Source organism: Nocardia sp. NPDC049149 (genome assembly GCF_043197455.1).
In the GTDB taxonomy this organism is placed as follows: Bacteria; Actinomycetota; Actinomycetes; order Mycobacteriales; family Mycobacteriaceae; genus Nocardia.
Map to the genome: position 1 here is coordinate 476,171 of NZ_JBICTD010000005.1, position 115,343 is coordinate 591,513.

General features: G+C 67.4%; 66 protein-coding genes (2 of these 66 running past the window's edge). 13 read left to right on the forward strand and 53 right to left on the reverse strand.

Annotated elements, in window-relative coordinates:
- The 13 genes from ACGFNJ_RS22860 to infA form a co-directional block, all read right to left on the reverse strand.
- Nucleotides 1–212: the beginning of a TAXI family TRAP transporter solute-binding subunit gene (locus ACGFNJ_RS22860; protein WP_393451530.1), read on the reverse strand. 703 nt of this gene lie to the left of the window's left edge; the window shows 212 of its 915 coding nt (coding positions 1–212); the start codon lies at nucleotides 210–212; its stop codon lies off the left edge, out of view.
- Complete coding sequence (locus ACGFNJ_RS22865; protein WP_393451533.1) at nucleotides 206–1,636, reverse strand: sensor histidine kinase; 1,431 nt, start codon at nucleotides 1,634–1,636, stop codon at nucleotides 206–208. The genes ACGFNJ_RS22860 and ACGFNJ_RS22865 overlap by 7 nt, the downstream gene beginning before the upstream one ends.
- A gap of 13 nt (nucleotides 1,637–1,649) precedes the next feature.
- Complete coding sequence (locus ACGFNJ_RS22870) at nucleotides 1,650–2,309, reverse strand: response regulator transcription factor (protein WP_393451536.1); 660 nt, start codon at nucleotides 2,307–2,309, stop codon at nucleotides 1,650–1,652.
- A 216-nt stretch (nucleotides 2,310–2,525) separates the two neighbouring features.
- Nucleotides 2,526–3,929: an MFS transporter gene (locus ACGFNJ_RS22875; protein ID WP_393451539.1), complete on the reverse strand. Its 1,404-nt coding sequence runs from the start codon at nucleotides 3,927–3,929 to the stop codon at nucleotides 2,526–2,528.
- Nucleotides 3,930–4,169: 240 nt separating this feature from the next.
- Nucleotides 4,170–5,000, reverse strand: a complete 831-nt coding sequence (locus tag ACGFNJ_RS22880) for an LLM class F420-dependent oxidoreductase (protein ID WP_393451542.1) — start codon at nucleotides 4,998–5,000, stop codon at nucleotides 4,170–4,172.
- 119 nt (nucleotides 5,001–5,119) lie between these two features.
- Nucleotides 5,120–5,953 (reverse strand): tRNA pseudouridine(38-40) synthase TruA, encoded by an 834-nt coding sequence (gene truA / locus ACGFNJ_RS22885; RefSeq protein ID WP_393452243.1) that lies wholly within the window; start codon nucleotides 5,951–5,953, stop codon nucleotides 5,120–5,122.
- Nucleotides 5,954–6,089: 136 nt separating this feature from the next.
- Entirely contained in the window at nucleotides 6,090–6,626 is a 537-nt protein-coding gene (gene rplQ, locus ACGFNJ_RS22890) for a 50S ribosomal protein L17 (RefSeq protein ID WP_393451545.1), read from the reverse strand.
- 52 nt (nucleotides 6,627–6,678) lie between these two features.
- Nucleotides 6,679–7,737: a DNA-directed RNA polymerase subunit alpha gene (locus ACGFNJ_RS22895; RefSeq protein WP_014981770.1), complete on the reverse strand. Its 1,059-nt coding sequence runs from the start codon at nucleotides 7,735–7,737 to the stop codon at nucleotides 6,679–6,681.
- Nucleotides 7,738–7,837: 100 nt separating this feature from the next.
- The gene (rpsD, locus tag ACGFNJ_RS22900; protein ID WP_014981769.1) at nucleotides 7,838–8,443 is read right to left on the reverse strand and encodes a 30S ribosomal protein S4; all 606 of its coding nucleotides are present in this window, start codon (nucleotides 8,441–8,443) and stop codon (nucleotides 7,838–7,840) included.
- A 22-nt stretch (nucleotides 8,444–8,465) separates the two neighbouring features.
- A complete protein-coding gene (rpsK, locus tag ACGFNJ_RS22905; protein WP_014981768.1) occupies nucleotides 8,466–8,879 on the reverse strand; it encodes a 30S ribosomal protein S11 in 414 nt (137 codons plus the stop codon).
- 10 nt (nucleotides 8,880–8,889) lie between these two features.
- Entirely contained in the window at nucleotides 8,890–9,264 is a 375-nt protein-coding gene (gene rpsM, locus ACGFNJ_RS22910; RefSeq protein ID WP_014981767.1) for a 30S ribosomal protein S13, read from the reverse strand.
- A gap of 194 nt (nucleotides 9,265–9,458) precedes the next feature.
- Entirely contained in the window at nucleotides 9,459–9,572 is a 114-nt protein-coding gene (gene rpmJ / locus ACGFNJ_RS22915) for a 50S ribosomal protein L36 (protein ID WP_011207363.1), read from the reverse strand.
- Nucleotides 9,573–9,727: 155 nt separating this feature from the next.
- Nucleotides 9,728–9,949, reverse strand: coding sequence for a translation initiation factor IF-1 (infA, locus tag ACGFNJ_RS22920; protein ID WP_003418601.1), 222 nt, complete (start codon nucleotides 9,947–9,949; stop codon nucleotides 9,728–9,730).
- A gap of 696 nt (nucleotides 9,950–10,645) precedes the next feature.
- Between infA and ACGFNJ_RS22925 the strand changes: the two genes are divergently transcribed.
- Nucleotides 10,646–11,119, forward strand: a complete 474-nt coding sequence (locus ACGFNJ_RS22925; RefSeq protein WP_393451552.1) for a hypothetical protein — start codon at nucleotides 10,646–10,648, stop codon at nucleotides 11,117–11,119.
- Nucleotides 11,120–11,144: 25 nt separating this feature from the next.
- Entirely contained in the window at nucleotides 11,145–13,826 is a 2,682-nt protein-coding gene (locus tag ACGFNJ_RS22930) for an AAA family ATPase (RefSeq protein WP_393451554.1), read from the forward strand.
- A 134-nt stretch (nucleotides 13,827–13,960) separates the two neighbouring features.
- Here the strand turns inward: ACGFNJ_RS22930 and ACGFNJ_RS22935 are convergent, their stop codons facing one another.
- Nucleotides 13,961–14,461 carry a DUF4254 domain-containing protein gene (locus tag ACGFNJ_RS22935; RefSeq protein WP_393451557.1) on the reverse strand — a complete coding sequence of 167 codons (501 nt, stop codon included), beginning with the start codon at nucleotides 14,459–14,461 and terminating at the stop codon, nucleotides 13,961–13,963.
- A gap of 170 nt (nucleotides 14,462–14,631) precedes the next feature.
- On the opposite strand from ACGFNJ_RS22935, the gene ACGFNJ_RS22940 reads away from it, so the two are divergent.
- Nucleotides 14,632–15,432, forward strand: a complete 801-nt coding sequence (locus tag ACGFNJ_RS22940) for a GntR family transcriptional regulator (RefSeq protein WP_393451560.1) — start codon at nucleotides 14,632–14,634, stop codon at nucleotides 15,430–15,432.
- 5 nt (nucleotides 15,433–15,437) lie between these two features.
- Nucleotides 15,438–16,004, forward strand: coding sequence for a GNAT family N-acetyltransferase (locus ACGFNJ_RS22945; protein ID WP_393451563.1), 567 nt, complete (start codon nucleotides 15,438–15,440; stop codon nucleotides 16,002–16,004).
- Between the two features lie 54 nt (nucleotides 16,005–16,058).
- On the opposite strand, the gene eccCa is transcribed toward ACGFNJ_RS22945, so the two are convergent.
- The 3 genes from eccCa to eccD are packed head-to-tail and all read right to left on the reverse strand — an operon-like array spanning nucleotide 16,059 to nucleotide 23,060.
- The gene (eccCa, locus tag ACGFNJ_RS22950) at nucleotides 16,059–20,099 is read right to left on the reverse strand and encodes a type VII secretion protein EccCa (RefSeq protein WP_393451566.1); all 4,041 of its coding nucleotides are present in this window, start codon (nucleotides 20,097–20,099) and stop codon (nucleotides 16,059–16,061) included.
- Nucleotides 20,100–20,106: 7 nt separating this feature from the next.
- Nucleotides 20,107–21,588, reverse strand: coding sequence for a type VII secretion-associated serine protease mycosin (mycP, locus tag ACGFNJ_RS22955; RefSeq protein ID WP_393451569.1), 1,482 nt, complete (start codon nucleotides 21,586–21,588; stop codon nucleotides 20,107–20,109).
- Nucleotides 21,585–23,060, reverse strand: a complete 1,476-nt coding sequence (gene eccD / locus ACGFNJ_RS22960) for a type VII secretion integral membrane protein EccD (RefSeq protein ID WP_393451572.1) — start codon at nucleotides 23,058–23,060, stop codon at nucleotides 21,585–21,587. The genes mycP and eccD overlap by 4 nt, the downstream gene beginning before the upstream one ends.
- A 348-nt stretch (nucleotides 23,061–23,408) precedes the next feature.
- Here eccD and eccA point away from each other — a divergent pair, with 348 nt between their 5' ends.
- Nucleotides 23,409–25,232, forward strand: a complete 1,824-nt coding sequence (gene eccA, locus ACGFNJ_RS22965) for a type VII secretion AAA-ATPase EccA (protein ID WP_393452246.1) — start codon at nucleotides 23,409–23,411, stop codon at nucleotides 25,230–25,232.
- 60 nt (nucleotides 25,233–25,292) lie between these two features.
- Here eccA and eccE read toward each other — a convergent pair whose 3' ends face one another.
- Nucleotides 25,293–27,056, reverse strand: a complete 1,764-nt coding sequence (eccE, locus tag ACGFNJ_RS22970) for a type VII secretion protein EccE (protein ID WP_393451575.1) — start codon at nucleotides 27,054–27,056, stop codon at nucleotides 25,293–25,295.
- Between the two features lie 291 nt (nucleotides 27,057–27,347).
- Here eccE and eccB point away from each other — a divergent pair, with 291 nt between their 5' ends.
- Nucleotides 27,348–28,841, forward strand: a complete 1,494-nt coding sequence (gene eccB / locus ACGFNJ_RS22975; protein ID WP_393451578.1) for a type VII secretion protein EccB — start codon at nucleotides 27,348–27,350, stop codon at nucleotides 28,839–28,841.
- A gap of 128 nt (nucleotides 28,842–28,969) precedes the next feature.
- On the opposite strand, the gene ACGFNJ_RS22980 is transcribed toward eccB, so the two are convergent.
- The 15 genes from ACGFNJ_RS22980 to ACGFNJ_RS23050 all read right to left on the reverse strand — a co-directional run bounded on the left by ACGFNJ_RS22980 (nucleotide 28,970) and on the right by ACGFNJ_RS23050 (nucleotide 72,344).
- Nucleotides 28,970–29,266 (reverse strand): hypothetical protein, encoded by a 297-nt coding sequence (locus ACGFNJ_RS22980; RefSeq protein ID WP_393451581.1) that lies wholly within the window; start codon nucleotides 29,264–29,266, stop codon nucleotides 28,970–28,972.
- Between the two features lie 50 nt (nucleotides 29,267–29,316).
- Nucleotides 29,317–29,679, reverse strand: coding sequence for a WXG100 family type VII secretion target (locus tag ACGFNJ_RS22985; protein ID WP_393452249.1), 363 nt, complete (start codon nucleotides 29,677–29,679; stop codon nucleotides 29,317–29,319).
- Nucleotides 29,680–29,718: 39 nt separating this feature from the next.
- A complete protein-coding gene (locus tag ACGFNJ_RS22990; RefSeq protein WP_393452252.1) occupies nucleotides 29,719–30,501 on the reverse strand; it encodes an ESX secretion-associated protein EspG in 783 nt (260 codons plus the stop codon).
- A gap of 5 nt (nucleotides 30,502–30,506) precedes the next feature.
- Nucleotides 30,507–31,496 (reverse strand): PPE domain-containing protein, encoded by a 990-nt coding sequence (locus ACGFNJ_RS22995; protein ID WP_393451584.1) that lies wholly within the window; start codon nucleotides 31,494–31,496, stop codon nucleotides 30,507–30,509.
- 25 nt (nucleotides 31,497–31,521) lie between these two features.
- Nucleotides 31,522–31,857: a PE family protein gene (locus ACGFNJ_RS23000; protein ID WP_393451587.1), complete on the reverse strand. Its 336-nt coding sequence runs from the start codon at nucleotides 31,855–31,857 to the stop codon at nucleotides 31,522–31,524.
- 10 nt (nucleotides 31,858–31,867) lie between these two features.
- Nucleotides 31,868–33,160 carry a hypothetical protein gene (locus tag ACGFNJ_RS23005; protein WP_393451590.1) on the reverse strand — a complete coding sequence of 431 codons (1,293 nt, stop codon included), beginning with the start codon at nucleotides 33,158–33,160 and terminating at the stop codon, nucleotides 31,868–31,870.
- Complete coding sequence (locus ACGFNJ_RS23010; RefSeq protein WP_393451593.1) at nucleotides 33,157–33,477, reverse strand: hypothetical protein; 321 nt, start codon at nucleotides 33,475–33,477, stop codon at nucleotides 33,157–33,159. Before ACGFNJ_RS23010 ends, ACGFNJ_RS23005 begins: the two co-directional genes overlap by 4 nt.
- A gap of 137 nt (nucleotides 33,478–33,614) precedes the next feature.
- On the reverse strand, nucleotides 33,615–33,914 hold the full coding sequence (locus ACGFNJ_RS23015; RefSeq protein ID WP_069161897.1) for a YbaB/EbfC family nucleoid-associated protein: 300 nt from the start codon (nucleotides 33,912–33,914) through the stop codon (nucleotides 33,615–33,617).
- Between the two features lie 16 nt (nucleotides 33,915–33,930).
- Nucleotides 33,931–34,293 carry a hypothetical protein gene (locus tag ACGFNJ_RS23020; RefSeq protein ID WP_393451596.1) on the reverse strand — a complete coding sequence of 121 codons (363 nt, stop codon included), beginning with the start codon at nucleotides 34,291–34,293 and terminating at the stop codon, nucleotides 33,931–33,933.
- Between the two features lie 160 nt (nucleotides 34,294–34,453).
- A complete protein-coding gene (locus ACGFNJ_RS23025; protein ID WP_393451599.1) occupies nucleotides 34,454–34,741 on the reverse strand; it encodes a hypothetical protein in 288 nt (95 codons plus the stop codon).
- 21 nt (nucleotides 34,742–34,762) lie between these two features.
- The gene (locus ACGFNJ_RS23030) at nucleotides 34,763–35,899 is read right to left on the reverse strand and encodes a hypothetical protein (protein WP_393451602.1); all 1,137 of its coding nucleotides are present in this window, start codon (nucleotides 35,897–35,899) and stop codon (nucleotides 34,763–34,765) included.
- Nucleotides 35,893–70,161, reverse strand: a complete 34,269-nt coding sequence (locus tag ACGFNJ_RS23035) for a hypothetical protein (protein WP_393451605.1) — start codon at nucleotides 70,159–70,161, stop codon at nucleotides 35,893–35,895. Before ACGFNJ_RS23035 ends, ACGFNJ_RS23030 begins: the two co-directional genes overlap by 7 nt.
- A 30-nt stretch (nucleotides 70,162–70,191) precedes the next feature.
- Nucleotides 70,192–70,719, reverse strand: coding sequence for a YbaB/EbfC family nucleoid-associated protein (locus tag ACGFNJ_RS23040; protein WP_393451608.1), 528 nt, complete (start codon nucleotides 70,717–70,719; stop codon nucleotides 70,192–70,194).
- A 54-nt stretch (nucleotides 70,720–70,773) separates the two neighbouring features.
- Nucleotides 70,774–71,094 (reverse strand): hypothetical protein, encoded by a 321-nt coding sequence (locus tag ACGFNJ_RS23045; RefSeq protein WP_393451612.1) that lies wholly within the window; start codon nucleotides 71,092–71,094, stop codon nucleotides 70,774–70,776.
- Nucleotides 71,095–71,114: 20 nt separating this feature from the next.
- Nucleotides 71,115–72,344 carry a hypothetical protein gene (locus ACGFNJ_RS23050; RefSeq protein WP_393451615.1) on the reverse strand — a complete coding sequence of 410 codons (1,230 nt, stop codon included), beginning with the start codon at nucleotides 72,342–72,344 and terminating at the stop codon, nucleotides 71,115–71,117.
- Between the two features lie 267 nt (nucleotides 72,345–72,611).
- Here ACGFNJ_RS23050 and ACGFNJ_RS23055 point away from each other — a divergent pair, with 267 nt between their 5' ends.
- Together ACGFNJ_RS23055 and ACGFNJ_RS23060 are read left to right on the forward strand one after the other, a co-directional pair.
- Nucleotides 72,612–73,979, forward strand: a complete 1,368-nt coding sequence (locus ACGFNJ_RS23055; RefSeq protein WP_393451618.1) for an MFS transporter — start codon at nucleotides 72,612–72,614, stop codon at nucleotides 73,977–73,979.
- Between the two features lie 82 nt (nucleotides 73,980–74,061).
- Nucleotides 74,062–74,718 carry a response regulator transcription factor gene (locus ACGFNJ_RS23060; protein WP_393451621.1) on the forward strand — a complete coding sequence of 219 codons (657 nt, stop codon included), beginning with the start codon at nucleotides 74,062–74,064 and terminating at the stop codon, nucleotides 74,716–74,718.
- On the opposite strand, the gene ACGFNJ_RS23065 is transcribed toward ACGFNJ_RS23060, so the two are convergent.
- The 15 genes from ACGFNJ_RS23065 to ACGFNJ_RS23135 all read right to left on the reverse strand — a co-directional run bounded on the left by ACGFNJ_RS23065 (nucleotide 74,681) and on the right by ACGFNJ_RS23135 (nucleotide 98,277).
- Nucleotides 74,681–74,899 (reverse strand): hypothetical protein, encoded by a 219-nt coding sequence (locus tag ACGFNJ_RS23065; RefSeq protein ID WP_393451624.1) that lies wholly within the window; start codon nucleotides 74,897–74,899, stop codon nucleotides 74,681–74,683. The two genes, ACGFNJ_RS23060 and ACGFNJ_RS23065, sit on opposite strands and share 38 nt — an antisense overlap.
- A gap of 80 nt (nucleotides 74,900–74,979) precedes the next feature.
- A complete protein-coding gene (locus tag ACGFNJ_RS23070; protein ID WP_393451627.1) occupies nucleotides 74,980–76,749 on the reverse strand; it encodes a hypothetical protein in 1,770 nt (589 codons plus the stop codon).
- Between the two features lie 178 nt (nucleotides 76,750–76,927).
- Nucleotides 76,928–77,746 carry an ESX secretion-associated protein EspG gene (locus ACGFNJ_RS23075; protein ID WP_393451630.1) on the reverse strand — a complete coding sequence of 273 codons (819 nt, stop codon included), beginning with the start codon at nucleotides 77,744–77,746 and terminating at the stop codon, nucleotides 76,928–76,930.
- A complete protein-coding gene (locus tag ACGFNJ_RS23080) occupies nucleotides 77,743–79,644 on the reverse strand; it encodes a hypothetical protein (RefSeq protein ID WP_393451633.1) in 1,902 nt (633 codons plus the stop codon). Before ACGFNJ_RS23080 ends, ACGFNJ_RS23075 begins: the two co-directional genes overlap by 4 nt.
- A gap of 157 nt (nucleotides 79,645–79,801) precedes the next feature.
- Nucleotides 79,802–80,779: an alpha/beta hydrolase gene (locus tag ACGFNJ_RS23085; protein WP_393451636.1), complete on the reverse strand. Its 978-nt coding sequence runs from the start codon at nucleotides 80,777–80,779 to the stop codon at nucleotides 79,802–79,804.
- Between the two features lie 106 nt (nucleotides 80,780–80,885).
- Entirely contained in the window at nucleotides 80,886–81,182 is a 297-nt protein-coding gene (locus ACGFNJ_RS23090; protein WP_393451639.1) for a hypothetical protein, read from the reverse strand.
- A 39-nt stretch (nucleotides 81,183–81,221) separates the two neighbouring features.
- Nucleotides 81,222–90,833 (reverse strand): hypothetical protein, encoded by a 9,612-nt coding sequence (locus ACGFNJ_RS23095; RefSeq protein ID WP_393451642.1) that lies wholly within the window; start codon nucleotides 90,831–90,833, stop codon nucleotides 81,222–81,224.
- A gap of 14 nt (nucleotides 90,834–90,847) precedes the next feature.
- Nucleotides 90,848–91,357, reverse strand: coding sequence for a YbaB/EbfC family nucleoid-associated protein (locus ACGFNJ_RS23100; protein ID WP_393451644.1), 510 nt, complete (start codon nucleotides 91,355–91,357; stop codon nucleotides 90,848–90,850).
- 19 nt (nucleotides 91,358–91,376) lie between these two features.
- Entirely contained in the window at nucleotides 91,377–91,694 is a 318-nt protein-coding gene (locus ACGFNJ_RS23105) for a hypothetical protein (protein ID WP_393451647.1), read from the reverse strand.
- Nucleotides 91,695–91,838: 144 nt separating this feature from the next.
- Nucleotides 91,839–92,324 carry a YbaB/EbfC family nucleoid-associated protein gene (locus tag ACGFNJ_RS23110; RefSeq protein WP_393451650.1) on the reverse strand — a complete coding sequence of 162 codons (486 nt, stop codon included), beginning with the start codon at nucleotides 92,322–92,324 and terminating at the stop codon, nucleotides 91,839–91,841.
- Between the two features lie 245 nt (nucleotides 92,325–92,569).
- A complete protein-coding gene (locus tag ACGFNJ_RS23115) occupies nucleotides 92,570–93,022 on the reverse strand; it encodes a YbaB/EbfC family nucleoid-associated protein (RefSeq protein ID WP_393451653.1) in 453 nt (150 codons plus the stop codon).
- Between the two features lie 71 nt (nucleotides 93,023–93,093).
- Nucleotides 93,094–93,411, reverse strand: a complete 318-nt coding sequence (locus ACGFNJ_RS23120) for a hypothetical protein (protein WP_393451656.1) — start codon at nucleotides 93,409–93,411, stop codon at nucleotides 93,094–93,096.
- Nucleotides 93,408–95,357, reverse strand: coding sequence for a hypothetical protein (locus ACGFNJ_RS23125; protein ID WP_393451659.1), 1,950 nt, complete (start codon nucleotides 95,355–95,357; stop codon nucleotides 93,408–93,410). Before ACGFNJ_RS23125 ends, ACGFNJ_RS23120 begins: the two co-directional genes overlap by 4 nt.
- Before the next feature lie 140 nt (nucleotides 95,358–95,497).
- Nucleotides 95,498–96,316, reverse strand: a complete 819-nt coding sequence (locus tag ACGFNJ_RS23130) for an ESX secretion-associated protein EspG (RefSeq protein ID WP_393451661.1) — start codon at nucleotides 96,314–96,316, stop codon at nucleotides 95,498–95,500.
- Nucleotides 96,313–98,277 carry a hypothetical protein gene (locus tag ACGFNJ_RS23135; protein ID WP_393451664.1) on the reverse strand — a complete coding sequence of 655 codons (1,965 nt, stop codon included), beginning with the start codon at nucleotides 98,275–98,277 and terminating at the stop codon, nucleotides 96,313–96,315. The genes ACGFNJ_RS23130 and ACGFNJ_RS23135 overlap by 4 nt, the downstream gene beginning before the upstream one ends.
- A 76-nt stretch (nucleotides 98,278–98,353) precedes the next feature.
- Here ACGFNJ_RS23135 and dtd point away from each other — a divergent pair, with 76 nt between their 5' ends.
- Nucleotides 98,354–98,785, forward strand: coding sequence for a D-aminoacyl-tRNA deacylase (dtd, locus tag ACGFNJ_RS23140; RefSeq protein ID WP_393451667.1), 432 nt, complete (start codon nucleotides 98,354–98,356; stop codon nucleotides 98,783–98,785).
- Between the two features lie 22 nt (nucleotides 98,786–98,807).
- On the opposite strand, the gene ACGFNJ_RS23145 is transcribed toward dtd, so the two are convergent.
- Genes ACGFNJ_RS23145 through ACGFNJ_RS23155 form a run of 3 tightly spaced genes read right to left on the reverse strand, consistent with a single transcriptional unit; the run spans nucleotide 98,808 to nucleotide 102,609 of the window.
- Nucleotides 98,808–100,076: a hypothetical protein gene (locus ACGFNJ_RS23145; RefSeq protein ID WP_393451670.1), complete on the reverse strand. Its 1,269-nt coding sequence runs from the start codon at nucleotides 100,074–100,076 to the stop codon at nucleotides 98,808–98,810.
- Complete coding sequence (locus ACGFNJ_RS23150; protein WP_393451673.1) at nucleotides 100,070–100,897, reverse strand: ESX secretion-associated protein EspG; 828 nt, start codon at nucleotides 100,895–100,897, stop codon at nucleotides 100,070–100,072. Before ACGFNJ_RS23150 ends, ACGFNJ_RS23145 begins: the two co-directional genes overlap by 7 nt.
- A complete protein-coding gene (locus ACGFNJ_RS23155; RefSeq protein WP_393451676.1) occupies nucleotides 100,894–102,609 on the reverse strand; it encodes a hypothetical protein in 1,716 nt (571 codons plus the stop codon). Before ACGFNJ_RS23155 ends, ACGFNJ_RS23150 begins: the two co-directional genes overlap by 4 nt.
- A gap of 349 nt (nucleotides 102,610–102,958) precedes the next feature.
- Between ACGFNJ_RS23155 and ACGFNJ_RS23160 the strand changes: the two genes are divergently transcribed.
- From ACGFNJ_RS23160 to ACGFNJ_RS23175, 4 genes are read left to right on the forward strand one after another with little or no spacing between them, the layout of a single operon-like run.
- Nucleotides 102,959–103,462, forward strand: coding sequence for a YbaB/EbfC family DNA-binding protein (locus tag ACGFNJ_RS23160; protein ID WP_393451679.1), 504 nt, complete (start codon nucleotides 102,959–102,961; stop codon nucleotides 103,460–103,462).
- A 9-nt stretch (nucleotides 103,463–103,471) separates the two neighbouring features.
- Nucleotides 103,472–113,182, forward strand: a complete 9,711-nt coding sequence (locus ACGFNJ_RS23165; RefSeq protein WP_393451682.1) for an alpha/beta hydrolase — start codon at nucleotides 103,472–103,474, stop codon at nucleotides 113,180–113,182.
- Nucleotides 113,183–113,197: 15 nt separating this feature from the next.
- Nucleotides 113,198–113,554 (forward strand): hypothetical protein, encoded by a 357-nt coding sequence (locus ACGFNJ_RS23170; protein ID WP_393451685.1) that lies wholly within the window; start codon nucleotides 113,198–113,200, stop codon nucleotides 113,552–113,554.
- A 10-nt stretch (nucleotides 113,555–113,564) separates the two neighbouring features.
- Nucleotides 113,565–113,879, forward strand: a complete 315-nt coding sequence (locus tag ACGFNJ_RS23175) for a hypothetical protein (protein ID WP_393451688.1) — start codon at nucleotides 113,565–113,567, stop codon at nucleotides 113,877–113,879.
- A 94-nt stretch (nucleotides 113,880–113,973) separates the two neighbouring features.
- Here ACGFNJ_RS23175 and ACGFNJ_RS23180 read toward each other — a convergent pair whose 3' ends face one another.
- Both ACGFNJ_RS23180 and ACGFNJ_RS23185 read right to left on the reverse strand, forming a co-directional pair.
- Nucleotides 113,974–114,297 (reverse strand): hypothetical protein, encoded by a 324-nt coding sequence (locus ACGFNJ_RS23180; protein WP_393451691.1) that lies wholly within the window; start codon nucleotides 114,295–114,297, stop codon nucleotides 113,974–113,976.
- A gap of 54 nt (nucleotides 114,298–114,351) precedes the next feature.
- On the reverse strand, nucleotides 114,352–115,343 hold the final stretch of the coding sequence (locus tag ACGFNJ_RS23185; RefSeq protein WP_393451694.1) for a hypothetical protein. 1,192 nt of this gene lie beyond the right edge of the window; 992 of the gene's 2,184 nt are visible here — the last part of the coding sequence; the start codon falls outside the window, past its right edge; it ends in the stop codon at nucleotides 114,352–114,354.

Genomic DNA, 115,343 nt, shown 5'->3' on the forward strand with positions numbered 1-115,343 from the left:
TCCTGCGATCCCGACGTGGTCACCCGCTCGATCCGCACGTTCCCCGATTTGGCAGCAACGGCACTCAGCAGCCCCGCGAAGGCGTGATAGAAACCGCCGACCTCTCCCGAGGCCAGCCGGACCAGCGGCCCGCCACCGCCCGGCCCGCACCCGGCCATGCCCGCCGCGGCGACCGCGCCGGTCAGTGCGAGAAACCCGCGCCGATTCACCATTGTTCACCCCACGCGGGCAAGCGGATTCGCACGGCAAGCCCCTGCGGCTGCACCGGTTCGACGGTCAGCGTGCCGCCACGCGCCTGGGCGAGCGCCGCCGCGATCGGCAGCCCGAGCCCGGAACCGCCACTGGCGGCATCGGATCCGCGGTAGAAGCGGGTGATGAGCCGGTCCACCTCTTCGGGGCGTACGCCTGCGCCGTTGTCGTTGATGGCCACGGTGACCCAACCCGGCGCGGTTTCCACACCGACAACGGTCTTGGCGCCCACCCCCGCGTACCGCGACGAATTACTCAGCGGCACATCGAGTATCTGCGCCAGCGCATCGGCGGAGACCGCGACGTCGGCATGCACCGGCGACGGTGCGACGAGTAGTTCCTGCCCCGCGCTCGCATAGGCCGAACACCATGCGTCGAACCGGTCCGCAACCACCTGCACCGCGTCGCAATGCTGATCGGACTCCGCCGTGCGAACCGCGTCGAAGGCGGCGGGCGTCTCGGCGACGGCCAAGCTGAGCAAGCCGTCCAGCAGCGCCGTCAATCGTTCCACCTCGGCGCTGGCACCGCGGAAGGTGTTCGCCGCAACATCCGGTATCGCGGGCTCTAGTGAGTCGAGCCGAATTGTCAGTGCCGCCAGCGGGTTCCGCATCGCATGCGCGGTATCGGCGACGAGCTGGCGTTGCGCGTCGACCGAATCGGCGACGGCAAGCGCCATCGCATCGAAAGACTCGGCGACGGCCCGCATTTCCGGCGGACCACCGTGACGCCGGGCGATCGACGGCGGGCGGGCCTGCACCGTCTCGGCGCGCGGGGCAGGCAGTGTCGCCGTCAGATCCGCGACCGCATGCGAAAGCGCCGCGAGCGGCCGCAGCACCCAGCGGCTCAAAGTCAGGGCGAGCAGGGTGAACAGGGCCATCGCGATCACGCACCCCAGCACGATCAACGCCCAGGTCCGCGCGATATCGGCGCGCGCACGCGCGGTCGAGGCCTGAATCACCACCGCCCCGTTGACCTGGATGCCGGTGCCGACCGGCCTGGCGATGAGCATGGTCGGCGCGCCCCACGGCGTCAGCTGGTTCTCGGCGTGCGGGCGCTGGTTGCGCCGTGCCGCGGCCACCGCGGCGCCGATACCGGGATCGGCAATGGTCGCACCGCCATTGGCGGTCGTCGCGCCCTTGGCATCGACCACAAGGACGTTGTCGCCGAACAGTTCGTGATAGCGGAGCACCTCGTCCGCGAGCGCGCGAGTGTCCCCGGTCGACGACGCGGCGGAGGCCAGGTTCGCGAACCGGTCGGCGTCCCCCGAGCGGGCGAGCACCAACTGCTGGGTCCGGCTGGTCGCGACCGTCAGCGAGAGCGGCACCGCGAAGGCGAACACCGCGATCGCGGCGAAGACGGTCAGCGCGATGAGTAGGCGGCGCCGCACGGCGTGCCCCCGCTCACTGCCCCCACCGATATCCGTAGCCGCGAATGGTGGTGATGAGACCGGGCCGGTTCAGCTTGCTCCGCAACCCGGTCATGTGCACATCCAGCGACCGCGACACCGCGACGAACGCGTCGCCCCAGATCCGATCCATCAGCTGCTGTCTGCTCACCGCGGCCCCCGGCCGCTCCACCAGCGCCTCGACCAATTCGAATTCCTTCTGCGTCAACATGATCGGTTCCCCGGCCACCTCGACGACGCGAGCTTGCAGGTCGACCCTGACGTCCCCGGTGACCACCTCGGCCTGCGCGGGTTGCGCCGCAGCGGCCGCACGCCGGGTGACGGTCTCCAGCCGCGCCATCAACTCCGCGATCCGCGGCGGCTTCACCACGTAGTCGTCGGCGCCGCCGCGCAGGCCGCGCACGATGGACCGCTCGTCGCTGCGCGCGGTCAGAATGAGCACAGGTACCTGACTCACCTCGCGCAACTGCCGCAGCACCTGCAGCCCGTCGGCGTCGGGCAGGCCGAGGTCGAGGATCACCGCGTCGTAACCGCGGTGCGCCGTAAGGAGATCGGCGCCGCGCCGTTTGCGCTCGGCCCGGTATCCCCGGGCGTTGAGCGCCTCAACCAGCGCGTCGCCAACGCCGTCGTCGTCTTCGACCACCGCAAGCCGCACGCGCCGATCCTCCCATAACGGGTGGATCGGCGCGTGTGCCGGGCTGTCAGTCACGCGCGGTGGCCAACGGTCGATCCGGCTCGGCCACCCCGACACCGACCCCAGTATCGGTGTCGGGAGTGGTGGAGACTCGGCCTCGATGGTCGAGGAAGCCGAGGTCTCCCGCAGGAAGAAGTACGCGGTCAGCGCGATCGCGATACACGCGGCGGCCGGTGATCAGCGTGCTGCGGAGACGAGGCCACGCTCCGACTCCGGACCGCTCGACTCGAAGGCGTGACCGGCCTCGCGGTCGAGCTCGGTGGTGGACTTGTTCTTCAGGAAGAAGATGTAGACCAGGAGCGAACCAGCGATGAGCGCGGTGACATAGGCGATGAACTGCGGAACCATATCGTGCTTCTTCATGGCTTCGTAGATCACCGGCGCGGTCCCGCCGAAGGCGGAATTGGCCAGCGCATAACCCATGCCCACACCGAGTGCCCGGATGTTTGCCGGGAACAGTTCGGCCTTGACCAGCGCGTTGATCGAGGTGTACCCGGTGAGGATGATGTACCCGATGGCCAGCAAGCCGAAGGAGGCGAGCGCGTTGTGGCTCTTCGGCAGGAAGGTGATCAGGAAGTAGGTGTAGATCACCCCGCCCACTCCGAAGAACACCAGCAACGGCTTGCGGCCCACCCGGTCACTGATCCAACCGCCCACCGGTTGCAGGCCCATCAGGAAGATCAGGCCGATCAGGTTGACCCAGGTGGCCACCGAGGCGTCGCTGCCGGTGAACGCCTTCTTCACGATCGCCGGAGCGTTCACGCTGTAGGTGTAGAACGCGACGGTGCCGCCCATGGTGATCAGGAAGCACAGCAGCAGCGGCCGCCACTGCCGAACCAGCAATTCCTTCATAGACCCCGAGGTGCGGTCGGCACCGGAGCGGGCGGCATCGATGTGGTCTTTGGACAGTGATTCGTCCATGTCACGCCGCAACCAGAACACCACGACCGCCGCGAGTCCGCCGATAGCGAAGGGGATGCGCCAGCCCCAGTCCTGAATCTGTCCCTTGTCCAGAACCGCGGTCATGATCAGCAAGGTGAACTGCGCCAGCACGTGGCCGCCGATCAGCGTGACGTACTGGAACGAGGAGAAGAAACCACGCTTGCCCTTGGTCGCCACCTCGGACATGTACGTCGCCGAGGTGCCGTATTCGCCGCCGGTGGCAAAGCCCTGGACCAGCCGGAAGACGATGAGCAACGCCGCGGCGCCCACACCGATGGTCTCCCGGGTCGGCATGATCGCGATGCCGAAGGAACACGCTGCCATCAGGGTCACGCTGAACACCAGCGCGGCGCGGCGGCCGTGCCGGTCGGCGTAACGGCCGAAGTACCAGGAGCCGATCGGGCGCATCAAGAAGGTGACAGCGAAGATTGCATAAACGTAGATGGAGGAGTTCTCGTCCTCCTTCGCGAAGAACTGATTCTGAAAGTAGGTCGCGAAGACGGTGTAGATATAGACGTCATACCATTCGACGAGGTTTCCCGAAGACCCCTTCAACGTATTCAGAATTGCACGCCGAGTGCTGGTTGGCACCGATATGGGAGCCGAATTGGGCTCCGACGCCTTACTCAATGTGGACATTGACCTACCTCCTTCGACGCAGCTGTGCGCCTTCACGAAAGAGTGTGTCTGCTGTCACAGCCCCTGCGGAAGCAGGTGACGGGATCTCTAACGTTCCCTTAGGGCGATCGAAAAGCGCTGGCTGGGCCCAGTTCCGTAGCGACGCACGGATACCAGGTGGCAGCGGCTACGACGGCACACGCGCCACCATGGCACCAGGTGCGGGGCTTGAATGGGTCCGCAGCCAACAGCTTTCGTCGATCAGCCGCGGCTGTTCAACACGGGAGCCAAAGTCCGCAGTACGGAGACATAGTCGTCGCCGAGTGCGCGCAGCGCGACGTGGTTCGCGCCCGCGTCGAGGTGCGTGGCGACCTGCGCGGCAACCTGTTCCGGTGTGCCGTGCGCGATCACCGCGTCGAACACGCGGCCTTGGGAATCGGCGAGTTCGGCGTCGGTGAAGCCGAGCCTGCGCAGGTTCGAGGCGTAGTTGGTCAGGCCGCCGTAGAAGTCGATGACCCAGCCTGCGACCGAATGCGCCTGCGCCACATCGTCACTCAGCACCACCGTGTGCGCTGGCGCGAGCAACGCGTCCTGGCCGACCGTCGCGCGTGCCTGCGCGGAGTGCGCTGCGGGGACGAAGAAGGGCAGTGCGCCCGCGGAGCGATCGGCGGCCAGCTTCAGCACGCGCGGGCCGAGCGCGGCCACCGCGCGACGCTCAGCGGGCACGCCCGCGGCGTCCAGCTCGTCGAGGTACTCGACGAGCGCGTCATACGGCTTGCGGTACTCGCCAGTGTGCTCAGGATGGCCTGCGCCGATGCCGAGCAGGAACCGGCCGGGAAAGCGGGCCTCGATCCGGTGGAACGACTCGGCGACCTCCTTCGCGGGCGCAGACCAGATGTTCACGATGCTGGTCCCGACGGTGATCGACTCGGTCGCCGCGAGCAACGGCTCGACTGCCGACAGATCAGCGGGCGGCGACGACCCGAGCCAGAGCGTGCCATAACCGGATTCCTCCAGCGCCTTGGCATCCTCCGGGCTCACCCCGTTGAATTCCCGCCATACACCGAACCGTCCGAGTCCTTCGAATGTCATGACACCCGTCAACCGGCTTATCGCCGGTCCTATTCCGGCGACACCGCGTGGGGCGTACCCGCTTATCCGAGTGGCCACCGGCCCCGTCGCGGTCAGCTGGCGCAGCACCTCGCGAGAACTCAGTCCCCGCAACACCCTTCGGCGGTCGGCACGGTGCGCACCTCTCGGGTCTGCGCGTTGCGCGCGGCGAGGTCGGCGTCGGCGGGGTAGTCGACCGCGACCAGGCTCAGGCCGTGCGCGGGGGCGACGGTAACCGAGCTGGAGCGTTCGGTCTCCTGCAGGAGCCCACCCACCCAGTCCGGCGTGCGGCGGCCCTCCCCGACCGCGAGCACCGCGCCGACCAGGCTGCGAACCATCGACCAGCAGAACGCGTCCGCGCTCACGGCGGCGGTCAGCAGGTCGCCGTCGCGCGCCCAGTCGAAACGCTGCAGCTCCCGCACCGTGGTCGCGCCTTCCCTGCGACGGCAGAACGCCGCGAAGTTGTGCAGGCCCAACAACTTTCGGGATGCCGCACGCATCGCCTCGACATCGACGTCGTGGCGACAGGCGACAATGCTGCGCGCCTGCAGCGGTTCTGCGCCGTAGGGTGCGGTGGTCAGCCGGTAGACGTAGTGGCGGCGAATCGCCGAGAACCGCGCGTCGAACTCGGGCGGAGCCAGCCGAACATCTTTGATCCGAACATCTTTCGGCAGGAAGCGCGCCATCCGGTGCACGATCTTGCCCGGCTCGACCTCGGCGGCGGTGTCGAAATGCGCGACCTGTCCCTCGGCATGGACACCGGCGTCGGTGCGACCCGCGACCGTCAACTGCACCGGCTCACGGAACACCTTGGTCAGCGCCTCCTCCAGCACGCCCTGCACCGTACGCAGGCCCGGCTGTCGCGCCCATCCGGTGAAATCGGTGCCGTCATAACTGATATCGAGCCGGACCCGCGCGGTCGACGGCGCGACCATCGCGGCAGCATCGATCCCCGGCTCGGGCACCAGCACCGAATCCTGCACCGTCACAACGACCTCCTGGTCATACGAACGAGCCCGCCGACCCGGAACCGGGTGGCGGGCTCATTCGAGAACACGACGCAACGAGGCGTCAGGCGTCCTTCTTGTCCTCAGCGGCCTCGTCAGCAGCCGGGGCCTCGGTGGTCTCGGCGACAGCCTCGTCGGCGGCCTCCTCGACAACCTTGTCCTCGACGACCTCGGCAGCCGGAGCGGCCTCGGTCTTCTGCGACGCGGCAACACGGCGAGCGCGATCGGCCTCGTTGGTCACGGTCTTCTCGCGAACCAGCTCGATGATCGCCATCGGCGCGTTGTCACCCTTGCGGGGCAGCGTCTTCGTGATGCGGGTGTAGCCACCTTCGCGACCCTCGAACGAGGGGCCGATCGTGGCGAAGAGCTCGTGCACGACGTCCTTGTTGCGGATCACCTTGAGCACCTCACGACGGTCGGCAAGGGTGCCGGCCTTCGCCTTGGTGACCAGCTTCTCCGCATACGGGCGCAGTGCCTTGGCCTTGGCCTCGGTGGTCGAAATTCGACCGTGCTCGAAGAGCGCCGTCGCCAGATTGGCGAAGATCGCCTTCTGGTGCGACGCCGACCCGCCGAAGCGAGCACCCTTCTTGGGCTTGGGCATTAGTTGTTCTCCTTGTGTGAGGCCGGGCCGGGGTGCCTACCCCGCGTCCGACCTAGAGCTGTTCGGTCTCGGCGTAGTCCTGCTCGCCACCGTCGGTGTCACTGAACGTGCCGCTGTCGCTCCACGTTCCGGTGCTCGCGTCGTAGCCGACCACGCTGGACGGGTCGAACGACGCCGGGCTGTCCTTGAGCGAGAGGCCGAGCGCGTGCAGCTTGACCTTGACCTCGTCGATGGACTTCTGGCCGAAGTTACGGATGTCCAGCAGGTCCGACTCGGTGCGGGCGACAAGCTCGCCCACCGTGTGCACACCCTCGCGCTTGAGGCAGTTGTAGGACCGGACGGTGAGGTCCAGGTCCTCGATCGGCAGACCGAACGAGGCGATGTGGTCCGCCTCGGCCGGCGAGGGGCCGATCTCGATGCCTTCGGCTTCGACGTTCAGCTCACGGGCCAGGCCGAAGAGCTCGACCAGGGTCTTGCCCGCCGAGGCGAGCGCGTCCCGCGCGCTGATGGAGTTCTTGGTCTCCACGTCCAGGATGAGCCGGTCGAAGTCGGTGCGCTGCTCGACACGGGTGGCCTCGACCTTGTAGGTCACCTTGAGCACCGGCGAGTAGATCGAATCCACCGGGATCCGGCCGATTTCCGCACCGGACGCCTTGTTCTGCACGGCGGGGACGTAGCCGCGACCGCGCTCGACAACGAGCTCGATCTCCAGCTTGCCCTTGTCGTTCAGGGTGGCGATGTGCATGTCCGGGTTGTGGACGACGACACCGGTCGGCGGCACGATGTCACCGGCGGTGACGGTGCCGGGGCCCTGCTTGCGCACGTACATCGTGACCGGCTCGTCCTCCTCCGAGGACACGACCAGACCCTTGAGGTTCAGGATGATGTCGGTGACATCTTCCTTCACGCCGGGAACGGTGGTGAACTCGTGCAGCACGCCGTCGATACGAATGCTCGTGACCGCGGCCCCCGGGATCGAGGACAGCAGGGTACGCCGAAGCGAATTGCCCAGGGTGTAACCGAAACCCGGCTCCAGAGGTTCGATGGTGAACTTCGAGCGGTTCTCGGCGACGACCTCTTCGGTCAGTGTCGGACGCTGTGAAATCAGCATTTAGGATCATCCTCCTGTTTGGGCGCCCGCTATTTGACGCCTCGTTTTAGGGGTTGTGTGTGGCCGTCCGATACGAACGACCACACACCGGTGGAACCGCTTACTTCGAGTAGTACTCGACGATGAGCTGTTCCTGCAGCGGCACATCGATCTGTGCGCGTTCCGGCTGCTGGTGCACCAGGATCCGGAGGCGGCCGGGCAGCACCTGCAGCCAGCCGGGCACCGGACGGTCGCCGACGGTCTCGCGCGCCACCTGGAACGGCAGCGTGCCGAGCGACTTCTCCTTGACATCGATGATGTCGTACTGGGTCACCTGGAAGCTGGGGACGTTCACGGCCCGGTTGTTCACCAGGAAGTGGCCGTGGCTGACCAGCTGGCGCGCCTGGCGACGGGTACGGGCCAGACCGGCGCGGTACACGACGTTGTCGAGGCGGCACTCCAGCAGGCGAAGCAGGTTGTCACCGGTCTTGCCCTTGAGGCGGTTGGCCTCTTCGTAGTACCGGCGGAACTGCTTCTCCATGACGCCGTAGGAGAAGCGAGCCTTCTGCTTCTCCTGCAGCTGGAGCAGGTACTCGCTCTCCTTGATCCGCGCGCGGCCGTGCTGGCCGGGCGGGTAGGGGCGACGCTCGAACGCCTGGTCGCCGCCGACGAGGTCGACGCGCAGACGACGCGACTTGCGGGTGATGGGGCCTGTATAACGAGCCATTTGTTATCTCTTTCCTTTCCCGCTAGACGCGACGACGCTTGGGCGGACGGCAGCCGTTGTGCGGCTGGGGGGTGACATCGGAGATGGTGCCAACCTCCAGGCCCGCGGCCTGCAGCGAACGGATCGCGGTCTCGCGGCCCGAACCCGGGCCCTTGACGAAGACGTCGACCTTCTTGACGCCGTTCTCCTGCGCCTTACGGGCAGCGTTCTCGGCAGCGAGCTGCGCGGCGAACGGGGTCGACTTGCGCGAACCCTTGAAGCCGACGTGACCCGACGACGCCCAGGAGATGACGTTGCCGTTCGGGTCGGTGATCGACACGATCGTGTTGTTGAACGTGCTCTTGATGTGTGCGTGGCCGTGCGGGACGTTCTTCTTTTCCCGGCGACGCGACTTCTGGGTCTTCTTGGGGCCGGAGGCCCTGGACTTCGGAGGCATCGGTTATCCCCTACTTCTTCTTGCCGGCGACGGTGCGCTTCGGGCCCTTGCGGGTGCGCGCGTTGGTCTTGGTGCGCTGACCACGCACGGGCAGGCCACGACGGTGGCGCAGGCCCTGGTAGCAGCCGATCTCGATCTTGCGACGGATATCGGCCTGCACCTCGCGGCGCAGGTCACCTTCGACCTTGAGCTCGGGCGAGCTCTCGATGTAGTCACGCAGCTGCGTCACCTGGTCGTCGCTGAGGTCCTTGCTGCGCAGGTCCGGGCTGACGCCGGTGGCCGCGAGGATCTCCTTGGAGCGGGTACGGCCGATGCCGTAGATGTAAGTCAGCGCGATCTCCATGCGCTTTTCGCGCGGGAGATCAACGCCCATGAGACGTGCCATGTGGCAGGTTCCTTAATCGTTGCGGAGGTCTGCTCCCTGTCCATCCCCTCGTCTTGTGTGGGGCACCGGCCTCCGTACCGGTGGTAGGCGCACACGCCTTCCTGGCGGACCAGGAATACCGCAGCGTGCGGCTGGAGCTGGGAGTTCTTCTTCAGTTGGCCAAGCCGATCAGTGATCGGTGCCCGGCTGGTGAATCAGCCCTGGCGCTGCTTGTGGCGCAGGTTGTCGCAGATCACCATGACCCGACCGTGACGGCGGATCACCTTGCACTTCTCGCAGATCTTCTTGACGCTCGGCTGAACCTTCACGTCCGTCCAATCTTGTTGTGGTTCACACGGGTGTGAACACAGTTTTTCCCCAGCCGACGACTGGGGAAGTCTCTGTGGTGGGTCTTGCGACCCGGTCCCGGCTCACACCGGGAGTGGTGGCCTGCTACCGCCGCCGTAACCGCGAGGAGTCGCGATCACTTGTAGCGGTAAACGATTCGGCCGCGTGACAGGTCGTAGGGAGAGAGCTCGACGACTACGCGGTCCTCGGGGAGGATACGAATGTAGTGCTGCCGCATCTTCCCGCTGATGTGCGCGAGAACTTTGTGCCCGTTCTCGAGCTCGATCCGGAACATCGCATTGGGCAGCGGCTCGACAACTCGACCCTCGACCTCGATGGCCCCGTCTTTCTTCGCCATGTCCTCCGCGATCCCGGTTACGCTCAACCTGGTTTGTTTGGCTTGCTTCTGCTTACATGGACCCATCGGTCGAACCTGACCGATGACATGCGAACAGTCGGCGCATAGGTGCACCGCCGCTCCAGCTTACCGGTATGCCCTGGTTCCGGCAAAAATGCCCCTTGCACCGCGGGGCGCCGGTACGCTTCTCGCGCCGTTCAGGACGCGAAAACTGGACCCGCGACCCCCTGGCCTCCTGCGCCGCTGCGGTGTCGGAGCTTCGCGTAAACTAACCGCTGTCCAGGTATAAGGTCGAGCAGACTTAGGGGGATTCGTGAGCCGGAGTAACGACGGCCTCCCCATGCTGCCGCCGTGGCTATCCGAGAGCGATGTCACCCCCGGCGGCTACGAAGCGCCGGTACAGAACCTTCCCGCCGATGACCCGATCGAAGAGGGGCCGAGTCGGCGACGTGGTCGTTTCAAGAACCGTGCGACAGAGGGCGAGCGCCCCGATGCGGCGCCGAACGCACGTCAGGAAAAGCGCAAAGGCAGAGGCTGGCGCCGCGACAAGAACGACGAGCAGCCCGTCGATGAGCGGCTCGGACCGCCCCCGGATATGACACAGGGCCGGGCGCCCGACTCGGTGATCCGCGAAACCGAAGCACCGCAGGACTCGTGGTGGCGCCAGCCCGAGCCCGCCCCGCGCCAGGACGACTCGTGGCAGACAGGCCCGCCACCGCGCAGCGAGGGACCGGCACAGAGTCTGCCCACCCGGAACCCCCGCCCGCCCGCGCCCGGCTTCCAACCGCTCGGCCGGTCGGCCGAGGCCGAGGGGCCCGCGGTCCCTACCTCGTCCGCGCCTACCTCGTCCGCGCCCGCATCGTCCGCGCCGACAGCGCCCGCGCCCGCATCGTCGGCACCGACACCGTCTGCACCCGCATCGTCGGCACCCGCATCGTCGGCACCCGCATCGTCGGCACCGACATCGTCTGCACCCGCATCATCCGCGCCCACGTCGTCGGTGCCCACGTCGTCTGCACCGGCATCGTCCGCGCCCGCATCGTCGGTGCCCACGTCGTCCGCGCCCACGTCGTCCGCGCCCGCGCAGACCGGACCTTCGGTACCGAACGATCGGACGGCGCGGCTACAGCCTGCTCGGCCGGACCTGCCACCACCGCCGCCGCTGCCTGACGCACCGCCGCACGCATCGACCGGCGTGGGGCCCGCTCCGGTCGAGCGCTCCGCACCTGAACTCGAGCGCGAAGGCCCGCCACCGTGGCTGGCCGGACCGGACCAGGCCACCCGTCGGCCGCCGCTGCCCGAATCGCCTGCGCCACAGAGCCAGAGCGGTCCGTCGCCGACGGCGCCCGGTCCGCAACCCCGGCGCGATGAGCCGCACGCCACCGACGGCCCGCCGCCGTGGCTCGTGCGCTCCTCGACCGAGGAGCAGCCGTCGGCCGAGCAACCTGGCCGTCGCGGACCCGAACTTCCGCCGTCCCCTGGCGAACTCGCCGCCCGTACGGACCAGGCGACGCCCGCGGAGACCGGGCCGATCGACTCCGGAGCCGTTGCCTCGCGCAGTGGCGGAGGCAGGCCTACTACACCGGGTGACAGCGCCCCGACACCGCCCGACGGCACCGCACAGCGAGACCGGAACGCACCCGTCGGCGACGCCGAACGGCCAGGCACGCCAACCACTCCCGAACGTGGGGCCGCGTCACAGCATCCCCACAGCGCGCCTACCGGCGATCGCGGCGCTGAGCGGCCAGGCATGCCGACGGCTCCCGAGCATGGGACCGCGCCGCAAGGCGTACGCAATGGAGACCGCGCCACCCAGCGGCCCGATATACCGGCGGCACCCGAACGCGGGAGCGCGTCGCAGGGCCTCCCCAATGCGCCTACCGGCTCCGAACGACCGGGTGCACCGACTCCCGAAGCGCCGCAGCACCGCGGCCGTCCGGAAACCGGCCCTGGCACAACCGCGCCCGCGCCGTCGGGCCCGATGGCGCCGCAGCGCGGCCAGCTGCCGCCCGACGGCACCAGGCCGCCGAGCACTACTGGTCCGCTGGGTACTGGTGCACCACAACCTGATCGGACACCAGGTCCGGCTTCGACACCGCAGGCGCCCGCCGCCGAGTACCAGGGCCCGAACGGGACCACGGGACCGCAGCTGCCGGTCAGCCAGCCTGCGGCGGAGCGTCAGGACGCGAATCGCCAAGCACCCGGCTGGGTGGCGTCGTCGGGAGCAGGCACCGGGTCGGGCAGGCCGAACACCAGCGGGCGGCATCGCATGGCCGCCGAGTTCGAGGGCACGGCGCCCGACGGGCCACCGCGCAACGACCTCGGGCAGCCGACGGCCGATCCCGCTACACCCACTGAGCAGTGGCGCAACCCCGGCGACGCGGGCCAGGCGCCCGGTGCGCAATGGCGTGGACCGGCCGGGCCGACGAACGAATCCGTCCGCAGCCCATTGCCGTTCGCGGGCGGCCAGGCACCGGCAGGCGAAACCGGCGGTTACACACCGCCATTCATGGGCGGCCAGGCACCGGGCAGCGAACAGCCAGGCCCGCAGATCCCTGGCGAGCAGCAGCGCAACGCGCAGGCACCGACCGGCCGACCGGCGCAGGGCGAAACCGGCAGTTACACACCGCCATTCATCGGCGGCCAGGCACCCGGCAGCGATGGTCCGCAGGCAGCGAACAGGCAGCACCTGCCAGGACCGGCGCCGACGGGTGAAACCGGCGGTTACTCAGCACCATTCATGGGCGGCCAGGCACCAAGCGGCGACGAGCCAGGCGCACCGGGCAGCCAGCAGGTCGGGCAAGCACCAGGTACCCAGCAGGCGGGCGGATACGCCGGGCCGACGGCGGGCCAGGGACCGCAGGCCGGACACTGGGGTCGGCCCACTCCCCAACCGCAGCACCCGGGTCAGCCACTCCAGCAGCCCGGCGTGCAGTACCAGCAGGGACCATCACCTTCGCTGGACAACGTGCCGGTGCGGCGGGCACAGAAGTCGCCGGGCAGCGGCTGGCGCAAGGCGGTGCACCATGTGTCCGGCGGCGCGATCAACCCCGGCCTGTCCGCCGAGGAACGGCGCCTGCAGGAGCTGGTCGCCAGGATCAGGCAACCGGTACGCGGCGACTACCGCATCGCGACCCTCTCGCTGAAGGGCGGCGTCGGAAAGACCACGACGACAATGGGTATCGGCTCGATCTTCGCGTCCATTCGCGGTGACCGGGTGATCGCGGTCGACGCCAACCCCGACTTCGGCACGTTGTCGCAGCGGGTGCCGTTGCAGACCAGGTCCACCGTGCGCGACCTGCTGCTCGATCCGTCGATCCAGCGCTACTCGGATGTCCGCAGGCACACTTCACAGGCCACCAGCCGACTCGAAGTGCTTGCCAGCGAACGCGATCCGGCGGCGTCGGAGGCGTTCAGCGAGGACGAGTACCGTGCGGTGGCGCGCATCCTGCAGCGGTTCTACAACATCATCCTCACCGACTGCGGCACCGGGCTCATGCACTCGGCCATGGCAGGCGTGCTCGAGCTGGCGCACTCGCTGGTGCTGATCTCCTCCCCTGCGATCGACGGGGCCCGCAGTGCGGCAGCGACTTTGGATTGGCTGTCGCTGCACGGACACGATCATCTGGTGCGCAACGCGGTGGTGGTGATCAACTCGCCGCGCGCAGGCTCACCGAACGTCGGCATCCTGCAACTGCGCGAGTACTTCCTGTCGCGCTGCCGCGCCGTGCACATCATCCCGTTCGACATGCACATGTCCGAGGGCGCCGAGATCGATCTGCATCGCCTGCACAAGCAGACCAAGCGGGCCTATGTCGAACTCGCCGCCACCATCGCGGACGACTTCGCCACCGATCACCGCCGCTACCATCCCTGAAACACCCCCGTGTCACACCGTCACGTGACGCGGGGGTGCTCAGGCGCCAGCGTGCAGGCGCTGGGTGTACGAACGCGCGAGTGCGCGAAGTCGAAATCTGTTCGGGTGCTTGCCGACCCGCCCGAGAACCAGGACTACCACTCCGGCAGTCGGCGCCTGCCTGCGAGAATGTCGCGAACGAGATCGTCGTAGGCATCGGCGAGCTCGGCAAGGTGATGCCAAGCGCCGTGCAATCTTTCATCGTGCGCGTCCAGTGTCATCAGCGCGTGGTGGGCACGCACCGAGGATTCCGCGAGCCGGTCGAGCACCGCGCCGACGGTCTCGGTGTGCAACGTCGCACCGAGCCGATGCTGCGGCACCGTGCGCGCCACCCAGTCGTCGATCGCCATTACCAATTCGACTCTGCGACGCTCGATTTCGAGGACCACCGTCGGGTCGGTGTCCACCGATCCGCCGCGTCCGACCAGCCGTCGCTCATGCAGCACCGCGAGATCGCGTGCGAACCAGAGCAGCGGACCACCGACGACGCGGTGCCCGCGACACGCCCGAACAAGTAGATCCGAAGTCGGCAGCAGCCCAGCGGGCTGGGACTGCACCACCGATTCAGCGCACCGCAGTGCACCGGGAAGAGCCATTACGACCGTTGTATCCGAACCTGCCACGTTGCCTCGCCGTCATCGCCGCACAACACCGGATCAGGACGTTCATTACAATAAACCTCTGAAGGCACCTGTCAAGCGTTACCGGGCCGTAGGGAGTCACGAAGAGTACACTTCGTTACCTGCACGACCAACCGAGGAGCAAGATGGCGGACGGTCCGACGTATCACCGGATCGCAGACCTCCTCCGCGAGGAGATCCGCGCAGGCAAGTGGAAGCCGGGTGATCGGTTGCCCAGCCATACCGAGCTCGCCGAGCACATGCAGGTCTCACTTACGACCGCTCGCAATGCGATTCAAGTCCTGGTTGCCGAAAACCTGGTCTACACAGCGACTTCCCGCGGCACCATCGTGCGCAATCAGGAAGTGCTGGAATCCGTTGTGACCGATCACATCCGGCCCGATCGCCCGAAGACAGCGCACGACATCTTCGAGGAGATCGCGCGTGCCGCGAATCGGGTGCCCTCCAAGGAGTTCAGCGCCAAGATGGAGCCGGCGGGCCCCGAGGTGGCGCTGTGGCTCGGTGTGCCGGAGGACTCCTGGATTCTGGCGCGGACCGTCGTCCAGTACCTCGACAACGAGCCGTGGTCGTGGGAGGTGAGCTTCTATCCGCGAGATCTGGCCGAGGCCACCGGAATCGACTCACCACACGACATTCCGGAGGGCACCACCCGCAGGCTCGCCGACCGCGGCCAGGCCGAGACCGCGCACCGCGACACCCTCGTCGCCAGGCCCGCCTCCGCGGAAGAGGCGATGGTGCTCGGCGTGGCGACCGGCACCGTCCTGCTCGATCATCTGCGGATCGGCGCCAACCACGAGCGCGTCACCAGGGCCACCAGGCACCGCTCGATCGCGGCGAGCAACCGGCTCGCCTACCAGCTCGGCGATGCCGAAGGCATGGCCATTATCGAACGCACGCTTGGCGTGTCGTCCGAGGCGGATGGGTAGCCGCCATGACCACCGTGCTACGCAAGGCGACCCTCGGTGATCTCGGCCTGATCTGCCGACTCCGCGTGCAACGCACCGCGTGGCTCACCGCGCGCGGCTCGGACCAGTGGACGGTCGCGGGCCGCGGCCTGCCCATCGAGATCTTCGCCAGGTCCGTCGGCCGCGCGCTGGACGCGGGCGAGACCTGGATCGCGGAGGTGTCGGGCGAACCCGCAGGCACCATCACCGTCAACCATCGCGCCGACCCCGGCCTGTGGTCGTTGTGGGAGCTGACCGACGCCGTCGTGGTGCACTACATGATCGTCGACCTACGCTTCGCCGGCGAGCGGGTCGGTCACCGACTACTAGCGCACGCGGGAAGGATTGCCCGCCAACAGGAACGCGAGTGGGTACGACTAGACGCCTGGACCACGAACACCGAGTTGCACGACTACTACCGCAGGGCCGGTTTTCATCTCGCCCGGATCGCAGGGCCGGTGGCAACCGGCCCTTCTCGTGCCCTCTTCGAACGCCGCACCGACAGCTGGGATTTCGAGGACGCGCAGTACGAAGCGTCCTGGGCGCACGGATAACTCGGCTGCCGCTGTGATTCGCCGCTATACACGCGCACAGCGGCGAACCTGTTTCTACAGCGGCGGCAGGTAGGAGATCTGCACCATCTCCTGGCCGCGCTGGCGCGAGACCAGCACACCACGCCCCGGTGGCAGTTTCGACGGACGAACGTCGCCGATGATCTTGCCTTCGTCACGCGGCCCACTGCCGACGATCGTGTCCACCGACATGTTCTTCATGCCACCGAGCACGTGGTCGTACAGCGCGCGCGACACACCACCGGTGCGCCGGGTGACCACCAGATGCAACCCGATATCCCTTGCCTGCGGCAGGTATTCGAGCAACGCGTGCAGCGGGTTGCTTCCGGTCGCGACCATGTCGTAGTCGTCGACGAGCACGAAGATCTCCGGCCCGGTCCACCAGCTGCGCTCACGCAGCTCCTGTGGGGTGATGTCGGAGCCGGGAATGCGCTTGGACATGAACCTGGCCAGTCCGTCCATCATCTGACCCGAGGTCTGCGACGAGGTGGAGTACCCGGCCAGCCGTTCGGGGTCGACCACGCCGAGCATGGTGCGCCGGTAGTCGATCAGGATGATCTTGGCTTCCTCCGGCGTCGAGTTCTCGGCGATGCCCATGGCGATATTGCGCAGGAACGTCGTCTTGCCGCACTCGACGTCGGCAAAGAACATGAAATGCGGCTCGGCCTCGAAATCGATGACGAACGGCTCCAATTCGTCCTCGCCGATGCCGACAACGACCTTGGTCGCGCTGGTCTGCACGCCCCAGGCGCGCGCTACCTCCAGCGCGTCGGAGCGCTGGATCTGCGGGGGCAGCATGCGCACCTCGGGTGCCCGCCTGCCCTGATACAGCTCGATCAGCTGAGCCTTGGCCGCCGCCACACCGTCGATCACGGTCTGCGGATCGGAGTCGGAATCCAGTCGCGGCAGTGCGATGAGCATGTGCAGCTCGTCCGGGGTCAAACCGCGGCCTGGCCGCCCGACCGGCACGAGAGCGGCGGTGCGCCTGCCCATTTCGGAGTCCGTCGGGTCGCCGAGCCGAAGCTCGAGCCTGGTGCCGATCTGGTCCTTGACCGCGGGACGGATCTCCATCCACCGGGACGCGGCGATCATCAGGTGGATGCCGTACGAAAGACCCTGTGCGGCAATCGCGTTGATCTGCGGTTCCAGCGTGTCGAATTCCTCGCGGATGGTGCCGTAACCGTCGATCACCAGGAACACGTCGCCGAACTGATCGGCGGCCAGCGGATCGTCGGCCGCGGGCTGGGTTCCGTTGATAAGCCTGGCCTCCAGCTGGGCGTACTTGCGCCTGCGGAAGTCGACCATGGATTCGATGCCGAGTTCGGCGAACCGCTCCTCGCGCTGGCGCAGCAGCGTCGTGAGCTCGGCGACGGTGCGGCGGACCCGGTCGCCGTCGAGCCTGCCCGCGACGGAGCCGACATGCGGGATGCCGTTCATGCTCGCCAGGCTGCCGCCACCGAAGTCGAGGCAGTAGAACTGCACCTGCTCGGGCGTGTGGGTGGCCGCGGCGGCCATGATGATGCTGCGCAGCGTCATCGACTTGCCGGACTGCGGACCACCGGCCACCGCGATATTGCCTTGCGCACCGGCCAATTGGATGGTGAGCACGTCACGACGCTGCTCGTACGGCTTGTCGATGACGCCGATCGGCATCCAGAGCTGACCGTGCCGGTTGACCGGGGACCGCCAATCCGGGTCGGGCAGCAGCATGTCCACCGTCGGCGACTCGTCCAGCGGCGGCAGCCACACCTCGTGCGCCGGGCGGCCGTGTCCGGTAAGGCGTTTCACGACGACCTCGAGCAGGGTCTCGGGAACTCCCTCGTCCGCGGACGGCGGTGGCGGCAGATCGGGCAGGCCGATCCTGGTCGGCTCAGGAAGCACTGGCCGCTCGGGCATTTCGACCGGCGCGGCGGTGAACACGGTCGGCGCCTGGCCGCCGATGAAGCGGCCGTCCACCTGCCGCCCGCCGCTCGGCGAGACGTAGGGACCGGAGACGTAGGTCGCGTTGAAGCGCAACGGATCGTCGGCGTCGCTCTTGAGGTAGCCGGATCCGGGGATGGCAGGCAGGTGATAGGCGTCGGTGATGCCGAGCACGGCCCGGGATTCGTTGGCGGAGAAGGTGCGTAGGCCGATCCGGTAGGACAGGTGCGAGTCGAGGCCGCGCAGCTTGTTCTCCTCCAGGCGCTGCGAGGCGAGCAGCAGATGCACGTGCAGCGACCGGCCGAGCCTGCCGATCATCACGAACAGGTCCGCGAAATCCGGCTTCTGCGAGAGCAGTTCGGAGAACTCGTCGACGATCACGAACAGCGCGGGCAGCGGATCGAGCGCGGCGCCGGCCGCGCGGGCCTTCTCGTAATCGGTGACGTTGGCGAAGTTGCCTGCCGAACGCAGCAGTTCCTGGCGGCGGTTCATCTCACCTGCCAGGGCGTCGCGCATGCGGTCGACCATCGACAGCTCTTCCTCGAGGTTGGTGATGACCGCGGCGACGTGCGGCAGCGGGTCGAGACCGAGGAAGGTGGCGCCACCCTTGAAGTCGACGAGCACCAGGTTCAGCGCATCCGGCGAGTGCGTGGTCACCATCGAGAGCACCAGCGTGCGCAGGAACTCCGACTTACCCGAACCCGTTGCGCCGATGCACAATCCGTGCGGGCCCATGCCGAACTCGGCGGATTCCTTGATGTCGATCTCGACCGGCGTTCCGTCCGGCGTCACCCCGATCGGCACCCGCAGCCGCTCGCGCGCGGTACGCGGGCGCCAGACCTTGGTCGGGTCGATCTGCGCGGCGTCCGGGATCTTCAACAGCGCCATCAGGCCGGGATCGGAGCGGGTGTCGTCGCCGAGGCTGACGATCTGCGCGGCGGTGGCGATGCGGAAGCGGGCCAGCGCCCTGGCGAACGACGCGGCCTCGGCGATGCTGATCTCGTCGGTGGTGGCGAATCGTTCGATGCCGGTGGCACTGCGCGCACTGACATCGCCGTCGGCAACCACCAATTGCAGACCGCGGCGGGCCGCCAAGCCGTTCTCCGGCGAGGTGAGGTCGAGCACCGTCACCGAGTCGAGGCCGGACTCACTGATGAGCCGCTCGGTGCCGTTGACGTACCCGTCGTCGATGACGACAACCAGGTGCAGCCTGCCCTGGGTCGGCTGCGGATTGCGCATGAAGCGCCCGCGTTCGAGCAGTTCCGAGGACAGTGCGGTCTCCAGCTCGCCGAGCGAGCCGTACATCATTCTGGCCGAACCCATTCCGTCGCGGACGTTCGGATGCTGCAGGTGCGGAAGCCATTTCGCCCAGCTCCAGGCCTCGCCGTCGGGTTCGGCACAGACGATGGCGACCGCGACGTGGTCGGGACCGTGGAACGCGGTGAGCTCCATCAGCATCGAGCGAACCAGCGTGCGGGACTCGACCGGGTCGCCGCCGATGTTGATGGCGGGGAAGGCGCGGAGCGAGACCGCCGTCGGCAACAGATGCACGACCGAGTGGGTCCGCACGAAGCGGCGCAGCGCGACCGTGGAGACCGGCTCCAGATCTTCCAACGGCCCGGTCTCCGGCCTGGCCAGCTTGGTGGCGAGGCGGTGGCTGCCGACACCGACGCGCACGTGGCCGAAGTCGGGATCGTTGGGGCGGCGCTCCCACATCCGCCGCGTCCCGACCACCGACGGCAGGTCGACCGGCTCCGGATGGCTCCAGGCCAGCGCCTCCAGCTGTTTGATGCCGGTGCGGCGCACCTCTTTTCGCATCTGGTCAAGGTAGCGGAAGTAGTCCTTGCGTTCCTCGTTGAGCTCGGCGGCGCCCTTGGGGCCCGCGCCGCGCATGCCCATCATCATGCCGCCCATCGACATGATCATCATCATCGGGAACATCATGGCCATCGGGTTGGCGAGCAGGTTGCGACCCATCATCACCATGAACCCGACCATGCCGACGATGGCAACCACCATGACCACCGGCATCAGCTTGATCAGCAGCGGCGCGGGTAAGTTGCGCTGGATCTCCGGCGGTGCGTTCAGCGCGACCTCGCCGCCCGGTGCGCGCGGCGGGGCGATCCTGGGGCGGCGCACGAAGCCTTCGGTAACCATGGGTCCTCTATCGATCTGTTGCGTCGGAATCGAGGTCGTCGATCGGCTCACCGCCGTGGCGACGCCGGTACGGCACCGCGATGGCGGCGCCGATGGCCAGCGACGCGAGGCAGCTGATGGAGCCGATGACGGCGACCTTGCGCGGCAGTGCGTCCGGTCCCGGTGGCAGCACCGGGGCCGCGATGCGATGCGGGATATCGGCCCCCGCGCTCGGCGGCGCGGCGGGCAGTTGCGCGGTGAGCGCGGCGACCGGGTCGATCAGCCCAGCGCCGATCTGGTCGTCGTGACCGGGGCCTGGGGCAAGTGCGGTCCTGGTGATCCGGTCCATCACCTGTGCGGCAGTCAAATCGGGGAAGCGCGAGCGCACGAGCGCGGCAAGCCCCGCGACGTAGGGCGCGGCGAAACTGGTGCCTTCGATCGGCCGGACGCCGTCCTGAGTGTTGACGCCGTCGACCAGTCCGACCCCGCCCGGCTTGGTGTCGAGCGAGACGATCTGCCGTCCGATGGCCGCGACGCCGACCCACGGACCGTGCAGCGACAACTGCGACGGCGACCCGTCCGGGTCGACGGACGCGACGGCGAGCACGTACGGCGTGAACCACGCCGGGCTGGCCACGGTCCGCACCGAGGCCCAGCCGGTGCCTTCGTTCTGGTCCTTGCACGCACCGTCCTGCTGCAGGTTGCCCGCGGCGGCCACCACCACGACGTTGCGGTCGTAGGCGTATTTCACCGCCGCGCCGAGTGCGCTGTCCGCGGTGTCGGTACCGGCTGTGCTGCAAGCGACTTCGGAGATGTTGATGACCGTCGCGCCCATGTCGACCGCGCGCACCACCGCGCCTGCGAGGGTGAGCACGTTGCCGTAGCCCGCGCTGGTGATGGCGCCGGGCAGCGGCTGTCCCGAGTACGACTTGCTCTTCGCCTCGTACGCCAGGCTCAGCTGGCGGATGGTGAGGATCTCCGCCTCGGGCGCGATACCGGAGAACGCGTCGTCGGGGCTCGGCCGCGCCGCGATGATGCCCGCGACGATGGTGCCGTGGCCGTCGCAGTCGAACGTGCCATCGGTGTCTGCGACGTAGTCACCGCCGGTCTGCAACGCGGGTAGTCGAGGGTGCCGGTTCACGCCGGTGTCGATGACCGCGACCTTTTGCCCGGCGCCACGGCTGAACTGCCACGCCCCGCGCAGATCGAGCACCTTCTGCGGAAGCGGCTCCTCGGCCGGATTACCGTGCGTGAGAATCGGTTCGGCGCACTGCAGCTTCTGCTCGGTCGGCTCCAGCGGCGCGGGACGGCCGCTGATCCCCTGTGCGGCGCCGAGCGCACCCGGATCGATCACGGGCGGCCCGACGGCGGCGTTCGCCGTGGCGGGCGAGCCGAACAGCGAGGCGGCGAGAATCCCGGCGACACAGGCGATTCGAGTCCCGCGCCACCGCCACGCTCGGGCCTGCGGCGGCACGGCCGCCACTGACCCGAGTCGCGACCGACCGGTCATATGTTCCTGGCCATCGAGTACACGCCCATCAACCACAGCACCAGTGGGATCAACGAGCAGATCAGCAGGTACTCCGCGATCTCCATCATCCGCCGCGTCACCGGGGTCACTTCGAGATGCGGTCCGATCACACCGAAGCCGACCGCCGCGACGCCGAGGCCGAGCAGCAGCCCCGCCGCCAGCAGCGCAGGCTGGACACCGCCGAGCGCGAGCCCGGTGAGCAGCCCGACGACGATCGTGCAGCCGCCCGCGATCAGCGTCGCCGCCTGCACCAGGTCGGCGAACGAGCGGCCGCGCGTGCAGAGGATCACGGCGGTGATCGCCGCCAGCGTGATGCCCTGCCACTTGGCTTCGCCCATCGGGTCGGCCGCGCCGAGCGCACCGAGGGTCGCCGCGATGGAACAGGCGATGAGCAGCCCGGTTTGGTAGCGGTTGGCCGCGCGGGCCCGCTCCCCGAGTCCTGCCGCCGAGGGCAGCGCGGTCGCGCCGATGGCGCCGATGCCTTCGATGGTCGGGCGTGGCTCATGGTCGGCCGGGTCGATCGCCGCACCCGCGGTCGGCACCGGCGGCACCGGAAGCCGGGCGAGCACGGCGGCCAGCCGCGGCACCATGGAGATCAGGATGATCGACGCGACGAGCACCCCCGCCGCGATCTTCGGCAGGTCGGTGTCCCAGATCATTCGCACCGCGGCGGAGACGCCGCCGAACAGCGCGAGGGTGACGGCGGCGGCGGCCAGCGTCGCGCCGGTCGCGGTGGCCCGGTAGATCAGCACCGCGGCCACCAGGGTCACCGAAAAGCCGAGCAGCAGATGCGGACTGCCGAGTTCGTGCGGCACGAACAGCACCGCACTGCCGAAGAACAACAGCAACGAGCACAGCGACAGCCAGACGGCCGTCAGCTGATCGAAGTACTTCCGCGAGGCGATGGCCGCGGCGACCGCGGCGGCAACCGCGACACCGAGGGTCAGGAACGGTGCGGCCAGCGTGCCCGACTGGGCCCGATCGCGAAAAAGCAACACCAGTGCGAGCACCACCGACGCCACCCCGGTGACCAGGCCGGTCCAGCGGGCCGCACCCGGCGACCAGCCGCGGAAATCGACGGTGGTCAGCCGGGACACCGCGTCGATGACGTCGTCGAACAGCGCTGGCGTCTCTTTCGCGGTCACCGACCGCAGCACGAGCAGTTCGCCGTCGTAGACCTCGGCCTCGCCGAGCGTCCTGCTCGGCGGGATCGCGTCGCGGCCGAGCCGCGCCAGCGTCCAATGCTCGGTCTGCAACGGCGCTGCGCCGTCGTCACTTTCGACGATATCCGGGTTGCGGGACGCGATGAGGGATACCAGATCAGCGATGAAGCTGGCGATCGGAACGGTGGCAGGCAGGCCGACGTCGAGCTGGGTATTACCCCCGATGACGGACACCCGGCACAGTTCGGGCTCGGCGGCGGCCAAGCCGCTACTCAACGACTCAGTCACCTGGTAACCGACCCCAATCTAGCCACTTGACTCAGCAACCTACCTGTCGAATCGAACCCACGACATCGCCGCACGTGGCAGTCCGTTGACCCCCGGTGCGACCGACAGCGAACCTAATCTATCGGACACACCGTGCACGCGCGATCGCTGTCACTGTCTCATCATCTTCGCTCTGATCACCCTTGAACAAAAGGCAAAAACCTGCCTGCCCCCATTCTTAGGGGTCCCTTTACATTCGCTCCTGCCGTGCGCCGCACGAAGGCGAACTTCGCCAGGCGATGCCCGTTAAGCTGGTCGGAAGATGAACGCAGGCAATTGCTCACACGTAGATGTCAGGGACAGACTGCAATGACGACCGGCACCCGCCAAGCCCAACGCGCCTTCGACGCCGGGGTCCTTTCGCTGGGGCTGACCATCGATGGTCAGGAATCCGCACGCGATCTGGAGTACGCGAAGCTGGCCTTCCAACGGGCCACCGAATGGGACCCGACCATGTCCGACGCATGGCTCGGCCGCGCCGCCGCAGGCGAGGTGACCCGCGACGTCCTCTACAACCTCTACAAGACGAGCAGCACGTCGCTGTTCCGCGAGCAACGCAGGCTGGGATTGCCGTCGCGGGCGATGGCGGGGCGCTTCCTGGCCGGCCTCTACATCGACTACCCGCTGGCGAGCCTCACCGAGATCTGGCTGGCCCAAGCCGCGCAGCTGATCCAGGACAAGGAGTACGACGAGGCCGAGAAGGTCCTCGACGAACTGGCCGCGCACCGGCGGACCATGCTGTCGGATCCCGACCGCGAGGCCGACGACCGAATCAGCGCGTATATCCGTGGCGTGCTGCACTTTACGACGCAGCGCTGGCCGGATGTGATGGCCGTGCTTGCCGGCTCGGCCGAGTGGGACGACCCGTATCTCGCGGCGGGCGCGCACGTGATGGTCGGCTCGGCCTGCGCGCAGCTCGGCCTGTTCGGCGAGGCGATTCGCCGGATGGAGCAGGCCGAGGCAGGCCCGATCCCGGCGGCGCGGACGACCGCGATGTTCTGTCGTGGCCTGTGCCTGCGCGAGACCGGCAACGAGGAGGACGCGCAGGCGCTCTTCGAGAAGGTCTATTCGCAGGCACCGGATTTCACGGCGAACACCACCGCCATGCGCGATCGCACCTACCGGATCACGGTGACCACCAAGGAGTCGATCGACACCCGCACGGATCGCTGGGATCCGGCGACCGCACCCTCCACCGAAGCGGTCGAGCAGGCCGAGAGCGAGGACCGGGCCAAGCGGATCCTCGCCGAGGCGCGGGCCGAGTTGGACAAGCAGGTCGGCCTCGCCAACGTCAAGACGCAGGTGGCCAAGCTGCAGGCGACCGCGCAGCTGGCGAAGATCCGCGCCGAGAAGGGCATGGCCAATGTCTCGCGCGGCAACCACCTCGCCTTCACCGGCCCGCCTGGTACCGGTAAGACCACCATCGCCAGGGTGGTCGCCAAGATCTATTGCGGCGTCGGCCTGCTCAAGACCGACAAGGTCGTCGAGGCCAAGCGCATGGACTTCGTCGGTCAGCACCTCGGCAGCACCGCGATCAAGACCGACAAGCTGATCGACACCGCGATGGACGGCGTGCTGTTCATCGACGAGGCCTACACGCTGATCCAGACCGGCCTGCAGGGCGGCGACGCGTTCGGCCGGGAAGCGGTGGACACGCTGCTGGCCAGGATGGAGAACGATCGCGACCGGCTGGTGGTGATCATCGCGGGCTACGACGGCGAGATCGACCGGTTGCTCGCCTCCAACGACGGCCTGGCGTCCCGCTTCGCCAAGCGCCTGCAGTTCCCGTCCTACACCGCGCCGGAGCTCGGCCAGATCGGCCAGCTCATCGCCAAGTCGCGCGACTCCCAATTGTCCGACGAGGCAATGCAATTGCTGATCAAGGCGTGCGAGGGCCTGTACCAGTCCGAGCGGGTCGACCAGAGCGGGCAGCAGCGCCGCGGCATCGACCTGGCCGGCAACGGCCGGTTCGTCCGCAACGTGATCGAATCCGCCGAGGAGGAACGCGAGTTCCGGCTGGCCAACGATGATTCGCTGGACCTCACCGCGATCGACGAGTCGATGCTGATGCGGATCGAGGCGCCGGACATGCAGGCGGCCCTGGCGGGCATCCTCGCCACGCTCGGCGGCTAGCAGCACACCGAAACCGGAGGGCCGGAAGCAATTCCGGCCCTTTCGGCGTGTCAGATGCGATCAGCGCACCGCGGTCAGCGATTCGCCGATGTACCACATCTCGTCCGGCGTGGTCACCATGTTGACGGTGGTGCGCGCGGTCGAGGTGGTGACGGTGATCAGGTTCGGCGCCGCGGCATCCTGGACCAGGACCACGTCGGCGGCGAACTGGCTCGGCGGATCGTGCGGGTCGCGCACGTGCACGATGGTGGCGCCGCCGGTGAGCGCGGTCGGCGCGATGCCGTCGAAGACGACCACGGTCGCGAGCGAGCCGGTGCCGCCGGGGTGCGGGCTGGCAGGCGCCTGGTGGTGGCTGGCGCCCGCGAACCGGGGCGCGAGCGAAAGCGAATGCGGCGAGGCGACATTGGCGACCATCGAGTGCCACGCGTCGGGCCGGTCGGTGTGCACGATGGTGTGCGCGCCGAGCGCGATGGCCCGCAGGATCACCTGCTGTGCCAGGTCCAGCTTGCCGATCACCTCGAGATGCCGAGTGCCGTCGCCGATCAGCGGTACCGCGATCCCCTGGCCGGTGTCGTCGGCGCCGATGAGCTGGCCGCAGCCCGCGGTGGGCACCGCGATCCCCTGCAGCGCCGAGAGCGGGCCGCGATAGTCGCCTGCACCACTGGACCCACCCCGGCCCGCCTGCAACGGCAGACAGTCGAGCAGGGCCCGGTATTGCCTACCGGTGAGCGCGCGCAGGCCGGGCACAGGCGGCTCATCCGGTTCGTAGGCGGTGTCGAACCGAACCAGCGCGGCCAACGTGACCGGCGGCTCCGTGTTCTCGTATGCCCGACCGGGTTTCCGCTCACCGGGCCGCATCCGCACAGTCATCGTGGTGCCGAGGCTCGGGGTGGCCCAGATGTCGGCGAAGCCGCGCTCGCCGATCAGCTCGGGGCCGATCTCGTAGCTGGTGAGGTACACCAGGTCGTCGTGCACCAGCGAGATCGGTGTCTCGGCGAACTCCTCCAACGCGATGCCGCGGGTCAGCCTGCGGGTCGCGAGGTTCATCTCCGCCGCGGTCAGCACCGAGACCGCGATATCGCGGGCGGCGAGCCGATTGGCCACCCGCCTGGTCGCGATGGTCGCGGTGCGCAGCGCGCCCGTGCCGCCGCCGCCGCGATTGTCGACGGCCTCCGCGTTGGCCAGCGGGTCGAGGCGAAGCACCAGCCAGACCGTGCGGTGCGCGATCGCGGGCAGCGGCCCGATGATCCGGTCGTAGAGCTGGGCCACCGGGCCGCCGCCCGCGGTGCGCGCGCCGGTGCTGATCACATCGACCGAGGCCAGGTTGATATCGAATTGTTCGAGGCACCTGGCGATCTCGGTGAGCGGCAGCACCTGATCGGTGCTCAGCGAGCCGCGCCGCAGCAGCGTCAGCGCGTCCGGCGGCGGGTCGATCCGGATCATCGTGGTGAGCAGCTCGCCGTCCCAATGCACGCCGTAGCTGCCGCCCTCGGGCAGCGGTACGTCGATCGCGTCCGGGCCAGCGGCCTGCGGGCCCGGCTTGGTCCGCCGCCAGCGATAGGCGATGGCGCGAGCCACCATCCCGGCCACGTTGCGCGGATCCCGCTTGCGCACCGGCGCGGCGCCGAGCACGAACACCACAGCGCCGGACAGGATGATGGCCCACAGCGGCGCGTTCAACGCGGTGGCGATCCAGGCGGCCAGCGCCGCGAGCAGGGCGAGCGGAACCAGCAGCCGCAGCGGCATCTGGCGGAAAAGCCAGAACTCCGGGTCCTGCAGCGCGGGATTCGCGTTTTGTTCCGGTTCGTTCACAGCCTCGTTCACGCTTGTTTCGCCTCGAATCCGGCGGCCGGACGAGTCCGGCGCCCTGGGTCCTTCTCGGCTCACAGTACCGTGCGGCAACGCTATTCGTGGCCTGGTCGCCGCTCGAATCGGCGGTCCCCGATTGACACCGAAGGCTGGGCCGATACGGTTGATTCCGAACCGCCTTGCCGGCGGAACCCGTCCTCGGGGTGCCCGCGAGAAACACCGCGGCCGTGTCGCTATGTGCGACAGAATGACGGGGCAGCGCGTCCGAGGACGCGGCGGAGGAAAGATCATGACGATGGAGAGCACGTGCCGGCTCAGCTGACCACCAAAGCCCAGGTCAATGGCTACCGATTCCTGTTGCGGCGGCTCGACCACGCACTCGTCCGGCGCGACGTGCGGATGCTGCACGACCCCATGCGCTCGCAGACGCGCTCGCTGTTCGTCGGCCTGGTGCTCGGCATCCTGGTGGTGGCAGGCTGCGCCATCCTCGCGTTCCTGCGGCCGCAGGGCTCGGTCGGCGACTCGAAGATCGTGATGGGCAAGGAGACCGGAGCCCTGTTCGTCGTCGTCGCCGACGAACAGGGCAACACGACCCTGCATCCGACGCTCAATCTCGCATCGGCCCGACTGATCAGCGGCAGCGCCGAATCGCCGAATTCGGTGAAGGAAAGCAAACTTTCGTCGCTGCCGCGCGGCCCGATGCTCGGCATTCCCGGCGCGCCCGCCGCACTGCCCGGCTCGGGCCAGGGCAGCCGGTCGGACTGGTCGCTCTGCGAGACGGTGCAGCTGTCCAGCACCGGCAGCGCCGCCGCATCGAGCGGAGTGACCACCACCGTGTTCGCCGGGCAGCCGCAACTGAACGAACGCATCCGGCGCACCAGCGGCGACGAGGCACTGTTGGTACGCAGGCAAGACAAGACCTACCTGATCTACGACGGCAAGCGCGCCGAACTCGACCCTGCCAACTCGGTGATGGCGCGGGCGATGAATCTCGGTGTGGCCAAGCCACGTCCGATCGGACCGTCACTGCTCAACGCGGCGACCGCCGTCCCGCCGCTGGCCGCGCCGGATATCCCGCAGGCGGGTCAGCCGGGCCCTGGCAGGCTCTCCGACGTCCCGGTCGGCGGCGTCATCGCGGTGGGCGGTGTCGGCCGCGAGGACCGCGCCGAGCTCTACGTTGTGCTCGCCGACGGGGTGCAGCGGGTCAGCGATTTCGCCGCCCAGGTGCTGCGCACCGCGAATTCCCAAGGCATGCGCGACATCAAGCCGGTTGCGCCGGACGTGCTCACCAATATGCCTGTGCTGCACTCGCTTCCGCTGGACCACTTCCCCGCGGGCACCCCGAAGATCCTGTCGCCCGAGGACGCGCCCGTCGGCTGCATCTCCTGGTCGAAGACGCAGCAGAGCGGCGGCGTTGCCGACGGACCGACCGACAGGGCCGCGGTGAGCCTGCTCGCCGGTGCGCGGCTGCCGCTGGCCGACTCGGCAACACCGGTCACCCTGTCGAGCTCCGACGGCACCGGCGAGCGCGTCGACGACGCCTACATTCCGCCGTCCAGCGGGGAATTCGTGCGAATCACCGGCACCGAGCCCGGCAGCCCGCGCCGCGGCAGTCTGTTCTACGTGGCGGACAACGGCATTCGCTACGGCATCCCGGACATCGCGACCGCGCAGATCCTCGGGCTCGGTGATGCGCCCAGGCTGGCGCCGTGGGCCGTTGTCGGACAACTGGTTCCGGGTCCGACGCTGTCGAAGAAGGACGCGTTGGTCAGCTACGACACGCTGCCGCAGGGTCGATAAGCGGACAACCGAGAACGGCCGGCCGGAACAGGGATGTTCCGGCCGGCCGTATTGTTCAGTTATTCGATTGTTCGATCAGATACGACTCAGGCTCCGCAGTCGCGACCGATCGCCTTATCGGATTCGACTCACAGGCCGAAGCCGTCACCGATCGTCTTATCGGTGTGGAAGGCACGCACCAGCGAGTTGTCCACCTCGCGGGCAATCGCCTGCAGGAGGGCGTTGGAGTCGCTGAACTCGCCCATGAACTTGTCCTTCTTCGCCAAGAAGGCCTGGAACGAGCCGTTGTTCTCCCACGCGGTACCGAGCTTGGTCACGGCCGCAGGCAGCTCGACGTCGACCTGGTGCATCAGCGTGCCGTGATGCGTCTTGAGGTCGTTGTACAGCTTCATCATGGTCGCTTCGTCATAAAGCATGTCGTCCATGTTTTGTCCTTCGCTTTAGTCTCGTATGAACGGTTCGGAAGCTACTGCCGTCAGAGCTTGAGGCCGCCGAAGTCGTTGTTGGCGTCCATCTCCGTCAGTCGGTTGGCACCGACGCCGACGTGCGTGCCCATCTCGTCGAGGATGGCCTTCAGCCGACGGGCCTCACCGTCCCAGGCGATGGCCGCGTCGTTGAACGCCTTCGACGCCTGTCCGCGCCAGCCCTTGGCAGCCGCTTGGACCTCGTCCTGGATCTTGTCGATGGTCGTGCGGATGGCAACTACCATGTCGCCCATGTCCTGCGACGCCTGAGTAGCCGCAGCGCTATTGGATACACCATTACCACCGGTAGCCATAATGACTGCACCTTTCTTCTGGGAAATTTGCTGTGCCAGAAGGTGACACCGGGACGGCATCACCCGAGTTCGAGATAACTGCGGTGTTCACAGTCGGGATTACTGCTGCAGCCACCTCCCCCCGGGCAACGTCTCGACCAAGCCGGAAATCGCCTGGGCGATACGATGATCGGTGCCCGGTGTAACCGTTGACCAGCGCTGCTGATCTTGGGCGATACCGGGCGCGGCGACGATCCGCCCACGCCCGGTGTCGTAGATGGCGACCGCGCCAGGCGGTCGGGTGGTGACGCCGTCGACGTGGACACAGACCACGATCTCGGCGTAGGTATGGCAGGACGCGAAGGCGAGTCCGTATCCGGCGACGTCCCGGTCGGCGACGCCGAGCGCATACATGGCATCGGCGAAATCCGCGGAAGTCGTTGCCGCCGCCAGCCGTTCGCTCAGCGCGTCCGAGGGTGCGCTGAAATTGACCACGTCGGCGGGCACGGCGGGACCGAGCACCTCGAGCACCGGCTTGGCCAAGGTGGCACCGGAACCGTCGCACCAGATCGTCCGGATGTCGAAGTCGTCGCCGGTCCGGATGGCCAGCGCGTGCTGACCACCCCTGCGCGCAAGACACACCCGAATCGGCTTGTCACCGGCGAAGATTCGGGCAACCAGCTCGCAGTCGGGCTGCGCGAGGGTGTGCAGCGCCATGCCGAGGTCCGGCTCGACCTCGCCGTATGCGTCGATGAGGCCGCTGCTGAGCAGCGACGACTTCGCCGCCTGCTGCGCAGCGGTCCACTCGTCGAACGAATCCTGCTGCGGACCAACCGCAAGCACCAGCGGCAGCGTTTGGACGCCGACGTGGTCGGCGATCGCGAGCAAGCCGTCGTTGGTCATGGTCGTCACGCGCCACCGCCCGTCGCTGCTCGACCGGTCGACGCCTGCGGCTCGGGCGCGCCGAGCACGGACGGCGCGGAGACGATGCCGAGGTCGGGGTCGAACTCGGCCGTCGGCGCGACGCCTGCCCTGGCCGACTCGTACTCCTCGTCCTGCGCGCCCATCGCGGACGGTCCGATCGCGCCGGGCGGCAGCATCGACGAGGACACCGGCGTGGTCGTCGGAATGGGTTGTGGCGCCACTGTTTCCGCAACCTGCGCGGTCTGGGCGGCCATCGGCGCCTGGTAGGTGGTCAACGGGCGCGGCACCGAGATCGGCCCGATCGGTCCTGGCAGGCCGAAGCCCGACAGGCCCATCCCGGACGCGCTCGCAGGCATGGTCGCGGAGTTCGCCGCCTGCGCCGTGCCAGGCTGTTCGGCTTCCAGTGCCGCGGGGGATGCGATCACCGGCGGCTGCTCGTGCTGCCACGGTGCGGCCAGCGGCTCGGTCGCCGCCTCGTAGGTGCGCATCACCCGCGAGGCCGCCGCCTTCGCCAGGTCGGCCTCGGCATCGGTCTGTGCGGCAACGGCTTTGATCGGTGCACCGAGTGCCCCGCTCACCGCCTCCAACGCGTGCTGCGCCTGCTTGATGGCGGCGATGTCGAGCGCGTTCGGCATCGTCAGCTGCGCGAGCTGGAAGGCCGCAGCCTGCTTTTCGGCATGCGCGGCGTTCTCTCCTGCCGCCCTGGCCGAATCGGTGAGCCAGTCGCGCAGCTTCGAAATCCGGTCGAGCACAGCGCTGCTCGTGCTGGACTCCCACGCACCGTGCAGCGAGGCGATGATCAAGTCGTATTCGACTACCGCCGACCCGAAACCGGCGGCGAGCTTGGCCCAGGTGGCCCCCGCCTCCGCCATCGGTATCGCGCCGGGTCCGGTGGACAGCTCACGGGTGAGCCGGTCGGGCTCCCGTGCCTCCCAGACCACCCCGGTGAACCCGGGCTGCGGTGGTTCGATCATGACAACTCCGTAGTTTTCACCCCGGTCAGGCCGCACCGGCGGTGCCGCCGAACGACTCGACGTTCTCGCTCTCCGAGCGATCGAACTGGCGAACCTGCGACCGCAGCGTCGCGGCCAGCTTGCGCAGTTCGAGCACGCCCGCCTCCGCACTGTCGGTGTAGGACACCGCGACGCCGTTCATGGTCTGCGCGGCCCGCTGCGACACCTCGTCGACACCGGCGGGCGCGATCCGCAACGAGACCTCACCCGATCGCAATTCGCGCTCCAGCCGGTCGGCCAAGCCGTCGAGCCGCAGTGCCGCGTCCTTGGCGGCGTCCGCATCGAACCGCACACCGTTGAAATCCGCACCAGTGCTTGCCATGGTGACCTCCTCAGAGGGTCAGTTCCTTATCGGGCGGTGGTTCGGAAACCTGTTCGGCCGCGCCGACCACCGGCAGCGAGACCCCCTCCATGTTGCCCACGACCTCGTCGCCGTGTTGCCCGGTGACCAGGTGTGCGGCCACGCTGCTCGCGTCGCCCGCGTCCCTGGCCGCCAGCGCACCGGCCGCGCCGCCGAGCGGCATGATGCCGGGCGAGGCCGCGCCAGGAGTGAACGACGTCGGCCGCATGGCGACGGATTCCATTGCCGGACTGCTCGATCCGAGCCCGGACAGCGGGCCGATGCCTGCCACCTTGGTGCCCGCCCACGGGGCGAGCGGTTGCGCCACCGGGGCAACGCCAGGTCCGCCACCGATGCCTACGCCGGGGCCAGGGCCGACACCCTTGCCGGACGCGCCTGCGCCCGCGAGCTCTTCGCGCGCCCGATCCTCGCGCTCCTTGGCATCTTTCGCCTCTTTGACCGGGTCCACCTTCGGCGCGAGCAGCGGTGCGAGCTGACTCACGCTCTGTGTTCCGGTCTGTGCCAGCCCCATCAGCGGCTGGACCAGCTGCATCACCTGCTGAAGACTCTGGGTCGGATCGACACCCTTGGGCGCGGCAGTGATCTTCTTCTTCTGCCCGACCGCCGTCATCTTCCCCGAATGCACGGTCATTTCGACGCGGGTCTTGCCGACCACCGCCGTCGCCTCGGCCAGGCTCTCGGCGGTCTGCACCGCAACGAACACCTGGCCACCGGGCGTGGCAAGCAGCGGCGATGCCGCGAGCACGGTGGCAAGGTACTTCGCGATGACCGCGGCAAGCAGCGCACCACCGACGGCGACCGAGCCCGCGGCCTCGCCCATCGTCGCTTTTTCCTGAACGCTCTGGGTGGCCAGCTCCTGACCGTCGTTGGCGGCCTGGCCTGCCTTGTTGGCCGCTTCGGCCGCGGCCATGCCCTGCCACAGCTGCATGACCGTGCCCAATGCCGTGGTGCCCAATTGCATTGCGGTCTGCAACGCGGTGGTGAGACCGGTCAGCACCTGGGTCGGGTCGGCGCCGGGCCCCGCCGTCGAATTGAGCACGCCGGTGCCGAAACTGCTTGCCAGATCGGTGAACGGTCGCATCAGTGCGCTGAGGTCGATCAGCGGCATCGGCGGCATGTCGGGCATGGGCGGCAACGCGCTGAGATCGGGCAGCTGCGGCAGCCCCATGTCCCTGAGGATGTCGTTGACCGGGCGATCGATCAGCGGGGCCAGCGAGCTGCCACGCAGCAGCTCGACGATCGACTGGTCAAGCGGTTGCGTCATGCCAGTTGCTGTTTCACTGCGTCGAATTCGGCGCCGCTCGCCAACTCCGTCGCGGTATAGGCGGCCACCGCCTCGTGCGCGGTCAGCGCGGTGCCTGCGTGCACGCCGGCCAACTCGAAAACGGAAGCCACGTGGTTGCCTTGGGCATACGCGAACGCCATGAGGAAGTCTTGGCCGATCAGCCCGAAGACGGGCACGGCCGCCGCGATGGTCGCGGCCTGATCGAATGCGCCCGCCGTGGCGATACCGGTCGCCATGGCGGCCGAGGCGTCACCGTAAGCAGAAATCGCATGTCCTGTTGCTACGAGTTCGCTCATCGAAATCCCCGATCCTGTAATGCAATTGACCAACTGTGCTGAAGATACCAACCGATTTGCCGGGTTCGGAAGCCGGTTTGCAGAAACTTAAGGTTCCGCTGATGTGAAAATGATGAATTTGCGTGAACGGGCGGCATCTAATCGGCGACCTCCTGGTTGAAGGCGGTGATCAGCTCCGCTCGCTCGGTAAAGGCCCGTCGCGCTGCGGCGTTCGCCGTTGCGACCAGCGTATTCTCGAAGTCGGCCGGGGAGAGCCGGGAAATAGCCGAGGTGAACTCGAGGTTCAGCAGCGCGCCGTTGCCGTCGACCTCGGCGGTGATCGAGCCGTCCGGCGCGGTTTCGCGCGCACGCACGGCGGACATGTCGTCGGCAAGATCGCGCACGCGGTACAACCGCCGCTGCACACTCGCCATCAATTCGTCCATGGTCTCGTACATGCGCCTCAGTTCCTCCCTAGACCGAGCGCAGCCAGCTCCGTGGCTCCGTCTCGTATTCTTCCTCTTCGATGATCTCCTCGCGAGCCACCTGTTCTGGGGTCGGCAAACCGAGCAGTGCGAGCGCGTCGACCGACATCCCGGCCGCCTCCAGCTCGGTCCGCCTGGCCAGCCCGGCCCGGCTGGCCGCCTGCTTGTACAGCCGGAGTATCTCGGCGGCGAGCGCGGCCGGATCCCGCTTCAGCTCCGCGGCGTCGATCGAAATCCCCAGCGGCAAGCCCTGTTCGGTGGCCCGCACGGAGATCGCGCCGGTGCGCGAGGCCGCGGTCCATTCGACCGTCGCCTGCGGCGGTGGCGCAGCGTCTGCTCGTTCAGGATCCATAGTGGTCACCTCTACTTCCCACGAAGTCGATCCCCGCCCGGTTCACAGCCCGTTCGTCCTCGAGCGCGGACCACGGTGACCGAACGTTCCTCGCCTACTCAACAGTAGCCAACCGCGTTCGCGCACGATGGCCCCTGAAATCAGGGGCACGGAGCGCGGGTCACTCGCCGCGTTTGCGCGCATTGTGCTCGGCGATCAACCGCTCCAGATCCGCCTGGCGAGCAGCGGAATTGGAACCATCGAGCTGGCCGGCGAACGCGGCTTTAGCAGCCGCGACGAGCTCGTCGGTCACTGCGGGGTAGGCCCTGGCGATGGCGAACAGGGCAGCGTCGGTCTCCATGTCGAGCCCGGTCTCCGAGCGCACGCCCCCGCCCGTCGTCACCGACTTCAGCTCGGCCTCGAAGTTACGTCGCAGTTCGTCATCGGTGGGGTATCTGCTGCGCACCATGTGTCTCCTTTCCTCGGCTGTTCATGGACTTTGTGTTGGTTCCGGGGCCAGGCCGAGCACGTGCACCCCGGCAGCGGAATGCACCGCTATCACTACACTGCCCGCTGCGGTGACCGACGAAACGGACGCCCGTTGGCGCGAGCAGTACCTCAGTGGCCAATTCTCCGGCGCCGGTTCGGAATTCACGACTCGGCCGGCCGCATCGAGAAACACGAGCGTGCCGACCGTGCCACGGGCTGGTTGATGCAGGACATAGCCCGTGTCGGTGCGCCCGATCAATCGCGCGCGGCGATCGCCGAGCGGGGCGATCGTCACCGTATCGAGTCGTATGCCCTTGTCGCCGTTGAGTATTGACTGGATCGTCACGCCGTGCGCGGCCGATACGGTGACGCCGTCGACGTCGACGAGCCAATCCAGTTCCCCTGAGGCAGACATCCTGCCGAGCGGTCTGCCGAAACCGCCGTACACGCGCCCGGCCTGGTCGACGCCGATCACGGTGGACAGCACCTCCTGCGCACCCCGATCCGCTACGACGGCGACGGAGCGCCCCGTGTCCGGATTCGTTGTCACCCAGTCGAGAACACGGCGTTCGGGGTCGTACCGCGCGTAGCCGAAGGTCCCGTCCGGGCACCACACGGCCGCCATGCCCTGCCAGCGGTCGACCAGTTCCGCAGTCCCTTCGTCGACTCGCCACAACGAACCGACGTTGCTCAAGAAAACGCGACCGCCTGCACCGGCTAGCAGTCTCGACCGCTCGGAGACATCTGCCAGGTGACTATCCGCGCCTACGCGGATGACCCAGGTCTCGATACCCGCCGAGTCGATCCCACGCACCACATACTGCTCCGCATCGAGGCACTCCAGCGTGATCGCGAACCCATCCGGAGCCAGGACAGCGTCGAGCACCACATGCCGGGAATCCACATCGGCGCGCAGACGTGCGTGGCCCAACCGCGTCAACCGTGCGCCGAAGGTGGTGGGCGACAACAGCTGTAGCGATCCGTCCGCGAGCGCGCGGAGTTCGGTGGGTACCCGGACAGTCGTGGGCGGCCACTGGTGGTCCGAGGACGTATCCGGAACGGCGACGGCGAACGCCTCGCCTGCCTCATCCCAGGAGACGAAGTCGAGCACCTGCCCGGTGACCGCGCCGATCACCATGGGCCAGGCCCGAATTCGACAACGATCCGACCGTCCTTGTCCCGGTATTCCTGGATCGCGAGCGGCGGGTTCATCATGTAATCGTAAAGTTCCTTGATACTCGACAACTTGACGACATCTTGCTTAGCCCAAGTGCGCCTTCCGTCCGGTTCGGTGTGGTATGGGACGAGCTCACCTGGCGGTGGCCAGAAGGAGCACACTTCCGGTGAGCCGTCCGGAGCCAATCGTCCGGTTGCCATCCCGACGTGCACGGTCCCGTTCCAGAAGACGAGGTCGCCGCGCTGCGGCTCCGGCGAGTTCGGATCGCCGACAACGAAACTCTGTCGCCCGTTCGGCGTCAGCATGTCAGTTAAGTCGGCGTACCACTGCTCGACAGGAGTTCCCTTTTCGGTGACCTCGAACTGGTACATCACGTGCAGCTGTTCATGCGTCAACACGCCCGAGTCGACCCCGGCGTACAGCAGTACTTCCCAGCAGTTCAGCACCGTGTCCGGCCGGATCGGCGGTAACGGCCCCTCCGTCGGATTTTGTATCCACTCCTGGAAGGCGCGGACCGGTTCGGCAAAAGTACCCCAGGTAGCGCGCGTTCCGAGCAACTCCTCCACCTGCGCGACTACTCGTTCGGACGGCGTCGGCGTCGAGGCGGTCGGCTCCGGCGGCGCGCCCATATCAGCGTGCTGCTCTGTCCTCGTGGTGCCCTCGTCGACAGCGTGCCCCCGGTCGCTTTCCTCCTGCACCTGGCGCATGAGGCGTTCATAGATCAAGCGCTGGGCCGGAGAGACTCGGTCCGGCCGCAGCTCTACGGCAGTGCCCGCTTCGGCGTACATCTCGGGGATATCGAGCTGACCGTGCTTGTCGAAGCTGTAGCCGGTGAGACCGGCTTCGGTCCTGAGCCAGTGCTCGAAGGCGGCAGTGTCGGCATTCGGCTCGAACAGCTCGTGCAACTCCTTCAGCTCGGTCATGACACCGACCCGCTCGAGGAAGACGGCGTGCGGGTCGCCCGAGAATCCGGTGACGTCGTGCACGGCGTGGAAGAACTCGTGCACGATCGTGGTGCGCATCGGCCGGTCGGGCAGGCCTGCCAGGAAGTCCCGGCTGATCGACCCCTCGTAGGCCTGTTGATGCATCTCCGGATTGATCGCGTAGCGCTCGTTCAGAATGATGATCGATATCGTCGCCCCGGACTCCGGGTCGAACAACCGCTCGGTCACCGCCGCCGCGTTCTCTTCGATCGGCTGGATCCCGATCATGGTGAGCCGGGTATCGGGGTACTTCTCGAGCATGTCCCGGATCGCGGCCTCGAATTCGCGCACCCCGGCCAGCGCAACGCCGGGGATGTCGAACCCGAAGGTGTAGACGGCTCGATCCTGCAGCCCGGTGCCGAGCGCGAGCCGCTCCGCGATATGCGCGGCCTCCGTCCCGATCGGTGCAGGCAGATTGTCCAGACCCCTGCGGTTCCACCGGCCAGCCTGCTCGACAAGCACCTCGTGCAGCACGCGCTCGCCCGGCGTGATGTCGGCGCGACGACCTTCGACCGCGGCGAAGGACTCACGCAGCGCGCGACGTGGCGCGAAGGTGTCCGCCTTGTCGAAGCTCTCCAGCCCGAACTGGGTCGTCAACCAACGGTCGAACGCCGACTTGTCCATCGGCCCTACGTTTTCCACGTAGTACTCGCGCAAGGCGGGCAGTGCGTATGTCTCGGCTCGCCAGCGCCCTGCGTGCACCATCGCGTTGCCGAGCTCGCGCAGCGTCGCGTGGTAGACCCGCCCGTCGGGTGGTGCGCTGTCACCGGCGAAGCGCTCGCTCATGACGATCGACTTGGTGTGGACCGGCCCGCCGTCCTCGACGCCGTCCAGTCCGATCACCGTCTGCATGTCTCGCTCGGTATCGACGACGAACAGGCTGCGCAGGTCGATGTCCGGGTGCGCCGTGAGCTGATCGTGCACCGCCTGGGCGAACTCACGCGCCCTGGCGAGATTCACGCCTGCGCCGTCGAACCCGACCACTCTGACTCCGTGGTTCTCCTGGAGCGCAGCGGCCAATTCTTCGCCGGTTCGGTATTGTCCTGCGTCCCAAGTGGATTCGGCCTGCCCGGCGGGGTCGGCCACCCGATCCTGCGCGCCGGAGCGCGAGCCCGCCTCAGGATCTTCGGGCTGCACATGGCGCCTACGGTCGGACTCTTCCTGCACGTCACGCATCAGGCGGTCGTACAGGACGCGCTCGGCGTCGGTCACCCGGCCGCCGTGCACCACCGCCGCGCCCGCCTCGGGGATCGCCTCGCGCGGGTTCGGCATCCCGTCCGCGTGCAGGCCGTAGCCGGACAGCTCGTTCCGCAGCCACTCCTTGAAGCCGACCTCGAAGTTGGGGTGCAGTTCTGCGTGCTTGTCCATCAGTTCGAGCAGCACGCTCCGGTTGTACTCGGATACCTCATGCCCGGTAGCCGGGTAGTCCGTTGCGTGATGCAGCACGTGGAAGGCCTCGTGCACGATGGTGCTGCGCACCGGGTCATCGGCCGATCCGCGCACGAAGTTGGTGTCGATCGCCTCGGCGAGTATCTGCCGGTGCAGTTCAGGGTTGATCGCGTAGCGCTCGTGCAGGGTGATGGTGATCGGATCGTGCGACCCACCGCGTCCCGAAGTGTCGCCGAGCCGCTCGTCCATCAGCGGCGTGATGGCGAGCCGGTCCGGGTCGATCTCGGGATACCGTTCCCGCATCTCGCGCACCGTTGCCACGAAATCGCGCACCACCTCGACATGCACACCCGGAGTGTCGAATCCGAATCCGGTCATGCCGAGCTCCGCGAGCTCGTCTTGCAGCGCACGCCGTTGCGCCAGGTGCGCACCCTCCGAGCCGATCGGTTCCGGCGCGGCGTCGAGGCCGCGGTGGTGCCAGCGGTCCGCCTGCTCGATCAGGACCTCGTGCAGCACTTGATGTCCCGCGGTGGCAGCGGTGCGGGTGCCTTCGACGGCGGTGAACGAGTCGCGCAACGCCCCGTTCACGTCGAGCGCGCCGAACTTATCGATTCGGTCCGCACCGAACTCGGCGGTCAGCCACTCGGTGAAGGTTGTCTTGCTGTGCGGCGCAACGTTTTCCGTGAAGTGCGCACGCAAAGCGGGCAACGCATGAGCCTCGGCCCGCCACCGGCTCGCGTGAATCATCGCCTCGCCCAGCTCATTCAACACACGGTGATACACCTGCCCCTCGGGCAGCACCGCGTCTCGACCCAGTTCTGAACTGAGCACGATCGACTCGGTGAAGATCGGCGCACCGTGCTCGGCGCCGTCCACGCCGATCAGCGTCTGCACATCCTTGTCCACCTCGAGGATGTGGGCGGCGCGCAGATCGATCTGCGGGTGCGCGGTGAGAACATCGTGCAGTGCTTGCGCGAACTCGCGGGCCGGACCGATCGGCTGGTCGGCCAGGTCGAACCCGAGAAGTTCCAGTCCGTGGTTCTCCCGTAATGCGTCGCCGAGCTCGGCCGACGTCGCGAATTGTGCTGCATCCCAGTCTGATGCGGCGCGCTGTGGCCCGGCCGGAGTGTCCTGCTCGCCTGCTGGTCGTTCGGGCTCACCACGATCGCCACCGATGGACACCTGCCGTTTCACCGACTGCGCCGAGCCGTCCGAATCCAGCGAGCCGGTAGTCCCGCCGTCCTCGACGGCTTCGCGGGCCAGCCGGACGAGCCGATCGTGCAGCACCCGCTGCGGTTCGGTGGCCCGATCACCCAAGAGGTGCACCGCGGCCCCGGCTTCGGCGTATGCCTCAGGCAGCTCGAGGACCCGACGTACCGGCTCGGGACGTGCCTCGCCCGGCTGGGGTTCCCGCATCGGCTCGAAGCTGTAGCCGCTGAGCCCGTCGTGCAGCCACTGGTAGAAACGATCGCTGTCGATGGTGGACTTGCCTGCGCCGTACACCTCGACCAATTCCCGCATGGCTTCGGCGTTTACCGCCCGCACGCCTCCCGGCGTCAGATCGACCGCCTGCAAGAAGATGTTGTGCACTGTGTGGTACATCTCGTGCACCGCAGTGCCGTATACCGGCCGATCAGGCAGGCCGACCAGGAAGCCGTCCGCGATCTCCGTGGCGACGTGGTTGCGGAAGAGTTCCGGGTTGATCGCGTACCGCTCGTTCAGCGTGACCGAGACGGTGTAGGGCTTGCCCTTGGCGAAGCCCGTGTTGGTTTCCGCCAGGGTGCCCTCGGGCAGTGGGCCGATTCTGATCGCCTCGATACGGATGTCCGGATGCTTGTTCCACACGTCCCGAGCGGCGGCGGCGAACTCCCGCACCACCTCGCGATCGACACCGGGAATATCGAAACCGTAATGGTCGACGCCGAATTCGTCGCGCAGTGCGTCACCGATCGCGGTTCGCTCAGCGATCAGTGCCTGATCCTCGATGACGGGCAGGTCCGGATCGTGCGGCGGCTTGTCGTGCCAGATCTCGGCCTGCTCGACGAGCATCCGATGCAGCACCTCCTGCGCAGGCGTTGCCACGAAGTGCTCATTGGCGACCGCCTGGAACGCTTGCAACAGCGCATCCCGCGTTTCGAAAGCGCCTTGGGGACCGCGGCAGTCCGGGAACTCCCGGTCCAGCCAGCGGGCGAACGCCGGCTCGTCCGGTCGCCCGTGGATTGTCCCGAAATGGTCGCGCAGCGCGCCCATTACCGCGCCCTCGGCCCGCCAGCGGCCGCCGATGAGCATCGCATCGCCGAACCCGGCCACCACTGTGCCGTAGACGACGCCTTCCGACAGGTTCGGGTCGGTGAGCAACCGCTCGTTCAGGGTGAGCCACTTGGCATACACCGCACTCGGCTGCAGGTCTTCCGAGTAGCCGGGCACCGCCACCGCGTCCCCGTCGCCACTCAGCTTCTCGAACTTGACACCGCGCAGATCCAGTGTCGGATACTCCGTCTGCATTTCGAGCACCGCGTGCCCGAGCTCGACGACGCGCTCGCCGATCACACCCGGAACATCGAACCCACTGACGGACAGACCCGCGTTCTCCAGCATCGCCTGAACGGCACGCGCCTCCTCGGAGCCGCCCGGCACCGCGCGATTCTCGCCGGCTGCGCTCGCTTCCTCCGGCGCGCGATTCGCCACGCCGTCGTGGTCAGGTCCACGGATCTCGGACCGCTGCGTCAGGCCGTCGCCGCGACCGTGTCTGGTGTCGAAACCTGATCGCGTGAGCTCGTTCAGGTGCGCGGCGACCGCGCGCTGAGCCGCGGTCGCCCGATCCGGGGTGAGGTGCACAGCCGTCGCCGCATCGGCGTACGCCTCAGGCAGATAGAGGTCGCCGTTGGTATCGAAGCTGTACTCGTTGAGCTCGGACCGTAGCCACTCGTTGAACCGGGCCTTGTCGATCGGTCCTCGGTGCGACTCGCCGTAGGTGTTCAGCAATGCACGGGTGAGGGCGTCGCTTGCCACTCGCATGCCCGCGGGAGACTCTCGGTATCCGGTGCTGGCGTGCACCGCGTGCATCATCTCGTGCACCGCAACGCTGTAGGCGGGCCGATCGGGTTGTGCGGCAGCAAAACCCGTCTCCACCTGTTCGGCCAGGTGCTGGCGCAGCAGTTCGGGATTGGTCATGAACCGCTCGTTCAGCACGATCTCGTGCACGTACTGCGAGACGCCGCGGCGGAACTCGGGCACCGTCTGCGCGAAGGTGTGCTCCTCCCCCAGCACCGCGACCCGAATGTTGCGGACCTCCGTCTCGGGGTACCGCGCGTGCACCTCGCGCACGGCCGCCGCCACCTGCCTGGCGCTGTCCAGATCGACGCCGGGCAGCTCGAAACCTCGGACATCGATGCCGAATTCGTCGCGCAGCCCGTTCGCGATCTCGATCCGTTCCAGAACATGCTCTGCGCCGATGTCCTCGCCGACGACGTAAGGATCGCCGTCTGCCCACTTCTCGGCTTGTTCGAGCAGCACATCACGGAGGACCTGCTTGCCGGGGGTGAGCCGCGCCGGGTCGGTTTCGGCGGTGACGAACGATTCGACGAGCGCGGTGCGCGGATCGAGCTCGCCTGCCTTGGTGAAAGACGTGGCGTCGAATTGTTCACGGAGCCATTGCCGGTAGCCGGGCTCGTGGAATCCGCCGTTGGTGTCCGCGTAGTGCTGACGCAATTCCGGCACCGCGAGACCCTCGGCGCGCCACCGACCAGTGAGCACCAGTGCGTCGCCGAAGGCGCGCGTGGCTTCCTCGCGCATCCGCCCTTGCGGCAGCTCGGCGTCGAGAGCGAGGCGCCTGCTGACGATCAGTTCGTCGGCGAATACCGGACCACCGACGAGATCGCGGTAGCTGTACACCGCTTCGGCGTCCTTGCCGCCGGACATGAGGGTCACCTCGCGCAACGCCACCTCGGGATGCGCCGACATCAGCTCGTGCACCGTCGCGGCGAACTCGCGCGCCGCCTCCGGCCTGGTGCCTTCGAAACCGCGCGTCTCGACCCCGTGCATCCGGGTGAGTTCCTTGGCGATGTCCTTACTACTGCCGAAATCGCGCGCGTCCCAACGCTGTTCGTCACGCGGCGGACCATGACCCGGCGGGTCGCCATGGCCGGGCCGCGCACCGATCCTGGTCTCCGGGCGATCCGTGCCGGGCACTGCGGCGGATTCCCTGCCGTGCAGCGGATGTTCGGCCTGCCCGTCGGGGTGGAACACGATGCCGTACACGCCGGCCACATCAGCGGGACGCGCACCCCACGGATACGCGTACTCGTACACCACGTCACCGATCCGCTCATGCACCATCACCTGGCCGTCCGGCGTGCGGAACATCACTATCGCGTGTGCGCCGACTTCGCCTGTCACACCGTGGAATTCGATCGCACCGAGCACGGTGTCACCGGTGTCCTTGACATGGGTCGCCATCGCGTCCAACGACTCGAAGCCGCCGGGATGCCAGTCGGCGCCTGCCGCGTTCGCGACCTCCGTCCCGTCCACCCCGCGCGCCCTGAGCTCCGCGGTCTCAGTCATCGGCCGGATGTTGTCGTTGCCGGTGATCTCCCGGGTGAACGACAATGCCTCCGGCACACAGTTTTTCGGGCCACCGTCGGTGACATGCGCCCGTGCGACCGTCCCGTCCGGTCGCTCGAATGCCGTCACGCCGCCGTCGCCTTCCCTGGCGGATGGCTCCGCACCGTGCGACCACCCCTTCGACAACGGGCCGGACTCCGGCGGCGACACCGGTTTCGCTTCCGGCGGGATGGGCGTCGCACCGGTGCGGGTACGCGAACCGTCGGTGCGGGTGGATGTTTCGTCCCCAGCAGGCTTGGTCACGCTGCCACCGGTTTCGGTGCGCCGCGGCGCCGGTGCGTCCGGCGCGAATGCCGGTGCCTTCCGCCGCGGCGATCCCGGTCCGGAGCGCTCCGCCTGAGGATGTTCGACCGCGATGAACTTCCCGATGCCGCGCAATGCCGTCCGCTCGATCCCGCGCACCGCGGTGTCCGTGATGCGCAGCGCCGCGGCGGTCTCCGCGACCGACTTGCCATGCCAGTGGCGCAGCAGGATCAGCCGACCGCGGTCGTTGGGCTGCAAGGCCAGTGCCCGCTGCACATCGGCCGGAGTTGCCTCGGCCATCGCCCGCCCGAGCGGGCTCGATTCCCGCACACCCGCAACGGCGAGCACGCCGTCGCGGAGGGAGTCCAGGAACCGCTGGACACGCGGGTCTCTGACCACCGGCCGCTCGACTGGCACGTTCTCGGCGACTTGCTCCCCCGCGCGAACAGGCTCGGCCGCATCCCGCTCCGGTCGAGGATGCCCGGCAACGTCGTGGTCAGCTCGAACAGATTCAGCCGACTCCCGTAGCGGGGGACGCCCGGCCGCTCGCCATTCGGCTGCGGCACGGGCTGCGTCCTCGTGCTTCGGGCGCAGACGCACGTCGGCTTCCCGCTCGAGCCTGGCACTGGTCTCGGCCGTTCGCTCGGCAGCCTCCCGCAGTTTTGCTTGCCGTTCGAGCGATTCGCGGTCGACGGCCGCCCGCTCGGCGGCCTTCTGCTCCGCAGCCAGGCGCTGTGCGGCTTTCTCCTTCGCGGCGGCCAGCTCGCGCCGAGCGCCTTCCGCGTCCTCCCGTTCGAGTCGAGCACCTTCGATCAGCTCGAGCCGATGCCGCTCGGCGATTTGCCACGGTGCCAGCTCCGCCTCGGCGGGCTCGGGCTTGGCGGGCTCGGGCTTGGCGGGCTCGGGCTTGGCGCCTTCCACCGCTTCTCGATCGGTACGCGCAGGCGTGGCAACGGCTGGCTCCTGCCGGCCGCCCTCTCCCCGAAGATGCTCGGCGACAACACCATCCGCGACGGCATGCAGCCATTCGTCGAACTTGGCTTCGCCGATCGAATGCAGGTTCTCGCCAGCGCGCTCGAAGGTCTTGGCGGTGAGCTCATCGACCACCGCGCGATCGGCCACCCCGGCGGCGACCCGATCACGGATGGCGTTCTCGTGCAGTTCGCGCAGCAAACCGGTCGCGCGCGGATCGCCGGCCTGCGCGGCCCGCACGGTCTCGGGGAAGGCCAGGTCGGCGATCTTCTTCAGCCCGTTGCGATACAGCTCACCGACCGCATGCGCAGACCGGGTCTTCCCGTCTGCCCTGCTCATCTCGACTGCCGCCTCGGGAATCGAACGCTGCTCCAGCGCAATCAATTCCACGGCCCGGCGCTGCCCAGGGCCGAGCTGGTCGACGGCACGGCGGATGCGGGACTCGTTCTGCTCCATCGCGATATCGAGCAGCTTGCGCCGCTGCGATGTGCTGAACGCACTGGTGTCGGTGCCGAGCCGACCACCGGGCTCGGCCACTCCTGGCAGCAGCTCGGCCAAACGGCGGGCGGTGCGGTAACCCAGGCTTTCGACCGTCTGTGCGGTGCGGTTGGTCTGTCGCGCAATCTCTTCGGGTGACTTCCCGTCCAGGTAGCGCATCGTGGCGTACTCGTGGAACGCGCCGTCCAGCCTGCTGATCGCGTGTTCCAGCGCGGGCCGGTCGTTGCGCAGCGCGGCATCGACGACCCGGTCCGGCACGACACCGGCGATATGGCCGCCCGGCTCGCCCGCGACAGCGAGCAGGTCGGTCAGGTGATGCACCGTCCGGCTGCGCAGCAACCACACCGCGCGCTCGTCCTTGCCGGTGTGCGCCACGATATCGGCGGTCGACAGGTTCTCCTCGAAATGCCAGCCGAAGAAGTTGCGCTCCTCGGCCGTGAGCCGCTCCAGCGCGGCACTCAGCCTGGGATCCTCAGCGCGATAGGCCTTTTCGAGTTCGGCGAGCAGCATGGTCGGATTCGTGCGGCCGGTGAATTCCCGAACCCCGGTCAGCAAGTCGGTCACATGCTGGAACGCCTCGATCCGCTGACCGCGCAGATGCGCCTGCGAGCGCCCGTGTTCCTCGGCGTACTGCGCAATGGTCTTGTCGTCGAACAGCAGCGCCTCGGCCAACTCCCGCTGCCTGCGCGGCAATTCGCGAATCGCGTCGAACACCTTCGGATCCGTACCGGACATCGCGGTGCGAATCAGCTGCTCGTTGGCCGACATCCGGCGATTCGAGGGCGGCGCGGCCTGGTCGTGCGGCAGCTCGCCGAGCCGACTTGCGGACTGGTCGCTACCGGACTGGAGCGTGCGGTCGGTCTCGCCTGCCGAGCGCCGGGCCAGCGGCAGCGGGTCGCCCTCCTCCGGCCGCTGCTCGGGATCGTCCCGGAACCGCTCGCCCGCTTCGCTTCTCGGTGCGTCGTCGAGCCGGGTCAGCGAGCGCAGGTGATCGTAGAGGACGCGCTGACCCGGTGTCAGCCGCTCGTCGCCGCCGATGATCGCGGCCGCGCCCGCGTCGGCGTAGGCCTCGGTGAGCCGGAGATGGACGCCGTCCGCATAAAAGCTGTTGTCGGGGAACTGCTGATGCTGCCAGATCTGGAACTCGGCGCCATCGATCAAGCCGGGGAATTCTTCGAGGAACTTCCCTGCCAACAGATGCAGCACCTCGTCGCGCGCCGCCTGCTGACCTTCGAGTGACCTGTCGTACCCGGTGCTGACGTGTAGTCCGTGCATCAGCTCGTGCACCAGGGCGCTGTACGCGGGGCGTTCCCAGTCCCCGACCAGGAGCCCCGACCGCACGTCCGCGGCCATGTGCTGCTCGAACAACTCCGGCTGGATCAGATACCGCTCGTTCAGCACGATCTCGCGAACCCGCAGCGATCGCCCATGCCTGTCGAACATCGGCCGGGTGTCGGCGTAGGTCCGCTCCTCCAGCGGCGCGATCCGGATCTGCCGCACATCGATATTGGGATGCCGTTCGAGCACGTCCCGGATCGCCGACTCCAGCTGGCGCGCGGTGCGCGCCTCGACGGCGGGGATGTCGACGCCGACCAGCTCGATCCCGTACCGCTCTTCGATCGCGGTCACGATCTCGCGCTTGTCCTGCGCCCACTCCCGATTCTCGCCCGCCTCGACGACGTAAGGGTCACCGCCACGCCACTTTTCGGCATGCTCGACCAGCACATCGTGCAGAATCCGCTGGCCATCCGAGGGGACCGCGCCACTCTTGACCGCGACGAACGCATCCTCGAGCGCCAGCGGCGACACCATGCGGCCTTGCTCGTCGAAGCAGCGTGCGTCGAACTGTTCACGCACCCAGCCCGGGAAATCCCCTGCGATGCCACCTTTTCCGGCGAAGTGCCGGTACAGGGCGAGTTCGGCGGCCACCTCGGCACGCCAGCGGCCCGCGTGCACGAGCGCAGCGGCGTATTCGCGAACGACGGCCTTGTAGACGGTGCCTGGCGGCAGGTTCGGATCAGCGGCCAGCCGCTCGCTCAGCGAGATTCTCTCCGTCCACACGGGACTGGTCCGTGACTTCGCCGGGTTGTCGGTGAAGCCGAGCACCGCCTTGGCATCGGTGTCGAGCTTGGTGATATCGACCTGGTGCAACAGCACATACGGGTGCTCGCTCTTCAGATCATGGATCGCCTGGGTGAGCTCGCGGACATTCTCGAGGTGACCACGCTCGAAGAAGAACCCGTCGATGTCGTGCTGGTAGTATAGCTCGTCGACCAGCTCGAACGTGCTGTGGTGATCCCAAGCGCTCCACGGCATTTCCTCGCGGAAGCCACCATCGCCCGAGCCGGGGTCGAAACTCATGCGCTGTTCGCCGCCGGGCTGCTCGTCGGGGAACTGCGGAAAGAAGCGGTTGGTCGGATCGTCCTTGGTCAACGCGTCCAGTCGCGCGGTCAGACTGTCCAGCGCGTCGGGCCTGCCCGCCGTCTGGCGCGCCTGCTCGGCCTTCGCCTCACTCAGCAGCAGCGCGTGCGCGATCTTCTCACCCATGGTCGCCGCCGCGCGCTTGTGCGTCACCGCCGCGTACGCCTCGGGGAGCAACTCGACCGGGTTCATGACGCCTTCGGCGTCGAAGCTGTATTTGCTGAACTGTGTGTGCGCCCAGTCCATGAACGCGCCCATGTCGTCGGACTTGAACTCCATCCGGAAGTGGTGGAACAGCTCGTACATCAGTTCGCCGCGAGCGTTGTTGGCACCGGCGTTATCGATCGCGTGCCCGAATTCGTGCACCATCAGCGAGTACACCGGCCGATCGGCGGGACCGAAGGTGAATCCGCTCGATACTCGCTTGGCCCACATGCGTTCGAGTAGCTCGGGACGAATTGCGTAGCGGGAGTTCAAGGTGACCGACTGGGTGATTGTCCGCCCGTTCTCCACCCGTGCTTCCGAGAACGCCGGTGTCATGAGATCCATCGGCGCGATCCGCACCTCGCGCAGATCGACATACGGATGCTCGGCCCAGGACAGGTCGATGGCCCGCGCGTATTCCAGCGCGGTGTGCACATCGACGCGCGGATTGTCGAACCCGACGACCTCGACACCGCGTTTGGCTGCGAGCGCGTCGGCCACCTGTTGGGCGGTCTGGTAGTCCGCGGCCGACCAGGTGCCGGTCTCTTCGTGCACGGCGGCCGGTGCGGTGGTGTGCTCGCCCGCGGCCTGCTGGTCCTGTGTCCGTTCCGTGGATCCGGTCTCGTGGTCGGATGCCGCCGCGTCGCGTTCCTGCGGCGCTGGTCGGTCGGCATCGGACCTGTCGCCCCGGTTCTCGACATTGTCGGTGCCATGCGTGCCTGGTTCGGGTTTCGGCCCCGATTCGGGTGCGCCTTCAGCGAGCATGCGCATCATCCGCTGGTACAGCACTTTTTGGGCGTCGGACGCCGCGTCGCCGTGGAAGACCACCGCGACACCCGCCTCCGGGTAGGCCTCCTTGGTGTAGAGATCACCACGGCTGTCGAAGCTGTAGGCGCTGAGTTCGTCCCGCAGCCATTCCTGGAAGTTCTTCGCGGGGACTCGATCTCGTACCTCGTAGTACTTCTCGAGCAGCTCACGTTCCGCCGCTGCCCGGTCGAGCCGAAGCGCCTCCGGTGTGTTTCGCATGCCTGCGGCGTTCAATACCGCGTGGTAGGCCTCGTGCGTGATGTCCGTCTGCACCGGGCTGCCTGCGTCACCGACCAGGAATCCTTGTTCGATCGCACCGGCGATCTCCCGCGCATACAGCTCAGGGTTGATCGCGTACCGCTCGTTGAGAGCGATCCACTCCGTGACGATCGTGCCGTCCTGCGCTGTCCGCCACCGGGTTTGGGCGTAGGTTTCCTCGGCGAGCGGCATGATCATGATCTGCCCGGGATCGATCTCCGGATGCCGCTCGATCATGAAGCGGATCGTCTCGTCGAACTCGCGCACCGTGCGCAGGTCGACCCCTGGAGTGTCGAGACCGGCCGACTCGATGCCGAGGTCCTCGCGCAGCTGGTCGCTGATCTCGGTCCTGGCCCGGCGCTCCGCCGGATCGACCCGTTCGACGCGCGGGTTGTCCGCGCCTTGGTCGTGCCACAGTTCGGCCTGGTCGACCAGCACGTCGTGTAATACCTGCTCACCCGCGGTCGGGCGCGGTCGATCGCCCTCGACCGCGGCGAACGACTGCACCAGCGCTTCGCGCGCGTCGAACTCGCCCTTCTTGGTGAAACAAGACGGGTCGAACTGACGCTCCAGCCATTTGGTGAAGGCGGGCTCGCGAGCCGGGCCGTGCTCCTGCTCGTAGAGCTTGCGCAGTTCGGGCACCGCCGCGACCTCGGCGCGCCACCGTCCGGCGTACACCATCGCGTCGCCGAACGCCTCGACGGCCGTGTCGTATACCCGTCCTTCCGGCAGGTGCGCCTCGACGAGCAGATGCTCACGCAGGCTGATCGATTCGGTGTACAGCGTGGCGTGCGGGCTCTCGCCGTCGATGCCGAGCACCGTTGCGGTGAGGGAATCCATCCGAGTCACCTTGACGCGGCGCAAGTCGACCTCGGGGAAGTCGACGCGCATGTCGTGCATGGCCTGCAGGTATTCGCGCACGTTATCGAGCACCAGCGGCGGCGATCCGTGGAAACCCTCGAGCGCGATGCCGTGGTTGGCGGTGAAGCTGTCGACCAACGCGTCGACCGTCGCGTAATCCTCGGCATACCACTCGATCTGCTCGGGGTAGCGCGCCGATTCGCGCGAGCTCGCCGGACTGTCCGGCGCCGGCTCGTCGCCGGGACGTCCCTTCCGGTTGTCGGCTCCGTCGGTCTGCTCGCGTGGTTCGGTGCCGGTGCGTGTCTGCTCTTGACCGGCGGACTCGTCGCGCGGCGGCGCATCGCCGTCCACGCGCGGGACAGGTTCGAATTCTGCCCGCTCCCTGGCGATCCGGTGGTGGTCGTAGCGCTGGAAGTCCTCGGCAGGGACCAGCCCGTCCTCGAAGAGTCGTTGCAGCGCACGGTCATTGGACTCAGCACTCGGCCAGTAATGGCCGCTGCCGTCGTCCAACGCGACCAGCCTGCCCGACCGCACTTCCAGCGAACCGGCGGCCGCCACCCGGTCGCCTGCGACGAACGACGAATGGTGCAGGCGCCGACCCGAGAACTCGGTCTCCGCGTAGAGATTGCCGCTGTCGTCCATCACGAACATCACCCGGTTCGAATGGCCGACGCCCTCGAACTCGAAGGAATCGAACAGCTTGCCGTCCCGCGCCCGATACAGCCTGCCGTCGGGACCGATGACCAGCCGATGCACTTCACGCTCGGCCTCGCTCATGTAGAGCACTCGCTGCGTGAACGACTTGCTCGGATCGGCCTCACCGCGGTACTCGTCGCGCATCACGTGATTCGCGGGCACATCGTGTCCGGTGCGCGCGGGCGGGATCAGCTCGGGCGGGAGATCCCGTGGTACCGCGCGCCAGAATCCGTCGAGATCGGACCAGTAGGTGACCTCGGCGCCGCGCCACGGGCCGGATTCCACCGTCGCGTGCCAGAGATCAGGCCCGTCGATCGCGGTCAGCCGCACCTGGTCCTGGGCGTCGACACGGGCCGCCACGTATTCGATCCGAGTGCCCGGCGTCGCCAGCGCGGCACGGAGATCGGGATTCCGATCCAACGCCTCGGTGAAAACCGCATCGTGGGTGATGCCCTCCCACTCGACGATGATCACCCGTGGGCGCTCGCCATCGACCAGCCCGATCCGCGAGTTGAGTGCCTGCCCACCCTCCTGTGCGATGTATTCGCGCGCCGCGGTAGTCAGGTCACCTTCGAAGGCGAAATTCGGGCTCTCCCACGACGTATCCATCGGGGGCTTGCCCGGCTGGCGTACCTCGTCGGGGGCGGGATGGCCGCCGACGCGGTCGCCGGACTCGGTGATATGCGGCTGGGAGTCAGCGGCCGGCTCCGGCTGCGTGGCCACCACCTCGGCCGGCCGGTCCTGCTCAGGGGCACGCGACAGCGCACCGTCCTCGGCGGGCCTGCCGGAGTTCTCGTCCATTTCGAAGTAGACCGATTTGGCTTCGGTCACCTCGGCGGACGACGCGGGACGCGCCTCGCCGTCCTCGACGTGATACCAGCCGGAACGATGGGCACGTTCACGCAGCAAGGCCATGCCACGCTTGCCATCGCCCTCGACCGGCAGTTGATGGCTGCGGTCGGTCACTTCGACGCTGATCAGTCGCGACCCGATCGGCCCGGTCACCTCGGCGACCAGCGATCCGTCGCCGCCGGTGTGCTCGCGCACATTGGTGACGAGCTCCGAAGCCAGCAGTACGGCATCGTCGACCTGAACCCGCGCCTGATCCGCCCAGCCGTGCATCAATGCGCGCACCTGCTCCGCCGCGCGCACGGCCGCCTGCGGATCTCCGTGCCGCACCGGCAGTTCCAGGTGTATCCCGCGGGCCCGGCCTGCCCCGCTCACCTCGATTGCGGTGCGCAGGCCGTCGCCGCCGAGCACCGTGACTCGCACCCGCCCGCTGCTGGTCTGCTCGGCGATCACCCGGCCACCGGCCTCGGCACGCAGTGCGTTCCCGACGATCTCCGACACCGCGGGCACCGCCCGGTCGACCCCGGCCGCCTGCAACACGTCCCGAACGTGTCCGGTCGCCACCGCGATATCGGCAGGCGCGCCGGTGGCGACCGTCAGGTCGATCGCGCTCGGCTCCGGCGGCCGACCCATGTTGCCTTCCAGCGGGCGCGATCCTTGCGTCGAATCCGCTGCCGCACCGGCGGATTCACGAGCCAGCTGCGCCTGCTCGACGAGCACGTCGTACATGATCTTCGACGCCTCGGTCGCGTTCGCCTTGTTGCGTTGCACGTCGACGGTCGCTTCGGCAAGCGCCTCGCCGATGGCGAACTTTCCTTCGCGATCGAAGCTGTAGCCGGTCTGGGTGCTGCGCAACCAGTCCTCGAAGGCCTGTCGAGTGGTCGGCACGTCCGCGCCCGGTGGGGCGTAACGCTCCATGAAGTGAGCGAGCAGCTTCTGGGGCGCGACCGTGCGCGCCTGCTGGGCGCCCGCGAAATCGAGGCCGTGCCCGCGCAGTTCGTGGACGATCGTGTAGTACACCGGGCGTTCGGCGAACCACGGGAAAACGACCTTGTCCCGGACGAATTGGTCGACGGTCGCCCGCAGGATCTCGGGATGCGTCGCCGCTTCCCTGTTGAACACGATCCCCGTCGTCTGGTAGCCGCCGCTCTCGTCGCGTACTGCGAACCCCTCGGTCCGGCCCAGGGTGCCCAACGGAAGGTCGTCGATCCGGAAGGCGCGCGGAGCGAGATCGGGGTGCTCGGCCAGCACATCCTGAATGGCCCTCGCGTACTCGCGAAGCACCTCCGTATGCACGCCCGCCAACGAGAATCCTTCGGCGGGGATGCCGAACGTCTCGTACACCGCCACCGCGATCTCCGGCTTGGCCAGCGGCGCCCACGGATCGCGCGCATGATCGAGCAGCAGCTCGTTGAGCCATCGCGCGGGCTCGGCGGCCCGCTCGCCGTTGGTCACCACATCGACGAACGCGTGGGCCAAGCCGGTCACCTCGCCGGTCTGCACGCTCTCGAACGAACCGAATCGTCCGGTGTCCGTGAGCCATACGTCATAGGCGTCCATGAAGTCGACCTCGGCGAAGGGGTCGGACTCGTTCGGGCGCGGCGCACCGGCATCGTCGGTCTCCACGTACCGTTCGATGTAGCGCTGCAGCAACCTGTCGTCTGCGAACAGTCTCGTGGTGCGCAGGCCCGCCGCGTCGAGCGCCTCGCCGACCCGATGCGCGACCAGGCTGTGCAGCGGGCGATCGGCATATCCCGCCGGGAATTCGCCGCTCGCGACGCGCTCCTCGACGTACGCACGCACGCGCTCGGGCGACTCGGCGAAGGCCCGGTCGAGGGTGATCTCGGCGATCCGGCGGTCGGTCGGATCCCATTGCACCCGAACGACCTCGCCCTCGGGCAGTTCGGCGATCCGCACCTCCCGCGGACCCAGCTCACCGAGGACCGGCACCATGTCCTCGACCGTGCGGGTGTACTCGTGGACAACTTCCGGCGCGATATCGGGATGCTCGAAACCGGTCGTCGAAATCTCGTGCTCGGCAGGGCGTTCCGTAGGCGTGCCGGTGAATTCCCGTGCCTCGTGCTGCGTCCCGGCCGACGGCGCTTCCGGCGGGGTCTCCGCCCGGACACCGGGTTCAGGCCCCTGTTCGCGAACGACGAACCAGCGAGACTTGCCGGTGTTCAGATCAGTGATCCCGGTGGATTCCGAAGTGTCCCCGACGATTTGGCCGCCGCGGCCGCGCTCGGGGAGCTCGGCCACCATCGCTGCCCGCTCCTCCGGCGACAACATCTCGGCCCAGTCGGGCAGTGCCTCGACGACGCGCGCAGGTGGATGCTCGGGATTGGTGTCGCGCACCTCGACGAGCAGCACCTGGTCACCTGGCCTGCCGACCATGGTCAATCTGGCGCGGACCGGTCCGCTGCTGTTGTCGAGCCCGTTGGCCACGAACTCCGAGGCATTCAGGCTCACGTCATAGATCTGATCCTCATTGCGCCAGCCGTTTTCGCGCAGTTGCTCAGCCACCCAGTGGCGGGCCGCCGGGACATCGGCGCGGCGTTGCTCGGCGGACAGCGGCTGACCATCGGGGCCGGGGCGGCCGACGGTCAGCTCCATCGGCCTGCCCGCGCTGCCTTCCAGGAAGGTGCCGGAACGGGTCAACCACGGCGTCAGTTGCGTGTGAATATCCTGCAGTGCGGTGAGCACTCGTATCGGCTCACTGCCGAGCGCCACGTCCCGATAATGCATGGTGGTGATGCCATCGACCCGTTGGAACACCGCGATGGCGTAACCGGCCTCGCCCGGTTCTGCGGATTCCCCACGGACCGGGTTGATCGCCAGGTCGATCTCGACCCGGTTCGGGAAGTTCACCACCCCCTCCATGGTCACCCAGAAGTGGTTGCCCGAGCCGGGGAACAGTTCCTCGGCACCGGCGCCGCGCGACTCGATGAAGTCGTCGACGGAGGGCAGCGTGCGGTCTTTCTGCCACAGCAGGCCATCGGCTTGGTTCCGGAACAGGACGCTGTCGGGATCGAAGCCCTGCCTGAGCAATTCGTAGCGAAGCTGCGCCGGATACATCGGGTGGTAGGTCGCGTCGTTGAACCCGCCGCTGCCGAGGCCGAGGTACTCCGGAACGCCGTCCTTGAACACCGCGATGCCGAACGCGGCAGGACCGTCGTTCGGATTCTCGTAGGTGCGGTAGAGGTTCGCGTGTTCGATGTCCACCGAGGTGGCCACCCGGAAGTCGCCGGGTTTCGCGCCGAGCAGGAACACCTCGATGGCGTGGTCGACGAAGGGCGTTCCGTCGAACTTGCGCATCTCGACGATCGGACTGGAGTAGGGCCTGCCGTCCGAATCGACGAACAGCCCTTCCTCGTTGATCGTGAGCTCCCGGTACTGGATCTCCTCGACCGGGATCAGCCGCTCTGCCGGATGATCAAGCGGCGCAACCTCATACCGCGGGTTGCTCGGCCGGACATGATCCGGATCACCCGGCCGGTTCTGCGCGTTGTCGCTCGCGGGCACACCGAGATCGGCCTGCGTGCGCATCTCCGCGAGCACCTCGTCGACCCGCTGCTCGAGCAGGCTGTGCATCGGCCGCTCGGCGAAATGCTCGGGCAGTTCGCCCGCAGCGATGCGCGCCTCGACGTTGCCGCGCAACAACTCCGGGTAGGCGGCGTACTCCTGGTTCAGCACGATCGAGTCGATCCGGCCCGCCGCCGCGTCCCACTCGACCCGGACGATCTCGTCGAACGGAAGTTCCGCGATGCGCGCCTCGCGCGGGCCGAATCCCTCGCGACCGGCAGCGATCTCGCCCACCGCGGTGGCGAACTCCTCGGCCACTTCGCGCGGGATCCGTTCCAGACCGGGCGCCGAAATACCTTGTTCGGCAAGCCGTTCCGTGGGTGATGGCGCCGTGATGCTGCCGTCGGAGTCGCGGACGACCAGCCAGCTCGACTTTCCCTCCGCCAGGTCGGCGATGCCGGCGGAGTCGGTCATATCGCGCACCATCTGCCTGCCGCGACCGCGCTCCCCCATGGTCTCCAGCAGCGCGTCGAGCTGGGCAGGCGACAGCTCGAGCACATCGTCCAGGGCAGGGACCGGCTCGGTCACCGTTGCCCTCGGGTGCTCCGGGTTGCGGTCGAGCACCTCGATCAGCGCCACCTGCTCGCCGGGGCGACCGATCGTGGTCAGCCGGACCCGCACCTCCCCGGTGCTGTTGTCCAGCGCGTTGGCCGTCGACTCCGAGACGGTCACCCGAGCGTCGTCGATCCGGTCCTCGTCCCGGAAACCACGCTCCGCCAGTTGTTCCGCCACCCAGCGACGCGCCACACCGGCATCGCGGCGCCGCCCCTCCGACGCGATCGGCCTGCCGTCGGCGTCCGGGCGACCCACCGTCAGCTCGGTCCGCGCGCCGTGGGTGCCGGTGTGCGCGGTGCCCGATTCGGCAAGCCAGGGCGCCACCGCGCGCTCGTGCAATTCACGCAGCGCGGTGACGACCCGTTGCGGATCGCCGCCGAGCTGGATGTCCGTGTAATGCGCTGTGGTGCCGCCATTTTCGCGTTCCAAGACCAGCGTCACCCGGCCCGGCTCACCTCGGACGGGGTTGACCGCCAACGACACCGCCACCCGATCCGGCGTCGCCTCGGTACCCTCGACCTGCACCCAGGAGTCCTTGCCGTACCCGGAAAGCAGTTCGCTCGCGTTCGCCGCCGAGCGGTCGATGAACTCCGCTACGCTCGGCTTCGCCACCTCGGAACGCCACAGCGTCCCCTGCTCCTGCCCCATCAACCGGACCGCGTCTACATCGACACCGCGGCTGGCCAACTCCGTCAATACCTGTGCGGTGAACCGCATCTCGGTCGTCGGGAAGGTGCCCGCGATCGGCGTCAACTCGATCAGGCGGCCGTTCTCGATGATCCAGACACCGAAGCCTGCCGGACCCTCGTTTCGACTGCCGTACGTGCTGAACAGCACGTCGTGACTGACCCCGTCGGACTGTGTCGTGCGGAATTCACCGTTCGCGCCCATCAGGAAGATGTCACCCGCCCGGCGAGTGCTGTAGAGGTTGCCGTCGGCGTCGCGGAACAGTCCGTCCGTGCCGAGGCGCGGGCTGCTGTACTCGAGGCCCCTGGCATCGGCGGGGTGGTACAGACCGTCGTTCGCCGGGTCGGCCACCTCGTACTCGACCTTGCTCGGCCGGATGCGGTCCGGATCGGGTGCCCGGGGCGGGTTGGCCGGATCCGAATGTTGTTGGCGCGGAGCGTCGTCCGACGAGCCGATGCGCAGCTGGTCGTCCGGCGGGCGGATGTTGCGGTCGCCGACGCCCTCGACGACGTGGCCGTCCTTCCAGACGACGGCCCAGGTCTGGGCGGTCTCGTCCCGCGTGCCGCCGGACAGTTCGGCCAGCGACAGCTCGCGACCGTCGTTGGCGCGGAACAACTCCCGGCCCTGCGGATCGCGACCGAGGTAGGTCACCTCTCTGGTGTCGACGAGGAACCGATGCGCGCCCTCGGCATTCTTGCCCAGGTACTGCAGGGAGTAGCTGTGCGCGCCGATACCGTCGCCGTCCACGGTGGTGCGGCGATCGAGCACCCAGGCGGTCGGGCCGCGACCGTGTGGATCGACGCCGACCTGGATCAGCCCCTCAGCCAGTCGCGCGTGACCGGACGCGGTCGAGTCGGAAACGAATCCCTCGACTCGCGCGCCACCCAGGTGCGGCTGAGTCTCCGCCCAGGTCAGGCCCGCCAGATTGTCCAGCCGGACCTGCGGCACCGAGACCACGTTGCCCTGCTGGTCGACCACGCGGCCGAGCGACTCGGGCACACAGTTGTTCGGTATCAGATAGGCGTCGATCTCGGCGATGTCCTCGGCGGTGCGCAGCACCTCGGCGCGCAGCTCGGCGACGGCCTCGGCCAGCTCGGCGGGCTTGCTCAGGCCCATCTCGGGCAGCTTGCCCGCGGTGAAGTCGGTGTAGACCTTGGCGATCTGCTCCGGCGTCATCGTGGACAGGTCGACCCCGGACAGCCGCAGCCAATCACGCATCGGCACCGGCACTTCCGGCAACGAGGGGGCGCGGCTGAGCAGGTCGGCGCGGAACCGTTCGACATCGCCGAGCACCTTCGCGAGGTGTTCGGGGGCGTCGGCGCGATGCACCGGCATATCGCCGTGCACGATGCGCGGATCCCAGGTCGCCAGCTCGGGCTTGGCCCGCAGCGCCGCGACCATCGCGTCGATCTTGGCGGCGGTCTTCGGGCTGGCCTCCTTCAGCGCGGCGATCTGCTGACGCAGGCCGTCCAGCGTGGCATCGGGGTTGGTACGCAACGCATCCGGATCGAGCTTCAGCTTGTGCATCAGGTCTTGCAGGTCGTGGAAGCGCTCGATCTCCATGCGCGTGTGCACCTGATCGGCCAATCCCTCGAGCTGCAGCGCCCGCATGCCGTTCTCCGCACGGAGCCGAGACAGCGTCTCCGCCAGCCGATGTGGCGCCAGATCGGCCCGTTCGAGGCCGAGCCTGGTCACCGCGTCGTACAGCCGGGAGAGGTCCCGCTGCGTCGAGGCCATGCCCGCGCTCGCGGCCGGCGATTCCACCGGATCGTGCACGACCCGCCATGGGCCGTCACCCTCGCGAACCATCGTCGCGTCCAGGTGCCTGCCGTGCACGTCGCCCGAGAAGTGCCGCACCTCAGGCAATTCCAGCGTGCGCACGTGGACCTGGCCGGTCCGGTCGGCCGCGACCATGTGGTACTCGACCCGCACGTCGCCGCGCGTGATCGCCGCGGCGAGCTGGGCATTGGCCGGATCGGCGAGCACGTCGGCGAGCAGCCGATCGTGCTTGTTCCCGTTGTCGACGATCAGCAGTCGTTCCGGCGTTCCGGCCACTCGACCGACCTGGGCCGCCGTGTTCGGATCGACGGGGACGCCGCCCTCCGACCGAATCCACTGCGCGCCTGCCCTGCGCGCCATCGAATCGGCCAGCGTGCGGAATTGCTCGTCGATCGGACGGTAATCGTTGGCCCGCTGCTCGAACGCGTCGACCGCCGCGGAGAAGTTGCGCTCCTCTGCGTGCAGGCCCGCCAGCGTCCTTTCCATGGTCTCCGGGCGCAGCTCGGCCCGGTCGATGCCGAAAACCCCGGCCAAGTCGGCGAATTGCTGCCGGATCTGATCGCGGCGCAACTGGGTCTCGAAGGCCTGGACCACCTTGGGATCCGGATTGAACTTCAGATCCCACCAGCGGCGGGTCCCCGCGGAATTGTTGTTGACCCTGCGCTCGGTGTCGAGTCGCTCGTAGTCGTGGCCCTCCTGACGCGCGACCTCCTTGGCGAAGCGCTCCATCGGGTTCGGATTGGTCCCGCTGTGCTCGTTGAGATAGCCGAGATGCGCGTCTTCCTGGTGGTACAGCATGGCCGCCTCGCGCAGCGCCTCGACCGAGCCGACGTGGCGCAGCGCGCGGTAGCGGGCCTCGGCCAGCGCCCGCTGCACCGTTTCGGGGTTGAGATCGGTCAGCTCCACACCGACCGTGCGGGCCGCGTCGTACAGCGCGTCACCCGCCTGCTCGCGGCGCACGCCGGTGTCCCAGAGCTGCTGCCCGTCCCTGGCCAGGTCAGCCCGCACCACGGCGTCCGGCTCGTGGGTCTGTGCACCCGTACCAGGTGTGACATCACGCTCGGTGCCCGCGCGCTCGCCCATCGGCGCGCCGACCTCGGGAGCCCGCTGCTCGCCGGGCGGGTCGAAGCGACCCTCCAGACCGAGCCGCTTCATCTCCGCGTCGAACTTGCTGAGCTCTGCCGGATCGATATCGCGCCAGTACAGGTACTCCTGACCGGATGGATCCCGCACGGGCGGCAGGTTGTAGGAGTTCTTGCCCGCCCGGCCCATGATCATGTCGAAGAACTTCTCGAAGTTGCTCGGCTTGAACTTCAGCACCTGCAACGTGACGAACGCCGGGTCCCAGCCCGTGTCGACCAACGGCAGATGCAGTCCGGCCTCGACACCGTGGCCGAGCTGACCGTAGAGGTCGGCGTTCTGCCCCGAACCGAGCGGATGCTGCGGAATCTGCTCGTGGCCACGGCCTTTCAGCCGGTCCCACATCTGGCCGAGCTTGGACCTGGTCACGGTTGGCTCGCCGGGTTCAGGCACCCGTGGGGCGTCCACGCGCGTGACCGGTTCGATGCGCCAGCCGCCTTGGCCGTCCGGCACCAGCCGGACCGGAACCAGTTCGTCGCCGACCCGCAGATCGACGCGCACGCCATGATCGCCCGGCTTCGCCGTTACGGCAAGCTGTGCCTCGGCGGCCTGCGCGACATCAGCGAGTTCCGCGATCGCCCTTGCCCGATCGAGGGTTTCGGCGCGCAGTCGCCCGATGGTGTCGTCGATCCGACTCGGATGCAGTTGATCCTGCGGCACGTCGAGCAGTCGGGCCCAGGTATCGCGCATCTCGGTGATCTGCTGTGTCAGTTCGAGATCCGAGGCGTGCGGCAGGCGACGCACCGCGGTCTCCAGCGCCTCGACCGCACCCGCCCGCAGCACCGTCCGGTGCCGCTGGTCGGCGATGGTTTCGGCGAGGCGGTCCGGAGCCATTTCCGCGGGCCGGACGCCGAGGCGGCGCGCGAGTTCGTCGCGAGCCGAGGCCATCGACTCGGGTCGTGGTTCGGGGTGTGCCGCGCCGGAACCTCTTGCCCCAGGGTTGGTTCCGATGCGCTCGCCGTCGGCCGCGGTCAACCGGTCGCCGGGGTACCGTTCGCCGGTCGCCAGCGGCCGATAGTCGGCCGGGAAGCGCATCCGGTTCGGCTCGCCCGTCGCGGGTGTCTCCAGGAAGCCACGCGCCAAGGCCATTCGCGCGACATCCGACAGCTCGTGCAGCGGCGCGCGGCTGACCCGCAGCGCATCGCCGAGACCGAGCGCGGTGGAAAGGTCGCGCACATAACCGCGCTCGGTGTCGCGCATCGGGATCGGCGGACTGCTGTCGGAATGCGACGCGATCTCCTCGAAGTGCTTGACCACCTCACGCAGCGGATCGCCGACCGGTCCCGCGGCCGAACTCTGGCCGACCCGCAGGTTCGCATCCGGCAGCGGCGCATGCGGATCCCCGCCCTCGACGTGCACGTTCTGGCCTTCGTGCCACACCGTCGCCCAGGTCTGCACCGTCTCCTGCCTGGATCCGCCCGCCAGTTCGGCGAGCGAGCGCACCTTGCCGTCGAGGGTCAGGAACGATTCCCGTCCTTGGGCGTCGACGCCGCGATAGAGCACCTCGCGGCCCTCGACCAGGAAGCGATGCACGCCGCCCGCGTTCGGGCCGAGATAGTGCACGGTGTAGGAGTGCCCGCCGACGCCGTGCGCGTCGACGGTGGCCCGCCGGTCGAGCACCCAGGCCGTCGCGCCGCGGCCGTTCTCGTTCAGTCCGCGCTCGATCAGCCCCTCGGCCAACCGGCCGTGCCCGGAAGACGCTGCGTCGGAAACGAATCCCTCGACGCGCGCGCCGTTGAGATGCGGCTGGGTCTCGGCCCAGGTCCGCCCGGACAGGTGGCCAGGACGCACCTCAGGCACCGTCACCACCTGGCTGCCCTGCAGGTCGTTCACCCGATGCAGCGACTCGGGCACACAGTTGTTGAAGGTGACCAGATCGACGAGATCGCGGATCGCGACGGCGTCGTCGCGGACCTCGGCGCGTAGCTCGCCGAGCACCTCGGCCAGCTGCTCGCGCGTCTGCACACCGAGCTCGTGCAGCTTGCCCGCCTGCACGTCACCGTAGAGCTTGGCCAACTCCTCCGGCGTCTTGCCGGACAGCTCGACCCCGGCCAGCCGGAGCCAATCACTGTCGGGCACTGCGACTTCCGCCGGATCGGTGGTGCGGTCGCGCACGTCGGCACGGAACCGCTCACCGTCGCCGATCACCGCCTCGACATGGCCTGGCGCGTCCGGGCGATGCACCGCCATATCGCCATCGGTGTTGCGCGGATCCCAGTCGGCGAACCCCGGCCGCTCACGCAGGTCCTTGACCAGGCCCTCGATCTTGGCGGCCGACTTCGGGTCCGCCGCCTTCAATTCCTCGATCTTCGGGCGCAATTCGTCGATCGTCCTGGCCGGGTCGGTCCGCAGCGCGGCGGGGTCGGCCTTCAGCTTGTGCAGCAGGTCCTGCAGTTCCTGGAACCGCACGATGTCCTGCCTGGTGCTGATCTGGTCGGCGATCGCCTCGATCCGCAAGGCGCGCAAGCCGTTCTCGGCCCGCAGCTGGGACAGCGTCCGCTCCAGCCTGCCCGGCGCCAGGTCGACCGGAGTGAGCCCCAAACGATCGACCACCTCGGCCAATCGTGCCGCGCTGCGCGGCGGCGCCACCGCGGCCGGCGCCACCGGCTCCGCCGGATCGTGCACCACGCGCCAGGTGCCGTCGCCGTTGCCGACCGCGGTGACCTCGAGCGCACGACCCTGCACCGAGCCCGAGAAGTGCCGCACGTCCGGCTTTTCCAGCTCAACGGTGTGCACTCGGCCCTCGCGGTCGGCCCATACGTTGTGGTACTCGACCTGGACGTCGCCGCGAGTAACCCGTTCGGCCAGGCCGGCATTGGCCGGATCGGCGAGTGCTTCGGTCAGCAGTCGATCGTGTTTCGCGCCGTTGTCGACGATCAGCAGCCGCTCCGGCGGACCACCCACCCTGGCGACGGTGTTCGGACTGTTTCGATCCAGCGGCTCGCCGCCTTGCGCGCGTACCCATTCCGCACCTGCGGTGCGCGCCATCCCGTTCGCCAGACCCTCGAAATGCTCTGCGGCGCCGCGATATCGGCGCGACTGCGCCTCGAATTCGTTGATCGCGTTGGTAAACGCGCGCTCCTCGGCGTGCAGTTCGAGCACGGTCCGGTCCAGGTTGGACGGATGGATGTCGGCCCGGCCGAGGCCGAAGATCTGCGCCCAGTCCGACATCTCCAGTCGAACCTGATCGCGGCGCACCACGTTCTCGAACATCCGGACAAGGTTGGGGTCCCTGTTGAAGTTCAGGTCCCACCAGCGCCGCGTGCCCGCCGAGTTGTTGTTGACGCGCCGCTCGGTGTCGAGCCGCTCGTAGTCCTTGCCCTGTTGCTGGGCGATCTCTTTGGCGAAGCGCTCCATCGGGCTCGGGTTGGTGTTGCTGCGCTCCTCGATGTAGGAGACGTGCGTGTTCTCCTGGTGGAACCGCAGCGCCGACTCCCGCATCGCCTCGACCATGCCCACATGCCGCAGCGCACGGTAGCGGGCCTCGGCCAGCGCCTGCTGCACCGTCTCGGGGTTGAGGTTGGTCAGCTCGACGCCGATTTCCCGGGCCGCCTGATAGAGCGCCTCGCCCTCTTGCTGTCGTTGCCGTCCCGCGTCCCAGAGCTGCTGGCCGTCGCGCGCCAGCTCGGCGCGCACGCCGGGCTCCGGCTGGTGCGGCTGCGCGCCCTCGACCGGCGCCGCCACGTCGCGCTCGGCGCCGAGCCGCTCCCCCGGCGCCTGCGTCGAGCCGACCACCGGGCGCTTCTCCGCAGGCGGGTCGAACCGGGTGTCCAGGCCGAGCCGCTTCATCTCCGCGTCGAACTTGCGCCGCTCTTCCGGATCGAAATCGCGCCAGTACGCGTACTCACGTCCGGTGCGATCCAGCGCGGGCGGCGGATTGTGCACCTTGTCGCTGACAGTGCCCATCACCATGTGGGCGAACCGCTCGATGTTGCTCGGCTTGAACTTCAGCACCTGCAGGGTGAAGAACGCCGGGTCCCAACCGGTGTCGACGGTGGGCAGGTGCAAGCCTGCCTCGACGCCGCCACCGACCTGCCCGTACAGGTCGGCGTTCTGGCCCGAGCCGAGCGGATGCTGCGGAATCGCCTCGTGGCCACGGCCTTTCACCTTGTCCCACAGGTCGCGCAGTTTCGAGGTCGGCTTGACCGGATCGGATTCGGCGACGCGCGGCGGCGCGACCCGGTCGGCGGGTTCCACCCGCCAGCGGCCCTCGCCGTCGGGCACCAGCCGCAGCGGCAGCTTCTTGCCCTGCACATCGAGGTCGACGCGCACCGGCGCGTCCGACGGGCGCGGTGTGCCGCTGTTGCGGTGCGCGACCTGGGCCGTGTCGGCGAGATGGGTGATCGCGGCGGCCCGATCGAGAGTCTCGGCGCGCAACCGCGCGAGGGTGTCGGCATACCGGCCCGGCCGCAGTTCCGCCTCCGGGACACCCAGCAGGCCTGCCCAGGTATCACGTTCCGCGGCAATGCGATTGGCCAGGTCGACCTCCGAGGCGTTCGGCAGCCTGCGCACCGCGTTGTCCAGCGCCTCGACCGCGCCTGCCCGCAGCAGCGTCCGATAGCGCTGGTCGGCGATGGTCTCGGCCAGCCGGTCCGGCGCGACATCCTCGGGCCGCAGATCCAGCCTGCGGACCAGCTCGTCCCTGGCAGCCGTCATCGACTCGGGCCGCGGCATCGGATCCAGCCTGCCTCCCGCGGATGCCCTTGCGTTGGGGCCGTTTCCGATCGCCTCCGGGGATACCGCGCCCATCCGGTCGACGGGATGGTATTCCCCGGCGCCGAGCGCGCGATGGTCATCGAGGCGCATGTGACGCGGCTCGGCGCCCGGCGCTGTGGGCTCGAGGAAACCGCGGGCCAGCGCCTTGCGCCCGACATCGCTCAACTCGTGCATCGGATCACGGCGGTTGGCCAGCGTGTCACCGAGACCGAGCTCGTCGGCGAGCGCACGCGCGTAGTCGCGCTCGGTCGCCCGCCGCGACCCCGGCGGGTCACTGTCCCTGCGTATTTCGCCCTTTTCGAAGGCGCGCTCCGCCTCACGCATCGGGTCACGCCTGGTCTCCCCGGCCGGGTCCTGGCCGATCCGCAGCGACGACTCCGGTTGCGGCGCATGCGGATCGCCGGTCGGCAGGTGCACCTCCGCGCCGTCGTGCCAGACCACCGCCCAGGTCTGCGCGGTCTCCGGACGCGAACCACCGGTCAACCGGGACAGCGACTGACGCATGCCACGCTCGTCTACGAGCAGCTCACGTCCACGCGCGTCGTGCCCGACGTAGGTGGCCCGTTTGCCGTCGACCGTGAAAACGTGGGCGCCCGACGAGTTGCGCCCCTCGTAGGTGATGGCATAGGAATGCGCGCCGATTCCCTTGCCGTCCACCGTCGTTCGCTGATCGAGCACCCAGGCCGTCGCACCGCGACCGTTCTCGTCCAGCCCGCGGGCCGCGAGCCCGTCGAGAATCTTGCCGTGCGCCGTACCGTTCGCGTCGGTGACATACCCGTCCAGGCGCGCGCCGTTCAACCGTGGCTGCGCCTCGCCCCACGTGACGCCCCTGGCATTCTTCGGATCGGTGGCCGGTGGATCGACGACCGCACCCTGACGGTCGACGACCTCGCCCATCGACCTTGGCACGCAATTGTTTTCGAACTGCTCCAGGGTGAAGCGCCGCAGCCCGGACGGCCGGTGCCCGCCTTGCCTGCTGACCTCGACCTGCAGCTGCTGATTGCCGTGCTCGCCGGTCACCTTTCCGGTCACCTCGACCTTGCCGAGGCTGAGATCGTGATCGCCGCGATAGTCGCGGGTCGCGTGCCTGACCAGCTTGGTGACCTCGCGCTCGGCCTCGGCGATCCGCGCCTCCGGCCAGCCGTGCAGGATCTCCCGCACGTGGCTGCGGGTCCGCCCGAGGTGCTGCAGGCCGTGGTCGAGCTCCTGCCCGAAACGCCTGGTCTGGTCGGGCCGCTGCACCACCGGTTCCGGTTCGAACAGCACCGGACGGGTCAGCTCGCGGCGGCCGGTGAGCTTACCGAGCAGCCCGCGCTCGGCGCGTTCGCCGGTCTGGTGCGGCCGGTTCGCGTCCCAGTTGTAGCGGTCTTTGACCTGCGCGTGCGCCTGCTCCCAGCTGAGGCTCGGATTCCTGGCCATGAGAGTGCTCTCGACCAACGCGGCCTCGACGCCGATCCGGTCCTGGCGCCGCGGATTTTCGTCGATCAGCCGGTTCCACATCTCAGGGACGTCGGCGATCCGCTCCACGTGACCGTCGCGCATCAGATGGTCGCGCACCTGCTGCAGATTCGCGACGATCTCCGCGTGCGGGCGCAGCACGCCGTCCGAGTCGTGCAGCCAGGTGGCGCCGTCTTCGTGCTTGGGGATCAGGCCGCCGTCGGCGTCGCGCACCCACCCCTTGTCCTTGCCCTGGACCCAGTCCTTCGGGTCGCCGCCGGAGTAACGCTGTGGATCGCGGATCGCGTTGTCCGCGATCTTCTCGATCAGCGCGTCGCTGTTGTGCACCCGATCCTGTTCGTACCGGTCGTATTCCGAGTTCACCCATTCCTGCCGGGTCGCGTACCCGGTCTCCTCGCTGCGCCAGCGTTCGGCCAGCGCGGGTGGGATCTCGACGCTTTCCACCGCGCGCGGCGGCACATCACGGAAGGCGGGGATGGTCGAGGAGACCGGCAGCTCGCGCGACGTACCCGGCGTCTGTTCCCGCTGCAACGGTTCCGGCCATCGCTGCGCCGGTTCGTGCCATGGATAGGTGCGGGTGTTGCGCAGCGGCGGCGCGATCGCGTGAATCCACTCGCGCTTGCTCAGGTTCGGAATCCACTCGCTGATCTTGACCAGGGCCGAAGTGAGGTGCGGGTGATCGCGGAGGAACTCCGGGCTCAGCCGCGGCGTCACCGGCTCGAACTTGGTGTGCACCGGCAGCCACTTGGTGGCCGCGAGCACGCCCTTGCCGATCCACGGGCGGTTCTGGATGAACTCGATCATCCACGGATGCCGCACCGCCTGACCGATGATGCGGTGCGTGATGATGTAGTAGTGGAACGGGTAGACGCCGATGTTGTCGTGATAGATGCCGGGATGATTGCCTGAGCCAGCGAAATCCGTTGGGGCGAAGGGCATGTGCTTCGCCGTCAGCACCTCGGGGTACATCCCGGCAGGCACGTGATCGAACAGCAGCCCCGACTGCCCGATGGTCTGGGTGAACGAGTACTTGATCCAGTACGGCGGCAGCTTGTCCTCGAACGGCGCGGGGTACTTGTCGAGCTTGGAGTTGCCGCTGCGCTCCTGATTCTGGTCAACACCGACTGCCGTATGCGGCGTGCCATCCGGGTTCACCCGCCCGAAGCGCACCTCGAACTGCGCCCGGCCCGACTCCGCCGCGGCCAGCATCCGGTCGGTCTGCCGCCCGAAGACGTGCTCGACGGCGCGGTAGTAGCTGCGTGGATTGTTGTCGGTGCCGAGCACGATGAGTTGCGCAGGCCGGATCGTGCCGTCCTCGGCCAGCCGCGGCGGCACCAAGCCGACGCGCTCCGATAGTGGCAGCGCGCCGAGCTCGTCCAGGTTCCGCAGGATCGAGCGGCGGCCCGCGACCTCCGTGCCCTCCTCGGCGACCTTGCGCAGCTCGTCGGCGATCCCGCGAAGTTCGCGGACGCGCGCGGCCTCCGGCGACAGCTCTTTGCGTTGCGCGGCAGGCTGTTCCGAGGCCCGGCCGGCCGGTTCGCCCTCGCGCGACGGCGGGTCCTCCCGGTACCGCGGGCTCAGCTGTTCGGGATCACGGACAGCGAACTCGTCCGCCACCCGCTTCCTGGTGGCCAGCGCCTCGTCCCTGCGTGCCTGCGCCGCCACCCGCTCCTCGACGGCCGCGGTATGCCGGTCGACGAGCTCCTGGTACCTGGCTTCGCGCGGCTGGAGCTCAGCACGCACCTCGAGCACCCCGCGGTGCGCGGCCTCCAGCATCGCGCGCCGCTCTTCCCCGGCGAACGGGATGCCTGCCAGCCGGTCCTCGATGGCTTGCGCGCCATCCAGCAGCTGCCGCTCGGTGCTGCGCAGCCCGATGATCTCCCGTTCCAGCGCCCGCATGGTCGGCAGTGATTCGCGCTCGCGGACACTCGCCGCTGCGGCGTCGCGCTGCAGTCCCTCGACCGCGTTGATCTGCTCGAGATCGGCACGGAAGGACTCGACCCGCGCCGGATCGCCGAGCTGCTCACCGAGCCGAACCACCAGCGCGTCGTCGCGCGCACGCAGATTCCGATCGACCTCGTTCAGGTGCGCCGTTTCCCGCTCGAGCACCGTGGTGCGCAGTTGCTCGGCGCGACCGCGCGCCGCGTCGGCCTGCTCGTCGACGGTGCGCGCCCGCTCGGCGAGCCGTTCCGCCTGCTCGGGCCGCCCTGCCGCACGGGCATTTTCGGCCTCGGTCCGCAGATTCTCGGCCTGCGCACGGTGGCGCATCTCCTCGCCGACGGCCGCCTGCATCTCGCGCATCAGCTGCCTCGACTCGCGGCGCGGTTCCGTCGGCCCGCGGTTCTCCGGCGTCGCGCCCAGGTGTTCACTGCCCGCGAGGACCAGCGGTTCCCGCCCACCGGTGACGACCTGACCATCTCGATAGATGATCGCCGCGGTGCCTGCGGCGTTCTCCCGCGAGCCGCCGGCCAGATCGGCCAGCGCGTACAGCCCACTGTCCGGCGCGTCGTTGACTATCAGCAACTCCCGGCCTGCGCCATCGGTGCCGACGAGCGTGACCGTCCTACCGCCGATCTCGTATTCGCGTGCGCCTGCGGCGTTTTCGCCGACATAGGTGACGGTGAAGGCGTGCTGACCGACGTTCTGCTCATTGCGGGTGACGCGCTCCTCGACGACCCACGCGCTGGCGCCCCGCCCGTTTTCGTGCAACGTGTCGAGGATCTTGGCGTGCCCGGCGCCGCCGTCCTCGCCGACAAAGCGCTCCGGTACCGCGCCGCGGAACCGTGGTTGCACCTCCGACCACGGGTCGCCCAACCGATTGTGCGGGTCGGCGGTCACCGGGTCGGCGACATCGCCCTGTTTCGCGCGCAGCTCGTTGATCGAGTCGCGCACACAGGTATTGATCGGCGTCTCGGGACGTGCCTCGACGCCGTTGGCGATCAGCTCGAACAACGCGGCCGGACTGTCCGGCACCAGATCAGCGAAATCTTCCTCGCGCACATGATCGCGCGAGGTGCCGTCGCCACGGCCCGGTTCGACCTCGGTGGCGCGCGACTCCGGCTCCGCAATGCTCGACTTGGCCTCGACATCCGTCGGCTTGACTTCGGATTCGCCACCGGCTCTGCGTGATTCGACGTCGGTACCGCGCGCTTCCTGCTCGCGGTTGGTGCGCGGCGACTCCGGTTCGGCGCCGCGCGACGGCCGAGCCTCCTCCGGGCGAGTGCCGGTGCCGTCGTGCTGCGGGCGGTCGAGCCGTTGCTCCGGCACCTTCTCGAAGACCCCGGCGCGCGGCTTGTTCTCCTGTCCGGCAACAGTATTCGAACGATCGCCGGGACCGACCTCCGTGGCGCCGGTGCGCGGCACCGCCCGCTCGTTGCCGCCACTCTGGGTGGTCGACGAGGGCTCCCTGGTGGGCGATGCCTTCGCGTCAGCGGGCGCGTTTCGATCATTCTGCGCAACAGGCGTTTCCGACGCGGGACGGGAGGTGTCTCCGGGCGCAACGTTCTCGGGTGTGCGTGACACGGCATTGTCCACGAGCGCTTCGCCGCTGCGCTTGCCCGGCTCCGGCGTCACCGAATCGGACTGGACCTGGTCCTGCTTGGTGCCGCTTTCCTTGGGGGCCACCGTTGTTTCGTTGTTTCGCGCCTCCGTCGGGACGCGCTCTTCGACCGGTCCCGCGCCATTGCGATGCGCGGGCGGTTCGGCATCGGCGCGGCCCCCTGGCCGCTCCTCGACCGGCGCCTGCACCTCCGAACGCGGCTCGGCGACGACGACTTCCTCGGACCGAGCCGAGGGTGCCGGTGCATCATGTTGTGCCGCAGCGATATTTGCCTTGCCACCGGCCTCGGGGGCGTTCGCCGCACCCGCCCGGGATTGGCTGTCCGCGCCACCACCCTGCGGGGTGCCCTGCACTCCGGCGCGTGGCGCGGGACTGTTGGCCTTGGCAGCGGCTTCGCCCGCCGTGTTCGCCGGGGTGCTGGCCGTCGGCTGTGGGGACGGCGTCGCCCGCGTCGCATCCCCCGGGGTCGTGACAGGCGCCGGTTGGTTCACCGTCGGCGCCACCTTCGCGTCGACGGGCGGCGCGGACGCGGCGGCAGGCTGGCTCGGCGCAGCGGCTTTGGCGCCGTCACCGACCGTCGCTGCGCTCTGTGTTCCCGTATTCGCTTGTGGTGCAGCACCATTCGTCTGCGCCATGACCGGCTCCGGCGTCCGCACACCGCTGTCGACCGGCGGCGCAACCGAAGTCGCCGACGTCAGGTTGACCGGGCGCGCGCTGGAGCCGTCGCCGGACGGTGCCGCGGCACCAGACATCGGCGTTGGCGAATTCGGTTTCGGCCCTGGACCGGTCGGGTTGCTCTCGCCCGGCTTGGCGCCGCCGCTGTCACCGGGAGCGTGCGGCGCCGCCGCGGGCGCCTCGCCCATGTGCGGCATGCCGTGGTCGCGCATGGCGCCGAGGCCGCCCATGCCGATGCCTGCGCCGATCATCTCCCAGTGGAAGGTCTTGTCGACCTGGCTCCAGTTCTTGCCCTCGACGGCCATCTGCCAGCCCATGCCGGACGCCCACATGGCAGGCACACCCGCGACGCCACCCATCGCGGCGGCATACGCGCGCTGCAACCGAGGGTTCAATCGCGACGGGTTGCCCGCCTGCGCTTTGAGCTGGAACCTTTCGCCGATCCGGCGGCCGATCGGGGCGCCGAGCGCGCCGCCCGCCGCCCAGTCGACGGCGGTGCGGGCGGTCTGCATCCAGTCGATGTTGTCGCGGTGACCCGACGCCACCTGCACACCCTGGATGGTGAGATCGAGTGTGGTGCCGTGCACGCCGCCGCGGATGCCACCGGTCAGCGCGGTCCTGGCCAGGCCGGTCTTGCCGCCCTTCTGCAGTGCCCACTGGTCCAGCTTCTTCAGCGGGTTCCTGCTCGCCTGGTTGGCCGCCCGCCGCAAGGTGATCTTCTTGACGTACGGCACCACCAGGTTCTTGGTGGTGATCCGCGCGGCTTCCTGCTCGAACTTGCGCAGCGCTTCCTTGCCGAGGATGCGCATGCCGACCCGGCCGACGCCCGCCGCGATGGTCGCCCCGATCGCGCCGTACGGCCAGCCCTCGATCAGCAGCATGATGATCGTCCGCGCGGTCGCCGCGGCGAAGTACGCCGAAAGGGCCTGCGAGCCTTCGATCGACGCGCCGCCACCGCTGACGTAGCCGCCGAGATCCTGCAGACCCTCACCGTTCTTGCGAATGGTGAAGTCGCCACCGAAGTACTTGTCGAGCTCAGCGCTGATGTTCTCCACGCCTTGGCCCTCGGGGTAGGCCTTCTTGATCTGGTTGAGCAGGATGTTGAGATCGTTTTCCAGATCGAGCAGGTCTTTGCCGATGTTTTCCAGATCATCGCCAAGGTCGTACATGGCCCCGGCGTCCCCGTCCGGGTAGGCCATGCCGAAATTGAGCGTGGTCAGGATCCACCCGGGGATCCAATCCCATATCGACGTTATCCAGGTGGGCATCAGCAGGCCCTCATAGCGATAACTCCGGTCCTACCAACCGGATTCGGCGACGCCGGATCCAGGGCGGTCAGGACGGGTCTCGTCGAGCGGCACCACATCGGTGAATTCCATTGTCCCGTCCACGCTCTCGCCTTCGGCGCGGGCACGCGACCGTGCGCTGGGCGGTGCGGTGGACACCTCGGGCATCTTGGGCATCATGTCCTCGACATCAGGCAGCCCCGGCACGATCTCGGAGAGCCGGGGCAGGCGCGCCTGCTCGTCGCGCAATTCCTGAATCATCTCGCGGGTCTTGCGCTCGACCTGACCGGCCGCGTCCTGTGCCGCTGCCGTCACCGCCGCGGCCAGCTCCTTCGGCGTCAGATCGGCGATATCCGCGGTGAATCGGGTCTCGATGACCACCCCACGAGCGTTGACGACCACCGCGACCCGCTTACCCGCCGCATAGGCCGTCGCGGTGAGCCGCGCCTGTTCTTGTTGCGACCGCGCCATCGATTTGATGCTCTTGTGCACCGATTCCATCATCTCGGTGAACTGCGCACTCGCGATCTCGAACGCCATCAACCTCTCCTAACCCCGACCCCCGGCACCCTGACTCCTCGGCAGCGGAATCAGCTATTCCTCGAACTTCAGGCCCAACTCGTTGGCCAACTCCATGTCCTGCAGATACTCCGCGCTGGTCAGCATGCCTTCCGAGTACTCGAGCAGCCGGGCGATCTGCGACTGGATCACGCCCTTGAGGTTCTCGTAGGAGGCGACGTAGCCGTTCTCGCTCTCGAAGCTCTTCCCGAAATCATCGGAGCCCCACTTTCCGTAGCCCGCCGCGTGTGCCCGCTCCATCGCGGCAAGGATCTGTTCCAGCTTGAAGATCACCTGGTGTGCGTGGCTTCCGGTGCTCTTGATGCCTGTCGTGCTGGCCTCGACCCTGCCCGTCATGTCGCCCTCCGAACCTTCCGCTACAACGCAATTCGATCATTACATAGATACCAACCGTCCAGTAGGTGAACGTTCGGCGCGGCCCCTCGCTCAACGGTAGCCCCGGACGGTGCCATCAATCCAGCGGAAACCACCTGGCGCAGCGCGCCTGCCACGTCCCGATGCGCACCGACCGCGTCCCGCACCAACTCCGGGGTGACCTCAGCTCGCTCGGCGGCCACCAACAGGCTGGCCACCGCGGCCCGCTGCCGATAGTTCGGCTGCGGCCACAACAGCCGCGCGACGGTCTCCAGCACGGTGCTCGCGGTCCAGATCGGCGGCAGCGCTACCCCGCACTGCTGCATCGATGGCGACTCCCCGCAATACCATCGGCCGCCCTCCCACCAGAAACAGAACGAGAGCAGGCCGACCGCGGCGCGTGGGTTCAGCACCGCGTTGGTCACCCAATCAGGTGCCCCCGCATAGAGATTCGGCAGATCGATGCCACCGTTGTATGCCGCGTTCAGCGCGGGCGCCTCCCAGACGCCACCGGAGAGCACCGCACGGCCGCCGGGCAGCACATACAGCGAGGAACCGCTGCTGCCGTTGCGCGCGCTCTCGTACCAGCAGGTGTCCGGAACGACCCGGGGCCCCGGCTCGGCGGCGACCGCCTCGCAGGCCGCGGAAATCGTTGCCCACCTTGCCCACATCTCCGGGAAGCCGGGAACATCCGCATCGACGGGCGTTGGCCGCCAGCCGCGCGTTCGGTCGGCCCGCGCACTGATGTCGGCACGGCGCTTGGCGCGAGATTGCCTGCCGCCGTGTGTCATATAGGCCGCCAGCCACACCGGCAGCCGCGGGCGCGGATATGCGGCCACGTCGGCCTGATAGACCTCGGGCCGGAACAGCTGATCGCCGGGAAACGGCTCGTCGCCGTAGTCGTAATCGACCTCGGGCGCACCGAATGCGTTGATCCGCACCAGCACTCGCCACCACGGGCCGCCAGGCGCGGTCAGCGCCTCTGCGCGATGCGCGCGGGCCAGGGCGAGCAGCGCGGGCGGCGCCTCGATTCGGCTCACCCGCGTTCCGTCGGTGCAGATGATGTGCGCCGACTCGACCGAGGTTGTCACCGCGAACGCCGCGTCCACCCGGCGCAGGCCTGGCCTGCCGAGCGCGGCGACGCCTGCGACCAGTCGCGCCAGCGGGGAGCGCGCATCATCGACCGCGAGATCGCTTACGCCGGTGGCGTCTTCGAATTTCTCGCCGCTCATCAGTTGCCGTTCCCGTTGCCCGCCGAGACTGCCTTTGCACAGTCTTTTTTCGATAGTGACACGTCGGAACGCGCGCCGAACCCCGTACCGAGCACAACAAGCTAAAGGGACTGTTAAGAATCCGAAATGAGCAATTTCCGCAGGTCAGCATACTGTTCGCAAATTTCCTAAGGAACAGTTAGAACATACTCCGAACTCTGGGTTGTCGTTGTGACTGCGCACACCCTTGTTGCCAGCCGATCTGTGTGGCGGCAGAAGGAGATTCACATGACAACACAGTTCGCGGGCGAGCGCAGGGTCATCGGCAACGTCCTGCGAGGATCGCTCGGCAATCTGGCCGAATGGTACGACTGGTACGTCTATGCGGCGTTCAGCGTGTATTTCGCCCAATCGTTCTTCCCCAAAGGTGACTCGACCGCGCAATTACTCCAATCGGCCGCGGTATTCGCGGTCGGCTTCCTGATGCGCCCGATCGGCGGCTGGGCATTAGGCATGTATGCCGACAGATACGGCAGGCGCTCGGCGCTGACCCTGTCGGTGACCGTGATGGCGGCGGGCTCCCTGATGATCGCGGTGACCCCCGGCTACCAGACCATCGGCATCGCAGCGCCGGTCATGCTGGTGCTGGCCCGGCTGCTCCAGGGCCTGTCCCTCGGCGGCGAATACGCAACCAGCGCAACGTATTTGTCCGAGGTGGCGACGCCGGGCAAGCGTGGCTTCTACTCGAGTTTCCAGTACGTCACCCTGGTGGCGGGCCAGCTCGTCGCGCTCGGTGTGCAGATCATCCTGCAGCAATTCCTGACCAATGCGCAGATGAACAACTGGGGCTGGCGCATCCCGTTCGTGATCGGTGCAGGCGGCGCCGTGCTGATCATGTGGCTGCGGCGGCACATGGACGAATCGGAGCACTATCAGGTCGCGGCCGATCTCGACAAGCTCACCGGTCCCGAGGCGATCGATGCGATCGCCGCCGATGTCGCGCGGAAGCGGGCGGCGCGCGGGTCGCTCAGGATGCTGCTGCGGTATCCGCGGGAATGCCTGATCGTGGTCGGTCTGACCCTCGGCGGCACGGTCGCGTTCTACACGTACACGACCTACATGCAGAAGTTCATGATCAACACTGCCGGCATCTCCAAGTCGACCGCGGCGTGGATCAACTTCCTCGCACTGCTGGTCTTCGTGGTGCTACAGCCGTTGGCGGGCATGCTGTCCGACCGCATCGGCCGACGCAAGCTGCTCCTCTTCTTCGGCGTCGCAGGCACGCTGCTGACCGTGCCGATCATGTCCGTGCTCGCACACACCAAGAACCCGGTCGGCGCGTTCGCGCTGATGATGTTCGCCCTGGTGATCATCACCGGCTACACCTCGATCAACGCCATCGTGAAGGCCGAACTGTTCCCGACCAGGATCCGCGCGCTCGGTGTCGGCCTGCCCTACGCCCTCACCGTCGCCATCTTCGGCGGCACCGCGGAAACCATCGCCCTTGCGTTGAAGAAGGCGGGCCACGAGTCGGTGTACTTCTGGTACGTCGCGGCCTGCGTCCTGCTCTCGCTCACCATCTACTACTTCATGCGCGAGACCTCCAAGGACTCGCCGATCGACAACGAGGCCAAGTCTCGAGTGCCGGTGGCATAGGCATGAGCTGCGCGAACGCCGGTCACGGCCGGTAAATGCGAAAGAGCGCGCGCCGAACCTCGCGAACTGCGAGGATCGGCGCGTGCGGCTAGTGGTTGTCGAAGACGATGAGGGTGTGGGAGAAGCGCTCGTCGCGGCGCTCACCGCACGCGGCTACGACGTCGACCACCAGCGCCGCGGCGCCGAGGTGCTGGCCGCGCATCACGACTACGACGCGATCATTCTCGATCTCGGCCTGCCCGACATCGACGGGCTCGAGGTGCTGCGCCGATTACGGGAGGTCAGCTCGGTGCCGGTGGTGATCCTCACCGCGCGCGGCGGCGAACGAAGCATCGTGACCGCGCTGCGCGGCGGCGCCGACGATTACCTGGTGAAGCCGCCACGCATCGCCGAGCTGGTCGCGCGGCTGGAGACGGTGACCCGCCGCGCCAGTCGGCGGCCGCGGGCACCGCTCGACGTGGTCACCCGGGATGTCCGGGTCGACCTGGTCGCACACCAGGTGATGGTGGCGGGCACCGAAATACCGTTGACCCCCAAGGAATTCCAGCTGGTGCAGATCCTTGTCGAGCGGCCGGGCACCGCGGTGAGCCGTCAGCAGTTGATGGATCGCATCTGGGGTGATTCGTCAGCCGCGGTCTCCAGGGTGCTCGACGTGCACATGGCGGGTTTGCGCGCCAAGCTCGACCGCCCAGGACTGATCGTCACCATCCGGGGCTTCGGCTACAGATGGGGGATATGAGCAACGCGGCCTTGGCGGCCTGCGCGGCGGCCGTCACCGCCCGCGCGAGCTCGGGATAGCCGACCTCGCCCGCCGTGAGCTCTAGCTGGACGTCGATCACGATCCCGTCGGCGTCGACCGTCACCCGCACCCGATCATCGAGCGCCGAGCCGGTCGCCGTCCGCTCGGAATGCTCCGCCATCTCGAATCCTCTTATACCGCCGCTTGATACGCATCGATAGTCGCGCGCGCGACGAGCGGAAGTCGACGGACCACCAATCCTTAGCGGTCGCTTAAGGAAATGCCGTGCGAACCCTGCCGCTGCTGAAAACGCTGCTCGAAATCGGCGATATAGACCGAGGGCGCCACCGACGACGAGGACTGCTCGAGCACGCCGTCGTCGGCGACGTAGAAGATGGCGCGACCGATGGATATTTCGCCGGGCTCGGTCGGCACGAACACCATCCAGCCCACGCTGATCCGATCGGCCCGCAGGTTCTCCAGCGGATATCCGGTGGTGTCCAGCTCCTGCTCGACGATGTACTGCCGGACCTGCTCGATCGCGTCGGCCTGCGGCATCGGCTCTGGCAGCACCATCGTCACGCCTGCCAGGGTGAGCTGGAAGAGCGCACTGTCGACATCGAAGGTGCCGTCGTCGCCGAAGACATCGACCAGGGTGTCCCTGGTGACGACACCGACCTCGGCCGCCGACACCAGCGTGGCCACTGCGGCGCGCTGGCGGTCCGTCGGCTCCTCGGCCAGCAGGCCGGTCACCACGTCGACCACCGTCTCGGAGGTCCAGACGCCGGGCACCGCCTCGGCGAGCAGATCCGAGGTCGGCGACTCACCGCGGTACCAGCGCCCGCCGTCCCACCAGTAGCAGAACGACAGAAGTCCGCTTGCCGCACGAGGATTCAGCACCGGGTTGGCCACCCACTCGGGTGCGCCGGCGAACAACGCGGGCACCGGCGCGCCCTCGTTGTAGGCGGCATGCAGCTCCGGCGCGTTCCATACGCCGCCGGAAAGCACCGCGCGTCCACCAGGCAGCGTGTACATCGTCGAACCGCTGCGCTTGGCGCCCTCGAACCAGCCGAGCGCGGGCAAAACCCTTGGCCCCCACTGCGATCCGGCCGCGACGAAGGCCGAGGAGATCACCGCCCAGCGGGCCGCCATCAGCGGGAACGGGGGAAACTCCTGCTGCGACAACACACCTCGCACGCCAGCGGCACGATCAGCGCGCGCCTGCTGCGCGGCCAGATTCGCCGGGCGCGACTGCCTGCCGTCGTGACCGACGTAGGCCGCCAGCCAGGTCGGCAGCGTCCGCCGCGGATAGACCTCCAGGTCGGCGCGGTAGGCCTCCGGCGGAAAAAGCTGCTCGTCCGGGAACGGATCGTCGCCGTAGTCGTAGTCGACCTCGATCTCGCCGGTGCTGCGCAGCGTCAGCAGCAACCGCCACCACGGGCCGTCGGACAACTGCGCCGACACATCCCGGTGCTCGCGGGCCAGCTCGATGATCTCGGGCGTCGGCTGCGCCTGCACCGAACGCTGGTCATCGTCGGAGTACTCGACCAGCGCGATTTCCGCGCCGGTGGTGAGCGCGAACACCGCGTGCAACTGCTTCCACCCGTCCGGCCCCATCGCCGCCAGCTCCCTGGCGATCTGATGGACGAGCTGCTTGGCCCGGTCGGCGACATCCACCGAGGGCGGCTGCTCGAGCAGGGTGAAACCGACGTCGGGTTCTTCGCCGGATTCGGCGAAGGCGCTCATGAACTGGTTCATGAAGGCCGCACTGTCCGCGTCGGCGGGTGTGTCGTCCGCCGGCTGCTCGGCCGCGGGCGGCTCAGCTGAGGGCTGCTCGGCGGCGCCTTCGGACATGGACGTCATGAACTGACGCATGAAGTCTTGGGCCCGGACGTCGTCGGGAGACAGTGCCGAGTCGTCGGCCGGACCGCCCGCAGGTGTCGGTTCACCCGCCGCCGCGGTGGGTTCGTGATCGGCCGCCCGCTCGTCGCCGGATCCGCGCTCGGCCGCCTCGTCGCCTGGTGTGGTCACCGTGCAGCACTCTCCTCATCCATGCCGCGGGCCTGGCCTACCTCGCACGATAGGCAACCGAGACCCGACGCCCAAGCTGTCTTACCGCCCCATACTCGCATAGCGAACCCCCACACGATCACTGAACAAAAATGCGACAAAGTCCCCGCGGCCCGCCCTTTGTTTCGGGTGCAAGGGCCTACCACCGTCCCCGCTGCGGCAGCCGGTCCGGCTCCCAGTGGGTATCCATTCGCTCCAGGATCCGCTCGATGGCCTCGTCGACCATGTCGCGCAGCCGATCCGGGCCGACGCCCATGGCCACCGGCGCGCTGTCGACCTTGATCACGTACCGACCGTCGCCCGGGAGATCACGCCACATCAGGATCTCCTGCATGATGCCGCGCGGGCCGAACTTGGACCGTCCTTGATGAATGGTGATGGCACCGGTACTCGTCGCGGGGATGTCCAGAAACCGCTGGCTCCGCTCGACCGACGTGTCCTTGGTGTTGTCCAGGGCCACCGATCCGGGATGCTGGTACTCGCCGCCGTCGTCATTCCTGTTGATCACGATGGGAATGTTGCGCAGCCTGCCCGCTTTCGCCGACTGTGGCAGCGCGGCGAGCACCGCATCGCTGATGCCGTGCGGACCACAGTCGGTGATGATGAAACCGCCACTGTGCCAGATTGTTTCACCAGGCAGCTGGGTCATCAGATAGCCGCGCGAACCCGCTCGGACCGCGCGCACCCTGGTCCGCTTCTCCGGGTTGTCCATGTCCTGCTCGTTCCAGCCGTAGCCGATCACCGAGACCTCCGGCCGCAGGAACGTCTCCAGCACCTCATGGAATGACGAATCCAGGGTGCGCCGCAACCGATCCCACGCTTGGAACGCCTGGCGCTCGTAGTCGTCGAGCCGCCTGGCCCGGGAGGTGTACATGAACGGCGCGGGGAGGTGCGTGTTCGCATAACGCTCCCAGAGCGCGTCGAACTCGTCGTCGGTGAACGTCCAGGTCTGGGTCACGTCTCGGTCACCGGGCGATCCGATTCCGGTGGCTCGGCGTCGAGCAGGCCGAGCTCGGGCAGGCTCGACTCGGGTAAGCCGAGTTGGTCCGCCAGTGCGCGGGCGACCTCAGCGGAACTCGGCAACACACCGGACCTCGATCCCGCCGCTATCGGCGAGCTGCCGTCGCCGACTGCCGGAATGCCCTGCGCGCCTTCACTTCCCATGGCAGTGGGGAGGCCGGCGGCCCACGGAACGTGCGGCTCACCGACCCCTGAGACGAAAGGCGCGGCCAGCGTTTGCGGTAGGCCGGAAAGACCGGGCAGTGACGGAAGTTCCACTCGGGGAAAGAGTCTCAGCAGCGGATCGGCGTCCGCTTCCTTGTGTTTCCCGTCCTTGTCCTTCTCGTCCTTGTCTTTGCCGTCCTTGTCCTTCTCGTCTTTGTCCTTGTCGTCCTTATCTTTATCGTCTTTGTCTTTGTCGTCGGCGTCACCCGGCTTGCCGTCGTGGTCGCCGGGGTGCTGAGCGTCAGGCCCGTGTTGCTGTTGCGCGGCCATGGCGGCGACGTCGGCGGCATGCATCTGCGCGACCGCCTGCACCGCAGCCTGGATCCCGGTGCCTATGCCCTGCACACCTGCCGACAGCGCCTGGGTGAGCGGACCGATCATGTCCATGCCGCTGGCTGCGGCAGCGGGTTGAGTCTGTGGTTTGCCGTCGGGATCCGGCTTCTGTTGCTGTTTGACTTCCTCCGCCAAACGGTCGGTGTCAGGCAGCTTCTGGTTTGCCGCCTGAACGCCGGGTGGTCCACCCGGCTGAGCACCAGGTCCCGGCTGAGCACCAGGTCCCGGCTGAGCACCAGGTCCCGGCTGAGCACCAGGCCCCGGCTGAGCACCAGGCCCCGGCTGAGCACCAGGTCCCGGCTGAGCACCAGGTCCGGGCCCTGGCTGCCCCGCGGGTTTGGCCGTCGGATCGAAATTCGGATCCGGCAAGACCGGAAAGGTCGATGCGGTGTCGGTCATGCCGCGCGCGTAGGTATCCCGGTACTTGTCGCGGTATTCGTTGAGCTCGCTCTCCGACAATCCCGCGTACGACATCGGCATCGCGAACGCGGTCGCGGTCAGCCACTGCGAGGTGTAGTTCAGATAGGCGCCGACCACCTGCATGCGCATGGCCAATTGCTGGACCACGGTCCCGTACCGGTTCACCACGGCGACCGCCTTGTCCGCCGCAGGGCTGCGCCACTGCTCGGCGGTGACGGCCGCGAGATGTTGGTCGAGCTTGCCTGCCTCCACGACGAGGCGCTCCGCCAACGTCTTCCAGACCGCACCGGCCCGGAACGCCGCGTCGAACCTGCACTCGTTGTGCAACCTGACCAGATCGGGACCCATCATGCTCTTCGGGGCTTCCAACCCGACGTCGATCACCTCGCTGTCCCGAATCGAGGCGGGAACCGTCGGCTTCTCCGCGGGCATATTGATCGTCAGGGTCTTGAGGTAGTTCGGCGCGCTGTATTTGAGGTCGACGGCGGGTGGCGAGGTGTCGACGTTACCGAGCCGCGGGATCAGGTCCTTGAACTTCGTCTTGGAATCGGCGTCTTGGTTCGCGTAGGCCAGACCGGCGGCCTTGAACAGATCGGCAAGGTCGGTCAGCGCCGTAATATGTTGACCGAGCTTGGTATTCAGATCGTGCGCCTTCTTCTTGAACGCCTCCGTCAGCTGCAAACCGCTGCCGAGCGGAGACAGGCGATCCATCGTCTCGATGTGCTCGACGTTGACGACCTGCTGATAGCCCTTCAATTCGCCGATCATGGCGACGCAGGCCTTCGCACACCCCTCGGCGACACCGGTATCAACCTTGACGAGATCACCATCGGCCTTTTGCTGCGCGCGCAGCTCTGACCACGGCGAGTTGTTGCCCATCTCGAACGCTCCTCCTGACGTTCCCCACCCGCGTTAGGTCACCACCTCGCATGATGCACACCACCGAGTGACGCCTACGAGGATTGAACCGAACCAGCGCGCATCACGCAATCCTCCAGCGCTGTGGGCATTTTGCCCAGGAAAATTAACTGCTTCTTTAGGCGGTGCGCGGATCGCGAGCGGTGGAGCGGGATTCGACGGCGGCGACGAACTGTTCGACGGCAGTGAGAGCGGCACGGGACTCCGGCAGCAGGCGATGGCCCACCTGGAAGACATGGAACATGCCTGGCCACAGCTGGACCTCGCAGCGGCCCCCCGCCGCGCGCTGGGCCGCGCCGAATCGTTCGGCGTCGGCGCTGAGCATTTCCGCGCCGCCTGCCTGCAGCAGCATCGGCGGCAGGTCGGCGCCGACACCGTTCAGCACGTCGAGCCGCGGATCGTCGAAATGCGCTGTCCCGGTGTAGAGCCCGGTCATCTTGCTGGCCAGGCCGAGCGACATGAACGAATCCCACACGTCGGTAAGGCGTTCGGCGGCCAACGACCAGGTCGCGTCGACCAGTGGGGAGAATGCGACGATCGCAGCGGGCTGCGGAAGGCTGAGCGCGCGCAGCTGGATGGCGAGCCCGAGCGTCATGTGGCCGCCCGCCGAATCACCCATCAGCACAATGTCTTCCGCGGCATGCCCCTGCTCGAGCAGCCACAGGTAGCCGTTCAGCACGTCGTCATGAGCGGCCGGAAACCGGTGCTCCGGGGCCAGCCGGTAGTCCAGGGAGAACGCGGGCCTGCCCAGCCTGCGCACCAGCTCGGAAACCAGGCCGCGATGCGTCGCGGGACTGCAGCCGACGTAACCGCTGCCGTGCAGGTAGTAGATGATCGGGGTGCCTGGTCGCGGCGGTTCGCCGACCCACTCGCCGACCGTCCGGCCGCGCGGTCCCGGCTCGTCGACGCTCCGGTGCGGCAGCTTGTTGTCGAACCAGATGTGGCAAGAAACGGCCAAGCCGAGACGGGCGGCGGCCACGCCGAGCCGATTCTGCGGCAACACCGAGCCGAGCGGTCGCAGTGTCGCGTTCAACGCGAGAATCGCGACCCGGCTGGGCACGGACACGTCGGCAAAGCCGCGATCACCTTTGATCATCCCACCATTGAACCCAGACAAACTGGGCGCTAGCAAGAGCAAGCAGCCGAATTCGTCAGATAGCACAGGCGCTAGCGGCCATCGTTGGCATGCTGCCGACCGTGCGTCAGGAGGTGGCGTTTCGCTCCGCGCGACGACGGTTGATCTCGGCGATCCGGCGTTCGGTTGCCGCCTCGGCGGCGGCGGCGTTCGAGCCGTCCAGCTGGCCGGCGAAGGCGCGGCGGGCCGCGGTGATCAGCTCGTCAGGCACCTCGGGGTAGGCGCGGGCGATCGCAAGCAAGGCGTTCTCGGTGTCCGTGTCCACCCCGCTCTCGGTGAACAGGCCGGACCCACTCGACACCGAGGTGAGCAGCTCCTCGAAGTTGCTCCGCAGCTCATCGTCGGTGGGGAAATCCTCGCGCATCGATACCTCCTCGATTCCTCGTCATTGTCCGTGTGCCCGTCATCCGGCAAAGATCCGGGTACGGCGATCCCGGTCGGCGAGCACGTCGCGAATCAGCAGGCCGAGGTCGATATCGGGCATGACGGACCGGTAGCGCACATCGCAGACCACGGTGCCCGCCACGGTCAGCAGGAACCGCGTCATCCGGTCGTCGGACCGCTGCCACTCAGCACCGACGTGCGGTGCGTCCAGGTCGATCACCTGGTCGCCTGCCCGCACCATGAGCCGCGCACCTTCTCGGTAGAACACGACCGGCAACTCCCCCAGCTCGCCGTAGACGCCGCCCAGAGTGCCGATGCCCACCGCGAGACCGCGCAGCATCCCGGTCGCCGGATCGAAGTCGGCGAACTCGCTGAAGCTCGAATGCGACCGCACCACAATGCTTGTGCCGCCGGCATGCCCGTTCCCTGCCGCACCGCCGAAGCCGTTGCCGTGCGCCGATGCCCGCGGGAATGCGCGCGATCGCCGCGCCGGGCCGGGCGGCGGCACCATGGGTGGAATCGGCGGCGGTATCGGCGGGGCGGGGCTCCCGTTCTGCCGGGGGTTTGCGGATCCTGTTGCGGGACTTGCTGACCCGTCCTTGTCGGCGTCGGGCGAACCCGAGCCGTCCGGCAGGTGTGGCGAACCTGGCGGGCGCTGCGTGTCGGGCGGAGGTGGAAGGTCAGGGCGCTCCGGCTTTTCGGGCTCGGGTGGAGCCGGGCAGTCCGGCGGTGCCGGAAGCTCGGGCGGCTCCGGTACCGGTAGGTCCGGGAGTTCCGGCGGCTCAGGAGGTTCTGGTAGATCCGGAAGCTCCGGCAACCCAGGAACTTCCGGTAGATCCGGAAGCTCCGGCAACCCAGGAAGTTCCGGAAGCTCCGGCAACTCAGGAGGATTAGGTGGATACGGAAGCCGAGGGGGCTTCGGCAGCTGCGGCGGCGCCGGCAGGTGCGGCGGCGGAGTCACCGGCGGTGAGGTCACCGGCGGCTGAGGTGGCTGAGGTGGGGTCACCGGAGGCTGGGGTGGGGTCGGTGGTTGCGGTGGCACCGGAGGTTGTGGGACTACCGGCGGGAAGAGCTGGATGTCCGGCAGATCGAAGTCGTAGTCGTGCGGCAGATGCGGGATATGCGAACGCCAAATCGGCCGCTGCCCAGCGGTGCCCGGCCCATCGTCACCCTCGGTCGATCGCGAGTCCGGCGGGTCCTGCGCGCCGTCGTCATCGGTACGGTGCTGCGGCTCCTGCGCATCGTCGCCCTGCTGCCGCGTCGCATTGTCGGGCGCCTTTTGCGTAGTCTCGCCATCGTCGCCGGCAGTACCGTCTGGCGGGCCCTGCTCGTCATCACCGGGCTTCGTGGCGCTCGACGACTTCTGTGTGGTCTCGCCATCCTCACCCGGCAGGCTGTCCGGCGGATTCTGCTCGTCGCTGTTTCGGTGGGGAGGTGCGTGGCCTTCGGTGTCGCCCGAACCAGGCTGGCCGGGCGCAGGTTTCGGCTTCGCCCCGACACCACCGGAGCCATCGTCTTCGGTGCCATCGGTAGTGCCGGATTCGGAGTCTTCCCGATCGGACCCACCGGATTCCTGTCGATGACCGGTCGACTCACCCGGTTGCGTCGGCGGCCAGACCCGGACATCGCCTTCCTGGCCCGTATTCTGTTGCCGCACAGGTGGTACCGCGTCATCGACTAACTGCCATGCCGCATCGATCCGCTGCTGCATCACACGCTGCGCTTCGGCGTACCGCGCATCGCTGGCGCGCTGCACCTCGTCGAACCGGGCTGTGGCCTGCCGCAGCGACTCCGCGTTTCGCTCCTCGATCCGCTGCTGCAGCTCGTCGAAATCCGCCTCGGTCCGCTGCCGCGCCTCTTGGTAGGCCACGTCACTGTCACCAAGCGGCGCAACGGTATCGGCGTCCAGCTGACGCCAAGCCGCCGCGATCTGCTGATCCAACGCTCGCTGGGCCTCCGCGTAGCGCTCATCGCTCGCTCGCTGCACCGCATCGAAGCCGGCCTCGACCTGCTGTCGTCCAGCCTCGTCCCGCTCCGCGATCCGCCGTTGCAGCGCATCGAAATCGGCGTCTGTGCGTTGCTGGGCGGTGTCGTGCTGCTCGGCGATGCGGCGGCGCACCGCGTCGAAATCGGCCTCGGTGCGCTCCGCGGACTGCCATGCTTCGATGACCCGGCGCTGGATCGCCTCCCCCGCCTGGTCGTAGCGCTCATCCAGCCGGCGCTGCAAGTCATCGAACAGAGCGTCGATGTCCTGCAGCGAATCTCGATGCTGCTCGGCGTTGCGGCGTTGCAGCGCCGCGAAGTCGGCGTCGATCCGCTGCTGCGACTGCACCAGTTGCCGGATCGGGTCGGTGCGTTCGACGGTGCCGTCGGTGATCGCCCGTGGTTCGGTTGGGCGGATGCCTGCGCCATCGGGGCCGAAGTCGGTGCGGACGTGCGTGATTCGGCCGTCCGGAGTGTAGGTGATCTCGACGTGGCTCACCACGATGTCCGGCCTGGCCAGAATCGGGGCGAGCTCAGGGTGTGCGGCGGCGAGCTCGGCGCGCACGTCGCCAGGGGTATGCCAGCCGACAACGACGATGCGCGGCGGATCCGCGTCGACCACGCCGATCCGATCGCTGACGCCGAGGGTGTGCGCGCCCGCCTCGGCGAGGGCCTCGCGTTCCATGGCGCGCGCCACCATGTCGTCCAGGAACGCGACCTTAGTCTCGGCTCGGTTGTAGGCGGTAGCCGCTTCTTCGAGCACAGCGACCCTGGCCTGATACTCCGCCATTTCGTTGCCCCCCGGCGTTTGCCGGACGGTCTTGGTCGCCAACGACTCGATGGTGCCGTCGAGCGCGTCCTCGGTCAGCCCTGCCTCGTCGACGGGCAGTCCGCGCATCGCGGCCTGCCGCGCCTCCCTGGCGAGCTCCAGTTGCCGTACTGCGTCGGCATTCTCGGCGGCCAGCCGATCGGTCAGCTGCCGCGCGGCATCGACGTCGTCACCGGTGTGCCGCGGCGGCGCCTGTCCGGCTCGTGGATCCGGCGACTGCTGCGTCGTGTCGCCGGGCGGCAGCTGCCTGCCCCCGCTGTCCGAGTCGGGCGCATCGGGCCGCGGCCGGGGCGTGGCGAGCGGCGGATCGTCGGGTGGCCGCGTTCCGGGGTCGTCTCGGCGCGCAGGCTGTGCGGCGTCCATGGCGGCGGCTCGATCGGTGAGCTCGATCATGCGGTCGAGATCCGCACCGCGCCTGCTGACTTCGTCGCGCAGCGTCGCCTGCACGTCGGCCAACTGGGCGGGCGTGAGACGTTCCTTCTTGTCGATCTTGCCGTCGCGGTAGACCTCGTACACCTTCGCCCACCGCGTGGCGTCGGCGTCGGTCAGATCGACACCGACGGTCCTGGCCCAGTCCCGGCTCGCACCACGGTCATCGGGGTCAGGATCTCGGTCGTGCGCGGCAAGCAGTCCCTCGCCGTCCAGCGCGTCGGTGAGCGCGTCCACATCGCCGACCACCTCGAGCAGATGGTCGATTGCCTTGTCGTGCACCGGGAATTCGATATCGACGACGCGCGGATCGACCGCTTTGTCGCCACGGGTGACCGCATCGAACGGATCGAGTTCGTTGATGGTCCGGTAGTACTCGGCCAGCGCGTCGGCCAGGTTCTCCCGCTCGCGCGGCCTGCGCGCCAGCTTGCCGATCGCCTGCGCCAACTTCTTCGGATCGATCGCGTTGGTGTTGGGCACCCGATGCGCGAGATCCGACGTGAACTTCAGTGGATACAGATCTTTCGGGAACCGCCCAGGCCGTTCGCCGACGCCGAGTCGCGCGGCAAGTCGATCCCGCGCGGCAAGCACCTTCTCGGCATCGGTGCCCTGCAACAGTTTTGCGTAGGCGACCATGTCCTCGACCGCCTGCAGCCGCCGCGCCTTACCGAGCTTCGGATCGATCAGCGCCTCGGCCACCCGCTGCGGTGTCATCGGTTCGTTCTCGATGCCGAGCCGGTGCGCAAGTTGCCAGCGCGCATCCTCGTGCGAGTGGTAGTCGTCGATATCCCATGCCGTGCGGGCATAGTCGATGACCGCCTCGATCTGGGCCGCCCGAATCGCGTTCTCGTGGCGCAGTTGCCGCAGCCGTTCCGGCGAATCCCGGTCACCGGGCGGGATGTCGAGGCGATCGCCGAGCTCTCGGCGCTGCGCATCGATTTCCTCGCGGGTCAACCGCTCCGGCGGCCTGACACCCGCCCCGTCGTGCTCGGTGTCGACGATCGCGCGCCACTGTCCGTCGTCGTCGCGCACCGTCGTCACCTTCAGCGTGCGCCCGTCGACCTCCTCGTGAATGTGGCGCACCTGCAACGGATCTGTCTCGCCGACGCGGACCGTCCCGTCGGGTTCGACGTGCGCGACGCGATGTACGACATCCACCAGCCCGGTGTTCACCGCCTCGGCAAGATCCGGATGGTTGGCCAGCGCATCGGCGAGCACCTGCTCGTGCTCGAGCCGCCCGTCGATCACCACCAGCCGCGGCCGCTGCCCCGGCTCGCCCGGAATCAGGCCGAGGCCGTCGACGTCCGGGAAGACGAAGCCGCCGTCGGACTCGATCGAGCCACGCAAGACCACGTCGGCGACGATCCCGGTGAGCTCGTCCACCGTGCTGTCGGCCCGCACAAAGCCGTCGACCTCCGCCCGGAAGTCCGCGAGATCGCCTGCGCTGTTGCGTATCTGGTGCAGCTGCTCGACCAGCGTCTCGGCGCCGTGCTCGCCGAGCGCCGCCAGGTCGACGCCGAGCAGCTGTGCCCACACCGCGCGCTCGTCCTTGAGTTGGTCACGGCGCAGCGCGTTCTCGAAGTAGATCGGGATGCCTTCGTCCCGGCCGGGCTGGTCGGAGTAGCTGAGATCGCCCCAGTCCCGACCCGGTTCGCCGCCGTTGTTCACACCCTCCCAGTCCAGGATCGTGGTGCCCTGATCGTTGGCGAGCAGCACCTCACGCAGGAAGCGGCTCATCGGGTCGGCGTCGAAGAAGTTGACGTGGTCGCCGTAGGGGATGCGCTGGTTCTCGAAGTTGTAGCGGCGCGCGGCATCCACCAGTCCGGCGAGCGCGCCGATCCGGCGAACCTGCTGATATTCCAGCACCCGCACCGCACGACGGAGATCCTCGACGGTGACCTTTTTCGGCAGGTCGATGCCGAGCTCACGGGCCTGGTCCCGCAGCGCCTCGGAAAGCTCCGCGCGGCGGTCGGCCGCGCCTGCCAGCTCGTTCATCAGCTCGCGGAAGACCCCGCTCGTATCCGGGTGCACGCGTGGCGGTTCCGGCGTTTCCGGCAGCATCGTCGACTCGTCGGACCGTGCTTCGGCCGCCGCCTTCTCCTTGGCGCGACGGTCCTCCTCGGCGGCCTCGCGCCGTAGGTCCTCCAGGTCGACCCCGAGTTCCTTGCGCACCAGCTCCGGATCGGCCTCGTCGAGCCAGTAGCGGTACTCCTCGCCGTCGCGCGTCTTGGGCACCGGGTAGTGCCCGGCCTGGTCCGGGATCCGACTGGTGAGGTGCTTGAGGAACGGGATGAGCTCCCGGTTCTTCCACATCGTCGCGCCCTCTTTGAGGATGCGCGCCGGACTGAATTTGGTCTGCAGCACGTCGCCGTGGTCGGTGTGTTTGATCAGCGGCACACCCGCCTCATGACCGAGCAACGACTGGCCTGCACTGTCCACGCCGGAACCCGACGGGTACTTCGGGACGAGACCCTCGTATCCGGCACGGATCAGATCCCACAGCTTGCGCAGACGCGACGGCTTGTCCGGCTTCGCCTCCGGCTCGGCAGGCTTCGTCGACGGCTCTTTCTCCGGCGCACTCTGATTCGGCTCCGGCTCGTTGGGCACCGGCTCGTGCTGCGGGCGGAGCTCGACCTCCCACCGCTTTTCGCCGACGGCGCGCAGCCAGAGCGGCACCTGCTCGCCATCGACGTCGAGGAAATGCGGCCTGGTTTCGCCCGGCTCGGCGAAGCGCGGGAGCGAACCAGGGTTCGGCCGCTGCTGCGGCTGACGTTGCGGCTGCGGCTCCGGTCCGCGCGCTTCGGGCTCGGTCCGGCCCGGATCCGGCTCGGGGGCAGGTGGTTTCGGTCGCGTGGTCGACTCGCCCTGTTGCTGCGATCCGTCGGTGGCTGCCGGGTCTGGTGGTGGGGTTGTCGGGTCGACGGGTTTCGACTCATCGCCGGGCCGCTTGGCGGCGGGGTGCTCGGAGTCGGGTGTGCCGCCTTCCTGCGGCGGACCTTCTGCATCGTGGTGCCGCGGGTTCGGTGCCTCGCGGTCTCCGGATTCGGTTCGTGGCAAGGGCTTTTCAGCGTGCGTGGTGCCGGGTTCCTCGGTCGGCGGCAGCCCGATGATGATGTCGTCGGGGCGCTGCGAGGATTCGGCGTCACCCGTGGATTCGCGCAGCAGCAGGTCGTAGAGCACGGTCGCCGGTTCGGAGGCCTTGCCCATGGTGCCATCGGGCCTGAGCTCACCGTGCCTGCCATTGAGCTGCACATCCAGGAACGCGTCAGCGAGCGCTTCTGGCAGGTTCAGATCGCCATGCTTGTGGTAGCTGTATCCGCTGAGCTCATTCTTCCAGACGCTGTAGTGATCGGGATCGACGTGGCCGCGCGTCGCCGCATAGTGCTGCAACAGCACGTCTTCGATCTGACTGCGGGCGCGCATGCCGCCCGCGAAGTCCAGCGCGTGACCGAGCTCGTGCAGGATCGTCGCGTACACCGGGCGAGCGGCAGCGCCCGGCGGCGAGTGGTGCTTGTTCTCGGCATTCAGCTTCGAGGCCGCCATCCGTTCCGGGTTGGTGGCGAAATCGGAGTTCAACGTGATCCGCTTCGTGAAATACGAGTAGATGTCGTTGGGGTCCACGTCGTAGTGCGCACGCGCGAAAACCGGTGCACCCGTGCGGCTGTTGGGCGCGAGAGGCTCGATATGCAGGCTGCGCAGGTCGATTTCCGGGTGCGCGGTGAGTATTTCGTCGATCGCCCGCGCGAACTCGCGCAATACGTCCACCGGCACATGCGGGTTGTCGAACCCGACGATCTCCTCGAACCCGTACTTCTGCTTCAGCTCCCGCTCGATGTCGGCCGCATCGCGGTGCGACCACTCGTCGTCGATCGGCGGCGCAGCATCCTCGTTCGGACGATCCGCCGGAACATCATGGTCGCCACCCGGCTCCCCCTCCATGGCGGCGGACCGGTCCTGGTCGGCGTGCGGGGGCGACTCGGTGTCGGGCCGGAACCTGTTGTCCCCCAACTCTGTTCGGGCCGTACCACGCGGGACCGGTGTACTCCCGCCGAGATCGCCGGTGTGCAGCGGAAACAACACCACGTTGTCCGCGAGCCCAGCAGGGTTCGCGGCGCCACGGCGGCGAACAGCCTGCCCATCCCCCGTCACCCGCACCGGTTCGTCACCGGCGCGAGCAGGTCGAGCCACGCTGCCATCAACCGTGGCACGGCGCTCGGGGGTTGCCACGCGGTGTTCGGGCGCGCCTGCGCGCGGCTCGGCACCCGCACGCGATTCCGCATCGCCCGGCCGCCGGGTGGTGGCGTCGGTGCGGGTAGCGGATGCTGGTGCGCTATTGCGTGTTTCGGCACCGCCACGGGTCTCTGCGCCGGTGCGTGTTTCGGAGGCGATGCGAGGCTCGGTCCCGGTCCGCGGCTCCCCGACGTGCGCCGTCGGGGTGGCCGCGTTGGTGTGCGGGGTCGCGGTCGGCGGGACCTCTGATGCCCCGGCGACGACATGGCGTGGGCCGATTCCGTCGGCGCCACCGACACGCGGCTGGTGATCGACGGTCGATCCGACGGAGGCAGTCTGATCGAGGCTGGTTGCGGGCAGCTGTGCCGACTGCACCGGCTTGCTGTGTGGCTGATCGCCGGAGAATGCTCCGTTGTCGTTGCCGTCGTGCACCGCGAGCGGATCTGCGTGGGGCACAGGGTTATCGGTGAGCGGCGTGCTACCTCCGCTATCGGGATGTGCTTGTTGTTCAGGACGCCCCGTCTCGGCGTGGACGGATGAGCCGTCGCCTGCCGTCGAGGCATCGTGCACGCTGGGTGCGGGTTCCGCGCGCACGCTCGCGTCGAGCCCGGCGATCGGGGTATGGGCTGGCTGCGCCGGTGCGCCCGCGCGATTCTCCGCGGTCGTGGCGTCGCCTGCGCGGGCCACGTCGTTCGTCCCCGGCGGGGGTTCACCGGCAACGCGCGCACCACTATCCGAGCCACCGTCGCCGGATGTCTGATGAACAGGCGTGTCATCACCGTGCGCCAGCACTTCGCCGGCGACCTTAACGTTGGTCGAATTATCGCCAGCACCATGACCATTCGAGGACAGGTCACCTGCAACGTGCGAATCACCCGCGTCGTCGACATGCGCCGACGCAGCACCCGCCACCCGGCCGTTGGTCGAATTGTCGGCCGCACCATGACCGTTCGACGCGGCGTTGGTGGGACGAACCCCTGTCGAACCATCGCCCGCGCCGCGCGCACCATTGCCGGTACCCAGGCTGGTCGATCCACTCGTGCCGGTGTTCGTGGTGTGCGGCGAGTTGTCGCTGCCGCCCTGCGGGTTACCGGCGGGCGAGTGCGCAGGCGGCGGACCACCGCCGGGACTTTCCGGCCCGCTCGGCCGATACCAGTCGGGATGCCGGTTCTGATAGAAATTGTCCGCCTTGGCGCGGTTCGCGCCCGACATGGCGCCGTTCGTCGCGCCCGCCGTCAACATCCGCCAGTCGAACTGGTCCTTGATGTTGAGACCGTCCCAGGCCTTGCCCCAATCCCATTTGCCGTCACCCTGATACGCGGCGATGGTGAGCTGCGCACCGATGCTGCCCGCGAAGCCGCCGATTGAACCCGCCGTGCCCGCGACTGTGCCGGTGATCGCCCCGCTCACCCAGGGCTTGATCGTCGGCCTGCCGTCCACGTCCACCGACCGGCCGAGCCGTTTCCCGAGCGCTTCACCGATCGGGCTGGCCACCCCGGCACCCGCGGCAGAGGCGATCGCGGTGATGCCGACCTGCTGCCAGTTGATGTCCTTCCGGTGCCCGGCTTCCTTCTGGTAGTACTGGATGCCGAGGTCCTGCCCCGTACCGATCACCGTGTCGATGGCGATGTGCCTGACCAGGAAGTTGGCCAGCTTCTTGCCGAGCACCTTCGACAGCAGCTGCACGATCCGATTCATCAGGCGCGCGGCGATCCATCGCACGGTGGCCCTGGTGCCGATGATGGCAAGCGCTTCGGTCGCGGGCGCCGTCGGCGGGAACAGCCAGGCGATCGCGATCTCCAACGCGAGCAACGCGATCGAGGTGATCACCATCAACTGCGCGTACTCGATCTCGGTGCCGACGCTCTCCGCCGACTCGGCCAAACTGTCGAAGTCCTTGGCCAGCAGCTCCAATGACTGGTCGCCGCTGCGATAGACGTCGAGATCGGCGAGCATCGCCTCGACACCGGCGCCCTGCGGATAAGCGCCGCGGGTCGCCTCCTTGGCGCTATCGATATCCGCCAGGATGGCGCGCAATTCCTTTGCGGCGGTGCGCCAGTCGCCCGCGACGCCGCGCATACCCTCCGCGTCGCCTTCCGGATACTCGGATCCGGCAACGACCTCGAGTAGCCATTGCAGGGCGCCTGGGATTTCAACCATCGATGGTTACCCGCTTACCAACTGGCTTGGGTGACTCCGCGGCGGCGATTCAAGGTGTGCGCCTCGACATTGCTGAATGCCGCAGCAGCACCGGCATTGTCGGCAGCGTCCTGGCGCTGCGCCGATCCCGGTGGCGCCAGCGGCACCTCGGGTTCGACCGGCTGGTCCCCCCGGAAATCCGGCATGCCTTCGATCAGATCCGACACCTTCGGCAGCCGCGCGCGCCGCTCCTGCAGCGGCGCCATCAACTCCTGCGCCTTGCGGCCGACCTCGGCGCAGGCCTGTTGCGCCGCCGCCGTCACCGCCTTCGCGATCTCGGGAAAGGTCAATTCCTCGATGCCGGGGCCGAACTTCGTGTCGATGATCGTGCCGTCGGCATTCACGGTCACGGTCACCCGCTTACGCACCGTGGCACTCGCGGTGAGCTCGGCGCGTGCCTGCTGGATCTGGGCGATCGAGCGGAACTGCCGCTGCACTTCCTCCCAGACGGAGGCGAGTTCGGCCTTGGCGTATTCGTTTGTCATGCGCTGGTCCGATCCAGGATCACCGGTAGTTTTGCGCGTTGCCGTGATCCATGGTCTTCAACATGCCAGCCGAGGTGACCTGGCCCTTTTCGAAGTTGTCGAAGCTGGTCGAGGCGTTGCGGACATTCTTGGTCGCATGCTCGCGCCCGATGCCGTAGCCGTTGTCACCGTCGAAGAACTGGTGACCGATCTTGTCGTCGCCCCACGGTCTGCCCCGGCCCGCCAGCGAGGCCTCCAACGTGGACAGCACGCTGTTGAGCCGATCGCGCACGTGTCCTGTCTTGTTCTGCGCGGCCTTGCGCAGCAGATCGGGATCATTTTCGACGTTCGGCGCCATGACTGTTCGCTCCTGTCGTGCCCTGCGGTCCCTCCGCACCCTCCACACCCGTGCCTTCGACACTGACAGCCGTTGGCGACGTGTTCGTAGCCCGAACATGAACGGACAGTGCCGCCGCAGTTACCACACAGCGCCCAACCGGTGTCACCAGCCGGAATCGGTGACGCCTGCCCCCCGTCGTCCCATGACCTCGGCGAACGGCTCGCCACCAGCGCCGAATTCACCGTTCTCGGCGGTGTCGATCGATCCGGGATCCCGCTCGCCGAGTCGATCTGTGAGATCCGGCATACCATCGACAAACTCGTGCAGTCTTGGCATGCGGGCACGCTGAACAAGCAAGGGCGCCATCAACTCTCGCGCTTGGCGTGCCGCATCCACCGCAGCCAGCTTCGCTGCCTCGGTCACCGCCTTCGCGATCTCGCGATAGTCGAGATCCACAATGTCGGCGCCGAATGTCGTGTCCAGGAGCGCACCGTCGACGTCGACAACCACGGTCACCCGTCGTCCGCGCACCGATGCCCGCCCGCGGATCCGCGCCCGCTCCCGCCGAATCCGCCCGACCAGGTCCAGCTGTTGCTCGAATTCGCCGAGCATCGCGGACATCTCGGCCTTCGCCCAATCGTTGGTCACATACCCTCCGTTGCGTTCCGGCGGTGGCGACCGGCCTTCTGGTCCCGACGATCGCATGCGAGGACGCCGCGAGCCAGCGCCAACATGCCGTATTTACGACGTCCTGATACCCCAGCGGGACAACGGCTCTCGGTGAGCATCGCAGCAGCGCTGCTCCGACTGCCGCACCGCCTGAACCCGCATTGACGCTCCCTTGACGCCTCGATCCGGTGTCCAAGGCAGAGCGTGGCACCATTCAGCCTCGGTCACCAATCTGGTTCGGCGACAACCGAACGCGGACGAGCGTTGTCGACCGAGCCGTCCGGCGCCGCGGCGGCCGGTGGCGTCAGCGGCGCGGGTGTCCCGAGTTCAGGGACACCCTCGACCAGCTCGGACAGCTTCGGCAGCCTGGCCTTCCGATCGAGGAGCGGCTCCCTGAGCTCCTGACCCTTGCGTTCGACATCGGCGGCCGCCGCCTGGACCGCCTCGGTCATCGCCGCGGCGATCTCGTCGAAGGTCAGATCGCCGATATCGTCGGCGAATCGAGTGTCGATCAGGACGCCGGTGGCGTTGACGGTCACGTGTATCCGCTTGTCACACACCGACGCGGTGCCGATGAGTTGCATGCGCTTCTTCTGCATCTCGGCGATGCCTGCCAGCTGGTCGTTGAGCGCATCCATCAGCATCGCGGCGTCCGCCTTCAGCCGCTCGTTCGTCATCGAAACCTCCGCCTGTCGTCCATCTTTCGGTGCTCTCTGCGCTGACGGTCAGCGTTCTCCGCACGCTCGGCTCAGGCGGACCGACCGAACACGGCGGTGTTGTAGTGCTCCTGACCGTCCAGATGCGCCGCAGCCTTCACCTGTCCCTCCGCGATGGCTCCGAACGTCGTCGCCATGGTTTCGGCGCCTTTGGTCAGGCTCTCGCGCGCGGGCAGATATCCCTTCGCGAACTTGTCGCCGAAACCGTCCTTGCCCCAGGCGGTTCCCGCCGCGACCAGCGATGTATGCAGCCTCTGCATCGTGTAGCCGATGCGTTGTTCGATACCGGCCGACAGTTTCGCCGCCGCGCGCAACTGGTCCGGGTTGACGGACACTTCGTTGACCATCATCGCTCCTTCTCGATATCTGGTTCGTCATCACACATTTGGGGATCCGGCTTGGGTGGATGCTCGTGATCGGGTGGCAGCCAGTCCTCGGCGGTCGGTGCTGCCGGTGCCTCGAACCCGGCAGGCATCGGCCCCCAATCGACGATCAGCTTGGGTCTGGTCTTCGCCTTCATGTCTTTGCCTGGACCGAGGTACGGCGCAGTCGGTTCGGCACGGGAACTGGCCTGTGGCGGTGGCGCATCCGTGCCCCCACCGACCGGAGCCGCGCCGCTCGGCGACGCCGGACCGGCTTGCGGCCCCACCGGACCAGCTGGCACTGTCACCGAATTCGGCAGTCTGCCAGCACCACTCGACGTCGGCGCGGACCCTGTCGCGCTCGGCGCCGGTGCCGCGGTCCCGGTGGGCGTCGGCACTGCGCTCGCTGGCCCGGGGCTGCTCGGGGTGGCCGGACGCAAGCCGCCGTCCACCGAGGACGACCACGAGGTCGGCGGCGTGGTCCCGCCGCGTGGCGTCGTCGAGCCGTCTGGACCGCTGACATCGCTGCGGGCGGTGACGTAGGAACTCGAGCCCGATTCCGACGACCGCACCGAAGCGGAATCCGAACTCCGCGTCGGTATCTGCGATCCGGTGTCCGACGTGCGGGCCGTCACGAAACTCCGGTCATCGGAACTCTGTGAGCTGGCGGACGACCTGGTGGTCGCTGAACCCTGCGACCCGCCGGGGGGCGTGGATCGCACGCTCTGCCCATCACCAGCGGCCGAAGACACACTATGTGTACGCGGCTGCGGCCCGTTCGATGTCGGGCCCGGCGCACTCACGGTGTGTGGCACCGCGGTGGACCCATCGGCCGTGACTGGAGTTCCTGCCCTGCCGACCGGCGCCGAAGGTGTCGCCGCCACAGGTGTTTTCACCGCCGGCTTGGCAGCCCAGAAAAACCGCCTGGGATCGTTCTTGGCAATCGTGCCCATCGATGCCGCACCGCGCGCCCCGCCCACCAGACCGCCCCTGGCCATGCCGCCCACCCATCCGGTCGGCGAACCGAACGAATCCCACGATCCCGTGGCGACACCCACCGCGACATTGCCGACGGCCGAGCCGACAACACCCGACGCCGCGCCGATGAAGGCGCCGCGTGCGGTCGGTCCGCCCCACACCCCGGCGACTTGCTTACCGATCGCCTTGTCGAGCCCGAACCCTAGATACCGCGCAAACTCTCGCGAAGGCAGCGTGCCCGCCAGCGAGGCGAATGCCGAGACCCCGAGCTGCCTGCCATCGAAATGCCTGCGATGCCCCGCCGCCATCTGGCCGAGCTGCACACTGCCGTCCAACGCCATCGAGGTGAGCCCGGTCTCCAGGAACTTCACGCTGTACACACCGATGCCCTTGGCGGTCGGCAACACCAGCTTGCCGAGCGACAACGCTTGGAAGAAGTAACGCTTTTCGCCTGCCGCGCCCAAACGCGCTGCCAGATTGGTGATTTGGGTGACCAGCCGGTCCTCCAGCACCCGCAGGATGGATCGGGTCGTCAGGATCGCCGCCTTCTCCGCCGCGGGTGCGGTCGGCGGGAACACCCACGCCCACAGCAGTTCCAACGCCAGCCAGGTCAGCGAGATGATGATGTTGAGCTTGGTGGCTTCCAGTTCGGTCCCGGCATCGAAGGCGGAATCCCCGATCGTCTCGAACAGCTCTGCCAACGACTCCACCGACTGGTCTCCGGTGCGCAGCTGATCGAACCTGGCGCCCATCGCGGCCCGACCCGCTCCCGAGAGATACGCGTCCATGGTGGCGCGCTTTGCCACGTCGATCTCGGCGAGCAGCGCTTTCAGTTCGCCGCCCGCCGTGTGCCAGGCGTTCGCGATCTCCCACATCGTGGTCTCGTCGCCGTCCGGCCACGACGAGCCTGCGACCCAACCGAGCCAGCGCAGTCCCTCCGGGAGCTCCAGCCCCATGCGATCCCACCCGTCCGCCTGCCGCTACGACGTGATCAACCACATCGCATACGGGTGAACTCGCGGTGTCTCCGAACGGAATTCGGCGTCGCGATGCATCAGTTCGGCATCAGCGCACCATCACCGTTTCCCGGTGCGCACTAGAACGATCGGCGGCGATACTGCATAGATTCGGAATCGCCAGTTTCCCAATGTGTTTCGAGACGTTCGACCATCACTTCGATCCCGTCCTCGATCAGGCCGATCAACCGCCGGGTGCCGATCGGAATGGCGACCGGATTCTCACCGAGTGGAATCACGTAGCGGCCGTCGTCGAGCATGTCTCGCCACAACATGGCCTGCTCGAGGATGCCACGCCGCCCGAACTTCGATTTGCCCTGATGAATCGTGATCGCACCGGTGGTAGTGGCAGGCAGCCCGAGGAACTCCATGCTGTGCTCCTGTGCCGAATCGACGGCATCGGCCACCATGGATCTCGACTGCCAGTAACTGTCACCGGCGCGCGTGGCTTCGACGACGATCGGCACGCTGCCGCGCTGCCCGGCCTTGACGTCAGGCAGCGTCGCGACGACCGCCGCGGGGATGCCGCGGGCGCCGCAGTCGGTGATGGTGAAGCCGCCACTGTGCGAGAGCGTTTCGCCGGGCAGCTGGGTCACCACATAGCCGCGCGCGCCTGCCCGCGCGGCGCGCACCCGGATGCGCTTCTTCGGATTCGCCATGTCCGCGTCGTCCCACCCATGCGCGATGACGTAAACGTCAGGCACGTGCAGTGTTTCGATGACCTTCCCGAGGAAGCTGTCGGTGCGGATCCGCTCCCACACCTGCACCTTCTCGCGTTCGTAGTCGTTGTGGTACTCCGTACGACTCATGAAACTGAGCGGTTCCGGCATCAGCTCGCCGGTGTAGCGCTCCCACAGGACCTTGAACTCCAGGTCCGTAATGGTGATGGTGGCGTTCATTGTTCGGGCTCGATCACTGCCTTCATCCCGGTCGGCAACTTGCCGAATCCTTCCTCCAGATGTTTCTTGGAGTCGAGGTACTTGGCGCGCTTGTGCTGACCAGCGTCCTTACCTTGCGCTGCCCCGCCCATCGGCGCGCCGGGCGCCATCCCCGGGCCTGCCATACCCGCCATGGGGGACCCCGGCACCGCGGACACCGTTGCCCCTGCGACGCCAGGCAATGCGACCCGAGGGAACAGTTTCGAATTCTGATTCGCCGCAAGCGGACTGCTGCTCGACACACCGGGGCCGCCACCCGCACGTCCGCCAGGCATTCCGGGCAGACCCGCGAGAGTCTTTGCGGCCTTCTCCTTCTCCGCCGCCGCCTTAGCCGCCAGATCCGAACGCGCCTTGTCCGCCTGCGCCATCGCATTGAGCGCCTGCGTACCCGGCAGACCTTGCGCCGCAGCTCGAGTTGCCGCGTCGAGTCCGTCGGCGCCCGCGCCGATACCACCCTGCTGGCCGGGGTCGAAGGGCGAATTCCCGTCCGGGAGAGGCACACCCGGGGGCAACCCACCAGGTGGAAGGACCGGCGGCTTCGGCACCGGTGGACCCCCGATTCCCGGGCCGGGACCGAGCGACGGCGGCTTCGGCACGCCCACCTTCGGCGGTGGCGCGCCGCCACCAGGCCCGGCGCCTTTGCCGAGGCCACCGCCGGGCCCAGCGCCGAGGCCGGGGCCTGGCCCGCTGCCGAGGCCACCGCCAGGGCCGCCGCCTTGGCCTTTCATCTTGTCGAGCAGGCTCTTATAGAAGTCATCGGCGGTGCTGCCGGTCCCCGGCCCTCCCGTGCCAGGACTACCGCCGCTGCCGTCGTTGGGCTTCTTGCCGCCGCCAGGTCCGCCGGGCGGGGTACTGCCACCGCCCTGCCCAACCATGGGATCGCCCAGTTTTGCGAACAATGTCGCAGCGTGGTTCATCCCATCGATATAATGACTTTTGTACTCGTTTTGATATTTCTCCAGGTCACAACTCGCACGAGGGTCGGTGGCAGCCGGTTCCTGCGGCATCGCATTCATGGTGGAATGCAGCCACTGTGCCGTGTAGTCGAGATTGGCCGCCATGGCTTTCATAGGCTTGAACAGATCGTCGGTAATATTCTTGTACCGAAGTACCGCCTCAGCAGCAGCCTTGGCCCCTTCGCCCCGCCACTTCTCCTCGGTTGCCTTCCTCAATGCATTATTCAGCGCATTTCCGGTGTCGAACACGTTGTCGGCTGCCCATTTCCAGACAGAGCCGACATCCGCCACCTTGTTCGCAATAGCGCTCTCCGTCACCAACGCGGTTTTATCTGTGTGCCCACCACTCTTGGTCCAGGTGAAACTGGTTTTTACCGTCCGCGGTCCACCAAGTGCCACACCCAGTCCATATAGCTTATCCCAATCCAGACTATTGCTGGTTTCCGGATTGACGGTCACAGAATCACCACCCGACGCCGGCGGTTTATCCGGAATCTTCGTTTCAGGACTCTTATGTTTCGTCAGATCAGGTCCAGGGAGGTTCCCAGGTGACTTATTTATCGTGATATCGAGGCTCTTGAGAGCATCCGCGTTCGCCTCATCGATCTCCGTGTATGCCTTACCGGCGTCGAGGAAACCCTGCGCGAGATCGGTCAGAAGTGTGATATGCGAAGTCAAGATCTTGGCAAGAGATTTGGCCCTGTCGTTGAATGCGTCCTGCAGGTGGGTAGATGATTTCAGGTTGCCGAACGGAGGTAGCGCGGATGCCTTGTCCTCCACCGTCTTGCGAATAGCCAAGAGATTGCCGATCGCAGTGTTGGCGGCCTCCGCGCACTCCTTGGCGACCGTGGGGTCAACCCTGAGCAGCCCAATCTTGGCCTGTCTCTTGAGCTCGGGAAGACTCAGGTCCGACTTCGGTGGTTCTTTCGGTGGTTCCTTGGGCGGATTCTTGTCGTCAGCAGCCATCTCGATGCTCCTTCGATCCACGCACGTGCGCAGGCCCCGCGCATCTTTCGCACCTAGCGGATGACACACTCGCGACATGCGAGTACTTGTGCAGCGGGTCACGGCGGCGCGGGTGACCGTCGGCGACGAGGTCGTCGGCCGGATCAACCCCGCTACCCAGGGTCTGGTCGCCCTCGTCGGCGTCACCGAGGGCGACACCGAAACCACCGCGAAGACGTTGGCGGACAAGCTCTGGCGGCTGCGCATTCTGGACGGCGAACGCTCCGCCGCCGATCTCGACGCCCCGATACTCGTGGTCAGCCAGTTCACGCTGTACGCCGACACCAGCAAGGGTCGTCGACCATCCTGGTCCGCTGCCGCACCAGGACGGCTGGCCGAGCCGCTGGTTGACCAATTCGCCAGCACCCTGCGTGAATTGGGCGCGACCGTCGACACCGGCCGCTTCGGCGCTCATATGCGCGTCGAGCTCGTCAACGACGGCCCTGTCACGCTGATGCTCGAGTCGTGACCAGATGTCCGCGCGGTCATCGCTAAGCCGCATCGCGACTGATCACACCGGCGAGCGAAAGCTGATACCAGGCTTTGGCGGCCGCGAACCGGTCATCGGCACCGAGGACCTTCGCCAGCAGCTCGCGAGTGACACTGCCGCTTTCGGCGGCGCTGAGCAGCGCCGCGACCTGTCCGCGCTCCGCCGGTAGAGCGGTCGACACCACATCGATCACGGTGTCGGCGGTCCAGATACCCGGCACCGCATCGCTGATCTGCGCCGCGATCGGCGACCCGCTGTGCTGCCAGCCGTCGCCGTCCCACCAATAGCAGAAGGAAAGCAGTCCCTGCTGCGCTCGCACGTTCAGGACCGGGTCCGCGACCCAATCCGGAGCGCCCCCATACAGTTCGGGAAAGTCGCGGCCGTCGTTGTACGCCGCGTCCAACGCCGCCGCGTTGGCGGTGCCACCGGACAGGACCGCCCGGCCACCGGGCAGCACATGCAGTGTGCTTCCGCCGTGCGTGCTGCCCTCGAACCAGCCCGTTGCCAACAGCATTCGCGGACCCCACCCGGAGCCAGCGGCAACGAACGCCGCTGAGATCACCGCCCAGCGCGCCCACAGCTCCGGCAACGGCGGCAACTCGTCGGTGCGAGCACACCTGCCTTGTTCGGTCATGGCGTGTTCGGCCGCCTCCTCCGGCGAGCGCAGCTGCCTACCGGTCTGATCGAGATACGCCCCGAGCCACACCGGCACCCGCTCGCGCGGAAAGGCTTGCAGGTCCGCCTCATACGCCTCTGCGGGCAGCCGATCATCGGCCGGTATCGGCTCGTCGCCGTAGTCGTAATCGACGAACAACTCAGCGGCAGCAGTGAACCGCACCATCAATCGCCACCAAGGTCGGCCGGTCAGCTCGGCCGACACCGTGCGATGCTCGTGTGCCAGCTCGATCACCGGCGTCGGCGGCTGGGCCTGCACCATGGTCTCGTCGGCCACGGTGAAGTAGGCCAGCGCCGTCCCGCCCGCGACAGTGAGGACGAGCAACACATCGAGGTGCTGCCAGTCAGCCGGAGCCTCGTTCACGAATTCCGTGGCGATTCTGCGAAGTAGGTCCTCCGAGTGCATCGCCCGCTCGGCAAGATCGGGAGCCACGACCGCACCGGCGCCGGCCGGGCTTGTACCTTGCTCTGCCGCGACGTCGACCAGCTCGGCATCGCCGCCGAAGGCCAACGTGAATGCCACATCGGGGGACGACCCGCCCAGATCATCCGGGGCAACCTGCTCACGGTACCCCTGCATCGATTGATTCACCACGTCGGCTCCTGCCCTCGCTGCGTCGATCCCACCGTGAACTCCTCTGATTCCCAATGTGTTTCGAGTCGGTCAATCATCAGTTCGATGCCTGCGTCGATGAGGCCGATAAAGCGCCGCTTTCCGGTGCCGATGGCCACCGGTGGTTCCTCCGGCCCGATCACGTAGCGTCCGTCGTCGGGAAGGTCGCGCCATTGCAATACCTGCTGGCGAATTCCGCGCGGACCGTACTTCGACCGCCCCTGGCGTATGGCGATCTCGCCGGTGGTGGTGGCCTCGATGGCGAAGAACTTCTTGCTGCGGGCGGCGAGCGTCGCCTGCCCGTCGTCGGCCACCTGTGCACCCCACGGCCCCGCGTTGGGATCCTCGACCTCGGGAACGACAACGGTATTGCGGAGCTTGCCTGCCTCGACGTCGGCGAGCCGCCCGACCAGATCTGCGGCAAGGCCGCGCGGATCGCACTCGCTGACCGTGTAACCGCTGCTGTGCCATACGGTTTCGCCGGGCGATTGCGTCACCACATAGGCGCGAACGCCGGTCCGCGCGGCGAATATCCTGATCCGCTTTTCCGGATCGTCCATGTCCTGATCGCACCAGCCGCGCACGCTCACGAAAACGTCAGGGCTGCATACGGTTTCCATCGCGCCGACTACCTCGGCGGTTACCTCGCCGCGCATCCGTTCCCAGGTCTGCTGCTTTTCCGCCACATAGTCGTTGTGCAGCGGGATTCGGGAGGTGTAGGTGAACGGAACGGGAAATGGGTAGTCGGAGTGCCGCTCCCACAGCACCGCGAATTCCAGATCGGTGTACGACCACGTCGTCATGACTCGATCACCGGTCGGACGGCATCGGGCTCGATCCCGAACTCTTCGAGGAACGGTTCGTCGAGGAACTTCGCCGGCTTGGCGCCCTGCGCCTGCACCGACGAGTTGTGGCCCGCTCCGCCCGGCGGCATGACTGGCATGCCCGCGCCCGGTCCGAAGGGCATCCCCGGCATGAGCACTTCACCGGCCCTGCCCGGAATCGATGCTCGGGGAAAGGCTTTCGCCTTCAGCTCCATCAGACTGGGCTTCGCCGGAGGCGTACCCCTGCCGTTCGGGCCACCTTCCTTGGGGGGCTCGCCAGGACCAGGTCCGACACCCTCGGGGAGTTTGAGGGCGGGCAGTGCGGCCTTCAACGCGGCATCGGCCTGGACTCCGGCCTGAATCGCCTGGCCGACCATCTGCACGCCCTGCCCGAGCGCGGTAAGCAACGGCGCGATCAGATTCGGGACTTGGGGACCTAGTCCTGGGACATTGCCACCAGGAACATTGGGGTTCGGCTGCCCGGGAAGCCCGGGTTTCGGAACCTCCGGCTTAGGTTGAGTCGGGTCAGGTTTCGGAATCTCCGGCTTGGGTTTCGACGGGTCGGGTTTCGCAGGATCGGGCTTGCTGCCCTCGCCAGGGCCAGGGCCGCCCTTCTCTGCACCGGCGCCGCCTTTCGGACCGGGACCGGGGCCGCCCTCTGCACCGGCGCCGCCCTTTTCGCCGTCACCGGATCCGCCCCCGCCCTTACTGGGGTCGCTTTTGGCACCGTCGCCCTTTTTGTCGGTGGGGCTCTTACTACCATCGGTGCTCGTAGTTCCGGTACCGCCTAATCCTCGCGGCTGCGGGATATGGGCGAACGATTTATCGGACGTTTGGATTCCGGGAACATATACCGCGGTGAATTTGTCACGAAATGACGGAAGCAGCTTTTCCTGATCGAGGACGGGTGTCGTCAGCATCGGCGCCAGCTCCTTCTTCAGGTAACCAACCCACTCCGCGGTGTACTTTGCATTGACGCTCAACATCTCCAAGCTGTCCCCCAGCTCATTCTTGACTCCAGCGGCGTATTCGGCGGCCAACTTGCGGGCCGCATCCCCGCCTTCACCGCGCCACCTGCCCTCGGTGCGCGCGATCTTATTGCCAAGAATTTCAGTCTTCGCGCCAGTGTCCTCCTTGACTTTGGCGAAAACTTCACTCACCGTCATCATCGGGTTCATATCGCTAGCCACTTGATACGCGACCAGCTGACCCCAGTCCAAATTGGCACCATTCTCCGGGGAAATAGTTGGACTGTCTGTACGGCCGAGTTCCTTCGGCGCCAGAATTTGCGGAACCGTCGGAGCCCCACCTTCCCTGGTGAGCCCCTTCTTCCACTCCAGCGGAATAGATCTCGATGGATCAGGCTTGAGCGAAATGTCGGTCAGGGCTCTCAGGTCGTGCTCCGAGACATCCTCAGCGGCTGCGTACGCCTTACCAGCATCAATGAACTTTTGCCCCATGCTGGTAACGAACGTGATGTGTTTACCCAGCGTGGTACCGAGCGTTTTCAGCTTCTCTTTGAACTTCTGCTCCAACTGGTCGCCGGAGTGCAGATTGCCGATGCCGTCGACCGGATGTACCGACTCCACATATCGCCGAATCGCGTCGAACTCTTTGATCAGCTCCGCGCAGGCAGCGGCACAATCCCTCGCTACGTTGGTTTCCAGCTCGAGCGTATAGGAACCACCCACGTCAGCCCTCCGATACCGTTGCGGCGCCGTCGATCCTGGATCCCGGACACCTCGACCGCCGCAGTTCAGATGTCGCGCACTCGGATTCAACACCACGGTCGATCACCCGCGGATCACCCGCGGATCATCGAAAGCTCATGCCCCTTCGGAAGAGTCCCGCCACGGCGAAATCACCGCGACCCGAGCATCATCTGCGCATCAGCAACCCGTCATGTAATCGCATAAGCCCAGGAAAACCCCCGTACGCCAACGGTTCTCGAAGCTCCCGCCCGAGGGGAGGACACAGGTAACCTTCCGAGACCAGGAAGCCGACCACGCCGTAATGGCCTCGATGTCGTGGAGGATTGACATGGCCAACGAAGCGGCAAAGGCGAATCTCGCCGACCTCTTGGACAACGTCCAGACGCACCTGCGCTCGATCGGCGATGCCCACCAGCGACGGGCGCTGCTCACCGCCAGTGCCACCGCCTGCGAGAAGCGGATCGAGGTGACGGTCAACGCCGACGGGGTACTGATCCAGACCCGATTCGCCGACGACATCAGCGATCTGAGCTACGACGAGATCGCCGAGGCGATGACCGAGGCGGCGCAGGCCGCTGCGGCGGAGGTCAAACTCAAGGCCGAGGAACTCTTCAAGCCCCTGCAACGCACCCGCGCACGGCTGCCCACCTTGTCCGAGATCATCCCGGGGATGGCGGACCTGCCGGAGCTGACCCCCAAGCCGGTGCCTGCTCCGACCTCACCGCCGAACGCCGAGGATCGCCAGATAGTCGACACTGCCACGGAATTCGAGAACGTCGAGCAGCTGCGGGGTTCGACTCCCCGTCCCTCGCTCGCCGACGACAGCTGGTAGTCGCGCGCGATGACTATCACGATGCCGCCGTGGCTGGAGTGGGTCAGCTACCTGGCGGGTTCGGAGTGGCCGGAAGGCGACGAGGATCAGCTGTTCGGCCTCGGCGACGACTGGAAGCGCGCCAGCAGTGAGCTGCGCACCATCATCCCCGACCTCAAGAAGGCCGCCGACATCACCCTGCTGTCCTACGACGGCGACGGCGCCGACGCGATGCGAGCCGACTTCGACACCTATTTCAAGGGCGACACCTCCATCGAGTCGCTCGCCAAAGGTCTTGCCGATCTGGGCGACTACGTCAGGAACTGCGGCACCCAGATCGAGTACTCGAAGCTGCAGATCATCACCACGCTGGCCATCACCGCCGCCGAAATCGCCTGGGCGTTGACTACTCTCTTCGGTTCGGCCGCGGTGCCCGCGATCGAGACGGCGGCGCAGATCGCTGCCCGCAATATCTTCCAGCGGATGCTCGACGCGATCCTGCGAGTAGGCGCCAAATTCGCGAGCCAATCGTTCATGAAGAAGCTCGGAATCACGGTCGTCGTCGAGACCGCCATCGGCCTCGGGCAGGAACTCGGGATCCAGGCGTACCAAGTCGGCCGCGGCCGACGCGACCACATCGACTGGAAACAGGTCGGCATCGCCGCAGCCACCTCGGCAGCCGGTGCGGCCGTTGCGTTTCCCGTCGCACACGGGGCAGGCACGCTCATCAACAAGTGGGCGGGCCCACCGAAGAGCATGTGGGGCGCTGGATTCCGCGCGGTGGGCGCCGCGGTCCCCGCGGGCCTGGCGGGCGTCGGCGGTGGGTTTATCGCGGGCGGGATCCTCACCGGCGAATGGGAGTTCGATCCGCGCATGCTTGGCGGCGCGATCGGCGGTGCCCTGTCCGGCGCAGTCTCCGGTGTCACCGAATACCGCAACGCACCTCGACCCGGTGCAGGCAGCACCGGAAGGGCGCCGAACGGCAATCCCACCAACCCGCGGTCCCTCGCTCTGCGCGAGCCACCGCCGCCGTACGAAGCACCACCGCCTTCGTACCAATCCCTCATGGCCGCACCAAGTTCGGATACCGCTCAACCCAGCGCTGCCAGGCCGATCCCTCCGTCGAGCACGCCGACATCCCCCGCGGGCGAGCACCGCGCGGGCACCTCTGCCCCAGCGGCGATCAGCGATGGATCGTCGACCCACCCGAACTCAGGCAGCCAAAGCTCGCACGGCACAGTGCCGTCCGGCTCGGCGACGACTGCTCCGGTGTCGGTGCACCACACCAACACGACGACCACCGCCCCCGTGCCGCACAGCGGCGATATCGGCAGGCCGAGCACACCTACCGCCCCCGATGCCAGGCCCGCAGGCGCTGACCCGGGGACCGGAATCCGCCACGCAGGCCCCGCTCCCGACATCGGAAGCCGCCACCCCAGCCCGACTCCCGACACCGGAGCACGTCAAACAGGTCCGGCGTCCGACACCGGGACCGGAGCCCGACCGGCAGGCACCGCGCCCGAAAGCAGAACCGCCGCACCGTCGACGACCGGCCCGCGGACGGGTCTGCCCGGCGACACCGCCAGGCCTGGGATGACGCCGTCACGCGCAGACAGCGTTGCCGACGCGCACGCCCTCGGCGACCGCGCCGCCAGCCCGCTCGCCGCAAAGTCGACGACCGAGGTACCGACGCCGAGCCGGCCCGACACCGAACGGGTTGTGGTCCACGGCAACTCGCCGTCATCCGGGGCGGTCACGCACCCGGCGCCCGCACCTGGCAACACCCGCCCCGGTCTGCCGGGGGCAGGACACGCCGCACCCGATCCGCTGGCTCAGCGGACAACACCACTCAACGACGGATCAACCCGCCCGATCCCTCCGTCGGGTGAACGTACGGGATCCAGCCGTGCGCAGGATGGTTCGACGCCACCGCCGGACGGCGCCGCCGCGCTGCTCGACCGCACTCGCGACCGCACCGATCGCACCGACCGCACTGACCGGCCTCGCCGGAACGGACGGGCCGCTGCTCCGGAGTCGACGGACACGTCGTCGCAAGCCACCCAGCCCGACACTGAACTCACCCGGCACGACGGTGCACCCGATGACGCTCGCTCGCTACCCATCGACGAGACCGGACCACGCCCGGCCACGGATCCACCGGCAGCGCCGGCGAGCGATCACTCCGCAGTTCGCACCGAGGATTCGCAGCAGCTCAACGGCATTCAGCCACCGGCAGGCAACTGGAAGCCGATGCCTGAGAACGGCGACGGCGTGTTCCATGCCCTCGCCGAAGTCATGGGTCTCGGCAAGGACGGGCACCTCGACCTGCGCGCCAGGCTCACCGTCGAACTCAACCTGAATCGCGAGTTCTATCGTGCGGACTTCGGCAATAAGCTCGAAACCACACGTCCCGAACGACTCTGGAACGACCAGGCGATCGAAGCCGAGTTCGACCGCCAGCTCAACCAACTCATCCGCAACGGCACCCACAACGAGGCAGCCGACTTCGTGATCCCACTGGCTGCCCGCGTCTTCGAGCTGAATCTTGTGGTGCTGCATGCCGATGGCAGCATCACCAGCCGGCACGACGGTTTCCCCGGCCAACCTGTCGGCGTGCTGTACCGCGAGACCGCCGACAGCGGGCACTACCGGGTCGCCGTCCACCCCGACGGCACTCTGGCCACCGTGTCGACCGACCACTGGATCCACACCCGCACCGTCGATCCCGCGCCGCCGACCACCGACGAATCCGCTCTCAACGAACGCGCCGATCTCGACAAGCCCGTTCCCCCGCGCCCCGCCGACCTCGACGAACCGACTCCCCCACTACCTGACGACCTCGGCAACCGCGTTTCGCCACGCAGCGGCGACCTCGATATCCCGTTCCCGCCGCCACCGGCGGACTTCGATATCCCCGTCTCGCCTGCCGCTGCCGACGCAGCGGCACCGCCCTCGATCCGACATGTCGGCCCCGAACATGCCGCCGCCTCAGTGCATCCAGCCGAAGCCGACGCGATACCGCGGCAACCATGGCCGGACTCCGGCGATACCACCAATCGGCCTGCACCGGAACATGATTCCACGCGCCCGGACCGGCATTCTCCCGGTACCGAACCCACTGAAGCACAGCAACAGCCGACAACGACGGTCGAGCCGATACCGCCCTCGTGGGTCGACCACGACGCCAGTCGGCGCTGGTTGAACACTCTCGAAGCGCGCTACAACCGCATCGAATCCCTGCTCGCGCTCAACGAGGCCGAGCTGCCTGGGAGAAAGCTGCTCTACCTCGGTGGCGACGCCGATATCGAGCACCCGCTGCTCGCTACGCGGGCCGAACACATCGTCCTGGTCTCCTTCGACCCCGCGGCACAGGGCGACAGCGCCAAGCGCACAGCGCATTTGGACAGCATTGCTGCGGTGATCGAACAGCGCGTCAAGGCTATGATGCGCGGCGATCACCAGCTGAGCGTCGAAAAGCGCCAGGACAGCGCCGCATTCACGGTCTCGGATGGGACGCGCACTGTACAGACCATCGAGTTCATCGCCAAGACCTACGACGAGTTCGTCGAAACACATTCCGAAAAGTTCGATTTCGTCATGGACAAGGACTCCTGGTTCTCCGACTGGAAAAGCGACCGTACCCAGGTTTTCGATACCGTCGCCGAACTGCTGAGGCCAGGCGGGCATTGGATCGGCGGCCACAACATCCTCCACGAGCCAACCCAAGGCTTCCGCGACCGCACCGAAGAACTGATCGGACATCACAGCGCGGACTGGAGCGGCGGCCAGCTACGCGTGCGCGAATTCACCGGCGCAGCCGTCATCCACGCGGTGCCGGAACCGGTGTCCGCAGATACCTCTCCACTGTTCGACTCCATCAGGGAATACCTGGAAACGACCGGTTCCGCGCGCACGCTGAGCGCGCGGAATACGACCGTCGATCAGGACAACTTCCAGAGCTTCTTCTACGAGTTCGGCATGTCGTACGCGATCAAGCTCGCCGAAACCACAGTCAGCCAGCACGATGTCGACAAGTTCATCGGAGCTTTCAAGGACTGGTTCGGGACCGGCAAGAACAATTTCACCCCAAGCGACGCCGATGTGCTCCACCCGATTCTCGAGCATTTCGAGGACTACGGCGTGACGATCGCGGACGACCGCAGCGCAGGCACGCCGGATTCCACCTCGTCCACGACAGGCGACGGTAGTACCCCACGACCGCCGACGAACCTCCAACCGAGCTCGGCTGCCCCGAATCTCGTGCACACCGAGGTGCCGAGCACTACCCGCGAAACCACCACGACGCACAACGAACCGACATCGATCCCTCCGACACCACACCTCCCACTGACCGACGTGGACACCACCGCACTCGTCGAGCACTGGCGCCCGCTGCTGGAAAACCCCTCCGCGCAGCCGATCTCCGCCGCGAAACGGCACGCAGTCACGGTCGCGAACGAGTGGAAGAGGTTGTCCGCAGAGCAGCAGAACGCACTCATCGAGCACCTGCCACGCGCCGTCGGCGACAACCAAGGGATCCCGGCGGCCGACCGGGACCGCGCGAACCGTTCGGTGATCACCCGCCAGCTCGACGAGCTCCGCGCCAAGGACCGGCTCACCCCCATGGAGCAACGGCAGCTGCGCAACCTGGAGGACACCCAGCGACGCCTGACCGGGTTCGATGAGACGGCACGGAGCCTGGCGACCAAGGGGGCGGTCACCCCACCGCCAGTGCACGTACTTCACTACGACGCAACGGCTTTCAATGGACTGGGCCGAGCAGTGATCAGCATCGGCAATGTCGACGCCGCACACTCGGTATCCTGGCACGTCGGCGGCGTCGGCAACAACGTACTCAAGCTCGGCAGGAAGTTCGGCCAGGCGGCCGACCACTATCTGCAGACCCTCCGCCATCTCGAACCAGGCAAGACCGCAGCGTCAGTGGTCTGGCTCGGCTATGAACACCCACAACTGCCCAAATTCGGCAAGATCTTCGACAGCCTGCACGATATCGCCACGCCTTGGCTGGCCAAGAAGGGCGGTGAACTACTCGCCCGCGACATCGCCACCTTCAATGCTGTCCGCGGAAACGCCAGGGGGGCAGGCACTTCGGCGGAGCATACGAACTATCTGTTCGCCCACAGCTACGGCAGCACCGTCACGGCCTACGCTGGCGAGGGCGGTCGCCTTCGGCGTGAGGTCGGCGCCATCACGCTGCTCGGCTCGCCCGGCGCGGGCCCGCTGCAGCATGCGAGCCATTTCGGCCTCCGCGACAACAAGGTCTACGTGGTGTCCTCGGCATGGGATGTGTTCACCCAGCTCGGCACCGGCAGGCAGGGCTTGCGCAACCTGATTCCCCTCTCCGGCCTCGGCATCGACCCGTCCATCCAAGGATTCGGCGCCGCACGCCTGCACACCGGGTATCTTTCGGGCTGGCATTCGGCCAACCCGTTGGGGCCGCACGCGAACTACTACAACTTCCACGACGCCGACGGCCACCGGCCGACAGGGTCGCTGGACTCCTTCGCCAAGATCGCCGCGGGTCTGGCACCGGATATCAGTAAACTCGGCCGCCGCGATGCGGCGCCGATCGTCGACCCGACCCGTCCCCGTCCCGAACGGATCACCCAGGCGCCGAGCGAAACTCATGGCCTCCCACCGACAGACCCGGCCAAGGGACCGCATGTCGGGGACACCCCCGCCGAGCAACACCAACCCACCGGCCCGACCGACCCCGAGTACGGCGAGTCCTACTTCGGCGAGGATCTGCTCACGAAGCTCGGATCCGAATCGACCGTCGGCACCACGGATCCACAACGAACCGCATTCTCCGAGGAGGGGCTTCGGCCGCCGACCCTGTCGGACGCGGAGCTGTTGCACAATCTCGCGCCCGCGGATCGGACGGCACGACAACCCGCCGTCCCTGTTCACCTGCGCGGCAATGAGCTCACGCTGATCGATGCGGGTGGCCAGTTCGTTCGCCTGCCGGACAACTCCACTCTGCATGCCATCTCTCATTATCAAGGCACCCAGCATTTCTACGATGTGCTGCCGAACTCAGGACCGAACGGACGGTGGGTGCGGCTGCCAGCGGAGCTATTGCACGACTTCACTTTCCAGTCCACCACCGGAAATCTAGGCGTCCTCACTCGGCAGGTGTCCGGCGGCGGAACCCGGTTCATCGACGCGAATACGAACGCGGTCGTGCACCTGCCGAGCGACGCGACCTACGTCGCGAAACCCGAGTCGGGCACGCTGAAGTGGATCAAGGATCCGAAGGATTCCTGGTGGCATCTCGTCAATGCTCCGAATGACGCACTGCCCATGCCGATCACCGCCGATCGGCACAACGATCCGCTGTTCGGCCCTGGCGGACCGAAGTCGGAGGACGTGCGTCAGGGCACCACCGGCGACTGCTATCTGCTCGCCGACCTGATGAACCTGGCCACCCACAACCCGGACTTGATCACCGAGATCATCCACGACCACGGCGATGGGACCGTGAGCGTCCGGTTCATGGTGGAAACACCGGACGGGCCGCCGCGACCGGAGTGGGTTCGGGTGGAAAAACAGATCTATGTCAGTCCGGACAGCGGCCGGGGAGCTTTCGCGGGACACGAACCCGGCGGTCCACTGTGGCCTGCGATGGTCGAGAAGGCGTACGCGCTGCAGTTCGGAAAAGGGTTGGGATTCCACGGCATCGACGGTGGTCTTCCCGGAGAAACCGCAGGTAAGCTCGGCAAGGGTTTCTACCTGCGCCCGGACGGCGGATTCACACAGCCAGTACGCTCTACCGACGACTACGAATTCCTGCGCCCCTTCGTTTTCGATGTCGATACGCTGCACGAGCAGATCGGCGGCGATCTCGAATTCTCCCGCCAGTTCGTGGCGGCGTATGACGACTGGGTCCTGCGCACGCACGAGCTGCGCACTGACACCTGGGCGGAACTGAACCAGTTGCATCCAGGCGATGCCGACACCGCTACACGCGAGTACAGGACATTCCTCGGTACCGAGGATCTCGGTACGCCAGAGGGCTTTCGAGGCTATCTCGATGAGCGGTTCGGTACCCGATGGCCCGCCGAGCGGAGCCGTGTCGAGGAATTCATGCGCACCGCGTTCGGCGGTGACGCGCAGGACCGGCATATGGGCGCGTTCACCGTCTTGTCCGAGTCGATCGGTCACCGTATCCAGTACGCATTGGACCGCGGCACCACGGTGACACTCACCACGCACCACTTCGGCGCAGGTCGCGAAAACACCGAGATAGTCCCGGGTTTGGTCGGCGGTCACGTGTATTCGCTCGTCGGCATCGAGCACGACGCCAATGGGCGGCCGATCCGGGTGGTTCTGGAGAACCCGTGGAACCACAATGGTGACCGTCCGCAACCCATCCCCGGCATCGAATACCGAACCCATCCGGACGGATCCGTCTATGGCGTGAACAGCGACGGCACACGATACCGCCAGGACAGCGACGGCACGCTGCACATGACACGCCCCGACGATCTCCGATTCCGCCAGGACCCGGACGGCACCCGAACCTGGACGGAGCCGAACGGGTCCACGATCCGAGAGAATCCGGACGGCACCATCGACAAGTATCACCGGCTGAGCGGAATCGGCCCGGACCCGACCGTGCAGACCCGCCAGGGAATAATCGCGGTCGACCTGACACATATGCCGAAGTTCGCGGCCATCGGCATGCACGGCGCCGGGGCGCACGGTCTGTACGGACCGGCCAAGCACCCCGACGGCACAGTGATCACCTCGAGCCACGTCAACGTCACATCGACGACTCCAGAACCACCACATCCGAACACACTGCACACCGATGCCGATCACACCGCCATCGCGCACACCGACGATACGAACTCACCCGCCACCCACGAGTCGATCATCGCCGGTGTCAATGAATGGACGAGTTCCCGCAGGGGGTTCAACAATCCGCAGTACACACCCGCGGAATTCGTGGCACTCATCAACGAAGGCCACGCGCTCGGTCTCGACGATCGGACCATCGGGGACCTGATCAAAATCGGATCACGCGCGGAGAAGGCCCTCACCGCAAGCGAACTGACCACGCAGATGCAGAACTGGGCGAACGTTGTCAGCGAACGCGGCTTCCCCTACAAGTTCAACGACCTCGAACACTTCCAACGGTTCAACAACGATCTCCTCGGCGAACTCACCAGGCAAGGGTTGCCCACCGAAACGGTGTACATCCAAGGATCCTCGCTCCGTAAACCCACCGCGCAGGACGTCGACCTCGCCGTCTTCATCAATCAAGAGGACTTCGACGGCATTCTCACCACGTATTTCGCCACCAAGATCAGAACCGTCGCGGACAACGCCGTAGTCCCGGTCCGTGGCCTCAATCATGATCAACTCATCGACCTCGCCAAGCGAATCAACGCCGACCCCGACGCGTACAACTCCAACGCTAAAGGTTTCGCCCGAGCGATCGATGTCGGCATCATCAACTCCAAGCACGCGTATTCGCGCGCCCTCAAAGACGTCGCCAAGGCGATCATCGGCCGGTACCCCGAACTCCAGATCGACACCGTCTCCTTCCTCATCCGGGGCGGCGACTTCGACACCAGGCCCGCCATGCAGGTGTCGCCACACATCGCCTTCACTCTCGATGACCCACCCATCAGGCCGGCCACCCAGCAGCCGATCACTCTGCACCCCGGCACCAACGAGTCCAGTTCAGGCACAACCAGACCGGATCTCACGCGTCGCGCCGCCACGTCGCCGCAAACCGGCACACCGAACCAGCACACGCCACAGTCGGGAATCCCGAACCAGGAACCCATCGAAATCCGCTCGCGGACCGGTGAACCCGTCTTCGAACAGCCGCCGACCACCCAGCAGAATCCCACGCATGCCGACATCGCGACCGACGAGACCGCCACACACCCGGTCATCGAACACCCGACCACCCACGAGGAGATCGTCGCCAGGGTCAACGAATGGACGAATGCCCGGGCCGGATTCAACAAGCCGCAATACACGCCCGAGGAATTCGTCCAGCTGATCGACAAAGCCCGCGCGCTCGGCATCGATGATCGAACCACCGAGGATCTCATCAAAATCGGCTCACGCACGAAGAAGGCGCTCACGGCTGCCGTTTTGGCCGAGCAGATGCAGAACTGGGCCGAGGTAGTCAGTGTACGCGGCTACCCCTACAAATTCACCGACCAGGCAGGCTTTCAGAAGTTCAGCAACCAACTCGTCAGCGAGTTGACCAAAGCGAATATTCCGACCGACGCCGTCTACGTCCAAGGATCTGCACTCCGCACACCCGAAGCACAAGACGTCGACCTCGCCGTCTTCATCGACCAGCACGCATACGACCAAAAGCTCATCTCCTACTTCGATGGAAAAATGAAGACCATCGCAGATGGTATGAACGTCCCCCTCACGGGATTGAGCCACACCCAACTCGCTGAGCTCGCGAAAGACATAAAATCAACCAGAGAAGCAGCGGACAAGAACGAGGGCGACAAGAAGTACAACGCCAAATCCAACACCTTCGAACGGGCATTTCACGTCGGCCTCATCAACTCCAAGAACCAGGAAGTGTCCGATCTGAAAAAGGTCGCAAAGATAATCAAAGGAGCGTATCCGGAACTCGCAATCGATACGATTTCATTCCTCATCCGAGACGGCGACTTCGACACCATGCCCGCCATGCAGGTAATGTCTCGTCCCACATCGAACCAATCGGCACCGTAAAAGCGAGGACAGTTCATGCAGAAGGTTTCATTCCAGGGCAGCATTAACCGCGGCAACGCCACTGCCGTCCAAACGGCACTGTCGTCCTGGCTCGATAGCGACCTGACAATGAAGGTCCACTACGCGGGGTTCGAGACCACCTTCGAGGACGACACAATCAGCATCTACTGCTATCAGGCCTACGCCGACAACGACGTACTGTTCCTCCTCGAGGGCAGCATGCAGAGTGAACTACCCACTGCCGCAGCAAAACTCGAGTCTCTCGCACAGATCTGCCGAGAAAGCCAGCTCGACTGCACCGTCGACTATTCGGAAGTCGACGAAGACGACGACCCGATCAGCGACGAGTTCACCATCCGATCCACCAGCTAGGAGACACACCATGGGAAAGATCGTCAGGTTCGACGTCGATGGGTTCCGCGCGGGCGCAGCCGGTTTCGAGGCATGCGCCAAGAAGACCGAGTCCATCGTGAACCGCTTGCGCTCCTCCATGGAGAGCCGCGGAGCGTGTTGGGGCGACGACAAGGCAGGCCACGATTTCGCCGACGGCCCGAAGGGCTATCTCGCTGGCCGCAACAGTCACCTCGGCTCGCTGGACACCAACGTCAAGCGGATGACCGAACAATCGACGGAGATGGACAAGGCGCTGAAAGCCCTCGCATCCTCGGAGCAGACCAACACCAAATCGTTCACGTAGCACCAGACCGGCGCCGAGGCGCCGGTCCCGCAGCAGGGTCGGAATTACCCGACATCGCAACGGGTTCACGGCGCAGCATGAGGCGATGCTCGACTTATTTCGCCCCGAACCCGATGGCGGACCCGACGTCCTGTCCATCCATCATGTACGCAGCCTTCGTGATTCCGGCGGTGAACTCGAGGAGCGCCTTGGACAGATCGTCCACGGTGTCCCGGAGCGTCCCCGCCACGCGCAGGTACCCGTGCTCGCCCTCGGCGAACTCCTTGCCGAATTTGTCTGTGCCCCAAGGCTGTCCGGCGGCATCCAGCGCACCGCACAATTCCTGCAGAATCCCTCGCACCGAGTCACGCATCTCTGCGGTGATCGGCACCACCTGGGTACGTAACAGTTCCGGGTTGACGTAAATCCTGGATGCCATCGTCTGTTTCTCCTACTCTTTGCCTGCCGGAATACCGAGTCGACCCGGTAGCGGCTACCCGCTGCCGGGAGTGCCCGTCCAGCAATACGGTTCAGGCATCGGCACATGGTCCGGCCATTTCTTGGGTCGCGTCTTGCCTTTCAACTCACCGCCCGCCAACGCCGTCGACTTCGTCACGGTCTCCCCGTCCGGTGTGACCTTGTGTGCGGTGCCGTCGTAGTCGATCACCCACACCGAGCCGTCCGCACGGACGACCTGCACCTTGCCGTCCGGCAAGACAGTGCGCCCCGGAGTCTGCGGCGGAGTCCCTTCCGAAAGCGGCACCGGAACAGGATGTGTGCCTTCGCTCAGTGACGGAGGACGAGTACTTGTCTGCTCCGGTCCATCGGATGACGAGGGGCCGCTCGAGTCGCGGTGCGCTGGGTCGCGCCGTGCCGAATCCGGGCTGTCACTTCGACCATGGTCGACCGGCCGGACCATCTCCTCGCTCGCAGGCGATGCGGCGTGGGACGGAGATTCCGCGACCGGCGAGTGCGGGGCCTGGGCGGTCGCCGACGGCCCAGCGTTCACCGGTTGCGCGTTAGTGTCGGCCGCGACCGGCGAGTGCGGGCCGCCCTCAGCGGCTCTCGCCCCTGCGGGAGACGTCCCGGTGGGTGTCGTTGTCCCGGGTGTCGTTGCCCCGGTCGATGTCGTCGTCCCGGTCGGTGTCGTCGTCCCGGTCGATGTCGTCGTCCCGGTCGGCGTCGTCGTCCCGGTCGATGTCGTCCCCGTCGGCATCGAACCTCCCCGCGCCCCAATTGCTTCCGCGCCGGTCCGGCCCACATCCGACGAACTGGCGGAACTGATTGGCGGCGATGGGCGTGAATCTGCCCCGGCCGCATGCGGGTTCACATTCGGCCCACCCTGCGAGCCATACGCCGAGGCAGGCGTGGCCTCGGATGCACCGGTGACCGACGGTTCGGCAGCCGCACGGCTGGCTGGCGTCGGTGCCGAATCATGCGCGCTCGCAACACTCGCGCGCGGCGAGTCCGCGCTTGAATGTGCCA

Bases quoted from the DNA above. Each gene is read 5' to 3' on its own strand.
- ACGFNJ_RS22875 (WP_393451539.1), bottom strand. From the start codon at position 3,929: ATGTCCACATTGAGTAAGGCGTCGGAGCCCAATTCGGCTCCCATATCG.
- ACGFNJ_RS22880 (WP_393451542.1), bottom strand. From the start codon at position 5,000: ATGACATTCGAAGGACTCGGACGGTTCGGTGTATGGCGGGAATTCAAC.
- truA (WP_393452243.1), bottom strand. From the start codon at position 5,953: ATGGTCGCGCCGTCGACCGCGCGGGTCCGGCTCGATATCAGTTATGAC.
- rplQ (WP_393451545.1), bottom strand. From the start codon at position 6,626: ATGCCCAAGCCCAAGAAGGGTGCTCGCTTCGGCGGGTCGGCGTCGCAC.
- ACGFNJ_RS22895 (WP_014981770.1), bottom strand. From the start codon at position 7,737: ATGCTGATTTCACAGCGTCCGACACTGACCGAAGAGGTCGTCGCCGAG.
- rpsD (WP_014981769.1), bottom strand. From the start codon at position 8,443: ATGGCTCGTTATACAGGCCCCATCACCCGCAAGTCGCGTCGTCTGCGC.
- rpsK (WP_014981768.1), bottom strand. From the start codon at position 8,879: ATGCCTCCGAAGTCCAGGGCCTCCGGCCCCAAGAAGACCCAGAAGTCG.
- rpsM (WP_014981767.1), bottom strand. From the start codon at position 9,264: ATGGCACGTCTCATGGGCGTTGATCTCCCGCGCGAAAAGCGCATGGAG.
- infA (WP_003418601.1), bottom strand. From the start codon at position 9,949: ATGGCGAAGAAAGACGGGGCCATCGAGGTCGAGGGTCGAGTTGTCGAG.
- ACGFNJ_RS22935 (WP_393451557.1), bottom strand. From the start codon at position 14,461: ATGGCTCTTCCCGGTGCACTGCGGTGCGCTGAATCGGTGGTGCAGTCC.
- ACGFNJ_RS22940 (WP_393451560.1), top strand. From the start codon at position 14,632: ATGGCGGACGGTCCGACGTATCACCGGATCGCAGACCTCCTCCGCGAG.
- ACGFNJ_RS22945 (WP_393451563.1), top strand. From the start codon at position 15,438: ATGACCACCGTGCTACGCAAGGCGACCCTCGGTGATCTCGGCCTGATC.
- eccCa (WP_393451566.1), bottom strand. From the start codon at position 20,099: ATGGTTACCGAAGGCTTCGTGCGCCGCCCCAGGATCGCCCCGCCGCGC.
- mycP (WP_393451569.1), bottom strand. From the start codon at position 21,588: ATGACCGGTCGGTCGCGACTCGGGTCAGTGGCGGCCGTGCCGCCGCAG.
- eccA (WP_393452246.1), top strand. From the start codon at position 23,409: ATGACGACCGGCACCCGCCAAGCCCAACGCGCCTTCGACGCCGGGGTC.
- ACGFNJ_RS22980 (WP_393451581.1), bottom strand. From the start codon at position 29,266: ATGGACGACATGCTTTATGACGAAGCGACCATGATGAAGCTGTACAAC.
- ACGFNJ_RS22985 (WP_393452249.1), bottom strand. From the start codon at position 29,679: ATGCCGTCCCGGTGTCACCTTCTGGCACAGCAAATTTCCCAGAAGAAA.
- ACGFNJ_RS22990 (WP_393452252.1), bottom strand. From the start codon at position 30,501: ATGACCAACGACGGCTTGCTCGCGATCGCCGACCACGTCGGCGTCCAA.
- ACGFNJ_RS22995 (WP_393451584.1), bottom strand. From the start codon at position 31,496: ATGATCGAACCACCGCAGCCCGGGTTCACCGGGGTGGTCTGGGAGGCA.
- ACGFNJ_RS23000 (WP_393451587.1), bottom strand. From the start codon at position 31,857: ATGGCAAGCACTGGTGCGGATTTCAACGGTGTGCGGTTCGATGCGGAC.
- ACGFNJ_RS23005 (WP_393451590.1), bottom strand. From the start codon at position 33,160: ATGACGCAACCGCTTGACCAGTCGATCGTCGAGCTGCTGCGTGGCAGC.
- ACGFNJ_RS23010 (WP_393451593.1), bottom strand. From the start codon at position 33,477: ATGAGCGAACTCGTAGCAACAGGACATGCGATTTCTGCTTACGGTGAC.
- ACGFNJ_RS23015 (WP_069161897.1), bottom strand. From the start codon at position 33,914: ATGTACGAGACCATGGACGAATTGATGGCGAGTGTGCAGCGGCGGTTG.
- ACGFNJ_RS23020 (WP_393451596.1), bottom strand. From the start codon at position 34,293: ATGGATCCTGAACGAGCAGACGCTGCGCCACCGCCGCAGGCGACGGTC.
- ACGFNJ_RS23025 (WP_393451599.1), bottom strand. From the start codon at position 34,741: ATGGTGCGCAGCAGATACCCCACCGATGACGAACTGCGACGTAACTTC.
- ACGFNJ_RS23030 (WP_393451602.1), bottom strand. From the start codon at position 35,899: ATGGTGATCGGCGCGGTCACCGGGCAGGTGCTCGACTTCGTCTCCTGG.
- ACGFNJ_RS23035 (WP_393451605.1), bottom strand. From the start codon at position 70,161: ATGCCCACCTGGATAACGTCGATATGGGATTGGATCCCCGGGTGGATC.
- ACGFNJ_RS23040 (WP_393451608.1), bottom strand. From the start codon at position 70,719: ATGGCGTTCGAGATCGCGAGTGCGCAGTTCACCGAGATGATGGAATCG.
- ACGFNJ_RS23045 (WP_393451612.1), bottom strand. From the start codon at position 71,094: ATGACGGGCAGGGTCGAGGCCAGCACGACAGGCATCAAGAGCACCGGA.
- ACGFNJ_RS23050 (WP_393451615.1), bottom strand. From the start codon at position 72,344: ATGAGCGGCGAGAAATTCGAAGACGCCACCGGCGTAAGCGATCTCGCG.
- ACGFNJ_RS23055 (WP_393451618.1), top strand. From the start codon at position 72,612: ATGACAACACAGTTCGCGGGCGAGCGCAGGGTCATCGGCAACGTCCTG.
- ACGFNJ_RS23065 (WP_393451624.1), bottom strand. From the start codon at position 74,899: ATGGCGGAGCATTCCGAGCGGACGGCGACCGGCTCGGCGCTCGATGAT.
- ACGFNJ_RS23080 (WP_393451633.1), bottom strand. From the start codon at position 79,644: ATGGGCAACAACTCGCCGTGGTCAGAGCTGCGCGCGCAGCAAAAGGCC.
- ACGFNJ_RS23085 (WP_393451636.1), bottom strand. From the start codon at position 80,779: ATGATCAAAGGTGATCGCGGCTTTGCCGACGTGTCCGTGCCCAGCCGG.
- ACGFNJ_RS23090 (WP_393451639.1), bottom strand. From the start codon at position 81,182: ATGCGCGAGGATTTCCCCACCGACGATGAGCTGCGGAGCAACTTCGAG.
- ACGFNJ_RS23095 (WP_393451642.1), bottom strand. From the start codon at position 90,833: ATGGTTGAAATCCCAGGCGCCCTGCAATGGCTACTCGAGGTCGTTGCC.
- ACGFNJ_RS23100 (WP_393451644.1), bottom strand. From the start codon at position 91,357: ATGACAAACGAATACGCCAAGGCCGAACTCGCCTCCGTCTGGGAGGAA.
- ACGFNJ_RS23105 (WP_393451647.1), bottom strand. From the start codon at position 91,694: ATGGCGCCGAACGTCGAAAATGATCCCGATCTGCTGCGCAAGGCCGCG.
- ACGFNJ_RS23115 (WP_393451653.1), bottom strand. From the start codon at position 93,022: ATGACGAACGAGCGGCTGAAGGCGGACGCCGCGATGCTGATGGATGCG.
- ACGFNJ_RS23120 (WP_393451656.1), bottom strand. From the start codon at position 93,411: ATGATGGTCAACGAAGTGTCCGTCAACCCGGACCAGTTGCGCGCGGCG.
- ACGFNJ_RS23125 (WP_393451659.1), bottom strand. From the start codon at position 95,357: ATGGGGCTGGAGCTCCCGGAGGGACTGCGCTGGCTCGGTTGGGTCGCA.
- ACGFNJ_RS23130 (WP_393451661.1), bottom strand. From the start codon at position 96,316: ATGAACGCCACCATCACCATTACGGACCTGGAGTTCAAGGTCCTGTGG.
- ACGFNJ_RS23135 (WP_393451664.1), bottom strand. From the start codon at position 98,277: ATGGCTGCTGACGACAAGAATCCGCCCAAGGAACCACCGAAAGAACCA.
- dtd (WP_393451667.1), top strand. From the start codon at position 98,354: ATGCGAGTACTTGTGCAGCGGGTCACGGCGGCGCGGGTGACCGTCGGC.
- ACGFNJ_RS23150 (WP_393451673.1), bottom strand. From the start codon at position 100,897: ATGACGACGTGGTCGTACACCGATCTGGAATTCGCGGTGCTGTGGGAG.
- ACGFNJ_RS23160 (WP_393451679.1), top strand. From the start codon at position 102,959: ATGGCCAACGAAGCGGCAAAGGCGAATCTCGCCGACCTCTTGGACAAC.
- ACGFNJ_RS23165 (WP_393451682.1), top strand. From the start codon at position 103,472: ATGACTATCACGATGCCGCCGTGGCTGGAGTGGGTCAGCTACCTGGCG.
- ACGFNJ_RS23170 (WP_393451685.1), top strand. From the start codon at position 113,198: ATGCAGAAGGTTTCATTCCAGGGCAGCATTAACCGCGGCAACGCCACT.
- ACGFNJ_RS23175 (WP_393451688.1), top strand. From the start codon at position 113,565: ATGGGAAAGATCGTCAGGTTCGACGTCGATGGGTTCCGCGCGGGCGCA.
- ACGFNJ_RS23180 (WP_393451691.1), bottom strand. From the start codon at position 114,297: ATGGCATCCAGGATTTACGTCAACCCGGAACTGTTACGTACCCAGGTG.